Below are 115,343 nucleotides of genomic sequence, written 5' to 3' on the forward strand. Positions count from 1 at the left end.
CGCATTGCGAACCTGCGAGACGACCTCAGCTGCCAGTCGGGGGTCGGTGCCAAAATCAACGCCGCCGCTGACGTTGGGGCAGGAGATATTCAGCTCCAAGCCAGCAACCTGCTTGTGCTGCCCGACCTTGGCGGCCATCTGCACGAATTCTTCGGTATTCCGCCCCGCAATGTTCACGATGATGGCGGTCTCTAAGCCAAGAAGATAATCCAACGTCTTGGCGAGAAAGGCATCGATCCCATCGTTGTCCAGGCCGATGGAGTTGAGCAACCCGGATGAGGCTTCGACCGTCCGTGGGGGGGGATTGCCGATGCGCGGGGCGGCTGTGAGCGTTTTGGGAATGATGCCGCCCAATTGTTTGAAATCGACAAACGCGGCCATTTCGCGGGCATAACCAAAGGTGCCGGAAGCCACGAGAATCGGATTTGCTAATTTGAGGCGGTTGAGTTGGACGCTGAGTTGAGGCACGAGAGTTTCGATGATTGTGGTACAGGATTATTTTAAGGGCAGGGGCGAAGTGAGATTGCACCCCATGTTGCTGGATGTTTGCTCATCGTAGCTACCAACGAATGGGTGGGCAATGATGGGTGCGGCGCGGCGATATCGGTCTGCGCACAAAAAAAAACGGCACTTCGCGCAGGTGGCGCGAAATGCCGGTTGGATCCATGGTTGTCCGCGGACAATCAGGCAATCCCAGAACGGTTCTGCCCGGTTGTGTGGCCCCGTGAATTCAATGGGGGCCCCGTGTTCTGTCCCACACAGAAAGTGTGCGGGATGTTCTGCTGCGTGTCTTAGAGCACACCACCGTGCGTCCGGTAGGGTGTCGTGTGGTCGGGCATGTCCAGGAACCAAAAACGTTCCCAGGTGTTCGGAATGTGACGCAAGTTTTCCGACGTATAGATCAACTCGCGGGCCCGACGGTCGGGGCTTGACGAATAAATCGGGGTGACGCAACCCACACTGACCACAAAGAGTACGGCCACAGCCGCACCAAGAATTGCCTTCCGCATGTCAAACCTCCTGAATGACACAAAACCTCCGTGCTTGCTACTGACGAAGCATCACGGCTGAAATCCATTTCGCTAACACGGGAACTAATCGCCGTACTAGTCGACTCGTTACGATCATTTGCCGGAACGGCCCAGTGGGTGTTCCAATGAAAGTGTCTTCGTGTTTTGGGTCAAATTAGGGACGCGGATGGCGGGCGTAATTGAGATGAAACCAGTTTTGAGAATCACTGGGGGGATTTTCGTCTCACCGCCGATGTGTTGTTGTTTGTAAGTAGGCTTGCTAGCCCGGGTTGTGCGAATCGTGCGAACTGACCGAGGCCACCGAATTGGGATAGGTCGTTTGGCCCGGCAGGGAATTTGTATTGCCGGACTCGGTGTTCGACGCATTCGTACCGGGAGGTGTTTCTCCGCCCGCTGCTTGTGCCGTATGTTGTTGCGCCAAAGCCGATTGCGCGGCTTCAACTTCCAACTGCAACACCTTCTCTTCCATTTCCTTGCCCGGTTTGAATGTGACAACGAACTTCTCAGGCACAAAGACTTTATCGCCGGTCCGCGGATTGCGTGCTTTACGCGCTGCCCGCTTCTTGACTTCGAAAACGCCAAAGTTTCGTAACTCAATCCGCCCGTCGCGGACCAGGGTATCTACGATGGCATCGAAGGTCTTCTGGACGATCTCTTTCGTCTTCAGTTGTGTCAGTCCGATTTCCTCGGAAATGGCTTTGACGATTTCTTTTTTGGTCACGACTGAAGTCTCCCGAAAGAGTGCCCGCCGGACGGTCCCGGCCTCACATTGAGCCAAAGGAATATGTCTCAACTGTAATGCCAAAACGGACTTAGTGTCAAGTGGATTCTCTGTGGACCGTACGCTTCGGCCCGTATCTGCTGCTAATTTTACCCAAAAGTTGTATTTGTATTTGACATGAAACAACGTTGTGACTGAAAACACTGCAAGAAAAGTTGCTGTGCCGTTTGGTTCTGTCGGCGACGACGTTCATGAATAGTGTGTTTTGTTTAACTCGTTTCTCAGTAGTTGGTTATAGTGATTTACGAGTTCGGCATTGTCTGTCATGCCCTTCGTATTTCACAGTTCGTCAACCAGGCTCTCTGGATCGTTGAGAGAGGATCGACTCACCCTTGTCTTGATCATCGGCCAGGCGCTCGACGCATAATCAACAAAACCGATAAAATTGGCAGAAGTTCGCCATTTTTCCTGCCAGCTTAGCCCGACATTGGTCTGAATGTCGTTGTAATCGCGTGACACAACCTCTTGATTTAAAAAGATATCGGCTGTGCGCGACCGGCAGAATCAGATCTGGATCTTTGCTGCTTCCGCTTCGATCTGCTCGAGGCTGAAGAAGTTTCCTTGCCCAGCGCCGGGACATTCTCGCTTCACGTCTTCCCACTCGGCTTCGCTTTCGAGATTCGATTCCCAGAAGGGCCAGGTGCGACATTGGATGGGGCGGACCGGATAGATTGTGCAGCCCCGTTTTTCCGGATCGAAAAAGGTGCAGTCTCCGTTGGCAAAATCTTTGAGCGTGCGGCGACCGGCGAAGAGCTTCGTGTGCTCGATCTTGACCGCTCCGACCGGCTCATCAATGAATTCGGCGATTTGGTGCAACTCCTCGTCGGTCACCCAAACCACACCGGGGGCTCCTGTGCAGCAATTGCCGCAACCTGTGCACTCGAATCGTAAACCATCGCTGTACCAGGGTTTCTTCGACATCACCGACCGGCCATAATGCAATTGAAAGAATACGGATAGACTTTTGAAATGAGCGCAGGCGGAGTGACCGCCTGTGTCAGGGTAACCGCCAGCTGGAATTGCCGAAAGTGAAAAGACAAAAGCGTGGAAGCTGAAACGACCGAAAATGTTGCTGGAATCGTCCTCTGTGGGGGCGAAAGTCGCCGGATGGGGCAATCCAAGGCCTGGTTGTCTTTCGGGCCGGAGGTGTTGTTACAACGTATCGTGCGCGTGCTGTCGACCGTTGTCTCGCCTGTTGTCGTCGTAGCAGCTCAGGGGCAGGAACTTCCCGAATTGCCGGCGGACGTGATCATTGCCCGCGATGAACAGCCGGCGCTCGGTCCGTTGGGGGGATTGGCTGCTGGATTGAGCGCGTTGCCCGAGTCGATCGAGGCGGTCTATGCCGCCGCCTGTGATGCCCCGTTGCTCAAACCGGAATTCGTCGTCGAAATCATCGGGCGTTTGAAATACCATGACATCGCGATCCCCCGCGATGGGAAATACTATCATCCCTTGGCGGCCGTTTATCGCCGTTGCGTTGAAGCGAAAGTCCGTGCCTTGATTGCTGAAGACCGCTTGCGGCCGTTTTATTTGTTGGAATCGTCAGATGTTTGTGAGATAGACGTCGAGGATCTGCGCCGCATCGATCCCGAATTGGACTCCCTGCGGAATACAAATACCCCTGAAGACTATCAAGCTGCCTTGGTAGCGGCAGGCTTGGCTATGGAACAACAATGACCAGCGGTTCTTCCTCCCATCTCGATGTCCGCATGCGCGGCTTTTCCGCACGGGCACTCGTTGCGCAGGTCCGGGAGTGGATCGATGAAGAGTCCATTCCGCTCTCCGGCGAGGAGGTGGGGATTGCTGAAGCGCATGGTCGAGTATTGGCGGCGGATGTCGTCTCCACCATCGATGTCCCCGAATTTCATCGTGCGGCGATGGATGGTTATGCGCTGCGGGGGGCGGAGACGACCGGGGCGGGGGATTATAACCGGCTGGCTTTTGAAATCGTGGGCGAATCGTTGCCGGGACGCGCGTTCGCGGGCCGTGTGCAAGCTGGGCAAGCGGTGCGGATCATGACCGGGGCTCCGATTCCCGACGGCGCCGATGCCGTATTGCCGGCGGAGTATGCCAGCGAGAACGACAACCGGGTCGAGATCAGCACCGCCGTCGCTCCGCAGAAGCATGTCGCCCCCCGTGGCGAAGATGTCAAACAGGGCACAACGATCGCCGCCGCGAGTCGCCGCTTGCGTCCACAGGATGTCGGTTTATTGGCGTCGGTGGGCTGCGCGACGGTGCCGGCGATTCGACAACCGCGGGTGAGAATTCTGGCGACCGGGAATGAAATCGTGCAACCAGGAGACGAACGCAAACCGCATCAGATCTTCGATGCCAATTCGCATATGCTCGGCGGACTGGTTGCCCGTGACGGCGGCGTGCTGGAATCCTGTTCCGCGCTTGCCGATTCGCGCGAGGCGATTCGAGACGCGATGATCGCTCCGGGCGCCGATGTGGTGCTGGTCACCGGCGGGTCGAGTGTCGGTGCGGAGGATCATGCTCCGATGGTTCTGGCAGCTGAAGGCGAATTGGCGATTCACGGCATTGCCATGCGGCCCTCCAGTCCGGCCGGCATGGGGAAAATCGGCAAGCGGTTGGTGTTTTTATTACCCGGCAATCCGGTCTCGTGCCTTTGTGCGTATGATTTTTTCGCCGGCCGAGCAATCCGTTTGTTGGGCGGCCGCAGTGCCGAGTGGCCGTATGCTAGTCGAAGCGTGCCGGTGGGGCGTAAAATCGTCTCGGCGGTCGGCCGTATGGATTATGTCCGCGTGGCCATTGTCGAAGGTTGCGTCGAACCATTGGCCGTCGGTGGGGCTTCGATCTTGTCCTCCACCACGCGGGCGGATGGCTTTGTGATCATTCCCGAATCGAGCGAAGGCGTCGCGCCGGGGGGTGAGGTTCTGTTTTATCAGTATGATTTGATTTCGTAAGGTCATTCGCGGTGCGACAATTTTCAGGTCATTCGATGATTGTGAAACCCTTTCAGGGTTTTATTTTGAGAATCGATCATCCACCTAGGGTGCGCTCACTGCGTTCGCGACCCTAGGCTATGATGTATAACGCCTTTGGCGTTAAAGTTCCGGGCATCCGATGTTTGGAGTACCCTTGGGACGCCAATGACCGGGCGAATAACTAAACGGGTTCGTGTTTTTGCGAATCTCCATGACGGCGGATGACATGTCTTTGCACAATATTGATGAGGCCGCACGGCAGCAGCAGTTTTTGGATGTGATTGATCGGGACGAAGCCCGTGCGCGATTCCATGCCCATTTGACGCTGCAGCCGTTGGGGACGGAAACAGTGACTCTCAGCGGGGCGCTCAATCGTGTGTTGTCGGATGAAATCCGGGCGACGGTTGATGTGCCGGGATTTGACCGGGCGAACGTGGATGGTTTTGCCGTTCAGGCGGCTGATACATTCGGTGCCAGCGAAGATGCACCGCGATCCGTCTCGCTCAACGACGAAGTCATCACCCCCGGCGTGCAAGCGGGGATTGTGGTTCAACCGGGGACGGCGACGCCCATCGCCACTGGCGCCGTTGTGCCGCGCGGTGCGGATGCGATTGTGATGATCGAACATACCGATATGGTCGCTGATGCTACGGATCGCAGTTTGGAAATCAACCGCGCTGTGGCAGCGGGCGGGCATATTACGTTTGCCGGTACGGACATCGCCAAAGGAGAAACGGTTATACGTCGCGGGGCATTGCTCACCTCGCGGGAGATCGGTGTCTTGGCGGCGATTGGGCGGGATCGTGTCGAGGTGTTTCGCAAACCACGCGTGGCAGTGATCTCGACCGGCAGCGAAATCATTCCTCCCGGGGCACAGAGTACGCCCGGCGCGGTCTACGACTCCAACGCTGCGATTGTGTCGGCTGCTGTGGAAGAATTGGGCGGCGAACCGGTTCCGTTGGGGGTGATTGCCGACGATGAAACGAAATTGCGAGCGGCAGTCCAACAGGGGCTTGATTGTGATATTATTGTCCTCTCGGGCGGAACGTCGAAAGGGGCAGGGGATCTTTCGTATCGCGTGGTCAGCGAACTGACCGATCCGGGTATCGTGGCGCATGGCGTGGCCTTGAAACCGGGTAAGCCGATCTGTCTCGCGGTCACCGGCGGCAAACCGGTTGTGATTTTGCCGGGATTTCCCACGTCGGCGATTTTCACGTTTCACGAATTCGTCGCCCCCGTGATTCGCGCGCTGGCGGCTCGCAAAGATGCCCAAGCGGCGACGGTCACGGCGACGTTGCCACTGCGGGTGAACTCTGAACGGGGCCGTACGGAATACCTGCTTGTCAGTCTGGTGCGCCGCGGCGACGATTTGGCGGCGTATCCGATGGGCAAAGGTTCGGGGTCGGTGACGACGTTCAGTGGAGCGGACGGATTTCTCACGATTGATTCGCAGACGGAAATGTTGGATGCGGACACGCGCGTTGAGGTGAAACTGCTCTCCCGCGAATTGCGGCCGGCTGATTTCGTTGCCATTGGCAGCCATTGTGTCGGCTTAGATTATTTGTTGTCGCGAATGGAAGAGCGCGGGTTTGCGGTCAAGGTGCTCAACGTCGGCAGCCTGGGAGGATTGACGGCAGCGGCGCGCGGGGAATGTGATATTGCGGGAATTCATCTGATGGATGCAGCGACCGGTGCGTATAACCGTCCATTTCTGAAACCGGGACTGACACTGATCGAAGGCTACCGCCGCTTGCAGGGGATTGTCTATCGACCGGGCGATGCGCGGTTTGAAAACAAAACAGCGGAACAAGCCGTTGCCGCTGCCTGTGCGGATGCGGCGTGTGCGATGGTGAATCGCAACACCGGCAGCGGGACGCGGATTTTGATCGACCAATTGTTGGCCAAGGTGCGCCCGGAAGCCGAGGCGCCGCCTGCAGGCTATGGCATTCAGGCAAAGTCCCACAACGCCGTCGCCGCCGCTGTTGCCCGTGAATCGGCCGACTGGGGCGTGGCGATCGAGACGGTGGCCAGTCTGTACGATCTAGCGTTCATTTCGCTACAGGAGGAACACTACGATTTCGCCGTGCCGGAGAATCGTGCGCAAACCGCCGCCGTTCGCGCATTTAGTAAACTGCTCCAAGATGCGGAGGTCCGTGACGAATTACGGACCATGGGATTTCAGTTGTGATCAATGTTGGGTGCGTCGTGACGCACCTTTCTATGAAGGACAACAGACGGACAACTTTGCACAACAACATTGCAAAAGAAAACCTCACGCGAAGGCGCCAAGTCGCAGAGGTTTTGGCTGGGACGGACAGGTGTTCGTGATGGATGGTTCATGGTTGGGGAGACTTCAATCCAATTGTTTTCAACCGACCGTGTGGGCTTGCGAAGCGCGGATGAAAATCAAATGGACAATGCAGATCTCTTTGCGAACTTTGCGGCTTTGCGTGAGGTTTTTTTATACGATTTGTGGAACGGCACAGTAGGCGTTTAGCTCATTTGGCGGCGGTTGTTTCATTCCGTCGCGTCAGGCGAGTGACGATGGTTTTGGGTTTGCGATCGCGGTAAGCGGGAATTACAGTTCGAGCTGATAACGGATTCCACTGGAAAGTCTCGGCTCACCTTTCATGGAGGATCAACCCAATGGTCACCCCTGCAACGTCCGTACTCGCGCTGTGTTCTCTGATTCACGGATTTGCTCCGCCCGAAAATCAGCCGGAGACGATTACCATCAGGACACATGGGGAGAATGCGGGAATTGTCGATGTCCAGGAAGTGGATCAGGGCAATGTGATTCTTGCGTTAGATGTTGAAGGCTGCGTTCGGGCATGGGATCGCAATACCCCAAAACTGCTGTGGGAGAAAATCGACGTAGTTTGGAGTCCACATCTTTCCTTGACGCTTTCGCCCGATAAAAAACTGTTGGCGACTGCTCAACAAGGGAGTGAGGTCGTGTGGATTTACGATGCCATAACGGGAGCAGAACGCCACAAACTTGCGGGCAACGATTCCTGGGTTTTCAAGACGGTGTTTTCGCCGGACGGCAGCCAATTGGCGTGTGCAGCGGGTGGTAATATTGCACTGTGGGATACGAATCATGGGAAGCTGCTACGAACACTAAGCCTTCAGAAAGAACCGGTCGCTCCACTTATCGCGATGGATTTTTCACCGGATGGCAAGATGCTGGCAGCGCCTCGCGACGATGGTTCGATTGGTCTTTTTGATTATCGCACCGGGAAGCTTTTGAAGTCGTTAAAGCCACCGCTTACGGAAGGTGTTGATTGGACTGTTGCATTGACGTTTAGCCCGAACGGCAAATACTTAGTCAGCCTGGGCCAACTCTTAGGTGTGACCTGGTGGAATTTAGAGACGGGGGATCATATGGACGTCTCGCGTCGCTATTCAGAAAAAAAACAGGAAATCAATTTCGACTCTTCAACAGGGTTTTCATTGGTCGGCACCGTTTTCAGCCCTGATGGTGAGGAAATCATTTCGAACCACTACAACAAGGGAAAACTGGCGACAGCTAAGATTTGGAATCTAAAGTTAGGGGCGAATACACAGTCTTTTCCACTGAACGGCGAGGTTGGTTTATTCTCCTCCTGCTTTGACGACTCCGGGAAGCACGTGGCGACAGCCGTCATTGAGAGCGATAAAATAAACGATCCAAACGCCGTCGCGCAGGTCGACGTCTGGAAAAAGTCGAGTGGAAAGTCATTGCGGACACTCGAAATTCCTGTTGGCATGATTACGGCTCTCCGTTTCAACAAGACCGGCAACAGTCTGTTGATGGGCTGCGCGAACGGCGAAATCCGCGTCTGGAACTGGAAGCCGGAACGCGAAAACTCAACAAAATGAAATAGCCTGCCGTACGAATCATTTTAGGGGAGCGTCAGACGTCACACTCCGGCAGCTGAACGCGCAATCGTTTGGATCGAGGGAGTCATTTTTATGTGGGAACAGATTGCGGCCCACGAACAACTGTGGTGGTGGTTGGGCGCACTTTCCGTTGTGTCGTTTGTGGGGGCGTTGCTCATCATTCCGGTGTTGGTGACGCGGATGCGGGCTGATTATTTTGTCTCCGATCAACCAGCCGCTGGAAGTTGGCGGGCCGAACACCCGGCGGTCCGCTGGACATTGTTGGTTCTCAAGAACGTGCTGGGTTTTGTGCTGTTGCTGGCGGGGATGGCGATGATTTTTTTGCCGGGGCAGGGGCTGTTGACGATGTTCATTGGTTTGAGCCTGTTGAACTTTCCGGGCAAACGGCGGATTGAGATTGCCTTGCTGCGCAACCCGATTGTTTGGCGACCGATTTGTTGGATCCGCCGCAAAGCGGATCGTCCGATGTTGCAACTGCCTGACGACGTGCGTCATTGATCGTCCCAATAGGGAAGTGTTGCTATTGGTTGTAAAAAAGCCTCACGCAAAGTCGCGAAGGGCGCCAAGGAGGTACCGGGATAAACTGATTTAGGAACGACGGCTGCGTGGTGGGGATAACTTTTAAAAAAAAGAAATTGCTTGAGCAGGTAGGGCGTGAGCTATTTAAACCGCTGCTCGCTGCTTTGACATTGCATATCTCTTTGCGAGCTTTGCGGCTTTGCGTGAGGTTTTTCTTTTAGATTGGTTCACTCAAGCCATCGTAGGCACTTGGGGGCTGATTTGATTGGGGGAATCTGTTGTCCTACATAGAAAGGTGCGTCGTGGCGCATCCTACAATAAAAAAATCCCACGCAGGCCGCAGGGGCTTGCGTGGGATTTTGGTTTTTTATTTGTCCGACTGCTGGGCCGATTAAGCGGCGCGGCGATCGGATTCTTCTGGCGAGTAGGGCTGGTGTTGCGGTTGAGCCGGAGTACTCGCAGCGGGCGTATAGCCCGGGGGTTGGTAGTCGTGTCGCGTTTCTTCCGCGATTTGCGGACGCGGTTGTGGGGTCGATTCCGCTGCAGGAGTTTGCGCGGGAATTGGTGTCGAGGGTTCGCTGTCGGAAACGGTTTCCGGGGCGATGGCGACAGTCGGTGCGTAAGGGGCACTGGCGGCGATTTCGGGAGTGACTTGGGCAGCTGCCGGTGTCACGGTGGGAATCGCAGCGGGCGTTGTTGTTTGACCCACTACGCCGGCAATTGCTGGCGGAGCGGAAACAATCGCAGCCCATTCGGGGGTCAGGTCGTTCAATTCGGCGCAGTGCGTCGTGATTTTCGACCAAACCTTATGAATCATACCGCTTTTGCACCAGCGCTGGTACCAGCGGTGCACGGTACTGTCGTCACCAAACTGTTTGGGCAGTTTGTTCCATTTGCATCCGGTTTGTACGCGGTAGACGATGCCATTGATCATCCGCCGCCAATCGGCGCGTTTGCGTCCGGTGCGTTTGGGGGGCGAGTCTTCCAGCAACAGCGGGTGAATCTGTTGCCACAGTTCGTCTGACATTTGCCAGGCGTTGTCCAGTTCCGTCTGGAATTCCGTCATCCTTGTTTCTCCTGGTTTAGCACTCGAATCGTCCGTGATACTAGTGTGCATCTTTTCCATGTCCCGTTTTTGCCACCCTGTCCAAAACGTGGACGATGCTTCTTGCATCCTGAACGACACAGTCGAGGATTCAAGACCGGTCGGGATAAAACTAAAAATCGGGATTCGTTGCAACCCCGCTTTTAAGACGTTTTGCGGAAAAAGGGGAGGTTTTTTGGCAAAAATGCTGTTCTAAGATGGAAGAGGTTCAATTTTGTTCCCTGAAAACTTCCTGCTCCCCCCAAATCAGCGAAATGCGCGGTGGGGCAGCGGTGCCGTTTTATCCTGCGCGGGAGGTCCCACGGAAGGGAGGGCACGGTGCCCTAGGGGCTTTGGGGCGTTAAGGCAGAGCCCTAGCTCGTCCATTTATTGATGTACTTAATGGCCGAACCGAAAACATCGATGTTGAAGATCTGCCCAAAGAAAAACACAAAGACCAGACAGACAGCCACAAGGAACAATAGTTTGCCAGGGGAATCGAACATGGTTTCACCAAGTTTGGGGTCGAGGTCGCAACATCCATGCAGAAATTGTGATTTCATGACCGATTGACCACACACAGGGTGAGGTCGCGTTGTGCAGGCGAGGCAATCCGCATAGAACGCCGGTCTTCCAGAACTAGTTTGGCATCTCAAATGGGCTGGGGCAGGCAATTTTCCGGGGGGCTGGAAAAAAATGGGGGCTTGGCGACTGGTTGCTGGTGATCTGGTGGGCAATGAGGGACAGTCGGACCGGATGATGACGATCGTGTCGGATTTGAGCGATGGAAGGATCGACCGGATTGCCGCAGATCCCCACCCTCCGCGACCGGCGAGACCGAGTCACGACTCGAATATTTGACGAGTGCAAACTCGAGTGTTTGCCGTGCTGATTTTTAATCCGCGGGACTGTGATTTTGTCACGTGCGCGATTTAAAGTCCGCCCAGAGACCGACAAAGTCGAACGCCACGATGATTCCGAACAGCCGTTGATTCGTATCGAGGACTAAAACGCGGTGGATGTCTTTGTCGAGCATCAATTGCGCGACCTCGGTGGCGGTTGCTGTGGGACCCACCGAAATGAGTTCCCGGGTCATGACTTCGCTGACGGGGACTTCAGCAAATTCTTCCAATGCAAAGGCGCTGACCCGCACGCTTTCCCAGCGTTGGCGTTCCGGGTCGAAATGCCGGGCCATGTCGGAGTTGGCTTCCTGGGCAAATTCCGCGTGCTCCTGTTCAAAATTGAGGATGTCGCCAGCGGTCACAACGCCGACGCAACGACTCTTGCTATCGATGACCGGCAGGCCGGTGACGTGATTCTCGGTCAAGATGGTCATCGTTTCTTGCAAGCTGTCCGTCGGGGCAACGGTGATGACATCGGTTTGCATGATATCCTGAGCCAAGATGTTCTGGTTTGCTGGCTTGGGCATGGGGTGTTCCTTCCAGTCCGGTTCTCGGATCGCGGGGAATGTAATGCTCGCGGTCTCGCTGATACGAAAATAGCCCGGTAGCCGTTACACAACGGCGGCCGGGCTTTCATAGCAATCTTTACTGGGGCCGCCTCACGTGAACGGCATGTCTGGAATCACTTTACCATACGCGGAGGGAGGGATACTAGACCGGCTGGGCTGATTTCAGTTGGAGGGCGTCGCCATGCTCACCTGCAGGCGATGATTGGTGATCTGCCTGAGGTTGCCGGACGCAAGGGACGGTTTCTTCGGAACCGTCCGAGTGGGTGCCACGAGCGGCGTGTCCGCCGACGGGCGGCGGGAGAGGATCGCTTGCGCGTCCCGTTCCAGCCTGTGGGGACGAACTGCATCCTTCCCCCAGCCACCCTGAAGTTTGGGTGACAATGCCATCGACGGACGAACCGCCCGTGGCACCCACTGTTGTTAATCAATGTTGCTTATCCGAGCGCGGAGGATGGCCGGCGGACGACCGTAGCAGGCTCCCGGTTTTTTGACCGGTGCAGACTTCGACCGACCACCGGACACCGTCGGAAATAGCATTCCGACAATGCCCTAGCGACTTATCGCCGCTAGGGGCGGAACGGGCGACGATGAGTCGTTTGCCGTTCCGGCGTCCGCGATAAAACCCAACCTAAAAACACGGTGATTAACGCCAAGTTGCGATATGATTCCCAAGTCATCCCGTTGAATGTTGTTGCCACGAGATGGAATGTGCGATTTGACCAGTATTCGAGCGAGAGACTGCACAACGTGGCTGCAAGAAGTAAGCTGGTTGCCAGTACGCAATGGACGACCCCCTGCCTGCGCCAGTCCGCCATTTGGTGAATACGTGAACGGAATGCTCTCATCGGAGTTGCTCCTCAATAGTTGAGGCCGATGCCAAGTGGTGAGATTAGCGACCAAAACGTATTGGCCGATCAGAACACTCACTATTGAAAGAGAGCATTCCTATCTGACACTGGCCTCGAAGTGTGGCCCGTAAAAAATAAACGTGAAGTGAAGTTAGAGAGTTGACAGACTTGTCTAACTAAACCGTAGGCCACGTTTGGCGGCGCGGCAAATGAGAAGATGTTGCCGGAATGCGTTTTTTTGAAAAAAATACGCCGCCTATTTGTCCTTCTGAGTCGCGAGGAATTCCACAAGGTCGCGCAGGTCGAATGGGGTGAGCTGCTTGGTCAGATCCTCGGGCATGGCGGATTTGCCTTTCACGCGCTCTTCGATGTGGGCGATGGGCACGGTGATGGTTTTGCCATCGGAGGTCATCAGCTTGAGTTGCTTGGCATCTTCTTCCTTCACGATCCCGGCGAGCGTCTTGCCCGACTCCAGGACCAGAATCGAGGTTTCATAGCCTTTGGCAATCGCCGCATTGGGGTTCACGAGCGCTTCGAGAATATATTGCCGCTTTTGCTGCTGGCCGAGTGCCGACAAATCGGGGCCGACGTCGCCTCCTTTTCCGCCGATTTTGTGGCAACGCATGCAGGAGACTGCGGTGCGTTCGAAGAAGATTTTTTTACCCCGCCCCGCATCGCCCCCGGTGAGTGCGTCGCGATGGAAGGAAACTGGATCCTCTTTGCCGAGTGCTACATTGTGCTTTTGCACTGCGGCAACGACATCCGCGCGCTGTCGTTGGGCGGCGGCTTGCCGGACGTCTAAGCGGATGTTCTCGGCAATGCTTTCGGCTGCTACCTCGGCGAGTAAGTTCAGCAGCAGATCATCGGCAGCGGCGGATTTGATGTGGCCGAGTGTCGCCAAGGCGGACTGCTGTTCCCGTAGCGAGCCGTTTTTGACGGTCTCAGCGAGTAGCGGCACGGCACGGTCGGGGTCGGTTTTGGCCAATAGTTCGCGGCCGGTGTTGCGCACGTTTGCGTCTTTGTCCTCAATGGCCAAGTCGACGGCGCCGGGGAGTTCCTGGGCATCGATGGCTGCCAACGCCGTTAGGCATTCGGCACGCAGCTGTGCCGGCTGTGCGGAGTCGCTGACGATAGCCAGGAGCTGCGGTCCCCATGTCGGGCTTCCAAATTTACCCAGCACGTTCACCGCTGCGACTTTTACGTCTGGGGAGGCACTGCTCTGTAATAGCGCGCTAAGGTCCGTATCGATCGTGGCTGCCAGGTCTTGGACGGGACGCGGAGGCAATGGACGCCACAAGCCGGTGACGCGATCTTTGCCGTTGGGAGATTGCCAATCGGCCAGGGCCAAGAGGGCTTCGGTGCGAATCACGTCGGGTAGCGATTCGTTCAAAGCGATGCCGGAAAGTGCTTTGGCGTTTGACAGCTCGCCTAAACGAAAATTCGCGTTGATGATTCGCTTTTGCAGCGCTTCGTCGGATTGGAATTCGGGGCGCTGCGATCCCGCCACAGCGGCCAGTTCCGGCAGGGCGGAATTGATGGGCACGTCATTGATAGCGCGAGCTGCTTCGACGACCAGTAGAGGGTCGGCATCATTCAGAAATCTGGCAATCGCCGGGCTTTCTAACCGCCGCAGCGCTAAGAGAATTCCCATCCGCACTGCTGCTGAATTGTCGTCGGCATGTTTCAATAAATCCGCTTCTTCGAGGCCCGCCAAGCCAACCACACCGGCGTGCCGCAGATAGCGATCTTGGTTGTTGTTGGCTCGCAACATTTCCAGCAGCGGTTGGATCGTCTTGCTTTCACTCGGCATTTTCCCCAGTGCCAGTGCTGCGAAAAAACGAGGGCGGGGTGCGTTATCGCTGAGTAGGTGGATTAATGCGCTGCGGGCGGTGGTGTTGTCTTTGACGTCACCAATCGTCTTTGCGGCTTGTGCGCGGACTTCCGTATCGTCGTCGCTCAGCAGGGCAACCAAGGTCGCGAACGCCGGTTGGAGATGTTGAACGCGGAGGATCTGGCCGAGTCCCCAAATCGCGTGCAGCCGCGCGAGGCGATTGGCGGGGTTTTGTGCGACGGTTGTGAAAACCGGTACCGCTTCTGCGGCGGGGCGAGCAGCCAGCTCGAATTGTGCGGCTTGGCGAATCCGCTGATTGGGATGGCCGAGCAGTGTTTGTAACTCTTCATCCGATCGCGACGACATGCCGGCGCGGGTCAGGGCGAGGACCTCCGCCACGATCGGCTCGTCGCGGGTTTTGGGGTCGAAGACTTTATAGATGCGGCCCTTGCCGGTTTTTTCCCAGCCATTGACCCAATTGAGTAGATACAGATTTCCGTCGTCGCCGAATTCGACGTCAGACGTTAGCAGTTGCCAGAGGAATTTGTGTTCGTCGGCAATTTTGTAGGACGCTCCGTCCTGTTCGACTGCGAACGAGCGGACGCCGCTGATGGCTGTTGAACCGCGAAAGTCGGAGAGGAAGAAGTGGCCGTTGTAACGCTGCGGCAGACCCGTGCCCGGATAATAGGTCAGTCCGGATGGGCCATCGGCCAGATTCACCAATGGCGGCAGGTGGTACGCAGCTTGCCCGTCAAATTTTGGGTGCCACAGTTTTTCCGCATTCCAGGGGCCGCGCGACGTGGGGGAGGTGATGAATTGAAAACCAATCCGCCAACCGCTGTCGCCCCCTTCGACGATATACACCAGCCGCGCTTTATCGCCGGAGTCGGAATTGTTATCGACCGTGAATAGGTTTCCGTAATCGTCGAACGCCAATTCCTGTGGATTCCGCAACCCGCTGGCGAAGACCTCTAAGTTGGAACCGTCCGGCTCACAACGGAGGACTGTGCCGGTGTCGGGATAAAACAGATGCCGTCCTTCGGTCTGAATATTGATGCCGCGATCGCCGATACTGAAGTACAAACGGCCGTCAGGACCGAATCGTAATCCGTGCAGGTCGTGTCCTAAAAATCCAACGTGAATACCGTATCCGGTGTGCAGTGATTCCCGGACATCCGCGCGGCCATCGCCGTCGGTATCCTCCAATTGCCACAGGTCAGGCAGGCAGGCGTACCACAGTTTGCCATCGCGAGCGAGGACTCCGGCGCCGATGCCGACGGCGCGGTCGTTGAATCCGTCGGCGAAGACCGTGGCTTTGTCGGCACGCCCGTTACCATCGCTATCGACGATCATCCGCACGCGGTCATGTTCAAGGCCGTAGCTGTCGAAGACCTCGGGGGAGAAATGTTTTTTGTACATGGCCACGCGATCCGCGACGGTGCGGCAGGCGAGGTCATCGTCGAGCCAATACATGTGTCCGCGGGTATCAGTCACGCCAGCGTGATGCCGGAAGGTTTCGGCGACGTAAAATCGTCCCTGTTCGTCGATGCAAAACGCAACTGGATTGGCCAACAGTGGCTCGGCGGCGAAGAGTTCGACGCGGAATCCTGCGGGGATCTCCATACCCTCAATCGCCGCGGCCCCTGCGTTGGAGGCTTTGGCTACCGGTGGATCATAAATCTCACCGGTACTTGGCTCAGCTGCGGTAAGGAAGTGAGAGTTTGCGGTAACGAGCAGAACAGCGAGTATCAGACGGGAAAAGTGATGCATGGTGGATACGCAAAGATATTTCAAGTTGTTGATAGGGATTCAGATCAGTAGTGAGACGAAAATAGCATTCGCCCCTGGATATTTGAGAGGCCTGGCAACCAGCGCACTGGGATGCATTACGCGATCAACTCGTTGGTCACGTTACCGGATGGGACGAGGCGATGTGGACGTCCGAGTAGGTCGTGAATCATACGATTGTGTTGCACGCCCAACAGTCGATAGATCGTGGCGATAATATCGCCGGGAATGAGCGGCGCACGGGAGGCAAACGCGCCAATCGCGTCGCTGGCGCCATGCACATAACCGCGGCGAAATCCGCCACCGGCCATGAGTACGGAATAGCAGTGGTTCCAGTGGTCCCGGCCGGCGTTTGCATTGACCTTGGGGGAACGGCCGAAGTCGCCCAAGACGGCGACGATGGTCCGCTCTAACATGCCGCGTTGTTTGAGGTCATCCAACAGGCTGGCGTAGGCGGCGTCGAATTGGGGGAGTAGCGTGTTTTTGAGTTTATTGAAATTGTTACCGTGCGTGTCCCAGGTGGCATTGGCATCGGGGGCCCAGGAGAGGGTGACCATCCGCGTGCCGGCTTCGAGCAGACGTCGCGCGAGTAGGACGCTTTGTCCGTAGATGTTGCGTCCATAGGAGTCGCGGACCGTGGCGGGTTCGTCGGCGATTTGAAAAGCGGCTTGTGTCGCCTTTGACGACAGCAGGTCAAACGCCTTTTGTTGAAAGTCGTTCATGCCGATCACGCCGCGGTCGTTGACGGTTTTCCCGACCGTGTCATCCAAACGCCGGAATAGATCGCGGCGGGAGTCGAGACGTGTGTTGGAAACGTCGGCCAGTAATGTCAATTCGGGAATCGAGAAGTTTGCCTGATTGGGGTCCTTGAGCACGAACAGCGGGTCGTAACCGCGACCGATGAAGCCGCCGAAAAATCCGGGTTGTGGCGGACCTTTGGCTCCTTCCTTGGTGATGTAGGGTAATGTGACTTGCGGCACGATCGAACGATCCGAAGGACGCAGCATGGCCATCACTGAACCGGGGGCGGGGTAGTCGTCTGGTTTGGCACCGCCGCCAATTTCGCCGCGATCATGTCCGGTGAGCGAGCAATAGACGGCCGCCGCATGGGCATTGTTCACGCTATGGTGCATGGACCGCACCAAGGTTGCTTCGTGCATCCACTGTGCGGAGCGAGGGAGCATGTTGCTGAATTGTACGTCCGGCACGCTGGTGGCGATCGGGGAGAACTCACCGCGAATACCTTCTGCCTGATCCGGCTTCATGTCCCACATGTCGAGATGGCTGGGGCCGCCGTTTAAGAAAATGAGGATGCAGGCATCGGCTTGAGGGGGGATGTCGACGCTCTCCGCTTCGGCTTGCAACAACCGTGGCAGTGACAGTCCCGCCAGGCCCAGTCCGCCGATTTGCAGCAAATGCCGCCGTGAAACAACCGGCGTACAGCCCCCGCCGATCGAGGGAGCGATTTTTTGCGACTTCGCCATGAAGAATCCTTGGGCAATTCAGCGTCGATAGGGGACGAGAACAAATCTAAGTTTGATTATACGTGTCGATCGAACCTGACACAATCGGACCCGGCGGCCAATCTCAGAGTATGTGTCGTCATACGTCACGGTGCATAACAGGCAGTATCGTCCGATAAAACCGTGACGGCCTAGTCGACGCGGCGCGCGGTCCGTCATACAATGTTGCCTGCGACCCTTTCTTGCACGGAATCAGGATTTCATGATTCCGCATTCGCGCTGGAGACACAAACGATGAGCTATACGGTGACACTGATTCCGGGGGATGGCATTGGGCCGGAGGTGACCGCGGCTGCTCGCACTGTGATCGAGGCGACCGGCTTTACCATCGATTGGGATGTGCAGGAAGCGGGCGGCGATGTGATTGAAAAGTACGGAACGGCTTTGCCCGAACCGGCGCTGGAATCGATTCGCCGGAACGGCGTCGCCCTGAAAGGCCCAATCACAACGCCGGTGGGAAAGGGGTTCTCGTCGGTGAATGTGAAGCTCCGCAAAGAACTGAAGCTGTATGCGAACTATCGCCCCGCCAAGACGATGCCGGGTGTCAAATCGCGATATGACAATGTCGATTTGATCGTGATCCGCGAAAATACCGAAGGACTCTACAGCGGATTGGAGCACGAGGTGATTCCCGGCGTGATCGAAAGTTTGCGGGTGATCACCTACGAAGCTTCGGAACGAATCGTGCGGTTCGCTTTTGAGACTGCCCGGCAATACGGCCGCAAAAAAGTGACGGTGGTTCACAAAGCCAACATTCTCAAGCTGAGCGACGGGTTGTTTTTGGATGTCGCGCGGCTGGTGGCGAAGGATTACCACGAAATCGAATTGGAGGAATACATCGTCGATGCGACGGCAATGCGGCTGGTCATGCGGCCGGAGAGTTTTGACGTGTTGGTGATGGAGAATCTGTTCGGTGATATCATTTCGGACCTGACCAGCGGTCTGGTGGGTGGGTTGGGGGTTGCCCCCAGCGCGAACATCGGCACCCACTGCGCTGTCTTTGAAGCGGTTCACGGCTCCGCCCCGGACATCGCCGGGCAAGGTATCGCGAATCCAACGGCGTTGATTTTGAGTGCGGCGTTGATGCTGCGGCATCTTCGACAGCCCGAAGCAGCTGCCAACATCGAACAGGCAGTGCACACGGTTCTGTCCCAGGGCAAGACGATCACCGGTGACTTAGGCGGCAACGCGACAACGTCCGAATACGCCGCTGCTGTGGCAGCGGTTGTCGAGAGTTTGCAAGACGATGCGTAGGACCGGTTTCACCGGCCGTTACCGTTTGGGCGTCCTTGCGAATTGCCTTCCAATTCGACAATGACATAGATGCCGGAGCAGCTCATGGTCGTTTTTGAAGTGTCAGTGAATGGAACTCACAAATACACGGCCGGCATCGGCGATGCGGGGGCTTTGCAGGCGACGGTGCATCACATTCATCTGCAAGATCAAGGTACGACATTCGTCGAGAAAAATTACGTGGATGTGCTCGGCGTACATAAGGTCGGCGAAATGCGCCGATGGCAGAAGTTACCCCTGCAGGTCGGGGATGAGGTTGTCATCAAAATCACTGAGCGCGACGATTGTGATCCCGCGGCCGATACGGAAACGTTTTCTGTCGATGATGGCGATGGCATGAGTTTTGACCCTGAACCGTAATGATAAGCAACAGGATGGTTACGGTTTATTGTCGAACGTCATGACACCTTGCGCTCTGGCTTCGCAGGCGATGGAATTCGTGCTAGTAACGTTTCAAAGTTTTGCATGCTGCGCAAATTTTCGTGCGGCGAGGCTTTTTGATGTTCCGGTGCATAGCGACCATTTAAAAATCGATGCTGAACGATCCTACTGGTTGTTTGAAGCCGTAAGCCATTCGGTCACCGTGCTTGACAAGGATCGCCGTGCACGACGGCAAGCCGTTGGTTTGGGACTTTGCGGTTTTACGCCCGCGAATCTGTGTTTGATCCGTGTTTGATCTGTGGCTAAAAAATATCGTCGTTTTGGTTGCGGCTCCGCTGCTCTGGGTTGTCTTTGGTGGCGATTCGTGGTTTCGGTCGCCTTCTCCGGCGCCGTAGAACCAGTAATGCCGTTAATATCCGTTGAGACTTCATCCGATCTGCGAACAGTCTCTGGCTCATGGGGGGATGCTGTGGAATCTCGGCTGATACTTGCTTAGTGGGCAACGGATCAAGCGGTTGATGCTGTCGGGCCCTCAACTTTCCAGAGTGGGAGCAATGAGCTGTGAAACGACACGCCGAGACTTCGCGGAAACTGTGCATCCGTCGAGTGAGCCTATCGGTTTGCATGGCGATTGTGCTTACGCTCACGATCAACGTGCGCGTTCAAGCAGATCTGCCCGGACAACTTGGCAAAGGTCTGGGCGGAGCGGGCAAGAAGCTTGATCGGAACGCGATTCGCGCGGAGATTGAGAAGGCGCGGCGCGAAATGGAACAGAAACATCGCGAAATGGAGAAGTCGCGTTCGAAAAAGAGCAGTCGATCCACGCGGAAGCGGTCCACACGGAGCCGGTCGACACGCAAACGGTCGTCCTCCGGCCGCAGCACAGCAAGATCAGCGTTTGGGTATCGAGTCGCGACGGGACAAAAGTTTGCGTACTCCGTCCAATTGGCTTGGAAGGTGGGGGGAGTGGAGAAACGGATTGTGGGGCAACCGCTGTACCAAGTGCGTTATCGAAACGGGAAAAAATCGACCATGCTGGTCGTGGGACGATTTCGACACTTGCGCAAAAAGTCGGGCGAGGAAAACTTTCGGCATCTCGCTCGGCAAGATTATTGGCTCGAGTCCGTGCAAAATTTGGAATCGAAAAATCTGGGGGCGGGGGGACATCAGGCGGTCGGAGAAGTGGACTTGCCCTACCTGATGGATGAATTCGTGACCCTGCGGCAACTCGTCATCCCGCATCTGCCTTATGCGGAGGACGGTAAGGAAGGCAAGACCGAGAATGCTGTACTGACGCACTCTGCGGATGGGCCGACAATCTGGCGCGGGTTCACAGGCTCGGGGAGCCAAGGCAAATCATTCTCGTCGGTCACAGCCAAGCCGTTGGGAGGTTCGAGTGTGCAACTCGACACTCGTCGTGGCTTTGAAAACAAAGCGGACAATTTCTCCGCGGTTTATGCGTCCAGTGGAATCTTTGACAAGTCGCGCGGTTTGATGGAGCGGCTACGAGGGACGTATACCGTTGTTGAGGGTGGCCAGAAGCTGACCGTTTCCATCCATGTCCAGCGGCTCTACGGCGAAGGGTTGGCGAAAGCCAAAACGACAGCACAGCAAAATATGCAAGAGATGCCCAGCGCTGCGTTGCCGGTGGAAGCAATGCGCAAACCGCTCGCTTCAACGTATCGCGAATCCTATTCCGCAGACCGCCTGCCTCGTCAGGGGACTGCTGTTGGTTATTACGATGAATCGATGAATCAACACTTCCGCGCAATCTATTTAGGACGCCGCTCGGACGGAGAAGCCAAAATCCAATTCTCCGGCAGCCGCGAGATCCGCTACGTGCGTCCCTCGAAGATGAAACAGCTGGGGACTGAGAAATCGTAATGTCCCGTTTCGCAGGCGGCTATTCGCCGTCGACTTCCAGTGCTTTCTTTAGCGCGCCGCCGACGGCGCCGGCGTTGGTGGCGAGGATTTTGCCGTCGCGGCCGATGAGGATGTACTTGGGGAAACCGGTCACGCCGTAGGCGGCAGCGATTTTTGATTTGTCGCCGATGCGCACTTGTGGCCAAGTGAGTTTTTGCTTGCGGATAAACTCTTTCCAGATCGTGTCGTTCTCGTCACCGCTGATCCCGATCATGGCGAAATCCTGGTACTCGCTCAATTCGGCATAGGCCTTTTTTAGCTTAGGCATTGAGGCAACGCATGGTTTGCAATTGGTCGACCAGAAGTAGAGCAGCACGACTTTGCCGCGATGATTTTTCAGGCTCAGCTTTGTTCCGTCCAGTGACGTGAAATCAAAGGCCGGGGCATCTTGGCCAAATCGCAGCGATTTTTTCTTGGTGCGTTTTACGCTGGCCCGATTGTCGTTGATGCTGATCCTCCGCAGGGTGGGAAGGTTGGTCTGCACACTTCGTACGGCTGCGGGGCTTAAACGATTTGTGGTTTCAACCGTCAGGTACTCCAACGATTTTAGTTTTTCGATCTCCTGGAGTCCCTCATCCGTGATGGGGGCGTTGACCGTGAGCATGTTCAATTTCGGCATGTCGCCAAGATGGACTAAGGCATCGTCTGTGATCTCTTCGCCGGTAATGGTTAGGCGCTCCATTTGACGAAATCCAGCGAGATTCTCGACTCCCGCGTTGGTGAGCGAACTCCCCTGCAGCCACTTCAAATTCTCGCAGTTTTTCAGTCCGACAATATCCTCGTCGCGCAGGCCGCTCATGCCCAGTTTTTCCAGCGCCGGCATACCCGAAAAATCCAGCCCTTGCTCACCGGGCGTGGGCCGCATCGGTCCCTGGTACCAAAGCTCGGTCAGGTTTGTCAGTCCGTTCAAGCGGGAGACCCCTTGGAATGTGATACCGGCGTTTTTTTTGTTGTGATAAATGTTGAGGTAACGCAATTCCTTGAGGGCCGATAACTGGGCCAAGCCATCGTCGGTGATGTTGTTGGTCTGCACGGCAAGCCATTTTAGTCCGTCCAGTTTGGCAAGTTCGGCTGCACCGGCATCGGTGAATTCCGAACCGTATGTCGTGAGACGCTCGAGTTTTGAAAGCTTGCCTAAGTGCTTCAGGCCGTCATCACTGATGAATCCGGTATCGCGCCGTCCACCGATTGAAACACTCTTGAGGTTTTTCAGCTTCGAGATTTGTTCGAGAATTCCATCGGGATCGCCGACATCGGCAAAATCTAGTACCTCCAGCGATGACATTTCGGAGAGTCCGCTCATTCCAGCGCTGGTGATTCTAGGCCGTTTGCTCTGACGGGAGACCCTCAATTTGAGTTGCTTGAGAGATGTCAGCGGTCGGAGTCGTTTGACCCCGGCATCGTTGATATTTGTGTGCCACAGATTCAGATGTTTCAATTGAGGCAACTGCGCCACATATTTCATGCTGTCGTCGTCAATCAACGTATTGCCACTAAGATCCAGTGCTTCGAGAGACTTCGATTTCTTCAGCCGCGCCAGATGCGCGTTTTTAAAGAATATTCCGCCTGAAATGTATTTCAAATTGGGGAGCCGCATGACGGCGTCAAATCCGCGGCCCGGTATGCCGGCAAAGGGGAGGTTGAGCTCAGTTAGCTGGTTTAGGTTGGACAGATGCGCTAACCCCGCATCGTCCCATTTTGCTTTGCCGAGCGACAATGTTTCCAGCGATGTCAACTCGCCGATGCTCCGCAAGCTGTCGTTATCAGCTTGCTCTGAAAAATACATGAGCTTTTCTAATTTGCGGAGCGGCTTTAAGGCTCGCAGGCCGGGGCCGGTGACATGTGTGTATTGGATCGTGAGTTCCGTCAATCCCGTCAGATGGCCCAAATGCCGCGCTTGTGCATTCCCAAAACGATACGAATCGCCATTGCCAGGCTCCGGATAGACAAAGACCTCATACAGGTCGTCGGGGTGGAGGTTGGTGATCCAGGATGTATTGGCAGCCCCCGCTTTTTTGATTTCCAATTTGACTTGAGCACCGGGGGGAATCTCCACAGCTCCTTGAGCTTGGCCGAGATATTTCCAGTCCCAATCGCGGCGATAGTCAAATCGCTTGAAGTACGTATCCCACCATTCGAGTTCTTTTTCGGTGGCGATATACAGTACGCCGACCGATTGGTTTTTGGGAAAATGCAGTACGCGACCCGCTTGGTCATTGCTGGTTGCTGCGGTTGTGGATTCGTTATCGGCGTAGGCGAGTTTGATGGTTGCCAATGGGACCACAACCAGCAGACCGGCCAGCGCCGAGAGGATCACCCAGCGTCGGGCCAGTGGCGAATTGGACAGGCCCCGTTTTAACCGCGCTAGCCTCGACATGATCTGCGAGGAACGGGCCATTGAGATTGCCGCCGTCGCGGGAGGATGTGACACGGCTGCCAGCGCAACGCGGGCCAGCGTGCCGGAGTAGCGTGCCACATCCCCCACACTATCGGCAGCGACGGCGTCGGCGACTTCTTCGCAAGCCATGGAGTGGGCGCTGGTGGCTCTCCACGTTAGTGGATGAAACCAGAGTGGAATCGTGATCCACTGCGAAACGCCCATCCAGATTAGATCGCGAGATTTCACGTGCGTCAGTTCGTGCGCGAATATCGCCGGCAGTTCCTGGGCAAACTGTTTCTTCGCCATTCGCGCCGGCAGCACGACGATCGGCCGCAATAACCCGGCGACGAAGGGGACATCGGTTTCGTTCGAGAGCCGTAAGTCGAAGTCGCCGAAAATGTCGAGTCGGTCGGCGACGCTGCGGAGTCGTCGCGCCGATTGCTTTGGAGCCGGGATGCTACGGGATAATAAATTCCGAATCCGGAGTTGTGCCGACGTCCAACGCATAGCTAGCAAACTCGTGCCAACGGCCCAGACGCTGGCCAACAACCACATGGCCCACGGACTCTTGGCCGCCAATTGAGGGGGCTCTGCGGGAATTGCCGCTGCGGCGGTGGCTACCTCTTCCACGGGCAAAAACAATTCGAGGGGGAATTCGGTCTCGGAGTTGATTGGCGGCAGTTTGGAAATGTCAGCGACAGTTCCCGCCCCCCTGAGCAGGGGTTGCGTCATGGCGACCATGGTGGGGGCTTCGGCCACGGGTTCCACTGCTGCTACTTGTTGTTCGACTAGAACAGCGATTTTTGGCAAGCAGGTCGCCGCCATGACAATCAGCACGGCAATGGATGTGAATCGCCAAAGTTGGACGCGCCAGCGAGGGTTGCAGTGGGCGAGGGCGGCGTGCAAACCCCAAGCGGCGATCAATACGACTGAGAGTCGCAAACAGAGATCCCAGAGGAGTGGCATTTCGATAAAAAATTCTGACCAAGCGCGTGTCATGATTTTCTCCGACGTGATTTTCGAGGCGGGGAGGGTTCGGCCACTTTTTCCTGGGCCAGTTCCTGCAACTGCCGGACTTCCTCTTCCGACAGGTTTTCGTTCTTGATCAGTTGTGCGATCAATTCGACCGAAGAACCGCTACAAAAAATCTCCGCCAGTCGCTGCGTCATTTTCTTAAACGCGGTGGGGGCGGAGTTCTTCGCGCTGTAATAGAATGCTTTGCCCTGTTTTTTGCGGGTGACATGGTCTTTGTCCATCAAGACGCGGAGCACGGACCGCAATGCGGGGTTGGTGAGGGGGCGCTCGACATGCTCGAGGATTTCGGCCGGTTTCAGCGAGCCGTGTTGCCACAGCACTTGCATGACTTCCAATTCACCGGGGGTCAGCGACTTCATCCGCGCGATCCTTTTTGCAGTTGGCGGCCCAACATGAAGAAAATACAACACATCTAAGTGAAGAGATTACAACACTTGGTGGTGCAGTTCAAGCGCAAAGTGAAGAAAAATCAACAGTTTCAAAGGAACTGGAATATGAGCGACGCTGTTTGCTTTTGTCGCCAAGTCCGCCGTCGGGATAAGCTAACCGGCAGCGCTGCGTTCCAGTGACTCCACCACGCGCGAAAACTCGGCGTCGCTGCGACTGAGTAGCTGCAGCAATCGGGCGAGCGTTAAGACGGCGTCGCAGGTGGGAGCAGATTCCCGGAACCAGTAACGGCCCGACACAGCGCTGCCGCCGTAGACCGCTGAGTTGTCGGTCATTGTGCGTGACATCGACTCGGACGTTGCGTCGCAAGAAATCGCGCCGGGGACTTGTGCGGCAACAGATTCCTCCACAACGACCGGTTCGCCGGGATGTTGCGTTTGCATATAGCGGAGGAGCAAGCGGGTGATGTCGAGCGGCGCTATGATTTCGCCCCGTTCGTCCAACACGTGACAGGTGCGGGCATCGTCTTCGATAAGGAGTCCCAAATGCGCGCGGTGTAGCCGGACTTCATCGGCGAGCAATTTATGGTCGGCATCCCCGGCAGCCAGTGAACCGCGTTGCCGTAGCGAGGTCTTGGTGAAGAACAATTCGCAGGGGAGTTTTTCAAAGGTGCGGGTGAGCAGATCTCCGACCAAGTCGCTGCAACAACCGCAGACCACTTTGAGTGGTCGTAGCGCGTGAAAATGTTTTCCCAGTGCGGCTTCGTAAGGGAGGGCAGCATGAAAGGCGCGCAGTTGTCCGGCTTGGCGGCTTGGTCGCGGGTTGGGGCCGTCGGCCAATTGTTCGATCTCGTTTAATGTCGTCCCGGTAGAGATGGGGACGGCGCCGGCTGATTCAAAATCCAATCCGGTCCAGACCGGGCTGCAGCCTGCTCCGGTGACGAAGACGCCCGCAGTGGCTTGCATGTGATTGACGGCGAACGAAAAACAGGGCCGTGTTACTTGACCGACGTCGATCACGCGGCAGCTCATTGTGCGTAGCGCCCGCACCACGCCGACTGCAATATCGGGTGAACTGGGCCGCTCATCGAATCCCACCACCACCATTGGTCCGAGTCTCACCGACGAGATGTCCATCGGTGCGTGCAGTCCTTCGCGGGCTTTGAGCGGTGAGCTGCGCCACAACAGTCCCGCCAACCCGGCTGCATAGGCGGCTGCGCGTTCGCGGTTGAGTTCGTTGAGGTAAATACCGCGAACGCCTTCGTCGGTGAGCAAGCTGTCGCGATGAATACGGTTTTCCGTTTCCTTGAGATGCACGACGGTTCGCGGTGGGATTTGTCCCGTATCGTGACGATGCACGCATTCGCGGCAAGCGGGATAAAACGCCGACAGCCGCGCCAGATGCACCGATTGTGAAATCAATCCCCGTTCGCCGGGGCATTGGTATTTCGTGGTTGGCTCGGTTGTGGGCATCGGAGTCGCTGTCTTATAGTCTGGGAGACTGCTGGGAACGCCGGGAACTGTAGGCGAAACGAAAATCAGCGGTCAAGCAGAGTTTTTTTACCGAGAGGGGATTGGCACAACAAGATGTCCGACGCACACCGCATGCATCTCAAAGGTCCGTGGCAATATCGCTTGCTTGATAGCGACAGCGAGGCGAACGTGCTGGCTGCTGAGGGCCGCATTAAAATGCCGGCCAGTTGGCAGGATTGTTTCGCCGATTATCGGGGAGGGGTGCGGTACGAACGACATTTCAATTGCCCGACCAACCTCGATCCGCACGAGCGGGTGTATGTGATTTTTGAAGAAATCGGTGGTAACGCGACCGTGCGGTTGAATGAAACGCAGTTGGGCACAGCGGGGGGCGGACCAGCGGGGCCGTTTGAGTTTGAGATCAAATCGTTGTTGCAGCCGCGTAATTTATTGACCGTGGATGTGGATTTCCGAGGTGGGAACGAACAACCGGGCGGCTTGTGGGCGCCGGTGGCCTTGGAAATCCGTGGCGGGTGACCCCATGGCCGAGAGTGTTGGCCGAAGGTTCGTTTCACGGATTGCGAAAAGTTGTGTTTGGCCTTCAGCCAAAGCAATCTTTGTCGACCAATTTCCCAGGGCGTTGCCCTGGGCTAAGGTGTGATTGGCCGTTGGCCAAAGGAATTGACTCTGACGAACTCGCAAGAATCACACGCATTTGACATTGCACTGGCAAAGCCAGTGGCACCCAATTGGGATAGTAAATCTTGATGCACAACCCGGGAGAACGCCCTAGTTGCAGGAGCAGCCTGTCAGTTAGGCGGCGGCTTCGATGGATTGATTTTGCTCGGTGTGTGCGAAATAACCGATGGCGATGGGGGCGTCTTGGTTGTCGTGCATGGGGCGGGTTAGTTCGATGCGGGCGCCGTGGGGGAAGACAGCGGCGACTTTGATGCGGACTTCTTCGCCGTTGACTGTTTCGCATTCGATTTGCGGCGCGACGGGCAGGGGGGGGCAAAAGGTGAGGTGTACGTTGGCGCGGTTTTGTCCTGCGGCGAATTTGGCGACGGTGACCCCTTCGACGGTGACGCTGCCATCGTCGGCGTCGCTACGTGTCATCCATTGGGAAACTTCAGGGGCGTGCCACGGCATGTCTTCGTTCTCCGTTTCGATGGGGCCTGCGGTGGGAATCGTTCCCGCGAGTCGTGCTTCGAGCTGGGTGTCGATGTCGCTCTCAGCGACGTTGTCAACGGCGACAGGTTCGGTTTTGGCGTCCAGGGTTTTGGGGATGGCCACTTCACGGGTGTTTTGCTGTCGGTGTCGAAACGTTGTTTCCAACGCGAACACCGCGACCACACTCACGCAGACCACGGTGGCTGAAAACCACCAGGCGCTGGCGGCACTGTCGGGGATCACGATGAGTAGCACCATGAGGGGGAAGAGTGTCAGGAACGCCGGCAGGGCGCCCCATAACCAGTGCTCGCCGCGAAAATCGAGTTGATGAAACAATGCGTTGGAGCCGAGCCCCACGGCGGTTAATAGTACGGCTGTTGCGCAGACCACCGCAGTGGGCGGGGCAGCGGAAAATGCGCCGGCTAACCAGCGGGCGAAGATGGTTAAGGCCATCAAATTGAGCCCGCACCAAAACGTGCCAGCCACGGCTGACTTCCAAGTCAGCCATCGCTCGCGTCCGTCGATCAACTGTCCGATAAACGCGCCCATCCCTCGCCTCCGTGGTTGTGGATGTGGAAGTTGTCAAACGCGGCAGCCGGCCGTTCAACGGCCGGGATTTACTCAATTGTTGGGTGCCACTGCTGGCTTGTCCAGCAGTGTTTTTGTCTGTCACGCGGTTTGCACTGGCGGGCAAGCCGCCAGTGGCACCCTTATTCAGGGGGCTGCTATGCGCCAGCAGCGCTCTTTAGGTCAGCGGCTTTGTCTGTGGCTTCCCAGGTGAAATCAGGATCGTTGCGTCCGAAGTGTCCGCCGGCGGCTGTTTTGCGGAAGATCGGTCGTCGTAGGTCGAGGTATTCGATGATACCTTTGGGGGTGAGCGGAAACAGTTCGCGAACAGCGGCGACAATTTTTTCTTCGGGAACAGTGTTGGTACCGCCGGTTTCGACATGCACGCTGACCGGATCGGCGACGCCGATGGCGTAGGCCAATTGCACTTCGCACTCTTTGGCCAAACCGGCTGCGACCACGTTCTTGGCGACGTGTCGTGCCATGTAAGCAGCGCTGCGATCGACCTTGGTGGAGTCTTTTCCGCTGAACGCGCCCCCGCCATGCCGTCCCCAACCGCCGTAGGTGTCGACGATGATCTTGCGGCCCGTCAATCCGGTATCACCGTGCGGCCCACCGACGACGAAACGTCCGGTCGGGTTGATGTGGTATTGCGGTGTTTTCTCCATCAGCTCCGCCGGGATTTCCTTGGCGATAATTTCGGAGATGACGAAGTCGCTGATTTCGCTTTGTTCGACGCTGTCGGCATGTTGTGTGGAAACGACCACAGCGCTGCAGCGGACCGGGCGGCTGCCGTCGTATTCGATCGTGACTTGGCTTTTGCTATCGGGCCGCAACCAATCCACGGCTCCGTCGTTGCGGGCCTGGGTGAGGCGATTCAAGATTCGGTGCGACAGCGCGATCGGCAGCGGCATCAATTCAGGGGTTTGATCGCAGGCATAGCCAAACATCAACCCTTGGTCTCCGGCTCCGTCGCGGTCGACGCCTTGGGCGATGTCTCCGCTTTGGCTGTGCAGTGCCAAAAAGATACGGCACGATTCCGCATCGAAGCCGATGTCGGTGTCGGTGTAACCAATATCGCGACAGACGTTGCGGACGATTTCTTCGTGGTGAATGTCGGCATTGGAGGTCACTTCGCCGGACAGGACCACCAAGTCCGTCGTGCAGAGTGTTTCGCATGCCACGCGCGAAGCGGGATCCTGCTCGAGCAGGGCGTCCAGGATGCCGTCGGAAATTTGGTCGGAGACTTTGTCCGGGTGTCCGTTGCTGACCGATTCACTGGTAAATAAGTAGTTGGCCATGCGGCACTCCGTAACAAAAAGCGTTGTGGTGAATTATTTGGGGGGAAGTGGGTAAGTTCAGTGACCGAGTCGAGCCTTGCTCAAATAAGCCGATTTGGAGCCACTGATATTGTTGAACTTATCCGCGGATCGTTTTCTTGTCTGAGCCACCGTATCGTCCGATATCGGGGCCGTAGAAAGTTGGCCGATTGTAGGGAACTTTTGCAATGGCAACAACTGACCCCGGCGAAACTGGGGCTAGTGAAAAGGAGAATTAAGCCGCCCGCTTGCCGGATCGGGCTTCGCAGGATGCCGTTTTCGGCAAGACCTGGGATATCAAAGCGACGGTTCGGGTGGTGGCTCCCTGTTGGGCTAAGACCAATTGTTGAGCGCGGCGACCCATCTCCAGTCGCGTGGAACGGGATTGCAGCAGCGCCTGGACGCGCGTCGTCAATTCTTCGGCATTGTGGACAACGGCAGCGGCGTCGTTTTTCAGCAATATCTCCACAACATCACGGAAATTGCGTGTGTTGGGGCCGAACAGGACCGCTGCTCCATAACCGGCCGGTTCGATCATGTTTTGCCCGCCCCGTTTGGTCAGGCTGCCGCCGACGAATGCAATATCGGCCAAGCCCCAACAGGCGGAAAGCTCGCCCAGGGTGTCTAATAAAAGTACCGGAGAAACGTTGGCGGAATCGCCGCCAGTCGAATCGCCACTGGTTACAGTACTGCGGCGAGTCAACGCGAAGCCTTGCGATTGGACCAAGCGGGCGACCTCTTCGAATCGTTCCTTGTGTCGTGGAACCAGGATCAGTCGCAGCTGGGGGACGCTCTTGCGAATTTCCCGGTAGGCTGCCAAGGCATAATCTTCTTCGGGCGATTGGGTGCTTCCGGCGATAAACACCGGTGCGTCGTCGGCAATCGCAAAGGCGCGGCGGATTTCGGTGGTTTGGGGATTGTAGCGGTCGGTTTCGACGGCATCGAATTTAATGGAGCCAGTCACGTGCACGCGTTCGGGTGGCGCACCGAGTGCGCGCATCCGCTGGGCATAGATTTCGTTTTGGATCGCAAATGTGTGCACGCTTTCCAGTAGTCCGCGTACGAGGTAACAAAAGCGGGTATAACCGCGGAAACTGTTGGCGCTCAAGCGGCCGTTGATCAAAATCACCGGGACATTGATGCGATCCGTTTCCAGGATCAAATTCGGCCAGATTTCCAATTCGACCAACACCACAGCCACAGGGCGGAGTCGACGGAAGGCCCGTCGGACGGACCAAGTGAAGTCGAATGGAAAGTAGCAGACGGTATCGTCGGGGAATGACTTGTCGGCGACGTCGCGGCCGGTGACCGTGGTTGTGGTGATCACGAAATGGTAGTCGGGATGTTGGCTGCGCAGAGCGGCGACGACCGGTCGGAGCTGCATGACTTCGCCCACACTGACGGCGTGCAGCCACAGACAGGGCTTGTTGTCCTTGGGTTGGGGCACGCAGCCCAACAAGCGTTCATTCCAGCCGACGCAGTATTTGCCTTGAGTCAGCATTCGCCACAGGACGATGGGCGAGATGATAACCAGCATCGTCAAATACGTGAGATTCAGCGACCAACTTTTCAGATGATTCAGCAGCCAACCTGGCACGGGGCATCCTTTCCCGATGGTGGAGCGAATGGATTGTTTGGCAAATCTTCCCGGCAAAGCCGAGGAGGGGAGAGCCGTTTGTTATTTGTGCATGCAACAGTTTTTGAATTTTTTGCCGCTGCCGCAGGGGCAGGGTTCGTTGCGTCCGACCCGTTTTCCGTGGTTGCGAATCGGTTCGATGGCTGTTTGTTCTGAACCGGCATTTTGGCCGGGACTGTTGTCCGCCTCCGGTGTGGGGGCTGATTCATGAACGGTCGAAGAGACCTTCCACAGTGAGCCGAGGAATTCCGGATTCGCTTCTTCCAACCGAAAGATCGCATCCGTCACGCGGTCAGCGACGCTGGTCCACATAGTTTCAAAGGCCCGCATGCCTTGTTTTTTGTACTCGACCTTGGGGTCCTTCTGGGCATAACTTTGCAGTCCAATGCCCGACCGCAAGTGGTCCATGTAGTACAGGTGGTCCTTCCAAGCGGTATCGAGCACTTCCAGAATCAGCGCCCGTTCGGCTTGGCTGAGTTCGGGGCGATAACGCTCGTCGATTTTGCCCTGTACATCCCGGCGAGCGTCGCTGCGCGGCAGTGCCTGCAGTTGCGTGGGATCGAGTTCGGCATGCAGTTTTTCCTGCGTCCACTGGGAGAGTTTCTCCAGTGGTTGGATATTTTCCGGCGGATGATCGGGAGCATCGTCGTCGTCGCCGTACGCTTCCTTGAGGATTTCGTCCGCTTCTTCCAGCAATTCACCGTTGCGATAAAACCCGCGGCTGGCGGTGTTGAGGACCTCGACGACTTCGTCGCGGGATTTGCTCTTGATGTCTTCAAAGTCGAGTTTCGACTCGAAGCGTTCATTGGCCCAACTGATTAGGCCTTCGCGGTCGGGACGGTCGTTCGATCCGCGACCGGCGAGGAATTTGTTGATTCCCAGGGTGACCGGGAAGTTGATTTCCTTTTCGTGGTAGAGCGTTTCGAGTTTTTCCAGGATCAGGTCGATTGCGTCGGGAATCTCGATGTCTTTGAACGTTTCGGGATCCATACGCAGGCTGAAGCGATGTTCCAGCCAGCCTGCCAGCGAGCGTTGGCTCCAATCCTCGGAGAGGAAATCCTTGAGCGGTTTGAGGTCAAATCGATCGATGGCCTCATGCGCCCGTTTGAGCAGGTACTCAAACAGGTCATCGCGGCCGACCTTGCGCAATTCGCGGTCGTTGGTGTTCAATCCATAGCGGGCATTGGCCCATTTGGAAATTGTCAGCCAGTTCCATTCCCGTTTGTCTTCGGCATCGTCGGGCAGGTTCTCTTCGATTTGATCTTGAATGAGGACTTCCGATTGCCGTTGAGCTTGATCGGTCACGTAGCTTTCGAAATCGTCCAAATTCATCTGTTTGACGTCGCGGAAGTCGAGATCGACGCCCAACTCCTGACCGGCCCAGACCACTGCGGTTTGGTGTCCGTAGGCGGGGTCGAGGATTTCCGCCGTCATGCTGCGGACTTGGTCGGCGACCATCTCCATGATCAGTTCGCGGCAATTCCCACCGTCGAGGATATGTTGACGATATCCGTAGACGCGTTTGCGTTGCTCGTCCATGACTTCGTCATATTCGAGCAAGTTTTTGCGAACTTCGAAGTTGTATTCTTCGCGTTTTTTCTGAGCACCTTCGACCCGCTTGCTGACCATGCGGCTTTCGATGGCTTCGCCTTCTTGCATCCCTAAGCGGGTTAAAATGTCCTTGACCCAATCGCCGGCGAAGATCCGCATCAGGTCGTCTTCCAACGAGAGGAAGAAGCGGCTCGACCCACGATCTCCTTGACGACCGCTCCGTCCGCGTAACTGCAGGTCAATCCGCCGAGCTTCGTGGCGTTCGGTGCCGATCACGTGCAGGCCGCCGAGTTCGGAGACCTTTTTGCCTTCATCGGCCATGCCTTCGCGCTGGGCGATCTCATTGGCGACCTCTTCAAATTCCGCTTTCGGAACATCCAGTCGTGACTCATATTTGTGCTTGAGCACCTCCCAAGCCATCGCTTCGGGATTGCCTCCCAGGATGATGTCTGTACCACGACCGGCCATGTTGGTGGCGATCGTCACGCCGCCCAGACGGCCCGCTTGGGCGATGATGTCCGCTTCGCGACCGTGTTGTTTGGCGTTGAGGACTTCGTGTTTCACGCCATATTTGCTGAGTTGCCGGCTGAGGAGTTCGGACTTCTCGATCGAGGTCGTCCCGACCAGAATCGGTCGTCCCGTCTTGTGCACTTCGCGGATTTCCTCGCCGATGGCGTGGTATTTTTCCTGGTCGGTGCGGTAGATCATATCGGGCGAATTGATTCGCTGCATGGGGCGGTTCGTCGGAATCGCCACGACGTCTAACTTATAAATTTTCCAGAATTCGCCCGCTTCGGTCATGGCCGTTCCGGTCATGCCGCCGAGTTTGTCGTACAGTTTGAAAAAGTTTTGCAGCGTGATCGTGGCCAGGGTCTGGTTTTCTTCCTTGATCTTCACCCCTTCTTTGGCTTCGACCGCTTGGTGCAGCCCGTCGCTCCAGTTCCGTCCCGGCATCAGGCGCCCGGTGAACTCGTCGACGATGACCACTTCGTCTTCCTGCACCACGTAATTGGTGTCTCGTTTGTACAGGAAGTGCGCCTTGAGCGCGTTGTCGATCAAGTGCGGCCATTCCATGTTGCCGGTCGTGTAAAAGCTTTCGACACCAGCCAATTCTTCGGCCTTGCGAACACCTTCGTCGGTTAGATGCGCCGAGTGTTCCTTTTCCTTGACCTCGAAGTGCTCACCCTTTTTCAATTGAGCGGCGATGCGGTTGGCTTTGGCGTATTTGGTGACGTCGTCATAAGCCGGGCCGGAGATGATCAATGGCGTCCGGGCTTCGTCGATCAAAATGTTGTCGACTTCGTCGATCACGGCGAATTGCAGCGGGCCTTGCACCTGCAGACTTTTCGTCGGTTTCATGTTATCGCGGAGATAGTCGAAACCGAATTCGTTATTGGTTCCGTAGGTGATGTCACAGGCATAAGCGGGTTGCCGTTCGTGCGGGTCCATGCCCCCTTGAATGGCGCTGACGGTCAGTCCGAGTCCTTGGTACAGCGGCGCCATCCATTCCATGTCGCGCAGCGCCAAGTAATCGTTGACGGTGATCACGTGGACGTGGCCGGCGACCGCGTTGAGCGAAACCGCCAACGTGGCCACAAGCGTTTTTCCTTCACCGGTGACCATTTCGGCAATGTTGCCCTTGTGCAGGACGTAACCGCCGATCATCTGGACGTCGTAGTGCCGCATCTTCAGGATGCGGACGCCCACCTCGCGGACGCGGGCAAACATCTCGGGTAACAGGTCATCGAGCGTTTCTCCCGTTGCCAGCCGAGCGCGGAAATCGACCGCCGTTTGCTTGAGTTGTTCGTCGGTTAGTTTCTGGACTTCCGGTTCCAGTTTGTTGATCGTGTCCAGCAAGGAACCAGGGACGATCGTGGTTTCCTCGCCCCGGCGGTCAAAGCCGAGTCGACGCATTTGTCGATCGTTGGAGGAACCAAATAGCCGGGTATATAAACCCAGAAACCATCCAATGAAGCTACTAACCGACTCACCGATTTTATCTAAAAATTCCATAGCTCTGCCTATCAAGCCGCGTTGATGCGACCCCGTGTCTCGGAAAGTGCGAGCAAACCCATCGCGCCGCCAGCGCGAACAAATCACGCCGGGAAACGCTAATTTCTTGTAAATTCTCTGCAGCGCGAAGTTTATATCTTGCCGCTCGCAGGGTCAATGCCGTCACTGGCGGCCAGAATTTGCCGGGATGCTTGTCCGCACCGACATTGGATTTTGACACGCGGAACCCTAGAATGACCGGCACTTGGGAAGCATCTCAAAACATGGTCCCAGCCCATGGCAGAGGGCCTTCGCACACTTGTTCCCTCCAGGGCACCGACATGTCTGAAGCGGAAAAATACCAAACCGGCGACGCTCCCGGTCCTCTTACGCACGCCGATGAAGTCATCATCAGCAGCGATACTCGCCGCGAAAACCGTGTTCCTCCCGGCCAAACCCGCACGCGCAAATGGCCCGTTTTGCATTACGGCCGGGTGCCAACCATTGAATTGGACACTTGGGAGCTAACCATCGATGGCCTCGTTGACCGGCCGTTGACGTTCTCGTGGAGCGAATTTGAAGAGTTGCCCCGTGCGCAGGTTTTCTCCGATTTTCATTGCGTGACCACCTGGTCCCGACTGGGGAATCTGTGGGAAGGTGTTGCTGTGCGGGAGCTGATGGACCGCGCCGGAGTGCAATCGGCGGCGCGATTCGTGGTGGCGCACGGTTACGACGATGGTTGGACGACCAACATGCCGCTGGAAGATTTTCTCTCGCCTGATGCGATTTTCGCCGACCGGCACGACGGCCAACCACTCAGCGCCGACCACGGCGGCCCGCTGCGTCTGGTGGTTCCGTTATTATATGCTTGGAAAAGTGCCAAGTGGCTGAAGCGGATTGAACTGGTCGCCGAGGACCGTCCCGGATTGTGGGAGCAAGCGGGCTATCACAACCACGGCGACCCCTGGACTGAAGAACGTTTCGGCGGCTAAATCCTAGTCGTCCATCATTTCAACACATTTCAAAAACCCCAATGGAGCGATCCCATGACTGTGCAACCCATTCCCGATGGCTATCACACAGCGACCCCGTACATGATCGTCGACGGCGCCGGTGAGGCGATCGCATTCTACGAGAAGGCGTTTGGTGCAACGGAATTGATGCGGATGCCCGGCCCGGATGGAAAAATCGGGCACGCCGAAATTCAGATCGGCGATTCGCGGATCATGATGTCCGATGAATACCCCGACATGGGATTCCGCGGCCCGAAGTCTTTGGGGGGAGCGGGCATCAATATGATGTTGTACGTCGAAGATTGCGACACACTCTTTGCCCAAGCCATCGCCGCCGGCGGCAAGGAACTCCGACCCTTGGCAGATCAATTCTACGGTGACCGCAGCGGAACGTTAGAAGACCCCTTCGGGCACGTCTGGACGGTCTCGACGCACAAGGAAGACCTGACCATGGAGGAGGTTGCGGCGCGGATGCCCGATGGGGATTAGTTTCGCGGTGCACATTGTGATCACGGGGTGGCAGCGATTGTGAAACAATCGGTGTGCCGCAGGCACAGGACGCCGCAATTCGGTGGTCCTCTGAGTGAGAACCGTCGAGATTCAGGCAACGCGTCAATTGCGGCTTCTTGCCGGCTGCGCCGGCCCCGATTGCGTTGCAATCGCGGCTACCCATTGGGCGTGGCTTGCTGTGTACGACCGCAAGCGGTCGGTTTGGGATTTTTAGTTGGCGGACGGTGGGTGGATGACGTCCGCCAGTTGCGTCGCCATGGTTTTTACTGTCTCCGCTTGCTTGGGGTTGCCGGCGAGGTTGATTGTTTCTCGTGGGTCTTCTACGTGATCGTACAGTTCCCGGGCGGTGACTTTGCCGGTTTTGAAATCTCGCCATTCGGTGTAGCGGTACCGGTTGTTGCGGACGGAGTAGCCCATGATTTTCGGGGGCTTGCCGCGGGTGTAGGCGGGGCGGGGGTGTTGGGTGTAGGTGGCTGGTTTGACGGTGGTTGCTGTGCCGTCGAGCAGTGGTTTGAGGCTCATGCCTTCCAGGTTGTTGGGGGCGGGCAGGTTGCAGAGTTGAGCCAGGGTGGGATACAGGTCCAACAATTCGACCAACGCCTCGGTGCGCTCGCCGGCGGTTTTTTGCTCGGGCAAGGAGATGATTAGCGGCACGTGGGCGTCGAGTTCGAAGTTGGATGTCTTGCCCCACAGGTCGTGTTCGCCCAGATGAAAACCGTGGTCGGACCAGAACACGACGATTGTTTTTTCGCGCAGGCCCAAACGGTCCAATTCGTCGAGCACCTTGCCGATTTGCGCATCGACATAACTGATGGCTGCATAATAACCGTGCCGCAACTTGCGGGTTTGTTCATCCTTCACGGCACCTTCGAATCCTCGCAGCAATTCATGGCCGTCGTGCATGGCAATCGCCGGGACGTCGCGGGGGGCGTCGGGGTTGATTGGCAGTGAAATGTCGCTGAAGTCGTACATGTCCCAGTATTTTTTCGGCGGATTAAACGGCAGGTGCGGTTTCCAAAATCCGACGGCGAGGAAAAAGGGTTCGTCTTTCAGTTCTTGCAGTGCCTCGACGGCTAGATTGGCGACACGGCCGTCGAAGTACGCCTCGTCGGGAACGTCGCGGTTCTCAGCACGGGGGACGCCGGCTGTATCGGGCGGAAGGTCCCCGTCGACCTGTGCCTTGTCCATGCCGTGCGACGCATAGTGCATGACCGCCGGGACGCTCCAGGAAGCGGCGTCACCTTTGTAATCATCCTGCCGCCAATTGTGAAAAATCTTGCCGACGTCCCGCGCGTGGTAGCCGTTGTTTTTAAACAGTTGCGGCAACGTGACGATGTCGGGATGATGTTTGCGGAAATGCGTGGGTAGGTCGGTCACTCGCAACGTGTCGGGCCGCAACCCAGTCAGCAGCGAGGCCCGCGACGGATTGCAGAGCGCCTGTTGGCAATAGGCCCGTTCGAACAGCAAACCGCGTTGTGCCAACCGGTCAATGTTGGGCGATTTCACCGGAGCATTGCCGTAACAGCCCAGTTCCACACGCATGTCGTCGACGGCGATGAAGAGTACGTTTGGGCGTTCGCGGGACTCATCCGCGGCAAGTACAGCCTCGATGAAGGTCAATACTAGCAACATGGAGACCAAGGATGTTAACCAATTGCGACACGTGTGCATAATCGAGTCTGCTCCGTTCTTATTTCGTCGTCAAGAAGTCGATTAAGGGACTGTAACAGAAAAATCCGCAGTGGCCCACCATGTGGCAACGTTGTGTATGCCACTGGCCATTAACCAGATGCCAAGTGTCACCGCAGCGCCAATACTCATAATCGTGCGGGGGGCATTTCTATAAATCAATCCGACGATTTGATCGTCGATCACGTTGGTTAATTTGTCGCGGATTTCAATGAGATCGATTTCAGGGCCGTCACTGATGAGGGCGGCTTGAATGATCACCACCTTGACCACAGTCCAGATGATCGCAGCTTGGATTTTTCGCATCAACCAGCGAACCAAGCTGGGGAGAGCGGATTCGATACGTTCGCTGCGGAGCAGCTGTTCCCCGGCGGCAGTTAGGCGGCTTTTTAATTCATCGCGGCTGACTCCGTGTAAGGCTTGTGTCATGGCGGAGCTGCCGGCGGGGTTCTCGTCTGTGATGCCCAACATAATGTCGAAAAGGCTGTTGAAGACTTTCCGGCCGATACCAAATTGTTTCACGGCCTGGTAAAACGTTCGCGCGATTGTCAGGCGCACTGCTACAAAAACGGCGAACACCGTCGTCACCACCAGTGACAAGACCACGGCGATGATGCCGGGAAGGATCGAACCGTCATCGGCCATGTAATAAGCGAAGAGGGCCATCAACAAGCCGTACCCTACTGCGGTTAACAACGCCGCCCACGCGAACGTCTTTAGAGCCAATCCAACCAGTCCCAGCAGATCGCGAAAAGTGTCGTGAACGATTGGCATGGGTTAACCCTTTCCGTTTCCATTCGAGGTCTTCTGCTGGTCGCCTCCGTCGCCAGTCGCGGTTATTGTAGCAATTTGAGCAGGATTCCATGCGCGTCAGTTTTTCTTTAGGTCCACAAACCATCACTGGATGAGCGAATCTAAAAGCCTGACCCGCCGATCGCTCAGGGCAAGCGGCCGCTCTTGTTATGCTTGCAAGATTCTGTTGCTTCGCTTCGCTATGAAGGCCCTGGACGGTCCGTTTGCGGAAAGGATGTGCTTCGCGATTATTTTGCGATTTGGTAACAGATGCTAAGTTGGACGATTGAATCGGTTGATGCGGTGAACTACACTGCGCGTGCTAGCGAGGATGAATAAAATGTACTGGTTTGCTGGCGATACGGCAAAGCACGCGTTAAGGGAGGAACAGTTGCGCTACGGTAGGTTGTGGTGTCTAAGTCATGTTGCTCGGAATTGACCGTGTGGCGAATACTGTGCGGAGGCTTTTCCCAGGATGGGGGGGAGTCCGATCCCACGACGGGATAGCCCTCAAAGTGCTTTTGGGCGCAGACAGGGCGAGTAATCGTTTTTTTTGTCACCACCGATACCGTTTCCGACGAGATGAACCGCTCGCGGGGGATCTCGTGGAAACCCTCGTAAAGGCTGGTCGATTCAGCATGTGGGTGATTGATGTCGACAAGGTTGTTGGCAATTGAGATCACAAAAGCCCCTATGACTGAAACGAAGACGATTGCACGGTTTTTCCGTTCTCAGGAACGGTGGCCGTCTCAAAACGTTGATTCCAGCCGATGCTGCACGACACATTGAATTTCAACCTGACGATGAATACGTTTTATTTTTGCCATCGGCAGTCGTGAATTTTCCATCTATGCAATCCATTCAGTCACTCAGTCATGTATGACGGGGCCGACGGGTTCAGCCCGATGCTTTTAACGGAGTCAAGCACTATGAAGAAACCTTCTGATCAGATTTCACACGGCCATTCACGTTCCATTCCGCGAACATTCATTTTGGCCACAGCCGGGATCGCGATTCTCGGTGTTTGTGCGACCGTCAGTTTGGTGGCACAGGATGAAACCACAACTCCGGCCGAGGTTCCCGAAGAACTTCAAGCCGCGCTCGTTCCATTGGATAACAATTGGAAGCAATGGTCGGACGAGGTCGGGGCTGAAATCGCGGCACTGTATGCCGCGGACAAAGGAGACACCGCTGCGCTGCGGCAGCATGTCAAAACGCTCAACAGTCGGATGGCTGTAGTCAAACAGGCATTGGCGGATCCCGCCTATCGTTCAATTGAAGCGCCGCTTCGCAATCTGTATGGCCAACTCGGCCGACGGTTGAGCATCATTGATGCGGCGTTGGATACCTTAGAACTGACACCGGAAGCCCGTACGGCTCGGTTGGACAGTTTGGGCAAAAGTGTAACCTCAGCGCTGAACGCTTTGGCCACACAACTCAAAGAAATCAAAAACGGCGAGAGCTGGTTGGTCTATTTGAATGCTCCCAAGATTCGTGCATCGCTGAAAGCGGGTGGCCCGGAAGCTGCGACGGTTTTGGCCGACGTGGGCAAACGGTTTGCCACCGCCGAAGCCAGTGACGATGCCACCGTTCGCGATTTTGTCAGCGGCGGAAAATTCCAGTCGCTCAAAGCCGCAGCGGAGAACTACGTCGAGTACTCTGCCAATCCCAACACGACCGCCAATGCCGACAGCACGGGCGATGACCTGCTGGCATTGTTTCAAAGTTTGGATGCCTACGAAGCTCAACCCGATTCCGGGGCCGCGGCAAAAATCCGCGAAGCACACAACCGTTTGCGAGCCGGTACGATTGACGGTGGTGCACGGATCGAAGAGGCACTGCGGGCGAACTACTTCAATTTCAATGTCCGCGTGATTGCCTCTGAGCCGTTCGTCAACAAGTTTGTCGCTGAAGCGCGTCAGGAAAATGGCCCGGTACGGGACTTTATCTTGGGAGCCCAGGTTAGCGGCAGCCAGGTGACGGCAACGGATGTCTCGTTCGATTTCAAACCGGACCCGACCAGAGTACGGTTTAACATCAAACTCGCCGGGCGGATCAACTCCAACACGCAGGGTGTGACCGATCAAGCGACGATCTATACGCACGGCACGCATTACTTCTGGGCGAATAAGCCGGTGCTCTTCGATGGCGATCTGTTCTACACAGAAAACGCTGATATTGCTGTGAATGCCAACAACCGCACTGTGGGTGCCAGCACCAACTTCAGCAACATCCCGATTTTGGGTGGAATTGCCGACAACATTGCCGTTGGTGAAGCTCAGAAGCGAAAAGGGCAGTCCGAGGCGATCGCCCGTGGTCGCGTGAGCAGTCGTGTGATTCCTCGATTGAATAGCGAAACCGATGCCCGCTTCATCGCGGCGAATGCGGACATGGACGAAAAAGTCGACAAACCGCTGCGTGAATTGGGACTGTTCCCCGACGCCAAGTCGTTTCGCACGACCGAAGACGACGTCACCATCGAAGCACGGTTGATGGAATCGGGCGAATTGGGAGCCGGATCTCCTTATGCCGTTTCCGCTCCGGCCAATGGCGCGCTGATTCAACTCCACGAAACGTGGATCAACAACAGCGTCGATCGTCTGGACTTGGCCGGCAAAACGATGAACGAAGACGAGTTGAAAACCTTGTTCGAAACGCGTCTCAAAAAACTGTTGGGAGACGACTTCAAATTCCCTGAACCTAAAAAAGGCGAGGATGATTACGAAGAAGACGAGAGCGGCCCGGCGACGTTGATTTTCGCCGACCAAGATCCGATTCGTATTCAGGTCAGCAATAACCTGTTGATCATCCGTATTCGTGCGGGAATCCAACGTGAAGACGACGATGACATTCCGACCCAGGAAATTACCATCGAAGTCAAGTTTACGGTCGAGGGAGATTCGATTCAGATTGAGCGCGAAGGGGGGATCCGTGTGGTGCCGGTCGAATCACCCGACAGCCGCCTGAAACAACTCGGTTTCGCTTCAGCGATGCGGGGGATTTTCCAACGGGCGACACCTCCACGAACGGTTAAGCGACAACGTGATGTTCAGTTTGAGGACAAACAAGTTCCGTTGAACATCTCAAATGTCGAGGCGCTTGACGGTTGGATCACGATTGAAGTCAATTGATGGTTTTGACACGTCAACGTGAACCATGAAAAACGAAAAAGCCGTGGCCGCAGGGTCGCGGCTTTTTTCGTAGGTGTGGCTGCCTGCGAAAAATCGCTCCAACCCGCTTATCCCATAGCCTCTTCGGGACCGATAATGAAATAAGCGAGCGTTGTTGGTCACCTTACAGTGTGACTTCTGGCGCTGTTCTCTCAAAACGGCGGATTGGGCCGATCCGTTCCTGTCACAAGTCCGTTTGCTTTTTCTATCGGGTTTCGTATGGCTTCCACCGTTAATTCCAGGGTAGGCAAGGGCACGGCGTCGCCGGAAGAGCGTCGCGCATTCGTAGCGGATTTGCTGCCGGAGGAATTTGTGCCGTTGGAGTTTCTCGGTGGAGGGGCGATGGCCGATGTGTGGCGGGTAACGCATCGCGTATCCGGCGAAATGTTTGCGCTGAAGATGTTGCGCGCGGACTGGGCCGACTATACGGTCACGCAACGGTTGTTGGAAAACGAAGCCGAAGTGGGCGCGGCGGTGAATAGCCGGTACGTCGTCAAGGTATTTGCGGCCGACCTCGAGAGCTCGCCACCCTACCTGCTGATGGAATGGTTGGATGGAGAGATCCTGGAAAACGTACTGCGAGAGCAAGGGAAACTGGCCTACATCGATGCGCTGTGGATTGCCCGCCAATGCGCCGAGGGGCTGGAAAGTCTGCGACAGGCCGGTTACACCCACGGTGACATCAAGCCCGCCAACTTACTGCTCGCACCGGATGGAAGTTTGAAGTTGCTCGACTTGGGGTTCGCCCGTCGCTGTCGAAAAATTGACGCCGATCAAATTCCCACGGTCGACATCCTGACCGGCACGCCGGAGTATTTGGCGCCCGAAGCTCTTTCAGCAGAGCCGAGTTGGGGAGTCGCTCGCGACATCTATAGTTTGGGAGTGACGTTGTTTCAAATGCTGACCGGCCGCTTGCCGTTTCAGGCACAGCAGCCGGGTGACCTGTTGCGGAGCCAGCTGGGGGCAACGCCGCCGAAGGTCCGTCAATTCGCCGCCGACGTGCCGCGTGAGTTGGAAGAATTGGTCGCCGCCATGTTGGCCAAACAACCGGTCCGCCGCCCGCAATCCTTGGAGCGACTGATCCGTGTGTTGATGGAATTGGAATTGGCCAACATTTCCAGCAACAGCGCCGCCGCTTAAGCGTTTGTTTGAGTTGCTGGCTCGGACAAAAAACCGGTGCAGCAAGTCAACGAAATCACGGCACATCCCTCTACAACCGCGCAGATTTTGAGAAATGCGTGTATGATAGTCCATGACATTTTCAGCGGCAGCGGCCGACTTGGCGATCCTGGAAGGCGCTGCCGGAATGCGTGAGTGGATGGACGTGGGATGGCTGTGTGGACGATGCAATGGCTGCGGCGCCGTTTGTGCGGAGCGTCGATTGGGCTGTGGATGATCGCCTTGCTGTTGGGGTGTGCGACGGAACTCTGCGCGGATGATGCGGCGGGGCCGGTCGATTTCAACCGCGACATCAAGCCGATTCTTTCGGACCGCTGTTATACCTGTCATGGTCCCGATGAAGAACAACGGCAAGCGGAATTGCGTCTCGATCGCCGCGAGGGATTGCTGGCGACCGTTGAGGCGGGCGAAGGGACGCATGTCGTTAAGCCGGGCGACCTCAGCAACAGCGAAGTTTTTTTGCGGATTACTAGCGACGACGAAACCCTGCGCATGCCGCCGGCCGATGCGAATTTGGATCTTACGCCGGGCGAAATTGATCTGATCAAACGCTGGATCGAACAAGGAGCGGTCTGGGACAAGCACTGGTCGCTACTGCCCATCGCAAAGGTGGCGGTCCCGGAGATTGCCGATTCTTCCTGGCCGCGCAATGCGATTGATCACTTTGTCTTGGCCCGTTTGCAGCGAGATGGTCTTTCCCCTACAGCAGAGGCGAACAAGGAGCGGTTGATTCGCCGACTGACGTTCGACTTAACCGGCCTGCCTCCCACACTGGAAGAGATCGACGCGTTTTTGGCCGATGACTCAGACGAGGCGTATGAAAATGTGGTCGACCGACTGCTGGCGTCCCCACGATACGGTGAGCGAATGGCCGTGGATTGGTTGGATGTCGCTCGCTATGCCGATACCTATGGCTATCAGTCAGACGTCTACCGCGCGATGTGGCCTTGGCGGGATTGGGTGATCAGGGCCTTCAACGAGAACCTGCCCTACGATCAATTTATTACGTGGCAAATCGCCGGCGACCTGCTGCCCGAAGCGACCCGGGACCAAGTTCTGGCGACCGCCTTCAATCGGCATCATCGGCAGACGAACGAAGGGGGGAGCATCGAAGCGGAGTTTCGTACGGAGTATGTCGCCGACCGCGTCGAAACCTTTGGCACCGCCTTTTTGGGGCTGACGCTGCAATGTGCCCGCTGCCATGACCACAAGTACGATGCGATCACGCAAAAGAATTTTTATCAGCTGTTCGGCTTCTTCAATAATATCGATGAGTCTGGGCTATACTCACACTTCACGTCTGCCGTGCCGACACCGGCGCAAATACTACCGACTGACGAGCAGGCCAGTCGTATTGAAACGACACAAGCCGCCGTTGAGGCCGCTGAAACCGAATTGGCGGATCTGGCCGCCGCACGTGAGGCCGCATTTCAGGAATGGCTAGCTCAGACGCCGCGGCCAACCACGGTGGCTGGGTTGATCGGTGATTTTCCTTTGGAAAGTCTCGATGAGAACAAGGTCGCCAATCGCGCCGATGCAGCCCAACCGGGCAGCACTTCCGATGATCCGCAAATCGTGCCGGGCAAAATCGGCAATGGTTTGAAAATGAGCGGCGAAAACAACGTGACCTTCAAACTCGGCGGTGATTTTACCCGCGACGATCCATTTTCGATCGCACTGTGGGTGCAGACCCCCGACGTGAAAGAGCGTGCGGTAATTTTTCATCGTTCCCGCGCTTGGACCGATTCGGGCAGCCGTGGTTATCAGTTGCTGTTAAAAGAAGGGCATTTGAGCGCTGCTTTGATTCATTTTTGGCCCGGCAATGCCATGGGAATTCGCGCCACCAGCCCCATGCCGGTTGGCGAGTGGGTGCATGTGGTCATGGCTTATGATGGCTCCAGCCGCGCCGCGGGACTGAAGCTTTACGTCAACGGTGAACTCGCGGAATGCGAAGTCGTACGCGATAAGCTGAGCAAGGAAATCACCGGGGGCGGCGCGGATACGCTGACGATCGGCCAGCGATTTCGAGATCGTGGGTTTAAGAATGGTTTAGTGGATGAATTTCGAGTCTTCGACCGTCCATTGACACCGTTGGAAGCCGCGGAGATTTACGACGGAGAAACATTGGCCGCGTTTTCTAATGTCGCTGCCGATGAACTGACCGACGCGCAACGTAAGGCATTGTTTGGCTATTACTTGGCCAATCACGACGAGCCGTATCGCGCGAAACTGGCCTCATTACAAAAACTTCGTCGTGAGCGAAGCCAGCAAATCGACCCGGTTCCTGAAATTATGGTGATGCGAGAACTGCCGCAGCGGCGGGCGACGTTTCTGTTGCAGCGGGGGGCGTATGATGCGCCGGGTGCGGAGGTCAAACCGGGGGTGCCGGAAGCGATTTTGCCCTTTCCGGAAAACGAACCGCTCAACCGTTTGGGGCTGGCCCGCTGGCTGACCGATCCGCAACATCCGCTCACGGCGCGGGTGGCGGTCAATCGTTTCTGGCAAGCGATGTTCGGCAATGGTTTTGTCACAACGCCGGAGGACTTTGGCAATCAAGGTGCCGCCCCGACACATCCGCAATTGTTGGATTGGTTGGCCAAACGATTTATCGACACGGGTTGGGATATCAAAGCTCTGCACAAAATGATCGTGATGTCGGCAACCTACCGGCAAGATTCGCGAACGCGCCCGGAACTTCGTCGGGAAGATCCGCAAAACCAACTGTTGTCCCGCGGTCCCCAACAACGACTCTCGGCGGAGATGATTCGCGACAACGCGTTATTCACGAGCGGACTGTTGGTTGAGAAAATTGGCGGGCCCCCCGTGAAACCATTTCAACCTGCCGGATTGTGGAAAGAAAAATCGAGCGCGACCTACACCCGCGACGCAGGGGAGGGGAGCCATCGCCGTAGTTTGTATACGTATTGGAAACGGACCTCTCCGCCGCCCGCGATGCTCACCTTCGATGCCGCGAAGCGCGACGTCTGTGCCGTGAAGCGGCAAACCACCGCTACCCCACTGCAAGCGTTGGTATTGCTCAACGACCCGCAATACGTTGAAGCCGCCCGCGGTTTGGCCGAGCGGATGCTGCAGGACAAAGACGCAACTCTACAGGATCAACTGGGGCAAGCTTTTCGGCTCCTCACCAGTCGCCGCGCGGCAGAGCGCGAATTGGAATTGTTGTCGCAACTCTATGAAGAACAACTTGCCGAATTTCAAAAACAGCCCGATCAAGCCGCCAAACTACTGGCCATTGGTGACCACCGTAGTGATGAGAAATTAGACCCGGCACAATTGGCGGCGCTGACGGTCGTGGTGGAAACGATTATGAATTTTGATGAGACGGTCACAAAACGATAACAGCCTCAGTCGGCAACCTGGTTCCCAAATTCCATTTGGGAACCCACATTCTCGAAGCTCCGCTTCGAGTCCATAAACCGAATAAACAATCCTAACACCAAACTGAATCGCGGTCAGCGAAGCAGAGCTTCGCGAAATTGCGTTCCCAAACAGAGTTTGGGAACGAGGGGAGATAGAGGAGTTCAACATGCTCAAGCACGATCTCGCTGCCAGCCAACCGGGCCTACTGCAAAACCGTCGGCAATTTTTCTCACGGACCAGCGCCGGCATTGGCGGGATGGCGTTGGCTCAATTGTTGGGGGGTGGCGACTCCGCGATGGCGGCGGATACGGGCGGTGTGTTGCCATCGACACATTTTCCCGCCACGGCCAAACGGGTGATTTATCTGTTTATGAGCGGCGGGCCGTCGCAGTTGGATTTGTTCGACTACAAACCGGTGCTCAATGAACAAAACGGGCAGGAATTGCCGGATTCGATTCGCGGCGGACAACGGTTGACCGGCATGTCGGCCAATCAAGCGACGTTGCCACTGGCCGGATCGGCATTCAAATTCAAGCAACACGGAAAATCCGGCGCTTGGTTGAGCGATTTGCTGCCGCACACGGCGAAGATCGCTGATGATTTGTGTTTCATCAAATCGATGCATACCGAGGCGATTAACCACGATCCGGCGATCACGTTTTTCCAAACCGGTTCGCAGATCGCCGGCCGCCCCTCGATGGGGGCTTGGCTGAGTTATGGATTGGGCAGCGACAACGAAAACCTGCCCACGTTCACCGTCCTGGTGACCAAAGACAAAGGGGGCCAACCGCTCTACGCGCGGCTGTGGGGCAACGGGTTTTTGGAGTCGGTCCATCAAGGCGTGCAATTCCGCGCGGGGGCCGATCCGGTGTTGTATCTGGGAAATCCGGACGGTATCTCCGCTGCTGGACGTCGCCGCATGTTGGACAAATTGGCCGAGCTGCATCGTTTGGAATACGAAAAAAATCTCGACCCGGCGGTGAATGCTCGCATCGCGCAGTACGAAATGGCGTACCGCATGCAAACCTCCGTGCCGGAAGTGACCGACCTCTCCAGCGAGCCTGAGCACATTTTTGATCTGTACGGCCCCGACTCGAAAAAACCGGGCACCTTTGCCGCCAACTGTCTACTCGCCCGGCGATTGGCGGAGCGGAATGTGCGGTTTATTCAACTGTATCATCAAGGCTGGGACCAACATGGCGGCCTGCCGGGTGCGATCAAAAACCAATGCCGCGACACCGATCAAGCCGCGGCCGCCTTGGTCACGGACCTCAAGCAGCGCGGCATGCTCGACGACACGCTTGTCTTATGGGGTGGCGAATTCGGCCGCACGAACTACAGCCAAGGCAAACTGACCGCCGACAACTACGGCCGCGACCATCACCCCCGCTGCTTCACCACCTGGGCAGCCGGCGGCGGCATCAAACCGGGCATCAGCTACGGATCGACCGATGAATACGGCTACAACGTCGCCGAAAACGGCGTCCACGTCCATGACTTCCAAGCGACCATTCTACACCTGCTGGGCATTGATCACCTGCGACTGACGTACAAACATCAGGGTCGGCGGTATCGGTTGACCGATGTGCATGGGGAGGTGGTGGAGCCGATTTTGGCGTGAGGGGATTCACCACGGAGACACGGAGGGCACGGAGGAGAAAGTGTAGTAAAGAGTGGCCGGTGGTCAGTGGCCGGTGGCCAGAGGGGTGGGGGTGAACCTTTTTCTGTGGTTGACGGTCTAAGTTACCAATTCCCCTCGTTCCCAAACTCTGTTTGGGAACGCATTTTCACGAAGCTCCGCTTCGCTGGTTTCGCGGCCGGTATTCCTCGACTGGCAAACGTTGCATGACAAAAGATGCCGCATATTGGATCGAAGCTCGCCAGCGTGTCATTGAGATGCGCCGAATCGACTCGCGCCATGAATTGGTATTTGGTAGCAATGGCCACAAGTATCAATTACTCAAACTTGTTTCTGAAGAACGGTTGTCGGATTTCGAATTGAAAAACGATGTGCAGATTCCCGCTGAATATCGATCGTTCTTAACATCCTTCGGTGCCGGCGGCGCGGGGCCGGGTTACGGCGTCTACGACTTTCGTAAAGACGATTCGGCCGGTGTCGAGGGACGTTTTCATCTCACCGATTCCCAAGAATGGCCCGACGACGATGATGATCCGCTATGGGATTTACCGGGCCTGCTGGACATCTCCACGTCGGGTTGCAGCCATGACTGGTGGATTGAAATCAATGGGCCACAACCCGGGACGATGTGGGTGAACGCAGGGGATCGATTGCTGCGTAGTGATTCATTTGGCACTTGGTACGAGCAATGGCTTGATCGAGTCGAATGGGGCCTTCAGAAATTCAAGCTCATCACCGACATGATCGCTTCCGAAGCAAAGATTTCCGAAATTGCAGCCGAATGTGGTGTTGAGCCTAGGAAGTTCACATGGGATGGACTGGCCTACCTTCGCTTCGAAGGGATTCCAGGCTGCTACCAAGCCAATGGCAACTGCATTTGGTCTTACGATGTAGGCACTAGTTGGATCGCATAACGTGGCGACCTAAACAATTGATCAAGACCAGCGTCATTGACTGTCTTACCATCCGGTCCTGCTTTGCCCCCCTGTATGCTCGCCGTTTAGAAAATCAATCGGCACGAGTTGCTGCACGAGAGAAATTCATGGAGGTTTACTTTGTTTGCAAATCACATAAACAGGTGATTTCAGTCGGTGATGCCGATTTGGCACATAAGCTCGTTTTCCATCACAATTGGGCTTCCTCGTCTGCGATCTTGGAGGCGATCACCCGCTTCATACGCGAACACGTGGAATGCGATGCTGGGTGGATGTCGGAAAAATCACTCTATGATATGGAGTTGTTCGGATATCGACGAGTTGACAATCAATACGGCATTCCGTTCAAAGGACCGGATTATATGACGATTGATGAAGCCACCCAGGCAATGCGTGAAAGGGCAGAGGGCGATGATAGGAAATGACCTAATCTCAAACAGCGTGGTTCGGTCGAGTTCGTCCTTGGTGTCAAACTGCTCTATAGTCGGACCAACCGAAATAATGCATTAGGACCGCGTTCATGAAACTCATCTCGCCGAACACGGCATACATCGAAAGTTACCGCTCAGCCCTGGCGGAGTTCGAGCAATCGGGCATCTCTGGGTTTTGGTATTCATTTGGGGCGATCGATGATCCGGAGGAATACGTTCGCAGCATTGCTCATTACACGCATCGAAGCGGTGCGAGCGGCGGTGCAGTGCCGGCGAGTGTTTATTGGTTGGTGGATGGTGGGGAATTCATTGGGCATACGAGTCTCCGGCATGAGCTCAATCCGGCGCTTGAGCAGCATGGCGGGCACATCGGTTATGCCATCCGTCCGTCGAAACATCGCCAAGGTTATGGGCGAGCGATTTTGGAGTTCGCCCTACCAATCGCGCACTCCTTGGGCATTCCACGTGCACTGGTGACGTGCGCTGCGGGTAATACGGCCTCGCGCAAGATCATTGAAAAGTGCGGCGGTGAATTTTTGGACGAAGTCGATTGGCAGGGGACGACTGTGTTGCGTTTTTGGGTTGAGACTTCGCAATGAAAAATATGATTCGTCTGTGCAGCATCATTTGCGAAACACGAAATAAACCGCACCCGCTAGGCAGAGGGCTGCCCAGAGGTAATCGAGTTTGAGCGGCTGTTTCATGTAGTACAACGAAAAGGGGACAAAGACTGTCAGCGTGATGACCTCTTGCATGATCTTCAGTTGCCCCAGCGAGAGGGCCGTGTAGCCGATGCGATTGGCGGGGACTTGTAGCAGGTATTCAAAAAATGCCAGCGACCAACTGACTAGCACGGCCACGAACCACGGTTTGGTGTTGAGCTCTTTCAGATGAGCGTACCAAGCAAATGTCATAAACACGTTGGAGAGCAGCAACAGAAATACGGTTTTTCCGATCACCAGCATCGGCGGATTTCCTCCGTTCAGTGCATCCCGCAGAGCAGGGCAGCTGTGGGGGCCCGATGGCTGTGGAGATGCAGTCTAGTTGGATTGCGCCGCACAATTGCGGTCGCGTTGTTCAAGGAGCGCTACGTTGACGTTTCACTCTCACCGGCGCTTGTGCGGATCCCCAGCGTAAACAGTAGCGAGACACCCGCAATCACGATGATATACCACGCCGGGGAGGTGAGGTCGCCGGATTGGGCGATGAGCCAGGTGTTGATCAGGGGAGCGGTGCCGCCAAAGATGGCGAGCGTAAGGTTGTAGCCCAGAGCCATGCCGCTGAAGCGGAGGCGCGGTGGGAAGAGTTCGGCCATGGCAACCGCCAACGTGGCTTGCAGCGCGCCGACGAAAACGGCGAAGGCGCTCATGGAGACAATGGTCGCCATTATCGTCCCACCATCGATCCAGCGGAACAACGGGTACGCCGTCAGGACCAGGGCCAGTGAACCGAAACTGAGCACGGACTTGTACCCAATGCGATCGGCTAAGCGACCGAAAAACGGCATCAAGATCAGCATCAGGAGCATGGTCAACGAATTGATCAGCAGAGCGTGTGGGATCGGCGGTTTGACGAAGTGGGTGAGGTAGGTCGGCATCCAGACGAACAGCGAGTAGATCCCCACACCGAGGCTTAAGGAGATTCCCGCCACTTGAAGCACGCGGAACGGCATTTCTTTGACCGCTTGGATCACCGGGCGGGATTCGATTTTTCCGGACGACTGCATGGCGACGAAATCGGAGGTCTCTTCCAGGCCACGGCGCATCCGCCAACCGACGATGCCGATCAACAGGCCGCCCAAAAACGGCAATCGCCAACCCCAGTCGGTAATCTGCTCGGTCGTGAGCAGCATGTGGATCAAGGTGGCCGTCGCCGACCCGAGCAGGATGCCGGCCACCGCTCCGAACATCGTCCAACTTCCCGAAGACGCACGGCGATCCGTCTCAGCGACCTCGACCAGATAGGTACAGGACCCAATGAATTCGCCGCCGACGGAGAGCCCCTGTGCCAGACGCAGAAGCACCAACAGGATCGGCGCCAACAGGCCAACTTGGTCATGCGTGGGCAGAATGGTCATCAAAGAAGTGGGGATCGCCATGGCAGCGACGGACAGCTGCAGGGCGCGTTTGCGTCCTAGTCGGTCCCCCATTTGCCCAAAAAACATCCCGCCAATCGGCCGCGCCAGATAGCCGGCGGCAAATACGCCGAAGGTCTTAATCAGGCCGGACGTCGCATCAGACGACGGAAAGAACTGGCTGCTCATAAAAGGCGCCAGGAAGCCGAACACAGCGAAGTCGTACCACTCCAGGACATTGCCGATCGCACCGGCGAACATTTTCTTTGTGCGGCTGTTGCTCATGGGGACGTCCTTGTGCGAGCCTATTGATTGTGGTGGCGATGAAATGATGTCGCCTACCACGGGTGAGCTTCCATGCGCTGCTGACCGGGGACGCGTGAATCGTCACAGGCCCCCAACTTATCTTACTGGCCGCCAAACTGCCCGAGTTCGTACTTGGCTCCGCGGTAGGCCGAGAGGTAGTTGGCATTTGTGGCGATGGCGGCTTCGAAGTGCTTATTGGCAGCTTCTGTGTTGCCGGCCATCAAATCGCGTTGGCCGATATAGAATTGGGCTTCGCACTGTTGGGCTGCGGAGATACGCTCGTCCTGCACCGCATTGGCGGCGGCGAGCATTTCTTCACCGGTTGTTTGACCTAGCAAAAATCGACTAACAGTGGCCACCCAGCCTTGGGGGCCTTTTCCGGAGTCGAGCAGTGCTTGGAGTTCCGCGTGGGCTTCTTCCGTTTTTCCAGCGCGCTCCAGTGCCAAGCAGCGCCAGACCGATAAATGCAGGGCGGTCGGTTGGAGTTGGAGTGCTTGTTGGAAATCCCGAGCCGATTCGTTGAACTGCTTGGCGAAAAATCTTGCGAATCCGCGGTTGGCGAATGCGGTGGCGTCTTTGGGGTTGAGTTCGAGTTGTCGAGAAAAATCAGCGATGGCGGGTTCGGATTTCCCGAGCGACATGCGGGCTGTGCCTCGCAGGCTCAATGCCAGCGACATCCGCGGATTGAGGCCGACCGCCGTGTTGAAATCAGTCTCGGCCGCTTCGTCTTCCCCTTTGTCGATCAGGCAGAAACCGCGATTGATGTATCCCATCGCAAAGTCACTCTGAATTGCGACCGCTTGCGTAAAGTCGGCAATTGCCTCGTCCAACTGGCCTTGCTGGCGAAGGAAGACGCCCCGTTCGTTGAAGATTGTTGCGCTGCGAGGAAATTCCTGGACAGCGGCGGTATAGGCGGCTGTGGCCCCCGCGACATCTCCGGAGACGGCCAACAATTTGGCCATGTTGATGTGCGACCCCATTTGCTTGGGGTTGTATTTAATGGCTTGGGCATAGTCGGCAATCGCATCCCGTCGTCGCTCGGCTTGCTCGGCACGGAAGGCTCGCAAATCCTCAGGTGTAGCAGCTGTCTGGTCAAACAGCATGGAATCGACGAGGTTGGCTTGCTCGCGTGCGAACGCGCGTTGGTATAGCAGGCTCGACTTGTCGGTTTTATCGACATTGGGTCTCTCGATGATTGTTCCTGCGGTTTTGATCGACGTATCCGCATGGGAGGGTTTTCGTTCCAAAATCGCCAAGCAGGACATTCCGTACAGGTAAGGGATATACAGATTGGAGAATTTGTCATCTCCACCCCGAATCGCCAGGGCTTGGCGGGCATCTTGGATCCCTTCGCGAATCAGCAAGCGATCCGCGGATTGCCGCCCCAATTCGATTTTCGCGCTGGCACGCAGGTAGAAGGAAACGGGATCTTTCGGCTCGACATTCAACACCTGCGTCGCGACCTTAATGGCTTCGCGGTATTGTCCTTTTTGATAGTAGTCAAAGCCGCGTTGACGGATTGCTTCGTGCGGCGACTGAGGTTGTCGAAGGTTGTTGGGTTGTTGAAACGGAAATTGCGCGACTGCTGTCGATTGCAGCGATACCAGGACAATCAACAATGCGGCACAGCGGCCCACAGACATCACACCGAAGTGCCAAGATGGCAGTTGCCGTCGCTTCGAAACACGGAAACCGTCGGTGGATTGTTGAAGATCGTTCATCGAAACTAATTCTTTCCGTGGATTTGGTGACTTGGTCTTATGAGCAACATTGCGGAAGCCGTGGTTGTTGTTTTGTGTCATGCGGCGGCGCGATTGTCAATGCGGCGAGTGATTGCGACGGGTGATAGAATTGAAATATTTAGAAGTCACCGACGAGATCGCTGTGGCAAAGTGTCCTGTAAGCCAAAGAGTGGGAACCGAAGTGGGGCAGGCCGGTGAAGCAGCGTCGGCTGGGGGCTTGGGAATCTCGATTTCCGGGGGGAATTCGTAGGTGGAATAGTCCTAAACTCCTTGACAGTTTGACTTCGGGACATTATTCTCAACGAGTCCTGGAAGGTTTGTGGGATGTCCTGCTGCGTTTTGCGGTAGGGCAAGAGGTCGCGTTACAGCGTATCCCATGACATTTTGAACGAAGTTGTTAAAATTGTTTTGACAGTCACTGCTGCTGGGACACGGTTTTTTTAGCAAAACGGCTGTTGGAATGGGAATCAAAATTGACGTCATTTCCCGGAAATTTCCTCGGGTTTGTAGTAATGAGGAAGTCCGGCAAATGAAGACAAAGAGTCCAAGGTTTCGTGGGATCGTCCTTGCGCGGCCTTTTACTTTGTCTCCATGGGGTTTCGAGAATGTAAGTGTTTAGCGACATCTCTGGCCCGTGCCTTTAAGTCAAAGGCGCATTGTGCGATTTCGGCGACATGTGAGTGTTGTCGCGCGCCGTGCGAAATTGGCGAAGGCGGTGACAAAGTGGGACTCGTGCCCACTTTTTTTCGTTGGTGGGTTTGGAAATGGTGTGAGTTGTCGGAGTAGGGTGTTGCTGTCGTGTGGGGGCGTAGGCACTGGGGCCTGTTTATTAAGGTTGCAGTGTTGGTTTGCTCGGTTTTCCATTGGGATTGCCCGGGACGCACTCACTCGTGATGGGCAGTGTGGCATGAAGCGGCGCGGCATGAAGTGGACGCGAGACATCGTGAGCGACGGCGGGTGAAGATGAACGAAATCGTCGGTACTTCCGGCATTGGGATGGCCCACCGGAGCAAGCGACTGACGAGGAAGGACAAACATGAACGGCCCTGAGCTACTACGAATCGTCGATGCCTTGCATCGCGATAAAAATATCGACAAGGAGATCGTGTTCGAGGGAATCGAACAGGCGATCCTGTCAGCGGCGCGCAAGCACTACGGCGAGGAAGAGACCTTCGAGATCAATATCGATCGTGAGACGGGGGAGTCTTCGTTGAAAATTAATGAAAAGCTACTAGATTCCGACGAACTGGGAGATTTGCTGGGCCGCATTGCCGCTCAAACGGCGAAGCAGGTGATGATTCAGAAGATTCGCGAAGCTGAGCGAGATGCGCTGTTCGACGAATACCAGGAAATGCGAGGGCACATTGTCACCGGCACCATCCAAAGCCTTTCGGGTGGTACGGCTGCGGTGAATTTGGGCAAAGTTGAAGGCATTCTGCCGCGTGGAGAACAGATTCCAGGTGAGTCGCACCGCCCCAGCGAACGCGTTCGGGCTGTGGTGATGGATGTTCGCAAAGCAGGGAGCCGAGTCAAAATTATCCTCTCCCGGACACACGCCGACCTTGTGCGGCGGTTGTTTGAATTGGAGATTCCCGAGATTGGTGAAGGGGTGATCGAAATTCGCTCGATTGCTCGTGAAGCAGGGTATCGTTCGAAGGTGGCCGTCTCCTGCAACGATCAAAAGATCGATTGCGTCGGCGCCTGCGTCGGTGTCCGTGGTTCGCGGATTAAAAATATCGTGGATGAATTGGCCAGCGAGCGGATTGACATCGTCCGCTGGAACGATTCGTTGCAAGTCCTGGTCCCCAATGCCCTGCAACCGGCGGAGGTGGAAAACGTTATCCTGTGCCCCATGTTGGGACGGGTGCTGGTCCTGGTCCGAGATGATCAATTGTCGCTGTCGATTGGCCGCCGCGGTCAAAACGTGCGGTTGGCGTCCAAGTTGGTCGGCTGGGACATTGAGATCATGACCGAGGACGAGTTGAATGATCAATTGGAAAGCTCGGTGATGGCATTTGGGGAGGTTCCCCATATTAGCAATGAGTTGGCGGAAAGCCTGGTTGCACAGGGGTTTTTGAGCTTCGACGACCTGTCGATCATCGAGCCGGACCAGTTGGCCGAATTGGGCGGACTGACCGAAGAGCAGTGCGAAGCGATCGTCGAGTTTGCCGACCAGGAAAGCGAGCGGCTGGAAAAAGAACTACAGAAGCGTCGCGCAGACGCACGCATCGCAGCAGCGGCAGCACCCGCGGAAGCGCCTGCTGATACAGGGACAGCTGAAGTAGCGGAAGTAGCGGAAGCAACTGAGGAAGCAGAAGCAACTGAGGAAGCAGAAGCAACTGAGGAAGCAGAAGCAACTGAGGAAGCAGAAGCAACTGGGGAAGCAGAGACAGCCGAAGCAGCTGCTGGGGAAACTCCAGAAGCAGTTGATGCCGAATCTGAAGTTGCGGCCACTGACGAGGAACCGGCCACTGACGAGGAAGCAGTTGCAGCGGAGGCGGGAGTGCCGGCCGAGGAGGCCGCAGTCGCTGAGTTGGAGACAGAAACAGACACGGACGGCGAAGCTGTTGCGGAGGAGAGCGTCGATGCCGCAGAGCAGGTCGCTGTTGAGGAACAGAAGATAGTGGGTTCCGGTGAGGAGGTTCAGGCACCGGAAAATGATGTCGACGACGAGACTTTGACAAAAGCGGAGGCGTCGACACCTGAGGAGTAATACATAGTAGCGATTCCAAAGCTTGCAGACGGCCATTGGGCATCTCCGAAGACGGGGTGGTAACGGCGTTTGCAGGGTCGGAATTTGGATCAATGCTGTTGTCAGGGGATTTGGCGGTCAAAACGATCGCGGTAATGGACCAGACACGGCATCGTTGCCTCATTTCGGGCGACAACAGAAGTCTTTAGCGGTACGAGCTGCTCGTGCCGGTCACTTACAAAACGCTTCATTATCCAAGAGATGCCGAGTTCTGACTGGCTGAGGCTGGTTTCGGGGCAGAGGCAAACAGGATTTGAAGCCGTAATTTGGACGGTTTATCCGGGGAGTTTTGGATTGAAGGTTCGGATCTTCGCTCTTGCCAAAGAGTTGAAAATGGACAGCAAGGAGCTGATCGATCTTTGCCGAAAGGCGGGGATTGAGATCAAAAACTCAGCCCTTGCCAGCATTTCGGGGGAAGAGCGAGACAAAGTTTTGGCAGCTGTTCAGAAAAGCGACTCCGTAGCAACGGCGCCGTCTAGTGCTACCGGTCCGCTGGCGCCAGTCCGTGAGAAACCACCTGTGGGTTCCTCGGCCAAGGTTCCAGAAATTAAAGTCATTCCCTCAAAGCCGGCAAAGCCTCGTGCGAAACCGCCCGAGGAAAAACCACCCGAGGAAAAACCGGAAGAGGCTCCTGCACCCGTTGCGGAGAAACCGATTTCCAAACCTCGTGACTTAGCTGCCGAGCAAATGATGGTGCCGGTGGAAAGCGCCTCGATGCGGTCCGCCGAAGGTAAGGCTGCCGCCGCCGGTCCGTTGGCGGGAATGCGAGCGAAAAAGGACGCGGTCGAAGAAGCACCTCCAGCAGCGGAAGAACCGCCAGTCGTCGGGGATGCGCCAGCCGAGGAACCGCCCGCCGTCGAGACGGAGCCGAAATCCGATACTCCTTCGACGGATGTGGCTCCCATGCGTCGCGGTGACTACATTCCGCCTGCCGGTCATGGTGGTGCGGGAATGAAATCGGTCACTCCGATGGCTCCCATTGGTAGTGCGGCGGATGCCTCACCACCTGCGACAGAAAAACAACCACGCAGGCGCAAATCGCCGCGGTTGCCGAGTTTGGCCGCCCCGGCCATGGCAAAGCCGCCCGTGGCGCCGCCTAAACCCACAGAAGCGCCGGCCCAAAAACCGGATATCCGCCTGCCTACCGATGTGATGACGCAGTCTCGACCGCTGCAAGAATACGTCAAACAGCACGCGGAAGAGAAGAAGAAAAAGAAGTCGGGCATTGTTCCCGCATCACCGATTTCCCCCGAAGAACGCAAGCAGAACAAACGGGGCGCAGGGTTGATCGAAACCCGCGAAACCCGTCAAGGCAAGCGTAAGCGTCGAGGTGGACGAGATGATGATGACCGGCGTCCCCGGCGTGGTATGCGTCGCAAGTCGCGGCCCACGTCCACGATCCCGTTAAAGACGTCGGCTAAGATCGAATTTCCGATCACGATTCGCTCTCTATCCGAGGCGATCGGCCGGCCCGCTAAAACGCTGATGACGATGATGTTCCAGCGAGGCGAGCCATTGACAATCAATGCCAGCTTGGATGAAGAAACGGCCATCGAACTGTCCATGGAGTGCGGCGTCGATCTCGAGGTGCGTCACGAGCGGGACATTGAACTGGAATTGGTTGAAAAACTGACCGGCGGTGACGGCGATGTGGAAGGCGAAACAATTCGCCCGACGATTGTCACAATCCTGGGTCACGTTGACCACGGTAAGACCACTTTGCTGGATGCGTTGCGTTCGGCAAACGTTGCCGATGGCGAAGCCGGGGGAATTACGCAGCACATCGCCGCATATCAAGTCGAACACGAAGGGCAAAAGATTACCTTCGTCGATACACCGGGTCACGCGGCCTTTGGTGAGATGCGGGCACGTGGTGCCAACGTCACAGACATCGTCGTATTGGTCGTTGCGGCCGATGACGGCGTCATGCCGCAGACCAAGGAAGCCATCAGCCATGCCAAAGCGGCCGGTGTGCCGATCATTGTGGCCATGAACAAAATCGACCTGCAAGGGGTCGACGAACAGCGCGTACTGCAAGAATTGTCGACGAATAACGTCTTGCCCGCCGAGTGGGGTGGGGATTACGAAGTCATACGGACCTCTGCCACGACGCGTCAAGGTTTGGACGAGTTGTTGCACACCATCGTGCTGACGGCCGAATTGCATGAATATAAAGGCAATCCAAACGTTCCGGCGCATGGCGTTTGTCTGGAAGCGTTCCGAGACGAAGGACGCGGTGTGCTGGCTTGGTTGATTGTTCAACAAGGGACGTTGCGCATCGGTGATGATGTCTTGTGCGGACCGGCTTACGGTCGGATCCGGGCGATGTACGACGATCATGGAAACGAATTGGAGGAGGCGCCGCCCAGTACTCCGATCAAAGTTTCCGGTCTGGACGTCGTTCCCGGTGCAGGAGATCACTTCTTCGCAATGGCCGATATTGACGAAGCCCGCGAGGCGGCGGAGTCGCGTCGCCAACGGGGGCGTGCGGAATCTCTGGCAGGACGTGGTTTGCCGCGGACGCTGGAAGACATCCTCAATCAGGCCAAAGAGGGCGACGTTCAAGATCTGCCGTTGATTATCAAAGCCGATACCCCTGGTTCGGGCGAAGCTCTGCGTAGCGAAATCGAGAAGTTGGACCACCCGGAAGTGCGTGTGGAAATCGTGCACGAAGGGGTCGGTGGTGTGAATGAAAGCGACGTGACGTTGGCCAGTGCCACCGGCGCGATTATCGTTGCGTTCCATGTGGTCGCGGAAGACCGTGCGGCTGCATTGGCCGACAAAGAGGGGGTCGAAATTCGGCGTTACAGCATCATTTATGAAGTCTCCGATGACATCAAGGCGGCCTTGGAAGGCTTGTTGCGACCGGAATTGCGGGATGTGCCCACCGGACGCGTTTTGGTGCTTAAGACATTTAGTATCAGCCGTTTCGGAACGATTGCTGGTTGCCGTGTGCTGAATGGCACGATTGACCGGAACAACCGCATGCACGTGATCCGTGACCAAAAAGTGCTGAACAACTATAGAATTGCGTCACTTAAGCGAGAGAAAGACGACGTCAAGGAAGTCCGCGACGGCATGGAGTGTGGAATTCGTCTGGAAGGGTTTAATGACGTGAAAGAAGGAGACCTGTTGGAAGCTTACCGGGTCGAAGAAGTCAAACGAACGCTTGAGTCCACGGCGGCAGGCTCTTAACGGCAACAACCGCGCCGCCGACAGGTGGGCGTGGTTCCGTACGATCCGGGTTGCGCAGGCCGCAGCACTAGTGACCACAAACCGACCGCGTATGCTCGATGAACAAGAGTGGCGCGAGGTTGGTTCCCCTGACATTTGGACGGTTGATTCATGAGTTCTCGACGCTCGGCGAAAGTCGCGCAAGCAATTCTGGAATGCGTGAGTTCCACCATTTTGTTGGAATTAAAAGATCCGCGGGTGAAAAATGTCACCGTGACCGGAGCGGAGGTCAGCGCGGATTTACGCTCGGCCAAGATCAAAGTTTCGATACTGGGCGATGAAAAGACGCAAGCCTTAACATTGCGCGGCTTGGAGTCGTCGCGGGGGTTTCTGCAAGCCAAAGTCGCCGAGCGATTAGAGACGCGTTATACTCCGATCCTGAAATTCGTTCTCGACCAAGGGGTCAAATTGAGTATCGAAACCTCAGCGATTCTCCGCGATCTGAATTTGCAACCACTAAACGAGGAGGCGCATGATGCGTCGGATGAATCCAACGTTTCCGACAACGATGAGGAGCCGGATACCGTTTTGGACAGCACATCGCTGCCAGCCAGTCCGGTCGACAAACCGCCCCCTGCACCCGACGGCGAAGTTGGCCCACCCCCATAACACCAGTGAGTCGTGAAGGCGCGTGATTTGGTGGCGCCCATTGTCGCAGCGACTGGCTGCCAAGACGAACAAGCTGGTACCCACCTTAAGAATCACGAAACTTGGCTGTGATTGAAATTTGAAACGGCCCCGCATCGGTGGCATTGCTACAAATCATTCTGGAACCTCATGGCTGCTGCACAAAAAACCAAAGCTTCCGACCGGCAGGCCGTATGCAAACGGCTGCTGACGAACCTAAAAAAACGCTACACGGGAAAGCTGCCGAAGTTCGATAAACCCGTGCTAGAAACGATGCTGTTTTCTGCCAGTTTGGAGAATTCCACCTGGGAGGAAGCGGAGGCGGCTCACGAGCGGCTGCTTGCGGAATTCCATGACCTCAACGAAATACGCGTCAGTTCGGTGAAAGAGGCCGAGACGGTTTTCTCGAACTTAAGTCATCCCGATTGGCGGGCGCTGCGCGTGCGCAGCGTGTTGCAATTTGTATTCGAGGACACGTACTCATTCGAATACGATGCACTCAAACGCAAGACGTTGGACTCGGCCAATAAGCAATTGAGCAAAGTCTCGCATATGACTCCGTTCATGCGGCTGTTCACCTTGCAGCACGCCTTGGGCAGTCATTTGTTGCCGGTCGACGATCGGATGAGCAATGCGATCGTCTGGCTGGGTTTGGCGGCACCGGGCGCACCGACGGAAGACGTTTCGAATATCTTAAAGTCGTCCGTTCGCAAGTCGGACTCGCCCTTATTTTGCCATTTAGTGCGATGTCTGGCGACCGACCCCAAGTATACGAAGTTCTTCGAGACCATTAATAAGCACGCGCCGGAAGAAGGTTGGGACCTGGAGACCGGCGTGGAACGATTGGACCGACTGTTCAAACGCGGTCCTTCTGCGTTCCAAAAACCGAAGAAAAAACGCGAGACTTCAAAAACAACCAAGAAAACGACTAAGAAAACCACCAAAAAAACAACCAAGGCACGCGGTGCTGCTTCCAAGACCGCTAAGAAAAAATCGACTGGTTCAGCGACCAAGAAAAAGCCCGCTGCCAGCGTTCCCCGCAAAAAGGCCGGTGTGAAAAAAGTGAAAGTTGCCAAGCCCAAGGCAACAAAGAAAGTGTCGCGTAAGGCCAAAAGCGCGAAGAAAACGACAACCCGCAAAAAGCCGACACGCTGATACCGGCTTGCAAAGCCGATACGTTATTTTGGTCCGAGCCAAGCGTGCCGATCACACGCGACACATTTTTCGCCCGGTCACGCGCCGGGGGCAGAACGGACTTGGTGGTTGGGGAAGTCTGCGGGTACAATAGCAGATGACATTGAGGTCGTTTTTTAAAAGCGGCTATTTGCGCCAACCGCGACTGCGGACATGTTGCCAGGGAATGCGTCTGCCAACATTTGTGATCATGGAAATCTGGTTGAGGAATCAACGCGCAATTAGACGTTCATTAGCTCGACACATCGGGGAGCACCAAACATGGGAATCATGGGACATCGTAGCGTTTTACTCTTCCTGACGGGCATCGTATTTCTTGGGAACCCGCTTGAGATTCCCGCTGATGAAACGCTGCACGCCGATCAACTGGCCTATGCTGTCGAATCCGACGACGATGCACCAGTCCCACCGGCAAAACCGAAGGTTGACCTTTCCAACGGGCTGCAAATTCAGCCGAACGAAGACAAGTTGGAATTGCTCAAACCGGTCAAACCACGCTCGGCCGATGAGCAGATGAGAGTCGAAGCGCTGACATGGTTCTCCGTGGGACGCATGCGGCTGAAACGGGGACAAAACCAGACGGCGCTGGAAGCGTTTAAAAATGCTTACAAGCATGATCCGCAATCGGTGGCGATTCTGGAATCGTTGATTGCGATGTCGATCACGCTGAATCGGGTCGATGATGCGATCGATTATTCGAAAAAATTGGTGGAGGTCGCTCCCGACCACTTCCACTCGCTACAAATTTTGGGACGGCATCTTGCCCAACAAGGCAAGATTCCCGAAGCGATCAAGATGTTGGAACGGGCCATTGCGACCGTTGAGTTTAACAAGCATTCGGAAAACTATGTGCGGCTCATGCGCGATCTGGGGATCTTGTATCGCGCAACATCCAATGCTCCCAAAGCTTCAGCAGCCTATGAAGTGGTGTTCGACGCGATTGAGCATCCCGACCAATACAATTTGCCGGACAATGTGCGGCGGCAGTTGATGGCTGACGTAATGACCAATTACGAGCAGTTGGGCGATACGTTTTACCAAGGCGAAAACTATAAGTTGGCGATTTCTGCTTACCAGCGGGCGATCGAGACTAAGACCGGTAATATCGGCAATGTGATCTACCACCTTGCGAAGGCTTATTTGGAATCAGGCCAGCCGGACAAGGCGATGGAGGAGTTGCAGGCATACTTCGACGCACAGCGACAAACTCAAGGACGCAATGCTTATGAGCTGTTGGGGGTGATTTTAGAAGCACAAGGCAAGTCGGACCAATTTCTGCCTAAGTTGCGCGTGTTGGCCGAGCGGGATCGCCGCAACGAAAAGTTGCAGTTCTTTTTGGCCGAAACGTTGCTCTCGGCCGATGCCCTTGAAGAAGCGGAACAGGTCCTAACGCAAGCGCTTGAACGGTCCAAGGACCCGGAAGGGTTTGCTGTGCTGGCGGGGATCTACCTTAAACAAAACCGGCCGAATGAATTGTTGCATACACTGGCGCGGGCCTATGCGGGGCGCAACCAACTCAATGCGATCCAGGCGGAATTGAAGGCGATTGCCGAAAACAAGGAACTGACCGCCAGCGTCATTGCCGAGGGGCGAAAACTGAATGAAGAAGAGTTCGACTTTGCCCACGCCTATGTGTTGGCGAATCTGGCGGAACGGGCCGATGAGAAAGAGCAGTCTGAAGAGTTTTATCGCACGGCGTTGAGTAAAACCCGCGTGGCGGAACAAAAAAACGCGGTGTACCTGGAACTGTCCGACCTGTTGCGTTCACAACGAAAGTTCGACGAAGCGGCGAAAGCGTTGCAGCAAGGTGTGGATGATCCTGCATTCATCGCCGACTTGCAGACGCGGGTGTTGTTTTATTATTGGCTGTCCTACAACTTGGAACTCGCTGGCCAAACCGAAGCGGCTTTGGAAGCGATTGGTGAAGGCATGAAACTAGCGGGGCGACCCAATGGGATTTTGAAATTACGCGAAGCCTGGGTCTATTATCACAGCGAACGGAACGAAGAAGCCATTGAGCGGTTTGAGGCGATCATCAAAGACTTTGCCAATGATTCCGCCATCGTCCGCAGTGCTAAGTCCAATCTTTCTAACCTTTATGTGCAGATGGGCGATCAGCAGAAGGGTGAAGAGATTCTGGAGGAGGTCTATCGAGAGAACCCGACCGAACCGGGGATTAACAACGACTTGGGATATCTGTATGCCGACCAAGGTAAGAACTTGGAACAAGCCGAAAAGATGATCCGCATTGCGATCGAATCGGACCCGGATAACGCTGCCTACCTCGATAGTATGGGATGGGTGCTCTATAAGCGGGAAAAATTTGAAGAGGCGTTACCTTACTTGAAGAAGGCATCGGAAGAAGAACTCGGCCAAGACGGTACCATTTACGATCATCTGGGGGACGTCTATCAACGGTTGGGAAAAATTGACCTCGCGGTCGAGGCGTGGAAAAAGGCGTTGGAACTCTCCGACGTCGATACGAAAACGAACAAGAAGCTCATCGAGCGACTGAACGAAAAACTCAAGAATCATCAGTCGCCTCCCGGTGAGTTGCGGCCGGAGCGGCCTGATTCGCCCTAGCAATCCGTTGAAATCAGCGGCACTGGCAGCTCGTCTGCTCGTGCAAATCATGTGACCGACAAAACAGTGCTGGATCAGCCGGCAGTGGCCCATGATTTTGGGGAGCGGTTTTGTATTTCAATGGGCGATAAGATAAATTTGCAGGTAAGACGGACAATTTTCAACCGGTTTCAAAACCCGCTGTGGTGCATCGTTTTCCCGGAGATGGGGAACAGCTGCGATGCATGACCGGGATTTTGCATAGGTTTTACTCTATCATCTGACGATTGACATGGCTGGACATTCACACTGGGCCGGGATTAAACACAAAAAAGGCATCGCCGATAAAAAACGGGGTGCTCTGTTCGGGAAATTGAGCCGCGCGATTATCGTTGCCGCTCAGAACGGCGGCGGCGATCCGGCCATGAACCTGACGCTGCGCTACGCCATCGACCGCGCTCGCAAATCGAGTATGCCCAAAGACAACATCGAACGCGCCATCAAAAAAGGCTGCGGCGATATGGGCGGCGTGGTCTACACCGAGATTCTCTACGAAGGCTACGGTGCCGAAGGCGTCGCTGTGCTGTGCGATGCGCTCACCGACAACCGCAACCGCACCGCTGGTGAAGTCCGCAAATGTTTTGAGGTCCATGGCGGCAATTTGGGGGCAACCGGCTGTGTTTCTTGGATGTTTGAACGCAAGGGATTGTTCCTGGTTCCGGCCGAAAATGTCGACGAAGAAGCGTTGTTCGAAGTGGCCCTGGAAGCGGGGGCGGAGGATGTCAAAGCGGTCGGGCCCGGCTTTGAGATCACCTGCGATCCCGAGGTGTACGACGATGTCGACGCCGCCTTGGAAGCCGCAAAATATGCGACAGAAATGGCGGAGATTACCCGCGTCGCATCCAACACCGTGACGCTCGACGTGGCGGGGGGCCGTAAGGTTCTCAAGCTGATCGATGCTCTGGAAGAGTTGGAAGATATCCAGTCCGTGACTGCGAACTTTGACATTCCCGACGATGTCATGGCGGAAGTCGAAAGCGAATAGCGATCGCTGTTACAGCTTTGCGCGATAAGCGGTTCAGCATTGGTAGTGCGGACGGATGCGTGGCAGCACTGTGGATTTGGCAAATCGGCGCACGATTCGTCAAGACTCGCCCGTTGATAGCGAATCACGGGAGTCGGGACTTGAAATCAGGCGGATCGTACTCCGTCGGGCACCGATGCCTCGGATGTCGAGTTCCATTCCCCGATGGGAATTGCTGAAAACAGCCGAGTTCCCTTGTTGCTGAAAGCCGCCCGAGATGACCATCGAATTTCACTGTCCCGGTTGCGACAAATGGCTCAGCACGTCCAACGAAAGGGCGGGGTGGCAGGCGCAGTGTCCTCAATGCAGCACTTTGGTGACAGTGCCGCACAATCCCGACGCACCTGCGGTCCTCGACCCGGTCGTTGGCAAGGTGGCCCCGGCGGTTGGTGATGCGGCGCCAGCGACGGACAGTTGCTGTCCCATGTGCGGCGCGGCGGTTTATTCAGCGGCGGGCCGTTGCACTCAATGCGGAGAACGCTTCGGTGAAGATGCCACGGAGTCGGCCAAGCGGGATTTGGTTTACGCGCGATTCGGTGCGCGTTGGGTGGCATTCATGATTGATTATGTCATCGCGTGGTTGATCCCCAGTATTCTAATTAGTGTGCCGGTAACCTTGATTGGAGGCTATCACAATCCGATTGAGGACGATGCCTTCATGGTTTCCACAATCTTTGCGTTCTTCGTTTCATGGCTCTACCATGCCGTGATGGAAAGTTCTATGAGGCAGGCGACATTGGGGAAGATGGCGATGCAGTTGATGGTGACCGACACGGCAGGGCGGCGAATCAGCTTTTGGCGGGCGGCGGGGCGGCCGTTTGCTAAAATCCTGTCGGGGATGTTTTGCTATCTCGGTTATATCTTGGCGGCATTCACAGTACGGCATCAGGCGCTGCATGATATGATTTGTGGCACGTTGGTGGTGCGAGCGTGATATCCGCGTTACTTTATAGGTCGTCGTAGGTGGGGGTAAGCCATTGGTCCGGGAGCGCGCATTCGATGATCCAATTTCACTGTCCGTTTTGTGACAAGCTGCTGTCTACGACGGAAGATAAGGCGGGACATCGCGCGGATTGCCCTGACTGCGGACAGGTCGTGATTGTCCCCGACAGATCTGAAGTCCAACCGGCAGCGCTGGATCAAGGGGGCTCCCACGATTCGTCGGCCGACAGTGGCCAGGAAGCCGTGCAGGAGGATCCAGTGAGCGAAGAGTCATCGTTGGAGGTGACTAAACCTTGTCCGATGTGCGGCGCTCAAATTAAGGCGGCTGCCATTAAGTGCCGGTATTGCGGCGAAGAGTTCGGCGCGTTGGGGAGCAGGGGGCCGGGCACGACGGATGGGACCATCGTGCCGACGCAAATTGCCATGGGTGAGGTGATGAGCAGCGCCTGGACGATTTTCAAACAGCAGATGGGAATGTGCATCGCCACCATGGTGGTCGCGGCGCTGGTGTATATCGGCAGCCAATTCTTGCTACAAGTAATATTCGTGGGTTTTTCGTTCTTGGGTTCAGGCTTGGGCGAGGGCGGAATCGTTGTCATGGTGATCGCCATCGTGGTGATGTATCTGACGATGTTCGTTGTGCAGACGCTGGTCATGTTGGGCTGGCTGCGGATTATGTTGGCGGTTGCGCGCGGTGAACCGGCCGATTTGGGGCAACTGTTTAATTCCGGACGTTGGTTGTTCCGCGCCTGCGTTGCCAATTTTCTGATCGGTATTTTGATGCTGGTTTTCTTATACGGTCCGATTTTTGCCGGAATCGGCATCGCCAACATGTTAGGAGCCGATGAGGGGATCATGATGTTGATCGTGTTTCCGGTGGCGTTTGTCGTTGGTATTTTGATGATGACGGTCTTGTCGCAAGTCCTGCCGCTGATTGTCGACCAGGATCTGGGGGCGGTGGAGTCATTGCGGACATCGGTTTCTATTACCTCGGGAAATCGCGGGCAGTTGTTTCTCTTGGGGTTTGTCGGCATGTTTTTGTACATACTGGGATTTTTGGCCTGCGGTATTGGTGCGCTGTTCACGATCCCTTATCTGGCGGTATTGTTTGCTGTCACCTATCTACGAATGACCGGGCAGGCGACTGTCGCTTGACGCGCCGCTCTCGGCGCGGAATGATCTATGCATTGAACACAATTCTCCGCCTGACCGGCGACCCGATATCCCCCAGCTACGACCGCATGAACGCCGTCGTCTGATTCCACTAGCAAGGAGCCGCTGACATGTCGATCGAGTTTCATTGTCCTCACTGCGATAAGTATCTCAAGACCAAGGAGGACAAAGCGGGACGGATGGCGGATTGTCCCGGCTGCGGCCAACAGATCGAAGTGCCAAGCATCTCCGATTTTCGCTACCAGGAAACCGACGCTGAGATGACCGGTCCGATTGATTACGGTGATGTCGATGTGATCTCCGAAGAGACCAAGCCCTGTCCGATGTGCGGACAAGAGGTCAAAGCGGCGGCGGTTAAGTGCCGGTTTTGTGGGGAGGAATTTGGCCCGCAGCCGTTAGCCGACGGCGAGATTCGCCCGACGGTGATTGACGTGGGTGAGGTGATGGGGACGAGCTGGGAGATTTTTAAGGCCAATTTGGGGGCATGTGTGGGCGCGACCATTGTCGTGCTGATGCTCAATGGATTTGTACAACAGGGAGTTGGCGGAGTGCAGACGCTGATTCTTGGCGATCAGCCGGGGAATCAGATGGGCCTATTTATTGTCATCCAACTCATCGGGTTTTTGATTTCATTTGCTTTCCAAACGTGGCTTACCGTGGGGCAGACGATCTTCTTTTTGAATGTGGCGCGAGGCAAGGAGGCGACGATCGGCCAAGTCTTTACCGGTGGTGCGATGTTGCCAAACGCATTGGGCGCGCAGATCCTATTTACAATCATGTACATGATCGGGTTTGTTCTGCTGATTGTGCCTGGGATAATCATCGCGTTGATGTTCAGCCAGAATCTGCCCTTAATCGCCGATCGGAATCTATCGGTGATGGATGCCTTACAAACATCTCGTGAAATCACGAATGGCAACAAGCTGAGCTTGTTCACCCTGTTTCTGGCACTATTCGGTCTGATGATTGTCGGTATCTTAGCCTGTTGTGTGGGCGTGTTTTTCACCGCCAGCTATGGGACGCTGATGTTGGTTGTCGCCTATCTGCGCATGACCGGACAACATGTGGCTGTTCGATGACCCGCCTAAAGTCCGCGTGCTTTTCAAAAGCTGTTATTTCGGTGACAGGGAACGTTCGTTGACGTCACACTTCTCGATGTGTGCGATCGATATCAATCGCGGGTGTGTGGGCGCGCTTACAGACAAGCTGCTTGGTATGGGATATAGTCGTAAGTGCGAGCAATACCGACGCTAGTCGTTTGCATTTACTCTTCCTCAAGGCACCTCCACATGACCACACCATTGCGCAGTCTCGCCGTTTGGAAATGGGGGCTGTTGTTGTCGCTGTGGTGTGGCTGTCTGTATGGCGTGTTGCGGGTGACGGAAATCCCGGGCAATTGGGGGCATTGGATTTGCGGCCCATGGGGGTGCGGTCCAAAGTTACAGGCGCTGGTCGCCTGCCATGGCTTTTGGCTGGTGCTGTTGGTTCCTGCGGCAATCATTTTCAGTGCGGCGCTCCCGACTCGCCAAGTGCGACTAATCGGTACGCTGGTCGCCGGATTGGGCGCGGCGGCGATTTTGATCGTGGCGATCATTCAAGGCTGCACTTGGTTACCGGTCACGCTGCATCCGTATTATTTCGGTCAACGCGTGCTGTTCATCGTCGCTACCAAGGTTGAGTTCCCCATGGTGCAGTTTGTCTGCATCGGCCTGTTGCTGCGGTATTTTGCAAAATCACGCGACCGGCGCGAGTCGGCTGAAGAGAGCGAGGCGACGGGGCATGAGGCTTGAGGCATTTGATCAAAATCATCGCAGTGTGCAAGCCGTACTTCCTCAAGCCTGACCCCTCACGCCTCAAGCCTCTCCGCTGCTTGTTGTTCATCGACGGGCGGTTTACAATCGCTTTCGCGACAAATCTACTGTTGCCCATTGCTCCGATGGTCCCTCCCCTCGTTCCCTCCTAAGTCTGAGTTGCCATGCCGCCGCAAGAATCGAATCCGTTATTGCGTCCGTTGTCTATTTTGCTTGCTGGGGTTTCGCTCGCCATTGGGTGGGGGATTCGCGGCAACTATGGGCATGAAACCGGCGCCATGTTTCCTGGAGCTTTGACGGCTATTGCTGTCTGTTTGCTGTCGGGGCGTGAGGATTGGCGGCAACGGGTGGGGCAGTTCGCGCTGTTTGGCATGCTGGGCTGGGGCTTTGGCGGGTCGATGTCTTACATGCAGGTGATTGGCTTTTCGCAATCGGGGCATGCGCCGACGCAGTTGTTTGGATTTGCCGGATTGTTTTTCATCGGCTTCTTGTGGGCGGCGTTGGGCGGCATGGGAACAGCGCTGCCGGCGGTGATGGATAAGCAGCGGCTCAATAATATCTTCAAACCGCTTGTCTGTTTGTTAGGGATTTGGGTCGTGCTTTACGTGGCGCTGTTTCCCATCATGCGGTCTGTCCAAGCGTATCTAGAGCTCGACGGTTTTCCTGCCCCGATGCAGCGACAGGAATGGGGGCTGTATTGGTTCGACAGCGACTGGTTCACGGTGCTGTTTGTGTTGAGCGGTGTTTTGCTGTTTGATTTTTTCAATCGCCGCTGTGGCCATTGGCTTCAACTGTTGCTGTTTTCAGCGATTGGTGCCGCTGTGGGCTTGGGAGTGATGTTTGGATTAACGCAGCTGGGCTGGACGGAATCTATCTACAACACGTTGGTACAACATCAAGGCGTCTACGGCGATCGCTTCACCGCCGAACAATTGGCGGTGACCAATTGGCCGCCGATCATTCTGCACTTTGCCACCCATGAAAAATTCCTCTGTAACGGTGATCTATTGGGAATTCTTCTCGGCTTGCTGTTGGGCATCACGGTCTATTTTGCCATGTACGGGCAGTTTCGCGATGACTCGGGTTTGTTCTTGTGGATGGCGGTCGGTTGGTTTGTTTGTTTTTTAGCGCTGCCGGTCATCGGAAGCCTGTTTTTTGCCGACATTGGCGGGCTGCGGATGACGCCACCGCGGGGGGACAACTGGGCGGGTGTGTTGGGAACATTTCTGGGGGCGAGTATCTATCTGCTGCGGCATCGGCTCAAGGCGGTCGTTTTGGTGGGCGTGGTGTGCGGCATCATTGGCGGTCTTGGGTTTTCGGGGATCTCTTTGTTGCAGGGCCTGTTGTTGTCGGTCGGCAACGAACGGGTTTCGGACGATCCGGCGATTCAACAGAAATGGACTGAGTGGCAGCAAACGGAATGGGAGCCGACGGATTGGATGGACAAGACGCAAAAAATGCCGACGCCGGCATTTGTGAATGAGCTCCGCGAATCGCGCAAAGAAGAGCTGGCACCGTGGCAGCATTTTCATCGCCAAAATTGGCACAGCTTTTTGGAGCAGTCCTACGGGTTCGTCAACGGACTGGCGGTGATCTTCGCCATGGCGATTGTGCTACCACGTGTTCCTAAGTTGGATGACGATGTTGTCCCGCGACAACGGTGGACAGAAATTGTCTCCATTACGTTCGCGTTGCCGGCATTGGTCTTTGTGAACATGTTCAAAAACATCAAGGACTGGTCCCCACTGGAGGGGGCAAAAAAACTGTTGCCGAACGTGATGAAAGCACCATGGATCGACTTTGAAATGTCGGCCGGGGGGTGGTTCAATTTCTTCTTTGCGTTGGCCACGGTGGCGTTTGTCGGTTTGATGATCGCACACACACGCCGGCGGTTGGCAATTGTGCCTGCCAGTTGGATCGGTCGCGGGCAGTTGTTGTATTTTTTGTTGTTGTGGGCATTTGTGTTGGGCAATTTCGCCAAGGCGCTCGCCTATTTTGGCGAGGGGCGATTGCTGACCGAAGGAATCATCATCGTCAATGCGGTGATTGCGACCGTGCTGGTGCTGCTCTTGCCCCGGGAAGGGGAACAGGTCCGGCAGTACGGCGAAGTGAACTTCAACCGCTGGTTACTCGGTTCGGCGGTGTTGGGGCTGATCTTGTTTGCGGCCGTGCCATTTATCGAACGGAAAGCCTTGCGCAGCGTTTACGGCGACGCCCGTGTGGGGCATGGCGGGATCAACCGGCGGTTCGACCCCAACGCCAATTGGAACCGTATCCCGCTGCTCAAAGGGCAACAGCACCGTTAAGGGGTGAGGGGTGATTTCCTCTGAGCTGAGCGCCATGCACAGGCAATGCGTTTCTCCCTCTCCCCTTGGGAGAGGGCCGGGGTGAGGGATTTCGACCAACAAGCGGCATTCCACCTCTCCAATGCTGCCGCACGTTTTTCAATGCGCGCGGAGTCGACACGCGGACGGATCAATTGCCGTGTCGTTCTCATTGGAGAAGCTACCGCCCTACGCGGGAAAGGTGCGTCGCGACGCACCCTACGATGCATTGCTTATCTGAGGCCGGCGAGTTCTTGGAGTTGGTGCCAGTTTTCTAGCCGGTCTTCCTTGGATGCCAGTAACGTCTCCGACGGGTTGCCGTCTTTGTCGAAGTGTTTCGAGAAGCGTCCCTCGCTGCGGCAGAAGTCGATGAAATCGACGACCTCTTTGGTTTTGGGGTTCTTCCACCAATCGTCTTTGACGGACGGATTGCCCTGCAGCGACAACCGTTTTTTGATCGTGTCCCCTTTGGTGGGATCGTGAATCAACAGCGGAAAGGCCCGTGTGTCGACCGCCAGTCGCGCTTGGTCGGTGGCCATGTTGTCAGCAACGCCATGTTCGGGCTGGCAGGTGGTGTAACAATTGATGATCGCCGGACCATCGAACTCCAGTGCGCCGATAACCGATTTGTAGAAGTGATTGGTATGCGCACAGGTGGTTTGTGCCACATAGGTGCGGGGGTGCATCATGGCGATTTGCGCGATTTCCTTGCGGCGCTCCTGTTTGCCGGCATGTAGTTTTCCGTGAATGGACATCTTTGTGTTTTGACCGGCATAAGTTGCCGTCGATGCTTGTCCACCGGTGTTGGAATAGACCTGTGTGTCGAGCACGAAGACTTTGATGTTCATCCCCGAGGCCAACATCCGTGACAGTGACTGAAAGCCGATGTCAAACATCGCGCCGTCGCCGCCCACACACCACAGGGGCCGGTCTTGCCAACCCATCTGATCCCAACGGCTGCGGATGCCCATTGCATCGGCGGCCACGTTTTCGAACAGGGAATTGGTCCAAGGGACGAGATAGGGGTTATACGGATAGGTCGACGTATAGACCGTGTTGCAGCCGGTCGCGGCAGCGATGCCCCATTTGTCGCCGTGCATATTCCCGGTCGCTGAGCAGAGCATCCGCAGGGCGGTGCCTTCGCCGCACCCGGCGCAGGATCCTGCGCCGCCTGTATAAATGTGCGTCTGTTCTTTGAGCATCATGTCGATCAACAGGTTGTCGTTGATGTACGACTCATCGGAGGGGCCGATGTTTTTGAACATGCGATGACTTTTGCGAATGTCGGTCATCACCTGTTCGGTCTTGGGGACCATCTTAAGCGCTAAATCGTCGCAGACGGTCACGCATTCGGCGCAGCCTTTGCACTTACTGGGATCGATGATGATCGCAAACCGTCCGCCTTCCTTGCCCTTCTTTTTCGGGCCGTCGTAGTACTTGCGTGTCTTGGACCATTGTTTTTCAAACATCCCGCGTTCGGACTCATCTTGGAGGCCGGCCAGTTTCTCTTCCAACGTGGATTCGGCCAATACCTTGCCCAGGATCGCCGTATCGGGACAAAGTGTCACGCAATCCATGCAGCCGGTGCAGTTTTCTGTGACGTATTCGGGGATTTCCGGGGCCACATAGCTGAAGTCGCGCAGAGTAGCTGTCCCGGCGGGAATCAAGGAGCGCGCGGTTGTTAAATCGGCGGGGAGTGATTTTTCGGCGCCGCCCGCTTCGTAGCCGTGAATGATGCGATTGTTGAAGTCGTTGACATCCAGGATCGGCAGGTCGACAGAAATATAAGGAGCGTCAACCAGGGTGCCGTAGGAATTGTTATTTTGCGGATCGCGTTCACTCGCCTCGTTCATGTTGGCGGTGGCGGTTTCGTCGACGGTCGCCATGTGATTTCCCTTTCCTCCCCGAATCACGAGGAGATTCAGACGGTTGGTTTGTTCGTGGAAGACAAGTCCGTTGCACTGAGACTGCAAATGCCGAAGTCACCGAACGTCAGGGGTGGCCGTTGTTGATGATGTCCCGCGGGACCTCATTCATCTCGCTGTAGCCGCGTTTGACACAGGTCAGGTTGTCTTGCACGACTTGCTCGCCGCGTTTACCGAAATATTTTCGCAGGGCCTTTTCGACACCGGCGTAAACTTCGTCATCGGACATGGCGGCGTCTTGAGAAAACGGGGTCAGCTTGAGAAACGCCCCCAGCAGCACGATGCCCTGCATCCGCATTTCCAAGTCGGCGACGGATGCCACATCGCGGGCAATGCTGACCATATCCAGGAAATTCAGTCGCAACTGCTTTTCGCGAATGGTCTGTTGGTGATGAGGCGGAACGCGTTTCCAGACCTCCGCGGGATCGGAATAAGGGCTTTGCATCACGATGGCTCCGCCATCCACCATGCCGGTGAGCGGGTTGCCGCTGATAAGCGCGTTGGAATCGTTGAGCACAACCAGATCGACGTAAGCCAATTCACTATGGGAAAAAATATGCGAATCGGCGATCGTCAGATAATAGGTCGTCGGCAGGCCTTTCTTTTCCGAGCCGTATTTCGGGTACGCCTGGACGTCCTTGCCGAAGACCTGTCCGCCGATGGTGGCGATCACTTTGTTGGTGGTCACCGAGCCGAACCCGCCGACCGAGTGCCCCCGCATGGAGAAGGCACCTGGGGGACGCAAATCGGGGTCTTCTTTGATCTCTAACGACGTGGAGTGTTTGATGCCGACGGAGAAGAAATCTTGGGAGTCGGTCATCATGTTGTCGAAGATGGCGATGATGTCGCCCGGACGCACATCGCGGCTGCCGAGTCCAGCGGCTCCGTGGTAGATTTTGGGGATGCGGTCGATCTTCTCCACACCATTTTGCCCGGTCATCGCATCACAAAACGCCGCTTTGATTTCGCGGGTCAGGTGGTTCCCGGTCGTGGAGAGTGGATCATCCATCCGCTCAATCACCGTAAACGCCTTGCAATGTTCCAGTGCTTCGACAATCTGCCGGGACGGGAAGGGGCGGAAGCAATAGATATTCAGGCAGCCCGCTTTGATCCCTTTTTCGTCGCGGAGGTAATCGATCGTGATCTGGGCGGTCTCCATATAAGACCCGATGCCGACCAGAATGTACTCGGCATCTTCGCAGCGATAGCCGTCGACGAAGTCATATTTCCGCCCGGTATTGCGGTAGAACTCTTCAAAGGCTTCTTCCAAGGCCGGTTCGACTTGGTCGTAATACCAACGCTGCGCCAATTTGCCTTTCATGTAGGAGTCTTGGTTTTGGACGACGCCCGACATCAGCGGATTGTCGGTGTCCATCAGATTCATCAGTTTGTCTTCCGGCTTGCCGATGAATTCCTTCATGAATTCTTCTTCGGGTAGCCGGACCGATTCGACGGTGTGCGTGGTCAAAAAACCATCCTGCACATTCAAAAACGGCGTGACGGAGGCTTCCGCGGCGCGGCGGCTGATGAGACACAAATCGCCCGCTTCCTGCGCGTTGCGGCCAAACAAGATGCCCCAGCCGCAATCGGCAACGCTCATCACGTCGTCGTGCCCGGCATGGACATTGAGGCTGTGGCTGGTCAGTGCGCGGGCCCCGATGTTGAAGACCACCGGCAGGCGTTTGCCGGAGATGGTGTAAAGCACCTCCTTCATCAGCACGAGGCCTTGCCCGGAGGTAAAGTTGGTCACGCGGCCGCCGGCGACGGCAAAGCCTTCGCAGAATGTGGCAGCGGAGTGTTCGCTTTCCGGCTCGACAAAGACCAACTGGTCACCCCACATGTTGGGGATGCCGTTCATCATGGCCGCGTTGAAGCCGCTGCCCATGGTCGTGGAGCTGGTGATCGGAAAGGCTCCCGATCCTTGGGAGATTTTAGTTTCAACCCAGACGACCGCTTCGGCACCGTCGCACGTCGTCGGAATTCCTGGATATTGGAATTTCGACTCGTGGTGTTCTTCATCCGGGGTTCCGGTCGTACGATCTAACGCATCCGTAGCCATATATGCCACATCCCTTCCCATGAATGAATCATCCGGAGATGCATTGCTTCACGTGAAGCGCGGCTTGCCGGATTTTGTCACATCAATCGATGCCAAGTTTGCTCTGAAATAAAAATCCTTCTGTGTCTTCAAACAGCTCGTCGTGGTGAGTGTCTTATGTTGAATCGCTGTTGTATAAATTCGGCAACAGGTTTTTGTCAGTCCTGTCGCAACGATGGAATCTCAATTCGTCATTGTAGCTAAAGCCAGGCTGGCTGGCGAGTCTTTCTTCGCGGGGCCATGAAAAACGCTGCCTGCAACGTCAAGTATTGTGTCGCTGGAAACCATCGTTGACCGGTTGATTCCGCAACCCGACCGGCATTGTTTATAATAACGGAAGTCGTTGTTTGGACAATATGTGAGGTTGTCCGGACCGGAATGCCGTACTCCTTTCAAGCACTATTTTCGCGGGTGCGTCGGTCGATGCGTAATACGATCCCGGGAATCATGGATCGGCTAGACACTGACAAACCGTTGCTGCTCGACGGAGCATTGGCTACGGAATTACAGCAGCGAGGGTATGACATCAGCGGGCCGCTTTGGTCCGCACGGATTTTGTTGGACGATCCCCAATCCATCCGGCAATTGCATTTGGATTACTTAAGGGCCGGCGCCGATTGCTTAATCACGGCGACCTATCAAGCGACGTTCCCGGGACTCTTGGAAGCCGGTTTGAATTCGCAGCAAGCGGCAGAGGTGTTAAATCGCGCGGTTCGTATGGCGGTCGAAGCACGGCAATTATTGGTGGACGATCCACTGCGCAGCTCCGACCGCCCGGCTCCTATAATCGCGGCTTCGATCGGTCCGTATGGAGCGTATCGACATGATGGCTCGGAGTACACCGGCGATTACGGATTGGGCCTGACACAACTTGCCGATTTTCATCGCGAGCGAATTCACCAATTGGCCGTCAGTGATGCGGACCTGTTGGCCTGCGAAACCATTCCATCGTTGCTGGAAGCCCAAGCTCTGGTGAAGGTACTGGCTGAGGTGCCGTCGACACCGGTGTGGTTGAGTTTTTCGTGCCGGGATGGACAGCACATCTGTCACGGCGAACGCATTGCGGACTGTGGGCAATTGCTGAATGAGGTACCGCAGGTGGTCGGGATCGGCATCAACTGTACGGCTCCGCAATTCGTAGAGCCGTTGATCGAGAATTTGCGTGCGCAGACCGAAAAGCCGATCGTGGTTTATCCCAATTCGGGGGAAACTTGGGATGGGGGCAGCCGCAGTTGGACTGGCACGGCAAGCTGCGAGGATTTCGTGCAAGCGGCCCAGCGTTGGCGTGCGGCCGGGGCGCGTCTTATCGGCGGGTGTTGTCGCACGGGGCCGGAGCACATTCGAGCGTTGGCAACGGCGTTTCCGCGTTGAGGCGATTCTACCGGCCGAGGCAACGCGTGCGGTGAAATCCGAAGTTTGCGGCGACTGATGCTTGCTCGAAGTGTGCCGGCAGGGTATGTAAAGGGGATTGTCACAGGTTTGCTTGAATAGACGCACCATTTCCTGCGGAGATTCCTTGATGTATTACCATATCTCGCACGTGAATTATTTGGCCGTGCTGGTGGCCACCCTCGCCAGTTTCATGTTGGGCGGGTGGTGGTATTCGGCGTCCGGCTTTGGTCGCTCGTGGTTAGCGGCGATCGGCAAGTCGAAGAATGAACTGGGCAGCCCGGCGGTGGCGATGTCCCTGACGTTTGTGAGCACCTTTTTCACAGCGATTATCTTGGCGATGCTGATCAACGCCTTGGGCGATCCGAGTTTGTTTCGAGGGGCTCGCTTAGGATTCATCTTGGGGGTCGGCATCGTGGCGACTTCGATGTTTTCCGATTACTTGTTCAGTGGCAACTCGCTGGAGTTGTTTTTGATTCAAGCCGGTTATCGCGTCGTGTTGCTGACCATCATGGGGGGCATCATCGGCGTTTGGGGTTAATACGCCGCGAGAATAATTATGGATGCGATTGAATACCTCAAATCTCCGGCCAAGCAGGATCACGGAACCGCTGTCGCTATTTATGGAGCGGAGCAATATCTGAAGTCGGCGGCGCTCAAGGTGGTTGCGGATCAGATTTTGGGGCGTGAAGACGAAGATGCACTCCCCACCCGTTTTACCGGCAAGGATGCCGAATTGGTGCGGGTGTTGGACGAACTGCGCACGGTGTCGATGTGGAGCGATTGCCGGTTGGTGATCGTCGATAATGCGGACGATTTCGTCTCAAAGTATCGCGCGGGTTTGGAAAAGTATCTTGATAAACCGGCGAAAAAATCGGTGCTGGTTTTGGATCTCAAATCCTGGCCCAAGAATACCAAGCTGGCCAAGAAAGTCGCCAAGGTCGGATTGGACATCAATTGTGCGTCGCTCAAACCGGCGCAAGTCCCGCGGTGGATTGCCGCACACGCGCGGCAGAAGTATGGCAAGACCATTGACGGCCCAGCGGCGCAGATCTTGGTCGAACTGGCCGGAACCAGCTTGGCGCAGTTGGACACCGAGTTGGACAAACTGTCGACGTATGTCGGTGAGACTGAAAAAATTGACGCCGAAGCGGTGCGGATTCTGGTTGGAGGCTGGCGTGCCGAGACGACCTGGGCCATGTTGGACGCCGTTCGCGACGGTCAGGTCGGACAGGCGATCGGATTGTTGGATAAACTATTGGCTGCTGGGGAAGCTCCCATGAAATTGTTGGGGGGCATCAATTTTACCTACCGCCGCATCGCCAAAGCGACGGAGATTTCCCGGCATGGGATGCCGTTGGCCGATGCGCTCAAATCGGCGGGAATGCAACCCTTTGTTGTGGGGAAGATCGTTTCCTATATGCGGAGAATCGGCCGCCCCCGGGCGGAGCAGATCTACGGTTGGTTGGCTGATGCGGATATGGACCTCAAGGGAAGCAGCTCCTTGTCTGATCGGGCGGTGCTGGAGTTGTTGCTGTTGCGGTTAGGTGGCCGCGCGGGCACCTGAGTGTACTGAATAGGGCGGGGAGAGGGCATTCCCGGATAACGATCGGATCGATCCTCGCCGTCGCGTTGACGATCGCTGTTCAGTGATTTATCTTGGCACCGACGTTAAACGAACTTAAACGAAATGGAATCGCGTTGTGAATGAAACCGCCTGTCATGCTTGGCATGTTGCTGCCGGAGGCCGTATGGTCGACTTTGCGGGCTGGGATATGCCCGTGCAGTATTCGACGATTATCGATGAACATAACGCCGTCCGGCAAGCAGCCGGGTTGTTCGACATTGCGCATATGGGGCGCATCTATTTTCGCGGACCCGACGCGGCTGTGGTGCTGGATTCGATCGTCACCAACGACGTGATTTCCATGGAAGTCGGTCAGGTGCGTTACGCGTTGGTGACCAATGACGCGGGCGGAATTCTTGACGATGTGCTGGTCTATCGATTTCCGGATTTCTATCTACTCGTAGTCAATGCTTCGAATCGCGAAAAAATAGTGAGTTGGATCGAAAACTTTCGCGAAGACTTTGACGTTGAGGTAGACGACGCAACGCTACAGCAATTCATGCTGGCGATCCAAGGCCCGCTGGCCGAAGAGATTCTCTCTCCACACGTGGAAGTCGATCTTACCGAAATAGGCTACTACAGTGCGGTCGAAACGTCAGTGTTGGGGCATCCCGGATTGGTCAGCCGCACTGGTTATACCGGCGAAGATGGGTTCGAGGTGATTGTCAGCAATGAACAGGCAGTGGAATTGTGGGAAAAGTTAATTGCTGACGGTAAAGAGCGGGGTTTGCTTCCCGCGGGACTGGGGTGCCGTGATACATTGCGTTTAGAAGCGGCTATGCCGTTGTATGGGCATGAGCTGAATGAACAGATCGATCCCTATACCGCGGGTTTGGGATTCGCCGTGAAACTGGATGCGGGTGATTTTATCGGCCAACCGGCTGTGGCTGTCGCCAAAGAAAAAAAGGACCGTCGTAAACGCGTCGGCCTAGAACTGGAAGGCCGCCGCATTGCCCGCGAAGGTGCCGAATTAATTTTACGGGACGCAACCATCGGAGAAGTCACCTCCGGTACGTTCTCGCCCACGCTGCAAAAATCGATCGCCATGGGCTACATCGACCAGGAGCAGTCAGCCGTCGGTACGGTGCTGGAAGTCGACATCCGCGGAAAACGGGCATTGGCGACCGTCGTCCCCTTGCCGTTTTACAAGCGTTCCTAATCGTTCTGGAGCAATTAGCAAACAACGGCGACCGACATCAGACGGAAGTCACTTCTGCGTCTTCATCGGCCAGGACATCCGTGGTCACATCGGCGACGAAATCGTTCACCCCCTCGTTTTTGGCGATTTGGGGCGGAGCAGCGCCGACATTCATGCCGACACCGGGGGACTTAACCATCGCGGGTAGCATGTCCCACGTTGCGCTCAGGTAAGTGTTGTAGCGTGGGAATTTGACATCAGGATTTTCGTCGATGTACTTCTCCATTTGGTCTCCCAATGCATTGTGCGCCAATCGCGGATGACGATGGTGGGGGCCGTGAATGAAGATGTCGAAGTTGGCGAACGTGCAGAATTTTGTGACCCAAGTGGAACCAAGCACAGTCCGTGTTCCCAACATGGGGTCGTAACTGGACATTCCCAAGTGTTCGGTCAATTTGCGGCTGCTTTGAAAAATGCCGGCGATAAAGTGTGGAATTCCCCAGACCCGGAAAAAGGCAGGCCAAGCGCTGTAGTACGTTAACAGGGCGATGATCGTTCCCCAAACCAGGACGATTCCGGCGAATTCGTAGCGGATGGTCCGCCTCATTTTTGGATTCTTGAGCGGTGAATCTTTGTGAAAAAACAAACGGCAGTAAATTGCGGGGCTGGTAAACATACCGGCAATGAGATCCACCCACACGAAACAGCGACGGAAAGCCAGAGAGGCATTGGGGTCAGAATAGGGCCACAATTCCCAATCGGTCGGTTTGTTCAGATAGGCGTGGTGTCGAATGTGACTTTCGCGATAAATGGTGTAAGGCGTGAACATCGCTGTGCCTAAGAAACGCCCCAGCCAGATACTCACTGTGCGGGATTGGCAGAGTGTCTGGTGTGCCGTTTCGTGAAAGCAACTTGTCCAGCAGAACAAGAAATAGGCAGTAAACACAGTCCAAAATGAATAGACGAGCCAATTGTCGGCTGGCCACCGAATTGCCAAGCACCAAATGCCGGCAGCGGCGGCGGGAAGACAAATCAAATGGACAATGGAGTTTTTGTCCCTCAGTGCTTTGGATTCATCGGCGGTAAACTCAGTCGTTGTAGACACTTGGTGTGAACTCCTGTCGGCAAAGTGTTGCCCAATTTAATGACTCCGCGTCATCTCTCTCTGGTTCGCGGTCAATCACCGGCTACATCTGCTTCCCTGCGTTCATTTCTCGTCCTCGAGTTTTTTCAGCCTGTCACGACCAGGCCATTTCGGGGGTGCTCAGCTTGTGGTTTCCTTTCAGCTGAATCTGAGTGCTTTCACCCCCCTCCTCATATGTTAAACTCCCGATGCATGAAGATCGAGTGATACAGGCCGCAACCCCAGTGCAGAACAAAAAAATTGCCAATGTCGCTGCCTGATTTTGGACCTCGAATCGCTGCGTCTGAGCAGCCATTTTCAAGCAATGGACCGCTGCGATACTTTCACCGCGAGTCTGCACGACTTGGGGCTTTGCACATTTCCAATTCATCGGTGATCGTCACAATTGGAAGAGTTTCCGTAGATTGCTGGATCGTGTGAAAGTTGCCTGGATTTGCGTGATGAGAAAACGCGCAGCTTGGGGCCAAACTTCTCGAATTCTCGAACCGATATTGATAACCTAAACGGTCCCCAGCGAGCGATGGTAATCCGCGAGGGGATTTTCTTGCGGTTTCCTTCGTTGGGGGAGGCCAACATCATGAAGACTCTAAAATTGGCGACCTGAAAGAACATTCCATGCCTGAACGCTCCAAATATCAGCAAAAAGTCATTAAACGGTTTTACGACAATCGTGAGCAAATCGATCAACAGCGTTTGAGCGAGCTGGTCACGAATCTTTTTCTGGCGGAAGGCAAAAAGAAACTCGCGACTTTGTGGGAAAAGGCCAGCGAAACAATGTTGCGATTGGGGGTTCCCCAAAGCCGCGTCGATCACGTTGTGGCTCAGGCGGACCCGGCCATGTTGGCTGAAGTGGTGAAAGAGGTTGAAGGGGGAATGCATCATCCTCGACCTAAGACAAACAAATGACCGCAGTGAATTATTGTTCACTGCGAAAGTTTCTCCGGGCATGAAGGTGCGGCGCTCCGCAGGCAAATGAATGTTCGTTCATGACCTGCGGCACCCATGACCCAGCTGCACGTCTGGCGTCGACGGAGCTGTTGCATGATTCGCTGTTACCCTTTTTTTGCACCGTTCAACTAGAAGCAGCACGATGAGCAATTCGCGAAGCAGAAAAAAGTCAGGCCGTTCCAATTCCCGTTCGCCGGTTGAAATGGCGATTATTTGGGGCGGGATTCTCATTCTCGTCGGCTTGGCGTTCTATGAGTTTAGGGCCCGGTCAACCTACAACAGCAATTACCAAGCAGTCATGGATGCGTTTCAGGCTGCCGAAGAGAGTGGCGAATCGTTGACAGACGAAGAGGTGGCCAAACTCGTGACGGGCCATTCCAGTCATGAAAAAAATAACAAAATCGGCCCAAACAAATTGTTGGCCGAGCGGATGGACCGGTACGAATTCAAGGGGCTGATCCAGAACCGAGAGATCTACGTCTACTACGGTTCGCATGGGGAAGACGGCATCGTGGACGATGTTTTTTATGTCGGCGAACAACCAGCCGCCGAAGGCGATGCACCGGCGGATGATTCGGCAAACTAACGTTCTACGCATAGAACGGTAGCGATATGTCGATGGCCGGCAGCAGATGGTGCTGAAGAAACTTGCCGCCAAACCGCTTGATTCGCTGCGAAAGATGCTGTGCGCTGGCTTAAGCGGACCGGCAAACTGAGGTGGCCGGTTCTCCACAGGGGGTTTTTGCAGTTGCAGCCGGCGCGGCAATTGGATCGGCTCCGGTTGGATAAGGGGCGGCTGCGTTCTGTTCGTCGGCAACGACTTCGCCCTCTGGCTCGGTCGACAAGAAGTAAACCGCGCCAAATGCCAAGGTCATGATACCGGTTGCTGTGAACATTGTCGCGAAGCCAAACTCGTCGATGATCATTCCCAACACGGGGGCAGCGATGAAGATGCCCACTTCGGTGAATCCTAAAATCAACGTCGTCCCGGTGCCGCGATTGGCGAGCGGGAAACAACCCGAACCGACGGAGACGACCACTGGAAACAACAGGGCGTGTCCCACACCGCAAACGGCGGCTGGCAACAAAAAATGCCATTCTTTACTGACGAGCAACAACAGCAACTGTCCGCTGCCCAAAGCGGCCATGCCGATCAAGATCACGCGTCGCAACCCGATCAGTTCCATCCAGCGAGCGGCCAAGACACGGCAGGTGAATGCGCATCCGGCGTAGGCTAAGAAAAACGTGCCGATGCCTGCCAATCCCAAATGCGTGGCGTAGCGTGTGAGAAACACCGTGGGAATCGTCAACGCTGCTCCCAGCACCACAGCAATCAGTAGGATTTGACCGGGCCAGTATTGAATCAACAACCGGTGTGCAGCGATGCTTTGCGCGGGTTGGCTATGGCGATCATTTTGAGTGAGGCGGTAGACAATCAAGAAATACGCAGTTGACAATGCGGCGGCTGTCCCAAACAAAGCGGAGAACTGCGGCCAACCGGAGGGCAGGGTGGTGAAGACCAGGTCTCCCAGCAAGGGGCCAATAATCATGCCCACGAACCCGCTGCTTCCCAGGCTGGCAATGACTTCCGTCCGGCGGTGAGCGGGCACGATGCCTTGGACGTAAACAATCGAGCAGGAAAACATGCAAGCCATACTGACGGCGAACAAAATTCGCACGGGATAGATGGTCCAACTCAGTTGATCCGGAGCCAAAAACAACAAGCTACTGATCGCCAAGCATACCGAGGACGCCCGCCAAAGCAGCCGCGTGCCGTAATGGTCGATGGCTTGCCCGATTCCGAAGCGACAAATAACAGCCGCCAACATGCCGGCACCGACAATCGTTCCAGCGGTACCTTCATCGCCTCCTAAAAATGCGACAAACTCGGCAAATCGGAACGTCAGCGCATTGGCGGTCACCAACAACACATTGGAGACGTAACAGGTCCAGAATGTTCGATTGTAGATTGTAGGGGGAGGGTCGGGATGTAATTCAGCTGTCGTATCGGTGTTCATTTTTCGGGCGCGATCATCGCGCCGTAGGCTTTCCAGGCAAGAATTCGAGCGAAAATCAGCTGTGCGTACACAACGATCCAGGGCGCTCGGTAGGAAGGTGAGGGCCGTTATGTACCAGCCCTGACCAATCTTACGCATGACGACGGAACAAGAAAAGTGGAATCAGCTAAGTTTTTCGCTGCGCGCTCCGCGCGACGTGGCGGTTTTGCTCGAAAAAGCGGGAGAAATGGCAAAAACGCAAATATCACCCCTCTTCAATCGCCGCAACGAGATCCTGGACCGCTTGTCGGCCATCTCCAAAGAGCATCAGCGTGTTTTCAGCGGCAAACAGCGGGTTGGGGATTCCGGCGAATCCGGGGCTGAGGCTACGTTTGATGACGACCACCGTGCGGGCCTTGTCGACATCAATGATGGGCATGCCCGCAATGGGCGAGCTGGGATCAGTGCGGGCCGATGGATTGACGACGTCATTGGCTCCGATCACGATCGCCATGTCGACCTGCGCCAGCGTGGGATTGATTTTCTGCATTTCCAGCATTTGGTCGTAGCGAATATTCGCTTCGGCCAACAGAACATTCATGTGGCCCGGCATACGTCCGGCAACGGGGTGGATGCCGAATTCGACGGTGATCCCACGCGACTCCAGCAGATCGGAGAGGTCGCGGACAGCGTGCTGCGCTTGCGCGACCGCCATGCCATAGCCCGGCACGATGACCACCCGCCGCGCGGTATCCAGCATCATCGCCACTTCGTCGGCGCTGGTCGATTTGGTGGTCGCATACAATCCCGCGTCATCTCGTGAAGCAGACCCTTCCGTTCCAAATGAGGTGAACAATACGCTCACCAGCGTGCGATTCATGGCGCGACACATAATCTGCGTCAAAATCAAACCCGACGCACCGACCAAGGCCCCGGTGATGATCAAGATATTATTCTGCAGCACAAATCCCGTCGCAGCCGCAGCCAAGCCGGAGAGCGAATTCAACAACGCCACGACAACCGGCATATCGGCGCCCCCGATCCGCACTACCAGCGAGACGCCCAGGATCGAAGCGACCAAGACCACCAGCCAGTAGGCCAAAACTGGTTGCGTCCCATTAATACACCAAGCGGCGGGAAGGAGTAACAGCAGGGCGAGCAAGGCATTCAGCCATTGCCCCAGGGGGAATTTCAGGCGGTCCAGAAAATCCAATTCGCTGAACTTGCCAATGGCGACCAGCGACCCCCAAAACGTCACCGCGCCAATGATTCCTGAGGCGACCAACGCCACCAACGTTTGTGTGGCAACGACTTCTGACTCCGTGTCGCGGACAGCTTCGGCGCCGGCTACGAATACCGAAGCGATTCCGCCGAAGCCGTTGAAGGTCGCCACCAATTGCGGGACGACCTTCATGTCGATCTTTACGGCTAAAATTCCGCCGATCACAGCACCGATGGCAATGCCGGCAAAAATCAGTTTCGGGTCGACGATATCGCGATGCAGCAACGTCGCCACCACAGCGATCAGCATGCCCACGCCACCGAAATAGTTTCCCCGCACCGCAGTCCGCGGGTGTGTCAGCCCCTTGAGTCCCACGATAAAAAAGATCGCGGCAATCAAATATGCAAAATTAATAAAAGCATCCAGCGCTTCGTTCGACACGTTCTCAATCCTTTTTCCGGAACATGGCCAGCATACGGTGCGTTACAAAAAAACCACCCACAACATTCACGGTGGCCAGGATGACGGCTATGAATCCGAGCACCGTAGCGGTCGTCGATTTTTCGGATCCGGCAGCAATCACCGCTCCGGTGAGAATGATTCCCGAAATCGCATTCGAACCAGACATCAACGGGGTGTGCAATGTCGCGGGGATTTTGGTGATGACCTCAAATCCAACAAACGACGCTAACGCGAAAATCGTCAGGCCGATGACCAGTATTTCCATGTGTGATTCTCTCCCTATTTGGATTCCAGGGGCGCAAGGCCAAGTCGTTCCCGCATGCGGGGGTGGATGACTTGGCCATCGCGACAGACGAGTGTCTCTCGAATCACTTCGTCTTCGAGATTGATTTCTAATTGGCCCTCCTCATTGAGAAGCGCCTGCAAAAAACTGGCGACGTTGTTGGCAAACATTTGACTCGCATGATACGGAATCAAGGACGGCAAATTTGTTTCGCCAATAATCGTGACTCCTCCATGCGTGGTTGTTTCTCCCGGTTTCGTCAGAGCGCAGTTACCACCCCGTTCAGCAGCGAGGTCCACGATGACTGAACCGGCCGCCATGGCTTCGACCATTTCGGGAGTAATCAGTACCGGAGCTTTGGCGCCGGGAACCACTGCCGTGGAAATCACGACATCACTTTCCGCAACGACGCGGTGCATGAGCTCTTGCTGTTTACGATAGAATTCTTCGTCTTTCTCGCGTGCGTAGCCTCCAGACTCGGCTGCTTCGCCCGACTCCAACGGCAATTCGACGAATTGAGCGCCGAGGCTTTCCACTTCTTCTCGGACAGCGGGGCGTAGGTCGTAGCCACTGACAACGGCCCCTAAGCGGCGCGTCGTGGCGATTGCCTGAAGTCCTGCGACTCCCGCACCAATGACCAGCACGCGCGCCGGTGTGATCGTTCCGGCAGCCGTCATCATCATCGGAAACATCCGGGGCAGCGCCGCCGCAGCCAACAACCCAGCTTTGTAGCCGGCGATCGTCGCCATCGAGGAGAGGATGTCCATCGACTGCGCGCGGGTGATGCGCGGCAAGAATTCCAAAGCGAAGCAGCTCACGCCTCGTTCAGCCAAACGGGCAATCGATTTCGGATCAGAGAGCGGATCGTAAGCACCGATCAGGACCTGACCGGGGCGCAGGAGCTCCAAATCTGCATCGAGGAACTGCGGATTTCCTCCACCACCGCGCACCTGCAGGAGCACATCAGCCGCGGCAAACACGGCGGCGCGATCTTGTTCGACGGATGCATCTTGAGCGGCGTATTGCTCATCCGGATATCCGGCCGCCTGACCGGCACCCGCTTCGACAACGGTTTGCAATCCTGACTTGGCAAACGTCTTGACCGCCGCAGGCACAATAGCGACACGCTGTTCACCAGGGAAACTTTCTCGCACAGCTCCAACGGTTAGACCTGAACCTTGTGCTAACATGATCTGAAGGTGTCCTCTCAATCGCAGCAGAGCGTCGTGGCATCCATTTGCCGTATGCTAACGTCGAGAGGCAGCCAGGGAAACCTTATCGGTTGGGCGCACAAAGAGCGTTCCCCATTCGGGCGGCGGCTTTTTGTGCTCTCCCCCCTCCTAAGTGTCCCAGAGTTCCTGGGCCATCAATGAAACCTGGACCGTCATTGAAAAAAGAGCCCAAAAGGCACAATACGACCGCCTGAGTTCGTGAAAACCGCTCGGCGGACCTTCTTCGGCGCATGACCAATTGATTTCCGACTCATCACCTGCAAAAATGTGGGGTTTTCCCCTTTTCGCTCTCACCGGCATTGCCAAGGATTTAGCGGGACACAGGATGAACGGACAAGGTACAGCAGCGCAAAGCACACCGATTGGTGCAATGCGCGAGGACGAGGATGTGATTCTGGTCCTGGATTTCGGGTCGCAGACGGCACAATTGATTGCGCGTCGCGTCCGCGAACAACATGTTTTTTGCCAAATCGTGCGGCACGACCTGACGGTCGATCGCATTCGCGAACTCAATCCGCGCGGATTGATCCTTTCGGGCGGTCCAGCGAGCGTCTACGGCGAAAACTCGCCACAACCCGATCCGGCGATTTTTGACCTCGAGATTCCCATCTTGGGCATTTGCTACGGTATGCAACTCGCCTGTCGATCGCAGGGGAGCGAAGTTTCACCCGGCCTGCACCGCGAATTTGGACGTACCGCTTGCCACGTGGTCGAGGGAGGAGATCTATTTGCGGGGGTCCCTGAAGAATCCATTGTCTGGATGAGCCATGGCGATCAAGTCCAGGATCTGAGTGATCACTTCACAGCGCTGGCAACCACCGACACTTGCCCGTTTGCCGCCGTCAAACACCACACTCGCGAAATCTACGGGCTGCAATTCCATCCTGAGGTGACGCATACCGAACATGGCGGCACGCTGTTGGGCAATTTTGTCCGCACGATTTGCGGCTGTACGGGCGGCTGGCGGATGAGTGAGTTCATCCAACGGGAAGTCGAATTACTGCGGGAGCGCGTGGGGAACAACCGTGTCATTTGCGGATTATCGGGCGGCGTCGATTCGTCCGTTGTGGCTGCATTGTTATATGAAGCAATCGGTTCGCAGCTTTCCTGCATTCTGGTCGATAATGGTCTTCTGCGGGCGGGGGAAGCAGAGTCGGTGGTGACCTGTTTTCAAGACCATTTCAAAACCGACTTGCATGTGGTTCGTGCGGAGGAACTGTTTCTCAAGGAATTGGCCGGCGTCACCGATCCGCAACGAAAACGCAAAATCATCGGCAAGTTGTTCATCGACGTGTTTCGCAAAGAAGCGGAAAGCATCCCCGATGCGAAATTCCTCGCCCAAGGGACGTTGTATCCCGATGTGATCGAAAGCGGTGCCGATCCCGACGGTCCGGCAGCCACGATTAAGGCACACCACAATGTCGGTGGCTTACCGGCGGAATTGGGTTTTGAATTGATCGAACCGCTGCGGGATCTGTTCAAAGACGAAGTACGTACGATGGGCTTGGAACTCGGGCTGCCCGAAGAGATGGTCTGGCGGCACCCGTTCCCCGGTCCCGGTTTGGCAGTTCGCTGTTTGGGGGAAGTCCGCAAGGAGCGGTTGGAAACATTGCGCGAAGCCGACGCGATTGTGATCGACGAACTCACCAAAGCGGGTCTCTATCGCGAAATTCGACAAGCCTTTGCCGTGCTGTTGCCGGTACAAAGCGTGGGAGTCATGGGAGACGACCGCACCTACGACGACGTGATCGCCGTCCGGGCGGTCGCCACCGACGACTTCATGACGGCTGACTGGTTCCACGTGCCGTACGAAGTCTTGGGCCGCATCTCAACGCGAATCATCAACAACGTCCGTGGCGTCAATCGCGTGACCTACGATATTAGTTCGAAGCCCCCTAGTACCATCGAGTGGGAATAGTCAGAGTGGCCGGTGGCGAGTGGCCGGTGACCAGTCCCAAACCGACGGCTTCGCCGTCGTAAGCAGCGCCGCCTGAAAATAGCAGCGGCAATTTTGTAATCTGCCATGGAATATTTGTTAGACGAATTACTCTCCGGAACGCGCGAGGTCGTTTGGTCGTCGACCGATGATCAATTTGTGGTGGACATCCACGAGCGGCCCGCTGGTTTGTTGTGCGGGGCGTTCAATCCGCTGCATGACGGTCATCGCGAATTGCGGAACGTGTCGCAGCAATTGTTGAGAGACGCCGTCGGTTACGAGATATCCATTCACAACGTGGAGAAATCGTCTCTACCCCAGGAAGAGATACTCGCCCGCAGCCGGCAGTTCGAAAAGGCTGTCCTAGCAATTACGGCAGCCCCCACGTTTGTGCAAAAAGCATCCTTGCTGCCCGAAACCACGTTCGTCGTCGGCATCGACACAGCTGTGCGAATTATCGATCCTCGGTTTTATGAGGCGAGCACAACCCAGATGCACAACGCTCTGTCGACGATCCGCGACCAGGGCTGTCAATTTCTGGTCGCGGGCCGCATCGTCGGCGACAAATTCGCCACGCTCAGCGATATCGAGCTACCGACAGCATTTGCAGATTTGTTCGCGGAGATCGCCGAAACCGATTTTCGCAGTGATCTTTCTTCGACCGGCCTGCGGAAAAATTGACGGGAACCCGTTGCCCGACTGTTGTGTCTCAGCATGGGACCTACGGACAACCGGTTTTTCGGATAAAAGGAGATGGTTGACCGCTAAAGGCTGAGCCTGGAATTCTAGGGATTAAGAATTGGTCCCGTAGTGTTGAAGCGTCCGTCTCAAGTCGATAATATCCACACTCTTCCGACCAGACGGTGCCCCAGTGCACCCGCGATTTGGTCGGGAAAATCTAATTTTGGCGGTGTAGCTCAGTTGGTTAGAGCAGCGGAATCATAATCCGCGTGTCGGGGGTTCGAGTCCCTCCACCGCTATTTTTTTGCACTGTCCAATTCAACTGTTCGGTCATTGCGCCTCAGTTGGCAATTATTGCCACTGGGGCGTTTTTTTGTGCGCTGGGTGCGGGGGTGGGGGATACAAACAGCTGTGTTGGGGGGTTGAGTTTGCTCTTGGAATTGAATGTCCGCTGTTGTGCGCAGCAAGTTTGCGAACTTTGATGCGGCGGAGGCTGTCTCAAATAGATTGTTGGTTTTTTCGTTGGGGCGTCTGTTTGTGTCCATCAACGATTTTGAGACAAGTCAATTGAGCACAATACGATGCGGCTTGATGGGTGTTTCAGCGGGTCGGAACTGAAATTCTTTTCAATTCTTGCACGGGACGGACGTTTGGCGTCTTGTCTGGTCCTGCATATGAGGATAAGATACGTGCAAATAGATGTTGTGTCAATTGTTAGCTAGCTTACTAAGTGCCTGGGCCAGTATCCATGGCTGTCGTCTCAGCAGGCCACCGGTATCGAGGGCTGGGGCGAATTGTGACTCTGTAGGTCGTTTTTCAATCACGAGGACAGTAGTACATTGAAAATCCAAACTCAATGCCCGTCAATCCAATTTGTCGGACTTTTGGCCCTCTGCGCAGTGGCTGTGGGGTGCAATCAGGGAGGGGCGGAGCCTCAGCAACGCCCTATACCGACGATGACTGTCGCTCAGCCCGTACGCAAACAGATAGTCGAGTGGGACGCCTATATGGGACGCCTCGAAGCGGTCGACTTCGTTGAGGTTCGCGCTCGTGTCAGCGGCTATCTGGAGACGATTCACTTTGATGAAGGGCAAGTCGTTAACGAAGGCGATTTGCTGTTTGTCATTGACCCACGTCCTTATCAGGCGGAGTTGAATCGAGCTTTGGCTGCTTTGCGTCAGGCGGAATCGGGATTGCAACAGTCGCGGGCTCAATTGACGGTCGCGAAGGCATTGAAGCTGCAAGCCGACGCGCGGCTGCAACTGGCCCTTGCCCGTGTTCAGCGGACGCGACAATTGAAATCGCAAAATGCGATTACACAAGCTGACCTGGACCAGGATGAGTCGGCGTATCTTGAGGCAGAAGCGGATGTGGAAGGGGCCAAGGCGGGGATTACTTCTGCGGAAGCTGCGATCGCGACCGAAATGGCAACTGTCGAGTCGGTGAAGGCGGAAGTTGAGACAGCGGAATTGAATCTCGAATACACGCGAATTCGCGCACCGGTCAGCGGACGGATCAGCCATGAGAATGTCACAGAAGGTAATCTTGTCAGCGGGGGGACCGCGACGTCGACTTTGTTGACGACCATTGCTTCGGTCGATCCGATCTATTGCACCTTCGATGCCAACGAGCAAGAAGTGTTGAAGTATGTCCGGTTGGATCAGGCGGGGACGCGTGCAAGTTCCCGCGAGGCCAAGAATCCGGTGTATCTGGGGCTGGTCGACGAAACCGCTTTTCCGCATCTCGGGCATATGGACTTTGTTGATAATCGTTTCGATACGAATTCAGCGACCATGCGGGCACGGTGCGTCTTTCCCAATGACGATTTCGTTTTAGTGCCGGGAATGTTCGCGCGGATTCGTATTCCCGGCAGTGCATCGTACGAAGCTGTGCTCATTCCAGATTCGGCGATTGGTACCGATCAGGCCTCGCAATTTGTTTATGTCGTCATCGATGGCGTGATTGAGCGACGGGGGGTCAAGCTGGGCCCGATTGTCGATGGGCTGCGTGTTGTCCGCGAGGGGCTCAGTGGAGGCGAGTCGCTCGTGATCGAAGGTTTGCTGCAAGCTCGGCCGGAAATGGCAGTCAAAACCAAAGCGGGGGAAATCAAGGTTATTGAGGATGGATTGCCGGACCAATATGAGCCGCTTCCCCCGGAGCAGTGGATTTCCCCCTCGCCAGACCCCTTGCCGGCGTCTGAGGTTTCGCGCCTCAATCGGCAAGCGGACCAAGGAGGCAACTCGCAGTGAAATTTCCGCACTTCTTTATTGAACGACCTATTTTCGCCACGGTGCTTTCGTTCTTGATTTTGCTGGTGGGGGGAATCACCTATTTCTCGCTGCCGGTCTCGCAATATCCCAACGTCGTTCCGCCAACAATCGTGGTCCGCGCCAGTTTTCCCGGCGCGACTCCGCAGGTGATTGCCGACACGGTTGCCACACCGATCGAACAGGAAATGAATGGCGTCGACGACATGCTTTATATGGAGTCGTCCTCCAGCGCCGACGGCACCATGCAGTTGACTGTCACGTTTAAACTCGGCACGGATCTGGATGATGCGCAGGTTTTAGTACAGAACCGTGTGGCGGTTGCTGAAGCGCGACTCCCCGAAGCGGTGCGGCAAATTGGTGTGACGACGCGGAAGCAGATTCCCGACATGCTAATGGTGGTGCACCTGACTTCGCCGGATGAGAGCCGCGACAATTTGTACATCAGCAACTTTGCCTTTCTGCAGATTCGTGATGCGTTGATGCGGCTGGACGGGGTGGGTGATATTCGTATCGCCGGCGGTAATGAATATGCGATGCGCGTCTGGTTGGATATCGAGAAGATGACGCATGTCGATCTGACGGCCGGCGATGTTGTGGAGGCGATTCGTCAACAGAATGTGCAGGTGGCAGCCGGGGTCCTCGGACAGCCTCCCACCAGCGAGACCGGTGCATTTCAGTTAAACGTCACGACTCAGGGGCGTCTGAAGGAGACAGAGGAATTTGGCCAGATCATCGTCAAGCGGGGTGAGAATGGTCGTGTGACGCGATTGAGTGATGTCGCTCGTATTGAGCTTGGCGCCCAGGATTATTCTCGGTTGAGTTATCTGAACGGAAAGCCTGCCGTTGCCGTGCTCGTTTACCAGCGTCCCGGCACGAATGCTGTCGATACGGCTGAGGAAGTGAAGCAGACGATGGCCAATCTGCAGAAAGACTTTCCCCAAGGGATTGGCTACGAGATTGCATACAACCCCACGGAGTTTGTGGAAGAGTCCATCAATGAAGTGTTCGTCACATTATTGATCACCACGGCATTGGTGGTGCTGACTGTGTTTGTGTTTTTGCACCACTGGCGGCCGACAATTATTCCCGTCGTCGCCATTCCGATTTCATTGATCGGCACCTTTGCGGCCATGCAGTCGTTGGGGGTGACGCTCAATACTCTTTCGCTGTTTGGTCTGGTGTTGGCAATCGGAATCGTTGTGGATGATGCGATCGTGGTGGTCGAGAACGTTGAGCGGCTGATTGGTGAGGGTCTGTCACCGCGCGAAGCGGCACACAAGGCGATGGACGAAGTCGGTTCGGCACTCATTGCAACCACACTGGTGTTGATTGCCGTGTTTGTTCCAACCGTGTTTGTTTCCAGTATCAGCGGACAGTTTTACCAGCAGTTTGCGCTGACGATTTCGATATCGACGGCGATCTCGACGTTTGTTTCACTGACGTTGACTCCGGCTCTTTGTGCCTTATTGCTGAAACCAAGGAACCAAGATCAGGAGTCCGCGGCTGGTATTGATGCGAAGCCCCGCTCTGGATTCTCGCGGGGAATTTCTCGACTCTTGTCGGGACCGTCACGGTGGTTCAATCGTGGTTTTGATTTCACAAGCAATGCATACGCCGGCATGGTGTCGCGGCTGATCCGTGTTTCCGTATTTTCTTTGCTCGTGTATGCCTTATTGCTGGGATGTACGTGGTATAGCTTCGGGATGGTGCCGACGGGATTCATTCCGCAGCAGGATCAAGGCTATTTGATTGTCAGCATTCGACTTCCCGACGGGGCCTCCTTGGCACGGACAGACGAAGTCACAAAACGCGTGGCGGCAATTGGCAGTCAGATGGATGGGGTGGCCCATGCCGTGGGAATTGTGGGGCTGTCGGGCTCGACGTTTACGATCAGTCCCAACGCGGCGGTGACATTTCTTCCTTTGGAGGATGCCAAAGAGCGCGCCGCACGCGGGCGGGGCGCCGAAACGATTGCTGCCGATATGCGGATGGCCGTGAGTGAGATTAACGAGGCCGAAGTGTTCGTCATACCGCCTCCACCGGTTCGTGGAATCGGCCGTGGCGGTGGTTTTAAAATGTACGTACAGGATCAGAGCGGCGCCGGCCTCGACGCGCTGAGTCAAGTCACTGACCAGATGGTTGATGATGCGAATCAACAGCCGGGACTCGTCCAGGTGTTTTCCAACTTTCGTCTCAGCGTTCCGCAAATTTACGCCGATGTCGATCGGACGAAGGCGCAGATGTTGGACATCCCGATGAGCAATGTCTTCGAAGCTTTGCAGGTTTACCTTGGATCGGCGTACGTCAACGATTTTAATTTGCTGGGGCGGACGTATCGCGTGACCGCGCAAGCGGAGCCGGAATTCCGGGACGAACCGAGTGACATTTTGCGATTGCGCACGCGCAGCGCCCAAGGAACCAGTATCGCGCTCGGCTCGGTTGTGGAGGTCAAACGGACCGTCGGGCCGGACCGTCTGGTTCGTTTCAATTTGTATCCCTCGGCCGACATCAATGGGGCGACACTGCCCGGATTTAGCACCGGACAATCGCTGGAAACCATGGAGCGATTGGCCGATCAGGACCTGCCGCCGGGGTTTGGCTATGCTTGGACTGAACTGTCCTATCAAGAAAAACAGGCCGGCAATACGGTACTGTTTCTCTTCCCGCTGGCGGTGCTGTTCGCATTTCTGACCTTGGCGGCGCAGTACGAAAGTTGGTTGTTGCCACTGGCCATCATTTTGATTGTTCCACTGTGTTTGCTGTTTGCGATTCTCGGTATTTGGATGCGGGGGATGGACAACAACATTTTGACGCAAATCGGTTTTATCGTTCTCGTGGGACTGGCTTGTAAGAACGCGATTTTGATCGTCGAGTTTGCTAAGGCTGAGGAAGATGCCGGTAAAGATCGGTTTCAAGCTGCTATCGATGCCTGTCGGATGCGGTTACGCCCCATTCTGATGACGGCATTTTCATTCATCCTCGGGGTGATTCCCCTGCTGATTGCCACCGGTGCCGGATTTGAAATGCGACGTGTCCTCGGGACAGCCGTGTTCAGCGGCATGTTGGGGGTCACAATCTTCGGGCTGTTTTTGACGCCAGTGTTCTATGTCGTGCTCCGGCGATTCGCTAAGTCTAAGTGACATTTTGCGATGTTGTCATCGGACCACGATTCCCGAATCGGCCTGGTGGAAGGAACGTCCAAAATTATGCGGCACAAGTAAAGCTTTAGCTTGTGCCCCGAATAAAGATAGTTCATGAGAGACGCGATGGATCCAGCGCGGCTAGGCCGTGACTAAGATATTAAAAATAATTAGCCACAGAGGCCACAGAGTTCACAGAGACTCTCTGCAATGTTGCAATCATCGCAGTATTAAATATTTCTCGGTGATCTCTGTGAACTCTGTGGCTAGTCCTTTATCTGCGAGGCCAATTGGTCACAGAAGCTTGCTTTGACAAACAGCTATGCCTTGTGTGACGTGTCTGTCGTGAAATCTGAAATCGATTTCGTGTCTTTTGTTGCTTTCGTGGTTTCTTTTTAGGAAATGTCAATCTGCGCAACAGACGAAACTATGAAACGTTCGTCGCACGAATCAAGACAGAGGATATTCGCTAAGACTTGTGATGCTGAGGTTGGTTTCTGGTCGCGATTGCCATAGGCATATCAGGCTTCCCGCAGGTTTCTGGATGTCTTATCCTGTAGGTTGTCAGGACAGAGCGCTAGGAACGACCAGAGGAACATCCAGTGACAGAATCGGATTCGGCTCGAGAACGAGATGTGACTGCAACAGGAATTCTCCGTGAGTTTCAGGACGATTGGGAAGCCGGCTTGCGGCCCAATCTGGAAGACTATGCGTCGCGTGCGCCTGAGGATGTTCGCCAAGAAGTGCTTGCGGAACTGATTAACGCCGATCTGCGGCGGCGCAGGAGCCTGGGGGAGAATCCTTCGCCCACCGATTACATCCAGCGATTTCCAGCAGATCAACCGACCATCACCGCCGCCTTTAGTGCGATTGACGATACGATCGTCACCGAGGGGTCGAAACGGGAACCCGATTTGGGAAGTACCGAAGTCGATATTGCTGTCGGCGAAAAGTTGGGGAAGTACGAAATTCGCTCGGTCCTGGGGATCGGCGGGATGGGAGTTGTCTTCGGCGCCTACGATACGGTGATTCGTCGCGAGGTGGCCATCAAGCTGTTGAGTTCGAAGCACTCCACCAATGAGAATGCGTTGTCGCGACTGTTGCAAGAAGCGCAGACGGCCGGAGCGATGCATCATCCGAATATTGTCGGCATCTATGACGTATTGGAGGTCGAAGGTGCTTATTACGTCGTCATGGAAAAAGTCCCAGGCGATGATCTCAGCGAGGTGCTCAAAAAGTCGACGCGCGGATTCCTGGACTGGAAATTGGCAACGCGAATCGCCATGGATTGTTGCGATGCCTTAACCGCTGCACATGCCCAAGGCCTGATTCATCGCGACATCAAACCGCAAAATATTATGCTCACCGTCGAGTCGACGGTGAAGTTGTTGGACTTTGGTTTGGCGAAATCCGACCAGGACTCCGAGAAGGCCCTTACGCAGCATGGGACGATACTGGGCACGCCTGATTTTATGAGTCCCGAACAGTGCAGTGCCCGTGAGATCAATTCGCTGTCGGATATTTATTCGCTGGGCGCGACGTATTATGACCTGCTCACCGGGCATGCGCCGTTTACAGAAAGTGGCACGCAATTGCAGGTGATGTTCGCGCATTGCAATCAACCCGTGCCAAGCGTTAGCGAAAAACATCCGGAAGTTCCGGCCGGTTGTGATCGGATCATCCAGCGGGCGATGGCCAAACGGCCAGAGGATCGTTATCAATCGGCGGCGGAGATGCGCAAGGACTTGGCGGCTCTGCTTTCCAAAGAAGAACCGCCCCCGCCCGTTGCGGCTCCTGCAGTAACTGCGGCAAAACACTTTCCGTGGAAGATCGCCGCTGGTGGGGCGGTGGTTGTTGCTGCGTTGGCTATTCTTTTCGCGTTGAGCGGTTTATTCAATGACCGATCGAATGACGGACTACAGACGGAGAACGGCAACGCTTTCGCTGGAAAAGCCAATCAAAACGTCCCGATCTTTCGAGGTGTCACGGCCGATACGATTCGTTTGGGAACGACGACCGCCTTCAATGGGCCCAACGAAGAACTGGGCCGAAATATGGTCATCGGGATGAAGAGCTACTTCGATAGCGTCAACGACGCGGGAGGAGTGCACGGTCGCCGGATCGAACTCACCGTGCTCGATGACCGGTATGATCCCGATAAAGCGCTGGAAAACATGAAGCAGCTTTTCGAAGATCGTAAGGTCTTTGCTGTGATTGGAAACGTCGGCACGCCCACGGCCAATGTGACGTCGGTTTTTGCCAGCAAGAATGGGCATCTGTTTTTCGCACCGCTTACCGGCGCCAGTTTGCTGCGCGAAGATCCGCCGGACCGGTATATCTTCAACTATCGCGCCAGTTACCAAGACGAGACAGCGGCGCTGGTCAAGTATTTTGTCGAATCGCTCCGTATCGCACCGGAACAGATCGCTGTATTCGCGCAGAATGATGCGTTTGGCGACGACGGATTTGCGGGCGTGGCCCGTGCTGTGAAGCCGTATGACATCGAAGTCGATCAACTGTTGCGTGTTGGTTATGACCGCAATCAGTTTAACATCGACGAAGCAGTTTCTACGATAGTTGATGACAAAAACGACATCCGTGCGATCGTCATGGTCTCGACGTACAAGGTGGCAGCCCGGTTCGTCAAACGGGTGAAGGCTGTGAAACCGGACATGGTGTTCGGTGCGGTCTCCTTTGTCGGCAGCCGCGCTTTTGCCGAGGAATTTCGTGAAAACGGACCGGCGGACGGGGAAGGGGTCATCGTGACACAGGTCGTTCCGCCGTTTATGTCCAATGCGACCGGGGTGTTGGAATATCGCCGGCTGTTGCAAAAATATAACCCCGAATATGAACCGGGGTTCGTCTCGCTGGAAGGATTTATTGCCGCAAGAATCTTCACCGAAGGCCTGCGTCTGGCGGGTCCAGATTTGAACACGGAAACATTGATCGATGCATTGCACCGAATCAACGATCTCGACATCGGGATTGGCCCGATGCTGACCTTCAGTCCCTCACGGCACCAGGCATCAGATCGCGTCTGGGGAACTCGACTCACGAAAGAGGGTGAGTTTGAATCGTTCGATTTGGAATAGGACTACGGCTGCTTGTTGAGATTTCACATTCGAAGCAATTTGAGATTTGTGAATTCGCGGTGATGGTTTTCGTTTTGATAAGGGAATCGAAACCTGTCAGCTGACATGAATCGGCCGTTTCAGACTTTCTCGCGGAACATTTTAGCCTCGTCGGTGTTCACAAAGTATCACCATCACTGGACGAAGGTTCCCCCCAACTTAATTCAGGAGAAGTATGATGTCGTCACTTTGGAAACCGACGCGCCGCGGCATGTTGAGTACGTTGGCGTTCGGTGCGGTATCGTTTTCTGTACCGGGCCTGTTTGCTGAAGAATTGGCGGTCACGGCCAAAATGGGCGAAGGCCCGTTTTATCCGGACAAAATGCCATTGGATACCGACAACGACCTGTTGGTGGTCAACGATGCGATCACGCCGGCGATCGGTGATATCACTCATCTGTCGGGCCGCGTTCTCACTGCCAGCGGCTCGCCGATTCGCAATGCGTTTGTGGAAATCTGGCAGGTCGATCACAACGGCGTCTACATCCATACCGATTCGGCGGGGGCCGGGAATCGGGACACGAATTTTCAAGGTTACGGACGGTTTTTGACCGATGCGAAGGGGCAGTATTATTTCCGCACTGTCAAACCGGTTCCCTATCCCGGACGGACGCCGCACATTCACTTTGGCGTTAGTAAAAACGGCCGGCGGATTTTTACCACGCAGATGCTCATCAAAGGCGAAAAGCAGAACGAACGTGACGGCCTGTTTCGCAGAATCGATCAACAGGCCCGCGACACAGTGCTGGTCGATTTCAAACCGATTCCCGATTCGAAAATCGGCGAACTGGCCGCCAACTTCGACATCATTCTGGGAGTGACCGCCGAAGAGCTAGAAGACGGCAGTTTGAAAGCAGGTATCGGGAAGCCTCAATACCGCGGTCGGCGTGGTCGTTAGGACGTTGCGGCTTGACCGATCTCCGTTGATGTAAGACACTTTGTTGGCATATCCCTATGAAACGCTGATCATGGACAAGACAGCCATGCAGTCGCGCCGATTCATGGCTGACAAAGTTGTCGTCGCTCACTTGACGGAGGAATTGCTAATGCGTTCACGTCATATTCTCAGTCGGGGAATATTTGCTGCGGCACTTTGGACCGTTTGCATTCCGTCATTGTCCGCAGCAGAGGCGGCGGAACGTCGGCCCTTTGTGGGTGTCATGACGATTTCCAGTTTGAATGACGTCCAGGACGACCTACATTACGTCTTCGAGTCTGCTGGAATACCTGAAAAAGCGCGAACTATTCAGGCCATGGCGAATTTGATGACCGCTGGTTTCGGCAGCGCCGGAATCGACTCCACAAAACCGCTTGGGTGGGCAATTGTAGACCGGCAGGCAGACTACGCACCGTTTGGGTTTGTTCCAATTGAAGACGAAGAACAATTCCTCAAACTGGTCCGCGTGTATGTGCCCTACGTCAAGGTGACACACGCCGGGCAAAAAGAACCTCCTCCCAACGACGAATTTGTCGTTCATTTTCAAGACGGATACGCGTTTATCTACTACGGTAAAAAAGCCGCTGTCCGCTTTGCATCGCCTAAAGATTTTATACCCGAAGATGCGAAATTATTTGACTTTTCGGTGTCGGTCCAAGTTGATCAAATTGATGACGAACATTTCGTGGAGACGTTTGAGGCTATCTATGCGGATTTGCAGGCACGAATCCCCGATCTGCCGAAATTATCCGACGACGAACTTCCTGAGCAGATTGTCGCCCAAGCGGGAAACCTGTTCGTTGGGTTTCGCATTTCTCAGGAGGACCGTGGCACTGTATTAGAAATGAGACTCGCGCCTAAGGCGGAAAAATCATTCGAACAATTCCAGCCCGTTGAGATTTCAAACATTGAATTCTCAACAAATGCCTATTGGGGCGCATTGTTAAATCTCCTCGATGACGTTCCGGAATTGAGGGAATTGGCAGGAAATATGGCTCCAGTCGAGCAGAAAATACTGTTTCAGTTGCAACCGACGGCGAAACAAATTCGCCTGCGAGTAAAGATTGGAAAAGCCTACCCAAGAATCGTTGCGCATGCTTACAGTTCCACATTTAGTGATATGATGCCTTTCGGCATGCCGCCAAAAACACTCATATTACTCGGATATTTAATCGGCGGACCACCGTCAATTGAGCCCGCATTCGATGAAGCGACGGGCTTGTCACTGAAACAAAGTTCTCGGAAACTGTTATTGGTTTGCCAGGCAAAGGACACAGTAAAGACTGACGACAACACTCTGGCGGCAACCTTACAACAGTCCGTCCGCGATCAGCTGAAGTCGCGTGACATCACCACAAGCAAAATCAGCAAGTCAAAGACTCCTGACTTGCAAACCACATCCGCCAAAGATCTAGCAACCTTGGGAAAGTCTGAGGAAGCTGGGTTTGTGATATCATTACTGATCAAGAAATTCACGCTCGTCGAGGATGGCTCGTCAGATCTTTACCGCTGTCGGGCAACTGTCGACGTCAGCGTGATTCGCGTTGGAAATGGAGAATCGATTTTTGAGCGTGAGGTCAACATTCATTTCCCACTGCGCGGGCCAGTGTCGAATAAAAAGCTCCCGCTCAAGCGATTTCGGGAATTATCGATAAAAGACCTTTCGCAGCAAATCGGGTACATTTTCTACGAACGCTATGCGGGCGATTATGATGCCCCGACTGAATTAGAGTAACAGCGAGAAACCACGACAATTGCAAAATCAAGTTTGCCCCTTCCAAGTTTGACAACCAGATGGTGAAGACATGACTCGCTTCAAAACGCCCGTCGTATTTGCGGTTTTCCTGTCGCTGGCGATTGTGAGCACAATGCCCACAACCTCCTATTCCCAAGAAGTCCTGCCGCGCCCCGAAGAGGCCTTCAAAGGCAAAATTGGGTTGACCTATAAAGATTCCGAAGCGGTCAAACCGAAATTGAAGGTGCCGGCGACGTTCGGTCTGGAGAATCCGCCGAACATTCTCATCGTGCTGATCGACGATTGCGGTTACGGGCAGATGGGAACATTTGGCGGGGCCATTCCGACTCCTACGCTGGATCGTGTCGCCCAAAATGGCTTGCGTTACACGCGGTTTCACACCACCGCACTCTGCTCACCGACCCGGGCTGCGTTGCTCACTGGGCGGAACCACCATTCCGTCGGAACGGGCGTGATCGGTGAAGCGGGCACGGGATTTCCCGGCTATTCAGGAATCATTCCGGCCTCGACGGCAACGTTTGCCGAGGTCATTCGCGAATACGGTTATGCCAATGCCTGGTTCGGTAAAAATCACAACGTTCCGGACTGGGAAACCAGCCTCGTCGGCCCCTTTGACCGCTGGGCCAGCGGACTGGGCTTTGACTATTTTTATGGCTTTGTCGGTGGCGATACCGATCAGTTTCACCCCGCGCTTGTGGAAAATAAAAAACGGATTGAACCGCCTAAAACCAACGAGGATGGTTCACCCTATCACTTCACGACCGACATCGCCGATCATGCCATTCGCATGATGCGGGCCACCAAAGCGGTCGCGCCGCAGCGACCCTTTCTGGTCTATTTTTCCACCGGCGCAACTCACGCACCGCACCAAGTTCCCCCGGAGTGGATTGCGAAATTCAAAGGACAGTTCGATGACGGTTGGGATGCGTATCGTGAAAAAACATTCGCGCGCCAAAAACAACTCGGCGTGATCCCCCAAAACACGAAACTCACTCCGCGGCCCGATTCGCTTGCTGCTTGGGATTCAGTTCCGGAGGACGAACGCAAGATCTATGCCCGCATGATGGAAGTCTTCGCCGGCTTCACCGCACATACCGATCACGAGGTGGGACGCGTTGTCGACGCCATCGAAGAGTTGGGCGAGTTGGACAACACGTTAATCCTCTACATCGCCGGCGACAATGGTTCGAGCGCCGAAGGGGGGCTGAATGGTCTGCTGAACGAAATGACCTTCTTTAACGCGATCCCCGAACCGCTGGAGATGAAACTCGCCTCACTCGACACGCTCGGCAGCGAAAAACATTACAACCACTTCCCGGCCGCATGGGCTTGGGCCATGGATACGCCGTTTCAATGGACCAAACAAATCGCCAGCCACTTCGGCGGCACCCGCAATGGCATGGCCATCTCTTGGCCCAAAGGGATCAAAGCCCGTGGGGAAATTCGTGATCAATTCCATCACGTCATCGACATCGCCCCCACAATTCTCGAAATCATCGGCGTCGAAGCGCCGGCGCAGTTCAACGGCATCGCCCAAAAGCCGATCGAAGGCGTCAGCATGGTCTATACGTTCGATGACGCCGATGCCAAGGACCGTCGTACGACGCAATACTTCGAAATGCTGGGCAATCAGGGGATCTATCACAACGGCTGGATGGCCAGTGCCATTCGCGGTGTCCCTTGGTTCAGCGAAAATGAGCCGGGCGATTTGCTCAACATGCCTTGGGAGCTTTATCACATCGACGAGGATTACAGCCAAGCGAACAATCTGGTGAAGCAACATCCTGAAAAGCTCGCTGAGCTGGTCAAACAATTCTTTGCCGAGGCGGCCAAGTACAATGTGTTGCCGTTGGACGATCGCAAGACCGAACGGCTAAACGTTGAGAATCGCCCCAGTCTGACGGCCGGCCGCAAGAGCTTTACCTATCCGAACCTGCTCCGCTTGCCCGAAGGGGCCGCTCCGGACCTGAAGCACCGTAACCACACGATCATTGCCAAAGCCACGATTCCGGACGGGGGAGCCGACGGCATGCTGTTCACACAGGGCGGGCGTTTTGCCGGTTATGGTTTCTATATTTTGGATGGCAAATTGATCTACGACTACAACCTTGTCGGCGTCGATCAATATACGATCAAGTCGAAGGAAAATGTGCCGACCGGTGATGTGACCTTAAGAGTCGTCTACAAGTCGGATGCCAACAAGCCCTTCGCCGGCGCCACCGTGACGTTATTCGCCAACGACAAACAGCTCGCAGAAGGTCGTGTCGAAAAGAGCATTCCCAACCGCGTGACACTGGACGAAACGATGGATTTCGGCTTCGACACCGGCACTCCCGTCGCCGACGACTACGAGTTGCCCTTTAAGTTTGCTGGTAAACTGAAATCGGTGACGATTGAACTTGAATGAAGGAATTCGAGAATTCACGATCATTCGGAATCCCAATTGGCCAGTGGATCAAGACCGGCTCGCCACCCACAGAAAATTCTTGTCAACAATTTCCTGTTCCCCGTTCCAGCGGTAGGCACACAAAATTCCATCCTTAGCGACGCTGTAGTCGACGCAGGCGACGTTTGTCGCCAGGCGGGTGGGGTGGTCGGACCATAGCCAGTAGTGGCCCAAAAAGACGGGCGGCGCATCGGCGGCGTAGATGGCGCGAGTGTCGACCATGGACTCCGACAGCGGTGTGTCGGGAGCCAGTGGAGCAGGGGGGAGGGCGTAATCGCGGAGGCTTTTGCCTTCGGGCGATTCAAACCACCGCACGCGGACATTGGTGCGGAGGTTGCCGTCCTTGTCCCGGTAGGTGATCCCCTCGGGCAGGGGAAATTCTTTGCCCTTGAGCACGTCGTCGACGGCTAGATAGAGGTCCGAGCCTTGGTTGGTCGCCTCGACCATGAAGTCGGTTGTGACTCCGCCATATTGCTTGAGCGCCGCAGTGATTGTTTCTTGATGGCTGGGTTGCCAGCAGGCGTGCACGACATTGATTCCCTCCAGCGCCAGCCACATCGGCAGCGTCCGAAACCAATCGATGGCACTGGCCAGTTCGTCGGTGGATAATTGCGTCCAAGTGGCTGCGAACTGGCCGTTGTTTTTTTCGGTGTGCTCACGCAAATACCGGTGATTCTCTGTGGGATGCAGAGTGCTCCAGGCAATCGCGTTGAATTCGTGATTGCCCATCACCGCCCGAGCACTGCCGGCTTCCACCATCGGTCGGACAATCTGCAGCACTTCACGAATCTGTGGACCGCGGTCGATGAAGTCACCAACGAAGACCGCCGTCCGCAGTGGATGTGCGTAATACCCACTCTGGCGATCATACCCCAGGTTGCCCAGAAGTTCGCTCAATTCGTCCGCATGCCCGTGAATGTCGCCGATGATGTCGTACATGATGCAATCGCATTTCCCGAGATTCGAAGTCTGTTTTTCACGTCCCGCAGGTGAAGGGACGCCCCAAATTGTCGCTAAGCTGATCGTAGACTTTCGGCGAACCTCCTGCAAATACCTCTCCAGGAAGGCCTTTTTTTGCGGTTGTCGAATGCGGAGCGAGTACCATGTCAGTCGGGGGAACGTTATAATCCGCCCGCGGACGAGCACATCAAATCGGTCGATTTCGCTGGCACAATTCTTCAAGGGGAGGGATATTGCGATGCGGAATCTTCCAGGAATATTCGACCGCTCGGGCAATTCATGACAACGATCGCGGTTCCCGCGCCGTCGCAGTATGCACCTTGAAATGGGCACTTAGGAATATAGAAAAATGTGGATGCAGGATGTCATAGAGATTCTCATCGCGATTGCGCTGGTGCTACTCAACGGATTTTTTGTGGCAGCTGAGTTTGCGTTGGTGAAAGTTCGTGGCGGACAGGTAGACGAGTTGGTGCGAGCCGGGCGGCCCTTTGCGCGTACGGGGCAATGGCTGGTGGAACGCATGGAAGGGGCACTTTCGGCCTGCCAGTTGGGGATCACCATGGCATCGCTGGCCTTGGGTTGGGTGGGGGAACCGGCCTTCGCACACTTGTTGCGGCCCCTGCTGGAAACATTGGGGATGCACTCAGAAGCCGTACTGCACACGACCGCGTTTGTGATTGCCTTTAGCGTGATCACTTCGTTGCACTTGGTCATCGGCGAACAGGCGCCGAAGATCTTCGCCATTCGTCGCGCGGACCAAGTGTTGTTGTGGTGTGCGTTGCCGTTGAAGTGGTTCTATTTGCTGACTTACCCCATGATGGTGGCGCTGAACGTCTCGACGGCGTTTTTGCTCAAACAAGTTGGGCTAGAAGGAGAGTCAGAGCACGATGCTCCGCATAGTGAGGATGAACTTCGCGCACTGTTGCGGCAATCGCATGTGAGCGGACATCTCAGCCGGTCAGAACACCGATTGTTACACGCGGTGTTCGAATTCGACGACATGGTCTGCCGACGGATCATGGTGCCGCGCGTCGAGGTGGAGTTCTTTGGGATCAACGATCCTCCTCGGCAATGTATCGAGTTGGCTCGCCGCACAAAGCACACGCGTTACCCCATTTGCAATAACTCGCTGGATGAAGTGCTGGGTGTGATCCATGTCAAAGATTTAGTCGGGCTGGAAGTCAACGATGCGTTTGACTGGAACACGATTATGCGTCCACCGCGCAAAGTGCCAGAGAACATGCCGATCAGCAAGTTGCTGCGGCATTTTCAAGCGACGCACCAGTTGATGGCGTTTGTCGTCGACGAATATGGCACGGTGATCGGCATTGTCACGTTGGAGAACGTGTTGGAACAGATCATCGGTGAAGTCGACGATGAATTCGACAATGCGGAACCGAATATCGTCTCTCAAGGAGCCAATGAATGGTTGGTTTTGGGGACGACACCGGTCGATGAGATCAGCCGCTATTTCAAAATTGCCCTCGACGTGACCGACGCCGATACGTTTTCCGGGGTCCTGGTGAATAGCGCTCAACGATTGCTTTCCGTGGGCGACCGGATTGAATTGGGTGAATATATCGTCGATGTGGTGGAAGTTCGCGACGACCGGGCAGCGCTGGTCCGTGTGACGCGCCCTTCGGTTGAGAATTCCGGGCCGCCGGAAGATTCCTCGCAGAGCCCTGATCCATAAGCCGAGGCAAGTTGATTGCTCTTGAATGGAAATCGGCTTGTGGAATAACCAGTAAGGCGATTCGGCTAGACAATTCACCCGGGCCAGTTGATGGAGAACGGTCGGTATGTGGTTGAATGCATTGGGGGGCAAGTCATTGTTCAAGAAAAGGCATCCCGATGTCGGTGCGCGACCGGGGACATTGGTGATCAGCGAAGACGCGTCGCAGCCGAAAATTCATGTGATGCATTTTACGCCCGAGGAGTTGAAGGAAGAAGACGTCACCGATACCGAACAACTCCGCGCGGCATACGACCCGAACACGACCACTTGGGTCGACGTGCAAGGCTTTGGCGACGAAAAGATGATCCGCAGGATCGCCGAAAAGTTTGCCATTCATCCGCTGGCCATCGAAGACATTATTAATGTCCCACAGCGTCCCAAAGCAGAAACGTATGACGATCAGATCTTGATCATCGTTCGGATGGTGAATTCGATAGGGCAGGCTGAGATTGACATCGAGCAAGTTAGTATTGTCCTTGGAAAAAACTATGTCCTGACGTTTCAGGAACGCTACGGCGATGTTCTTGATCCGGTCCGTCGACGTATCCGTAGCGGCAAGGGACGGATTCGTACCGAAGGACCCGACTATGTCGCCTACGCGATTTTTGACACGATTGTCGATGCCTACTATCCCGTTTTGGAGGAGATCGGCAACTATTTAGAAGACTTAGAAATCACGGTGGTCGAGAATCCCACCCCGCGATTGCTCAAATATCTGAATCAAGTCAAGAACCGCCTAATCAATCTCCGCCGTGCCATTTGGCCGCAGCGACAAGTCGCCAATTCACTGGCCCGCGACGAGCATCCGCTGATTGATCCCAATGTGCGCATTTACCTCCGCGATACATACGACCATTGCGTGCAGTCGGCCGAAGTGGTGGAGATGTATCGCGAGATGGTCACCGGTCTAATGAATATGTATCTCGCATCGGTTGCCAATCGTCAAAATGAAGTCATGAAGGTGTTGACGATTACGGCTGCGATTTTCATTCCATTGACATTCATGGCGGGCATTTACGGCATGAACTTCGAATACATGCCCGAATTGCATGTCCCCTGGGCCTATCCCTTGATATGGACTACCATGATACTCATGGCCGGAGGCATGCTCTTCTACTTCTACCGCAAGGGCTGGATTTGGAATCGCGATGACGACGAGGACTTTCCGGGAAAGGACGGCGGACCGTGATGCGGGTGGGTGAGACGTTTCACCGCCAAACGGGAAGTGAATTCCGACATCCAGGAGCAAATCGATGATCGATGGCAAACGCCAATTTCGCATTCTGTTCTGGGCGTTTGTGTCGATGTGGTTGCTCTCTTCCACGATCGCGTTTGCTCAACCGGGTGAGGAACGCGTCCTCCGAATCGGCACAAAAGAAGCAGCCCCCTTTTCGATTCTCAACGAAGATGGAACCTGGAGCGGAATCAGTATCGAACTGTGGCGCGGCGTCGCTAACCAGATGGGGCTTCGCTACGAATTCGAAAACCTGCCGCTGGATGAAATCCTTGCCGGAGTGGAATCGGGAGAACTCGACGCGGGCGTCGCGGCGATTACCATCACGCACGAACGTGAGCAATACCTCGATTTTTCGCATTCTTACTTCAATTCCGGACTGGGCATTGCCGTTCCGCAGCGTCAAACGGCCAATTGGTCCGCCGTGGTGAAGCGAATCTTTTCCATGGTGTTCTTGAAGATCGTGCTGACAATCTTTCTCGTGTTACTGGCGATGGGCACGCTGGTGTATCTCTTTGAACGACGACGAAACCGGGGAGATTTCGGAGGCAGCGTCTTGAGAGGGTTATCGAGCGGCATTTGGTGGGCCGCGGTCACCATGACCACCGTTGGTTATGGCGACAAGGTTCCCAAGTCTCCGGGAGGACGAGCGATTGCCGTATTGTGGATGTACACGGCGATCATCATTATCTCGATTTTTACCGCATCGGTGACATCAATACTCACGTTATCACAACTTGAGTCGAACGTGCGTGGTCCACGCGACTTGCACAATGTCCGTTTGGCGACCGTGTCTGATTCGACCAGTGCCAAATATTTGCGGCGTCAGGGAATTGCTTTCAAGGAGTTTCCGACAGTTGATGAATGCCTGGCGAGTCTCGAACGAAACCAATTCGACGCGGTGGTTTATGACGCACCGATTTTGCGTTATGTTGTTCACAACGAACATCCGGGCCTCATTCAAGTCTTACCGGCGACGTTTGATAAACAAGATTACGCGATTGCGATTCCTCCCGAAAGTCCGTTTCGCGAATCGCTCAATCAATCCATCTTGCAGGTGATCACGACACCGCAATGGGATGAGACGTTGCGGCGATATTTGGGCGACTGACATGCTGTGGATGATGTTGTTGTGAGAGTTTTACGATACGACAGGGAGCCGTAATACATTGGCGACTTCAACTTTACTCTTGGTTTTACTCGCACTGGGGCAAGTCGACCCAGCACAGACGCAGGACGGCGGTGCGACCGAAACAAAACCGCTCGTGGTAGCGACGAAGGAAAGCCCGCCGTTTTCGTTTCGTGATGCGGACGGGCAGTGGACGGGCATCAGCGTGGAATTGTGGCGGCATATGGCCGATGAACTGGGCCTGAAATATGAATTCCGCGAAATGCCCTTGGACCAGATGTTTGAGGGGTTGGAAAAGGGGAACGTTGACGTCGCCGTTGCCGCCATCAGTGTCACAGCCGACCGCCACAAACGCGTGGATTTCTGCCATCCCTATTTCACCACCGGCTTAGGAGTCGCGGTTGACGCTGAGCACTCTTCGGGCGGTTGGAGAGTCCTTCGCCGGATCATCTCGACACGATTGCTGACGATTGTCAGCATCATGATCGGCATCGTTTTAGTCTGCGGCATCTTGTTCTGGTTCTTTGAACGCCAATCCAACGAACAGATGTTCGGTGGGAAACGCCGCAAGGGGATCGGGATGGGGATGTGGTGGTCCACGATCGTATTGCTGGGACACAAGGGGGTATTCCCGGTCAGCGTTTCCGGACGAATTCTGGCTTGCGGTGCGATGCTGGCCAGTATTTTGCTGTTCTCGATCCTGACCGGCGTGATTACATCGGCACTAACGATCGGACATATGGACGTGGGGATTTCACATCCGGGAGATTTGCGACGCATCAAAACGATTACGGTCGAACCGAGCACGAGCGCCGACTTTTTGCGAGGCAAACGTATCCCATTTCGCAGTTATCCAACGATCGCCGAGGCAGCGCAAGCGCTCGCCGGGGTCCGCTCAGAAGCGCTGGTTTATGACGAAGCGCAATTGAGGTATCTAGCGAATTCCGAGTACTACGGACGGATCCACGTCCTGTCCGTCTCATTCCACACTCAAGATTACGCCATCGCCCTAAAACCCGGCAGTCCATTGCGCAAGCCGCTCAATCAGTCGCTGCTGAATTACCGAGCCAGCGAAGGGTGGAACGAATTGGTGTATCGCTATCTGGGCGAAGATGTTGTGGATTGATGATCCACGCCCCCGCCCGATGAAAGTTCACCGAGCCTCCAGATAGGAAAACTACCGCAACGAACGATTCAACCGCGTGCGGTGGTATTCAGCACGCTCAGCGGAGGTCATCGATGCAAAGTCGCGCGCGGTGGCATCCGTGGACGCCGGGGCAGCGGTGCTGGTTGCTGTCGTAGACGCTGTGGTGGATGTCGGCAAGCTAATGGTTGTCCCATTGCCGGCATAACTCATCACGGCGGTTTGCAGCGTTAGGTCTTCTTCCAGCGATCGATTGGGGCGGATGCTCAGTTTTTCCAGCACCGCGTGATAGGCATGGACCGCTTCTTCGGGGCCGATGTCGCCGTTGACGATCAGCCGTAGGAATTGCACGAAGGCGAGTTGGCATTCGGCGTTGTTGATTTTGCGACCGAATAGGGCGATCCGTGCTCCGTATTTTTGCGCTTCGGCAATCAGCTTAAACGCATCGAGCGTCGTGCCCGCACTGCCGCCCAGCACACCGACGATTAAATGCGGATCGTAGGTGACCAATTCCTCCATCGCCTGCGGGCCGTGGTACACCATCTTTAAAAAGATGGGTCGGCCAGCCGTGGCGACGCCGGCCAACGTGCGGGCAATCAGATCGTTGATAAACCCGGCTTGCAATTCGGGGGCGACGGCGCCGGGGACGTTAGGATCGAAGATCTCCAGAAAATGCCGAAACCCCTTCCGCTCCGCTTCTTCGCGAAACAGTTTGTATTGCTCCAGGGTGTGCAGGTCCAATTCCAGGTCGTTGTTGAATGTGACAGAGAATAACCCCAAGTCCGCTCCGCGCGAGCGTTCTTCGGTCTTGCAGTCGAGATGTCCGCATTGAATGTGATCCAGCGAGGCGGAACGAAACGGATGCGCGGGTTCCTGATACACTGCGCCCCCACGCACCACATGCACATCGGTTGTGTCGTTCGCGCGGGCGGCGGGGGTGATGGCGGAGTTATCGAACAGCCGTTCGTTGATCGTCAGGGCTTCGCTGGTACTGGCCGACATGAGCATGATGTCGACGACGCCCTGGTGAATGATTTCACGGATCTGCTGACGGTATTCGGCCAACGTTTTGAATCGCACTTCACCATCGTGCCGCTCAGGAGATTTTCCCGGTGCACCGATGCCGAACGCCATATCCGCATCCTTGGCGTCGGCGATGATGAAATCTTTGCATCCCGACGGATCAGCATGGATAGCAGCGAGTTTTTGATCCAGCGATTTTTGCATGATAGCAGAGTTTTTCTTATCCCAAGCCGACGGCTTCGCCGTCGTTAGGGGCGGTGTTTTTAATGACGTGCGATCACATTGGGAAATTGATCCGCAGGTGAACGTCGTGTGCGACGGCGGAGCCGTCGGTTTGGGATGATGGGGGATTATGATCCAGCGAGGACTTTGTCGATCGTTTCGCGAAGTACACGGGCGGAGTTGGCCAAGCCGGTCCGTTCTTTGGGCCACAGATCCAATTCGACATGCCCGAGCACGCCCTCGCGGCCGACGACGGTCGGTACGGAAATACAGACATCACGCAACCCATAGGCTCCGGACTGTAGCGAGGAGACCGGCAAGATGCGGCGTTGGTCCAGGGCGATGGAGTGCACGACTTCGGTGATTGCCAAGCCGACGGCGAATCCGGCGCCACCCTTTTTCTTGATCACTTCCGCTCCGCTGCCCCGCGTCCGTTTCTCGACGTCGCTGACCAGGGAAGGGGAGTAACCGGGCCATTTGTCCAACGGCAGACCGGCGACCTGTGCGGCGGACCAAATCGGCACCATGCTGTCGCCATGTTCGCCGAAGATCAACGTCGAGACTTGCGTCGCAGGCACGTCCAGCCGATCAGCCAACATGCTCCGCAAGCGGATGGTATCGAGTTGCGTGCCCAGGCCGATTACTTTTTCCGGCGGCAAGGACAACTCGCGCGTGGTTAAATAGGTGAGCACGTCCACAGGGTTGGAAACCACGAAGACAATTGCACCGGGTTTGGTGCCAACGTTGCGCAGGTCGGCCAGAATGTTGCGGAACAGAGCCACGTTGCGATTGATCAAATCGAGTCGGCTTTCGTCCGGTTTGCGTCGTAATCCGGCGGTGATGATGATCACGTCGGCATCGGCGCTGCCTTCGGGGCCGGCGGCATAGATCTTTTGGTCGGCCGATACGCAGCTTCCGTGCAACAGGTCCAAGGCTTGCCCCCCAACCAGGTCGGCGTTGACATCCACCAGAGCAATTTCACGAACGATGCCCCCGCACTGCAACGCGAATGCCGCACAAGACCCTACCAAACCGCCGCCACCGACAATGCTGACTTTCATGATGCTATTACTCACAAGTATTTCTTGAAGGGCCGGTTGTTTACGGCCGGGATGTTTTTCTGGGAGACCTGCGGTCTTGTTGGGTGCGGGGTCGGGAGACCCGCGCACAACTTTACAGGGAGACCTTTGCACAACTCGGTGCGGGGTCTGGAGACCCGCGCACAACTTTACAGGGAGACCCGCGCACTAATTGCTGAGTCTATTTCTTGTCGATCGCGGCCATGACTTCGCTGGTGATGGCTTTGACTAGGGCTTCGATGTCGCCGCCGTCTGAACCGTTGTGTCCACCGCCGTTTGTTGTGGAACCCGAGTTGCTTTTCAAGTAACCCGGGAAGGCCGGCGGAGGATTGAACGCGCGGGTTTCTGGAAGTTTTTCTTCATAACCTTTGCGAAACGCGCTGTTGCCGCACAGGTCGCAATCTTCGGCGTGGAAACGGGGGTCGTCGAAGCCGAGTTTTTTCTTCAGGTCCAACAGTTCGCGGCTTTCCCGTTCGTCGAGGTAGCTCACTGGGCCGAGTTGTTTAGCGAGCAACAAAATTCGGCAATAGGCATCGACGATTTCGGTCTTCCAGTACGCCTTCTCCAGGTCGACGTCGAAGCTGACCGTGCCGTGGTTGTTGAGGATGATCGTGTTGGTTCCCTGGCCCAAAAATGGCAAGACCGTATCCGCGAATTCTTGGCCACCGGGTGTTTCATACGGCGCCATCGGGACTTCGCCCAGAAAGACTTCGATCTCCGGTAGAATACATTGCGGAATCGGCTCACGGGCGACGGCGAAGGCGGTGGCGTGCGGGGGATGGCAGTGCACGACCGATTTGACATCGGGACGGGCTTTCATGATTGCCAGATGCAACAGGATTTCGCTGGTCCGTTTGCGGGTCCCGGCAATCTGGTTGCCATCAAGGTCGACCGCACAGATGTCCTCGGGAGTCATGAACCCCTTGCAGATCATGGTAGGCGAGCAGAGCACAGCGTTTTCGCCGACGCGGATCGAGATATTGCCATCGTTGGCGGCGGCAAAGCCTTTTTCATAAATCCGTCGCCCAATCTCGCAGATTTGCTCTTTGAGTTTGCGGTCGTTGACACCGGAGTTCCATTGGTTTTGCATGGTGGGTATTTCCTATCGGATGTTGGTTATCGATTGTTTTCAGGTGTCATGCCAAGCATGACCTACGGGTTAGATATTGATCGTGTCTAAGATGGCAGTGTTATAGGCGTCGATCGGTTTGTCGCCGGGGTGGAACGGTGCGGCGGCTTCGGCTCCTTCGCTGACGGCGATGCGGCTTCCCTCAGCGGCACCGCGTTCATCGAAGACCACAAACGGTTCGCCGCGGCCCGCTTTGTCGCCGCGAATCCCTTCCAACGACAGCGATGTCGCCACCAACCACGTGGCGCCGGTGAGTTCGGGGTGACATTTCGACAAGGTCACTTTGCCGATCACATCCGCAATTCGCATGGCTGGTTCCTCAATGGTTTTGTGATTTCGTGTAGGACTGGTTCCCGCCTGTCGTCGTAAAACATCGACGATCAACGATGCCGGCGGCAGGCGGGAGCCTACCCTACGTGTTGCTGCTTTGAATACGGGTTACCACAGGCGGCTGGTTGTTTCCCAATTTGCCGGTGGTTGCGGATTTTGTTTGCTAAAACGTTGTAACAGTGTCTTCATTGCGAACATGCCGATGTTGGCAGGATCGAGGGCGATCACATTGGCCCCCATTTCATTCATGGCTGTGGCGACATCTTCGCTGTGGTTGACAACGGTGGCCCGGATTTTGGGAGAGCGATTCGCTAAACAAGCTGCTAAACGAGGCTGCCCGCTGACGATCGCCACACCGGCGTATTCTCCACGACTCACCGCCGAAACGGCCAACCGTGCTGCGCTGGCCGGACTTTCCAGCAAGTCTAGCTTCCAATCGCTGCCCAGTTGTTCCATGGCACGCATCACTTGGGGACCGGCGGTGACCACAGCCGCTAAAAACGTTGCGGACGTCACAGTCGAAGCTGTCGTCACACGTGTCCAGGTTAAGCCTTGCTCACGAATCAGGTCCCGCGCCGAGGGAGTCAGGATCGCTTTTTCAGAGATTTGAAACCGCCGGTCGCCGTTGATTTGTTCCTTGAGCAGATCCGCCGTGATGATCGATTCCGACAGATAGGTCACACGTGCCGCCGTCTCGGCAGGACGCATTTCGATCGGGGCCGCTAGGTGTTTTTTCACCACCGCAGCAACAATCTGTTCGAGAGTCTGTTGGTCCGTATGCATCAGTCCGGAAGTCCAATCACCGCCCAGCGGACTGGGCATGTTTCATATCCGACGAGATCACGAATGGACTTTCCATCGCTACTCAAAATCACTTGATCGCCTCGCCCGCTTCCCAGTGGGTCAATCGCTAGTTGCGGTTCCCCATCCGGTCCGCCGGCGGCGTCCAACATTTGGACGACAGCCAGTCGCCAACCCGCCAGTGATTCATGTTTGACCGTGGCAGTGGCAGTGCCCACGACTTGTGCCAGGTTCATCTGTTGTTCATCCGCGGCAAAAACTTGTTTCCCAAACCGACGGCTTCGCCGTCGTACTCTGCGACCCCATCACCATTAAATAATCCGCAAGTCATCGACCAACGCACAGCGGCGTTGGCGTGTGAATGTCAACGGGCTGGTCACCCCTTCGCCGGTCGGCGTGGCGATGCTGAATGACAAGTAGCCTTCGCCTCCCAGTCCCAATCCTGCGGAACTCGGCCCGTTTTTAACGAACAATGTTGTGTCCATTTCCCGGCCCATCGTGGTCATATTCCGCACGTCACGGGTATGAATGATGCTCGTGTGCCGAAAGTTGTGTTCGTATTCTTTGGCCAGTTCAATCCCGTGCATCGCATTGCGGCACCGCACAAATGGGACAAAGGGCATCATCTGTTCTTCGGGGACGAAAGGATTGCTTTCATCGGTTTCGCCGTACAACAGATCCGTTCCAGCCGGAACCTGAACGCCAATCAACTCGGCCAAGACCGACGCATCTTTGCCGACCAGATCGCGGTTGAGCGTGTGGTGATCCGAGCCGTCTTTGGGCGGATCAAAGGCCAGTTTCGTCAGTTGGTCGATCTGTTGGCAGTTCAATTGATACCCGCCGTGACGCGGCATGGCGGAGAGGAGTTCGTCAAAGATCGATTCCACGGCGAAGACTTCTTTTTCACCGATGCACAGCAGATTGTTGTCAAAGGCTCCGCCGGTGATGATCGAGCGGGCGGCGTTGTCGATGTCGGCCGTTTCGTCGACGACGACGGGCGGATTCCCCGGTCCGGCCACAATTGCTCGCTTGCTACTGGCCATCGCGGCGCGGGCTACGAATGGTCCACCGGTTACGCAGATGAGTCGTACGCCGCGATGCGCGAAGATTTCGTTGGCGGTTTCGATCGTCGGGTTCTCGATGATCGTGACCAGATTCTCTAAACCGGTCGCTTCATAAATTGCCCGATTGATCCGCCGCGCCCCTTCGCAGGCAATCAGCCGTCCCGCGGGATGCGGATTGCAGACCAACGTATTGCCGCCGGCGATCATCGAAATCGCATTGCTGGCCAGCGTCGGCAGCGAGTGTGTGACGGGGGTGATCTTGCCGATCACGCCAAACGGGGCATATTCGGTGACGGTCAACCCGTGATCGCCGCTGAGGGCGTCGCACTTGAGAAACTCGACGCCCGGCACGAGT

83 protein-coding genes and 1 tRNA gene (2 of these 84 running past the window's edge) are annotated in these 115,343 nt (G+C 55.6%); 48 read left to right on the forward strand and 36 right to left on the reverse strand.

What is annotated here, in order from left to right:
• From Mal52_RS10960 to Mal52_RS10975, 4 genes are all read right to left on the reverse strand, one after another.
• Positions 1-468: the 5' portion of a dihydroorotate dehydrogenase gene (locus Mal52_RS10960; RefSeq protein WP_145376124.1), read on the reverse strand. It extends 450 nt beyond the left edge of the window; the window shows 468 of its 918 coding nt (coding positions 1-468); the start codon lies at positions 466-468; the stop codon falls past the left edge of the window.
• Positions 469-791: 323 nt separating this feature from the next.
• Positions 792-1,010, reverse strand: coding sequence for a hypothetical protein (locus tag Mal52_RS10965; RefSeq protein WP_145376125.1), 219 nt, complete (start codon positions 1,008-1,010; stop codon positions 792-794).
• A gap of 280 nt (positions 1,011-1,290) precedes the next feature.
• Positions 1,291-1,752 (reverse strand): HU family DNA-binding protein, encoded by a 462-nt coding sequence (locus Mal52_RS10970; RefSeq protein WP_231962124.1) that lies wholly within the window; start codon positions 1,750-1,752, stop codon positions 1,291-1,293.
• 564 nt (positions 1,753-2,316) lie between these two features.
• A complete protein-coding gene (locus Mal52_RS10975) occupies positions 2,317-2,733 on the reverse strand; it encodes a YkgJ family cysteine cluster protein (RefSeq protein ID WP_145376126.1) in 417 nt (138 codons plus the stop codon).
• A gap of 123 nt (positions 2,734-2,856) precedes the next feature.
• Here Mal52_RS10975 and mobA point away from each other — a divergent pair, with 123 nt between their 5' ends.
• The 5 genes from mobA to Mal52_RS11000 all read left to right on the forward strand — a co-directional run bounded on the left by mobA (position 2,857) and on the right by Mal52_RS11000 (position 9,140).
• Positions 2,857-3,489, forward strand: coding sequence for a molybdenum cofactor guanylyltransferase (gene mobA, locus Mal52_RS10980; protein ID WP_197534822.1), 633 nt, complete (start codon positions 2,857-2,859; stop codon positions 3,487-3,489).
• Positions 3,486-4,739, forward strand: a complete 1,254-nt coding sequence (locus Mal52_RS10985) for a molybdopterin molybdotransferase MoeA (RefSeq protein WP_197534823.1) — start codon at positions 3,486-3,488, stop codon at positions 4,737-4,739. Before mobA ends, Mal52_RS10985 begins: the two co-directional genes overlap by 4 nt.
• Before the next feature lie 247 nt (positions 4,740-4,986).
• Positions 4,987-6,948: a molybdopterin biosynthesis protein gene (locus Mal52_RS10990; protein ID WP_197534824.1), complete on the forward strand. Its 1,962-nt coding sequence runs from the start codon at positions 4,987-4,989 to the stop codon at positions 6,946-6,948.
• 458 nt (positions 6,949-7,406) lie between these two features.
• Positions 7,407-8,621 carry a WD40 repeat domain-containing protein gene (locus Mal52_RS10995; RefSeq protein WP_145376128.1) on the forward strand — a complete coding sequence of 405 codons (1,215 nt, stop codon included), beginning with the start codon at positions 7,407-7,409 and terminating at the stop codon, positions 8,619-8,621.
• A 93-nt stretch (positions 8,622-8,714) separates the two neighbouring features.
• Positions 8,715-9,140 carry a PGPGW domain-containing protein gene (locus tag Mal52_RS11000; protein WP_145376129.1) on the forward strand — a complete coding sequence of 142 codons (426 nt, stop codon included), beginning with the start codon at positions 8,715-8,717 and terminating at the stop codon, positions 9,138-9,140.
• 412 nt (positions 9,141-9,552) lie between these two features.
• Here the strand turns inward: Mal52_RS11000 and Mal52_RS11005 are convergent, their stop codons facing one another.
• The 5 genes from Mal52_RS11005 to Mal52_RS11025 form a co-directional block, all read right to left on the reverse strand.
• A complete protein-coding gene (locus Mal52_RS11005; RefSeq protein ID WP_197534825.1) occupies positions 9,553-10,227 on the reverse strand; it encodes a transposase in 675 nt (224 codons plus the stop codon).
• Positions 10,228-10,619: 392 nt separating this feature from the next.
• Entirely contained in the window at positions 10,620-10,808 is a 189-nt protein-coding gene (locus Mal52_RS11010; RefSeq protein ID WP_145376131.1) for a hypothetical protein, read from the reverse strand.
• A 356-nt stretch (positions 10,809-11,164) separates the two neighbouring features.
• On the reverse strand, positions 11,165-11,674 hold the full coding sequence (locus tag Mal52_RS11015) for a CBS domain-containing protein (RefSeq protein ID WP_145376132.1): 510 nt from the start codon (positions 11,672-11,674) through the stop codon (positions 11,165-11,167).
• Positions 11,675-12,820: 1,146 nt separating this feature from the next.
• The gene (locus tag Mal52_RS11020) at positions 12,821-16,018 is read right to left on the reverse strand and encodes a PVC-type heme-binding CxxCH protein (protein WP_197534826.1); all 3,198 of its coding nucleotides are present in this window, start codon (positions 16,016-16,018) and stop codon (positions 12,821-12,823) included.
• A gap of 263 nt (positions 16,019-16,281) precedes the next feature.
• Positions 16,282-17,667, reverse strand: a complete 1,386-nt coding sequence (locus tag Mal52_RS11025; protein WP_145376134.1) for a DUF1501 domain-containing protein — start codon at positions 17,665-17,667, stop codon at positions 16,282-16,284.
• Positions 17,668-17,940: 273 nt separating this feature from the next.
• On the opposite strand from Mal52_RS11025, the gene Mal52_RS11030 reads away from it, so the two are divergent.
• From Mal52_RS11030 to Mal52_RS11040, 3 genes are all read left to right on the forward strand, one after another.
• Positions 17,941-18,960, forward strand: a complete 1,020-nt coding sequence (locus Mal52_RS11030; RefSeq protein WP_145376135.1) for an isocitrate dehydrogenase (NAD(+)) — start codon at positions 17,941-17,943, stop codon at positions 18,958-18,960.
• Positions 18,961-19,044: 84 nt separating this feature from the next.
• The gene (locus tag Mal52_RS11035; protein WP_145376136.1) at positions 19,045-19,359 is read left to right on the forward strand and encodes a hypothetical protein; all 315 of its coding nucleotides are present in this window, start codon (positions 19,045-19,047) and stop codon (positions 19,357-19,359) included.
• 582 nt (positions 19,360-19,941) lie between these two features.
• Positions 19,942-21,264 (forward strand): hypothetical protein, encoded by a 1,323-nt coding sequence (locus Mal52_RS11040; protein WP_197534827.1) that lies wholly within the window; start codon positions 19,942-19,944, stop codon positions 21,262-21,264.
• Between the two features lie 19 nt (positions 21,265-21,283).
• On the opposite strand, the gene Mal52_RS11045 is transcribed toward Mal52_RS11040, so the two are convergent.
• From Mal52_RS11045 to Mal52_RS11055, 3 genes are all read right to left on the reverse strand, one after another.
• Positions 21,284-24,682 carry a M56 family metallopeptidase gene (locus Mal52_RS11045; protein WP_145376138.1) on the reverse strand — a complete coding sequence of 1,133 codons (3,399 nt, stop codon included), beginning with the start codon at positions 24,680-24,682 and terminating at the stop codon, positions 21,284-21,286.
• Complete coding sequence (locus Mal52_RS11050; protein ID WP_145376139.1) at positions 24,679-25,077, reverse strand: BlaI/MecI/CopY family transcriptional regulator; 399 nt, start codon at positions 25,075-25,077, stop codon at positions 24,679-24,681. The genes Mal52_RS11045 and Mal52_RS11050 overlap by 4 nt, the downstream gene beginning before the upstream one ends.
• Before the next feature lie 183 nt (positions 25,078-25,260).
• Entirely contained in the window at positions 25,261-26,577 is a 1,317-nt protein-coding gene (locus Mal52_RS11055) for a phosphohexomutase domain-containing protein (protein WP_145376140.1), read from the reverse strand.
• A gap of 114 nt (positions 26,578-26,691) precedes the next feature.
• Between Mal52_RS11055 and Mal52_RS11060 the strand changes: the two genes are divergently transcribed.
• Positions 26,692-27,114 carry a hypothetical protein gene (locus tag Mal52_RS11060; protein ID WP_145376141.1) on the forward strand — a complete coding sequence of 141 codons (423 nt, stop codon included), beginning with the start codon at positions 26,692-26,694 and terminating at the stop codon, positions 27,112-27,114.
• 276 nt (positions 27,115-27,390) lie between these two features.
• Here the strand turns inward: Mal52_RS11060 and Mal52_RS11065 are convergent, their stop codons facing one another.
• The 4 genes from Mal52_RS11065 to secA form a co-directional block, all read right to left on the reverse strand.
• Positions 27,391-28,296: a hypothetical protein gene (locus tag Mal52_RS11065; RefSeq protein WP_145376142.1), complete on the reverse strand. Its 906-nt coding sequence runs from the start codon at positions 28,294-28,296 to the stop codon at positions 27,391-27,393.
• Positions 28,297-28,472: 176 nt separating this feature from the next.
• Entirely contained in the window at positions 28,473-29,615 is a 1,143-nt protein-coding gene (gene metK, locus Mal52_RS11070; RefSeq protein ID WP_145376143.1) for a methionine adenosyltransferase, read from the reverse strand.
• Positions 29,616-29,868: 253 nt separating this feature from the next.
• The gene (locus Mal52_RS11075) at positions 29,869-31,230 is read right to left on the reverse strand and encodes a 3-deoxy-D-manno-octulosonic acid transferase (protein WP_231962604.1); all 1,362 of its coding nucleotides are present in this window, start codon (positions 31,228-31,230) and stop codon (positions 29,869-29,871) included.
• 81 nt (positions 31,231-31,311) lie between these two features.
• Positions 31,312-34,833: a preprotein translocase subunit SecA gene (gene secA / locus Mal52_RS11080; protein WP_145376144.1), complete on the reverse strand. Its 3,522-nt coding sequence runs from the start codon at positions 34,831-34,833 to the stop codon at positions 31,312-31,314.
• 320 nt (positions 34,834-35,153) lie between these two features.
• Between secA and Mal52_RS11085 the strand changes: the two genes are divergently transcribed.
• The gene (locus tag Mal52_RS11085; protein WP_145376145.1) at positions 35,154-35,804 is read left to right on the forward strand and encodes a sulfite oxidase-like oxidoreductase; all 651 of its coding nucleotides are present in this window, start codon (positions 35,154-35,156) and stop codon (positions 35,802-35,804) included.
• Between the two features lie 54 nt (positions 35,805-35,858).
• Positions 35,859-36,314, forward strand: coding sequence for a VOC family protein (locus Mal52_RS11090; RefSeq protein WP_145376146.1), 456 nt, complete (start codon positions 35,859-35,861; stop codon positions 36,312-36,314).
• A 231-nt stretch (positions 36,315-36,545) separates the two neighbouring features.
• Here the strand turns inward: Mal52_RS11090 and Mal52_RS11095 are convergent, their stop codons facing one another.
• Together Mal52_RS11095 and Mal52_RS11100 are read right to left on the reverse strand one after the other, a co-directional pair.
• Positions 36,546-38,006 (reverse strand): sulfatase, encoded by a 1,461-nt coding sequence (locus tag Mal52_RS11095; protein ID WP_145376147.1) that lies wholly within the window; start codon positions 38,004-38,006, stop codon positions 36,546-36,548.
• A 42-nt stretch (positions 38,007-38,048) separates the two neighbouring features.
• Positions 38,049-38,798, reverse strand: coding sequence for a hypothetical protein (locus Mal52_RS11100; protein ID WP_145376148.1), 750 nt, complete (start codon positions 38,796-38,798; stop codon positions 38,049-38,051).
• 947 nt (positions 38,799-39,745) lie between these two features.
• On the opposite strand from Mal52_RS11100, the gene Mal52_RS11105 reads away from it, so the two are divergent.
• From Mal52_RS11105 to Mal52_RS11135, 7 genes are all read left to right on the forward strand, one after another.
• Entirely contained in the window at positions 39,746-41,947 is a 2,202-nt protein-coding gene (locus tag Mal52_RS11105) for a hypothetical protein (RefSeq protein ID WP_145376149.1), read from the forward strand.
• Positions 41,948-42,205: 258 nt separating this feature from the next.
• Positions 42,206-43,126 (forward strand): serine/threonine-protein kinase, encoded by a 921-nt coding sequence (locus tag Mal52_RS11110; RefSeq protein ID WP_145376150.1) that lies wholly within the window; start codon positions 42,206-42,208, stop codon positions 43,124-43,126.
• A gap of 189 nt (positions 43,127-43,315) precedes the next feature.
• A complete protein-coding gene (locus tag Mal52_RS11115; protein WP_197534829.1) occupies positions 43,316-46,525 on the forward strand; it encodes a DUF1553 domain-containing protein in 3,210 nt (1,069 codons plus the stop codon).
• A 187-nt stretch (positions 46,526-46,712) separates the two neighbouring features.
• Complete coding sequence (locus Mal52_RS11120) at positions 46,713-48,167, forward strand: DUF1501 domain-containing protein (protein WP_145376151.1); 1,455 nt, start codon at positions 46,713-46,715, stop codon at positions 48,165-48,167.
• A gap of 224 nt (positions 48,168-48,391) precedes the next feature.
• Positions 48,392-49,099, forward strand: a complete 708-nt coding sequence (locus Mal52_RS11125) for an SMI1/KNR4 family protein (protein WP_145376152.1) — start codon at positions 48,392-48,394, stop codon at positions 49,097-49,099.
• Positions 49,100-49,116: 17 nt separating this feature from the next.
• Entirely contained in the window at positions 49,117-49,545 is a 429-nt protein-coding gene (locus tag Mal52_RS11130) for a hypothetical protein (RefSeq protein WP_145376153.1), read from the forward strand.
• Between the two features lie 95 nt (positions 49,546-49,640).
• Positions 49,641-50,150: a GNAT family N-acetyltransferase gene (locus Mal52_RS11135; protein ID WP_145376154.1), complete on the forward strand. Its 510-nt coding sequence runs from the start codon at positions 49,641-49,643 to the stop codon at positions 50,148-50,150.
• A gap of 24 nt (positions 50,151-50,174) precedes the next feature.
• Here Mal52_RS11135 and Mal52_RS11140 read toward each other — a convergent pair whose 3' ends face one another.
• From Mal52_RS11140 to Mal52_RS11150, 3 genes are all read right to left on the reverse strand, one after another.
• Positions 50,175-50,516 (reverse strand): DMT family protein, encoded by a 342-nt coding sequence (locus Mal52_RS11140; RefSeq protein WP_145376155.1) that lies wholly within the window; start codon positions 50,514-50,516, stop codon positions 50,175-50,177.
• Positions 50,517-50,638: 122 nt separating this feature from the next.
• Positions 50,639-51,910 carry an MFS transporter gene (locus tag Mal52_RS11145; RefSeq protein WP_145376156.1) on the reverse strand — a complete coding sequence of 424 codons (1,272 nt, stop codon included), beginning with the start codon at positions 51,908-51,910 and terminating at the stop codon, positions 50,639-50,641.
• Positions 51,911-52,032: 122 nt separating this feature from the next.
• Entirely contained in the window at positions 52,033-53,652 is a 1,620-nt protein-coding gene (locus Mal52_RS11150; protein WP_197534830.1) for a tetratricopeptide repeat protein, read from the reverse strand.
• Between the two features lie 1,057 nt (positions 53,653-54,709).
• On the opposite strand from Mal52_RS11150, the gene nusA reads away from it, so the two are divergent.
• The 11 genes from nusA to Mal52_RS11205 all read left to right on the forward strand — a co-directional run bounded on the left by nusA (position 54,710) and on the right by Mal52_RS11205 (position 71,358).
• The gene (gene nusA, locus Mal52_RS11155) at positions 54,710-56,386 is read left to right on the forward strand and encodes a transcription termination factor NusA (protein ID WP_145376158.1); all 1,677 of its coding nucleotides are present in this window, start codon (positions 54,710-54,712) and stop codon (positions 56,384-56,386) included.
• 372 nt (positions 56,387-56,758) lie between these two features.
• The gene (gene infB, locus Mal52_RS11160) at positions 56,759-59,620 is read left to right on the forward strand and encodes a translation initiation factor IF-2 (protein WP_231962608.1); all 2,862 of its coding nucleotides are present in this window, start codon (positions 56,759-56,761) and stop codon (positions 59,618-59,620) included.
• A gap of 150 nt (positions 59,621-59,770) precedes the next feature.
• A complete protein-coding gene (rbfA, locus tag Mal52_RS11165; protein WP_145376160.1) occupies positions 59,771-60,268 on the forward strand; it encodes a 30S ribosome-binding factor RbfA in 498 nt (165 codons plus the stop codon).
• Between the two features lie 168 nt (positions 60,269-60,436).
• A complete protein-coding gene (locus tag Mal52_RS11170) occupies positions 60,437-61,441 on the forward strand; it encodes a hypothetical protein (protein WP_145376161.1) in 1,005 nt (334 codons plus the stop codon).
• 300 nt (positions 61,442-61,741) lie between these two features.
• Positions 61,742-64,063 carry a tetratricopeptide repeat protein gene (locus Mal52_RS11175; RefSeq protein WP_145376162.1) on the forward strand — a complete coding sequence of 774 codons (2,322 nt, stop codon included), beginning with the start codon at positions 61,742-61,744 and terminating at the stop codon, positions 64,061-64,063.
• Between the two features lie 271 nt (positions 64,064-64,334).
• On the forward strand, positions 64,335-65,087 hold the full coding sequence (locus Mal52_RS11180; protein ID WP_145376163.1) for a YebC/PmpR family DNA-binding transcriptional regulator: 753 nt from the start codon (positions 64,335-64,337) through the stop codon (positions 65,085-65,087).
• A 256-nt stretch (positions 65,088-65,343) separates the two neighbouring features.
• Complete coding sequence (locus Mal52_RS11185) at positions 65,344-66,060, forward strand: RDD family protein (protein ID WP_197534831.1); 717 nt, start codon at positions 65,344-65,346, stop codon at positions 66,058-66,060.
• A gap of 65 nt (positions 66,061-66,125) precedes the next feature.
• Positions 66,126-67,223, forward strand: coding sequence for a hypothetical protein (locus tag Mal52_RS11190; protein ID WP_145376164.1), 1,098 nt, complete (start codon positions 66,126-66,128; stop codon positions 67,221-67,223).
• Between the two features lie 128 nt (positions 67,224-67,351).
• Positions 67,352-68,320 (forward strand): DUF975 family protein, encoded by a 969-nt coding sequence (locus Mal52_RS11195; RefSeq protein ID WP_145376165.1) that lies wholly within the window; start codon positions 67,352-67,354, stop codon positions 68,318-68,320.
• 210 nt (positions 68,321-68,530) lie between these two features.
• The gene (locus Mal52_RS11200; RefSeq protein WP_145376166.1) at positions 68,531-69,031 is read left to right on the forward strand and encodes a hypothetical protein; all 501 of its coding nucleotides are present in this window, start codon (positions 68,531-68,533) and stop codon (positions 69,029-69,031) included.
• Between the two features lie 185 nt (positions 69,032-69,216).
• Positions 69,217-71,358 carry a hypothetical protein gene (locus Mal52_RS11205; RefSeq protein WP_145376167.1) on the forward strand — a complete coding sequence of 714 codons (2,142 nt, stop codon included), beginning with the start codon at positions 69,217-69,219 and terminating at the stop codon, positions 71,356-71,358.
• A gap of 251 nt (positions 71,359-71,609) precedes the next feature.
• Here Mal52_RS11205 and Mal52_RS11210 read toward each other — a convergent pair whose 3' ends face one another.
• Entirely contained in the window at positions 71,610-73,262 is a 1,653-nt protein-coding gene (locus Mal52_RS11210) for a thiamine pyrophosphate-dependent enzyme (RefSeq protein ID WP_197534832.1), read from the reverse strand.
• Positions 73,263-73,368: 106 nt separating this feature from the next.
• Positions 73,369-75,360 carry a 2-oxoacid:acceptor oxidoreductase family protein gene (locus Mal52_RS11215; RefSeq protein ID WP_145376168.1) on the reverse strand — a complete coding sequence of 664 codons (1,992 nt, stop codon included), beginning with the start codon at positions 75,358-75,360 and terminating at the stop codon, positions 73,369-73,371.
• Between the two features lie 462 nt (positions 75,361-75,822).
• Between Mal52_RS11215 and mmuM the strand changes: the two genes are divergently transcribed.
• The 4 genes from mmuM to gcvT all read left to right on the forward strand — a co-directional run bounded on the left by mmuM (position 75,823) and on the right by gcvT (position 79,574).
• Positions 75,823-76,770 (forward strand): homocysteine S-methyltransferase, encoded by a 948-nt coding sequence (mmuM, locus tag Mal52_RS11220; RefSeq protein ID WP_145376169.1) that lies wholly within the window; start codon positions 75,823-75,825, stop codon positions 76,768-76,770.
• Between the two features lie 148 nt (positions 76,771-76,918).
• Positions 76,919-77,329: a DUF1761 domain-containing protein gene (locus Mal52_RS11225; protein WP_145376170.1), complete on the forward strand. Its 411-nt coding sequence runs from the start codon at positions 76,919-76,921 to the stop codon at positions 77,327-77,329.
• An 18-nt stretch (positions 77,330-77,347) separates the two neighbouring features.
• A complete protein-coding gene (gene holA / locus Mal52_RS11230) occupies positions 77,348-78,355 on the forward strand; it encodes a DNA polymerase III subunit delta (RefSeq protein ID WP_145376171.1) in 1,008 nt (335 codons plus the stop codon).
• A gap of 136 nt (positions 78,356-78,491) precedes the next feature.
• Positions 78,492-79,574 carry a glycine cleavage system aminomethyltransferase GcvT gene (gene gcvT / locus Mal52_RS11235; RefSeq protein ID WP_145376172.1) on the forward strand — a complete coding sequence of 361 codons (1,083 nt, stop codon included), beginning with the start codon at positions 78,492-78,494 and terminating at the stop codon, positions 79,572-79,574.
• A 37-nt stretch (positions 79,575-79,611) separates the two neighbouring features.
• Here gcvT and Mal52_RS11240 read toward each other — a convergent pair whose 3' ends face one another.
• Positions 79,612-80,658: a fatty acid desaturase family protein gene (locus Mal52_RS11240; RefSeq protein WP_145376173.1), complete on the reverse strand. Its 1,047-nt coding sequence runs from the start codon at positions 80,656-80,658 to the stop codon at positions 79,612-79,614.
• 654 nt (positions 80,659-81,312) lie between these two features.
• Between Mal52_RS11240 and Mal52_RS11245 the strand changes: the two genes are divergently transcribed.
• Together Mal52_RS11245 and Mal52_RS11250 are read left to right on the forward strand one after the other, a co-directional pair.
• Positions 81,313-81,603: a hypothetical protein gene (locus Mal52_RS11245; RefSeq protein WP_145376174.1), complete on the forward strand. Its 291-nt coding sequence runs from the start codon at positions 81,313-81,315 to the stop codon at positions 81,601-81,603.
• 184 nt (positions 81,604-81,787) lie between these two features.
• Complete coding sequence (locus Mal52_RS11250) at positions 81,788-82,231, forward strand: hypothetical protein (protein WP_145376175.1); 444 nt, start codon at positions 81,788-81,790, stop codon at positions 82,229-82,231.
• A 109-nt stretch (positions 82,232-82,340) separates the two neighbouring features.
• On the opposite strand, the gene Mal52_RS11255 is transcribed toward Mal52_RS11250, so the two are convergent.
• From Mal52_RS11255 to Mal52_RS11270, 4 genes are all read right to left on the reverse strand, one after another.
• On the reverse strand, positions 82,341-83,663 hold the full coding sequence (locus tag Mal52_RS11255; RefSeq protein WP_197534833.1) for an MFS transporter: 1,323 nt from the start codon (positions 83,661-83,663) through the stop codon (positions 82,341-82,343).
• A gap of 244 nt (positions 83,664-83,907) precedes the next feature.
• Positions 83,908-85,305 (reverse strand): NAD(P)(+) transhydrogenase (Re/Si-specific) subunit beta, encoded by a 1,398-nt coding sequence (locus Mal52_RS11260; protein ID WP_197534834.1) that lies wholly within the window; start codon positions 85,303-85,305, stop codon positions 83,908-83,910.
• A 4-nt stretch (positions 85,306-85,309) separates the two neighbouring features.
• On the reverse strand, positions 85,310-85,591 hold the full coding sequence (locus tag Mal52_RS11265; protein WP_145376177.1) for an NAD(P) transhydrogenase subunit alpha part 2: 282 nt from the start codon (positions 85,589-85,591) through the stop codon (positions 85,310-85,312).
• Between the two features lie 14 nt (positions 85,592-85,605).
• Complete coding sequence (locus tag Mal52_RS11270; protein ID WP_145376178.1) at positions 85,606-86,799, reverse strand: Re/Si-specific NAD(P)(+) transhydrogenase subunit alpha; 1,194 nt, start codon at positions 86,797-86,799, stop codon at positions 85,606-85,608.
• Between the two features lie 412 nt (positions 86,800-87,211).
• Here Mal52_RS11270 and guaA point away from each other — a divergent pair, with 412 nt between their 5' ends.
• From guaA to Mal52_RS11315, 9 genes are all read left to right on the forward strand, one after another.
• The gene (gene guaA / locus Mal52_RS11275) at positions 87,212-88,759 is read left to right on the forward strand and encodes a glutamine-hydrolyzing GMP synthase (RefSeq protein WP_197534947.1); all 1,548 of its coding nucleotides are present in this window, start codon (positions 87,212-87,214) and stop codon (positions 88,757-88,759) included.
• Positions 88,760-88,864: 105 nt separating this feature from the next.
• On the forward strand, positions 88,865-89,458 hold the full coding sequence (locus Mal52_RS11280; protein WP_145376180.1) for a hypothetical protein: 594 nt from the start codon (positions 88,865-88,867) through the stop codon (positions 89,456-89,458).
• A 225-nt stretch (positions 89,459-89,683) separates the two neighbouring features.
• Positions 89,684-89,757, forward strand: a tRNA-Met gene (locus Mal52_RS11285).
• Between the two features lie 657 nt (positions 89,758-90,414).
• Positions 90,415-91,707 (forward strand): efflux RND transporter periplasmic adaptor subunit, encoded by a 1,293-nt coding sequence (locus Mal52_RS11290; protein WP_145376181.1) that lies wholly within the window; start codon positions 90,415-90,417, stop codon positions 91,705-91,707.
• On the forward strand, positions 91,704-94,868 hold the full coding sequence (locus Mal52_RS11295; RefSeq protein ID WP_145376182.1) for an efflux RND transporter permease subunit: 3,165 nt from the start codon (positions 91,704-91,706) through the stop codon (positions 94,866-94,868). Before Mal52_RS11290 ends, Mal52_RS11295 begins: the two co-directional genes overlap by 4 nt.
• Before the next feature lie 602 nt (positions 94,869-95,470).
• The gene (locus Mal52_RS11300; RefSeq protein ID WP_145376183.1) at positions 95,471-97,960 is read left to right on the forward strand and encodes an ABC transporter substrate-binding protein; all 2,490 of its coding nucleotides are present in this window, start codon (positions 95,471-95,473) and stop codon (positions 97,958-97,960) included.
• A 214-nt stretch (positions 97,961-98,174) separates the two neighbouring features.
• On the forward strand, positions 98,175-98,897 hold the full coding sequence (locus tag Mal52_RS11305) for a protocatechuate 3,4-dioxygenase (RefSeq protein WP_231962611.1): 723 nt from the start codon (positions 98,175-98,177) through the stop codon (positions 98,895-98,897).
• 43 nt (positions 98,898-98,940) lie between these two features.
• Positions 98,941-100,671 carry a hypothetical protein gene (locus tag Mal52_RS11310; RefSeq protein WP_145376184.1) on the forward strand — a complete coding sequence of 577 codons (1,731 nt, stop codon included), beginning with the start codon at positions 98,941-98,943 and terminating at the stop codon, positions 100,669-100,671.
• 70 nt (positions 100,672-100,741) lie between these two features.
• Positions 100,742-103,099, forward strand: a complete 2,358-nt coding sequence (locus tag Mal52_RS11315; protein WP_145376185.1) for an arylsulfatase — start codon at positions 100,742-100,744, stop codon at positions 103,097-103,099.
• Between the two features lie 48 nt (positions 103,100-103,147).
• Here Mal52_RS11315 and Mal52_RS11320 read toward each other — a convergent pair whose 3' ends face one another.
• Entirely contained in the window at positions 103,148-104,077 is a 930-nt protein-coding gene (locus tag Mal52_RS11320) for a metallophosphoesterase (protein WP_145376186.1), read from the reverse strand.
• 376 nt (positions 104,078-104,453) lie between these two features.
• Here Mal52_RS11320 and Mal52_RS11325 point away from each other — a divergent pair, with 376 nt between their 5' ends.
• The 4 genes from Mal52_RS11325 (at position 104,454) to Mal52_RS11340 (ending at position 109,322) form a co-directional block, all read left to right on the forward strand.
• On the forward strand, positions 104,454-105,791 hold the full coding sequence (locus tag Mal52_RS11325) for a hemolysin family protein (protein ID WP_197534835.1): 1,338 nt from the start codon (positions 104,454-104,456) through the stop codon (positions 105,789-105,791).
• 106 nt (positions 105,792-105,897) lie between these two features.
• Entirely contained in the window at positions 105,898-107,022 is a 1,125-nt protein-coding gene (gene corA / locus Mal52_RS11330; RefSeq protein ID WP_231962613.1) for a magnesium/cobalt transporter CorA, read from the forward strand.
• Positions 107,023-107,086: 64 nt separating this feature from the next.
• Positions 107,087-108,178: a transporter substrate-binding domain-containing protein gene (locus Mal52_RS11335; RefSeq protein ID WP_145376188.1), complete on the forward strand. Its 1,092-nt coding sequence runs from the start codon at positions 107,087-107,089 to the stop codon at positions 108,176-108,178.
• A 58-nt stretch (positions 108,179-108,236) separates the two neighbouring features.
• Positions 108,237-109,322 (forward strand): transporter substrate-binding domain-containing protein, encoded by a 1,086-nt coding sequence (locus tag Mal52_RS11340; protein WP_145376189.1) that lies wholly within the window; start codon positions 108,237-108,239, stop codon positions 109,320-109,322.
• Positions 109,323-109,373: 51 nt separating this feature from the next.
• Here Mal52_RS11340 and Mal52_RS11345 read toward each other — a convergent pair whose 3' ends face one another.
• The 7 genes from Mal52_RS11345 to Mal52_RS11375 all read right to left on the reverse strand — a co-directional run.
• Positions 109,374-110,567, reverse strand: a complete 1,194-nt coding sequence (locus Mal52_RS11345) for a hypothetical protein (RefSeq protein ID WP_145376190.1) — start codon at positions 110,565-110,567, stop codon at positions 109,374-109,376.
• Positions 110,568-110,713: 146 nt separating this feature from the next.
• Complete coding sequence (locus Mal52_RS11350) at positions 110,714-111,646, reverse strand: lactate/malate dehydrogenase family protein (protein ID WP_145380614.1); 933 nt, start codon at positions 111,644-111,646, stop codon at positions 110,714-110,716.
• A 199-nt stretch (positions 111,647-111,845) separates the two neighbouring features.
• Complete coding sequence (locus tag Mal52_RS11355) at positions 111,846-112,754, reverse strand: class II aldolase/adducin family protein (protein ID WP_145376191.1); 909 nt, start codon at positions 112,752-112,754, stop codon at positions 111,846-111,848.
• 69 nt (positions 112,755-112,823) lie between these two features.
• A complete protein-coding gene (locus Mal52_RS11360; RefSeq protein WP_145376192.1) occupies positions 112,824-113,102 on the reverse strand; it encodes a EutN/CcmL family microcompartment protein in 279 nt (92 codons plus the stop codon).
• Between the two features lie 129 nt (positions 113,103-113,231).
• Positions 113,232-113,945: a hypothetical protein gene (locus Mal52_RS11365; RefSeq protein ID WP_145376193.1), complete on the reverse strand. Its 714-nt coding sequence runs from the start codon at positions 113,943-113,945 to the stop codon at positions 113,232-113,234.
• Positions 113,906-114,160, reverse strand: coding sequence for a EutN/CcmL family microcompartment protein (locus Mal52_RS11370; protein WP_145376194.1), 255 nt, complete (start codon positions 114,158-114,160; stop codon positions 113,906-113,908). Before Mal52_RS11370 ends, Mal52_RS11365 begins: the two co-directional genes overlap by 40 nt.
• Positions 114,161-114,235: 75 nt before the next feature.
• Positions 114,236-115,343: the 3' portion of an aldehyde dehydrogenase family protein gene (locus Mal52_RS11375; protein WP_145376195.1), read on the reverse strand. Its footprint extends 314 nt past the window's final position; 1,108 of the gene's 1,422 nt are visible here — the last part of the coding sequence; its start codon lies beyond the right edge, outside the window; its stop codon occupies positions 114,236-114,238.

It is taken from the genome of Symmachiella dynata (assembly GCF_007747995.1).
GTDB classification, from domain to species: domain Bacteria; phylum Planctomycetota; class Planctomycetia; order Planctomycetales; family Planctomycetaceae; genus Symmachiella; species Symmachiella dynata.

What these genes read in the sequence shown, in the direction of transcription:
- Mal52_RS11095 (WP_145376147.1), bottom strand. Translation starts at nt 38,006, where the DNA reads ATGCACACGTGTCGCAATTGGTTAACATCCTTGGTCTCCATGTTGCTA.
- Mal52_RS11145 (WP_145376156.1), bottom strand. Translation starts at nt 51,910, where the DNA reads ATGAGCAACAGCCGCACAAAGAAAATGTTCGCCGGTGCGATCGGCAAT.
- Mal52_RS11255 (WP_197534833.1), bottom strand. Translation starts at nt 83,663, where the DNA reads ATGAACACCGATACGACAGCTGAATTACATCCCGACCCTCCCCCTACA.
- Mal52_RS11210 (WP_197534832.1), bottom strand. Translation starts at nt 73,262, where the DNA reads ATGGCGACCGTCGACGAAACCGCCACCGCCAACATGAACGAGGCGAGT.
- Mal52_RS11215 (WP_145376168.1), bottom strand. Translation starts at nt 75,360, where the DNA reads ATGGCTACGGATGCGTTAGATCGTACGACCGGAACCCCGGATGAAGAA.
- Mal52_RS11365 (WP_145376193.1), bottom strand. Translation starts at nt 113,945, where the DNA reads ATGCCCAGTCCGCTGGGCGGTGATTGGACTTCCGGACTGATGCATACG.
- Mal52_RS11005 (WP_197534825.1), bottom strand. Translation starts at nt 10,227, where the DNA reads ATGACGGAATTCCAGACGGAACTGGACAACGCCTGGCAAATGTCAGAC.
- Mal52_RS11035 (WP_145376136.1), top strand. Translation starts at nt 19,045, where the DNA reads ATGGTCGTTTTTGAAGTGTCAGTGAATGGAACTCACAAATACACGGCC.
- Mal52_RS11055 (WP_145376140.1), bottom strand. Translation starts at nt 26,577, where the DNA reads ATGCCCACAACCGAGCCAACCACGAAATACCAATGCCCCGGCGAACGG.
- Mal52_RS11020 (WP_197534826.1), bottom strand. Translation starts at nt 16,018, where the DNA reads ATGGAGATCCCCGCAGGATTCCGCGTCGAACTCTTCGCCGCCGAGCCA.
- Mal52_RS11140 (WP_145376155.1), bottom strand. Translation starts at nt 50,516, where the DNA reads ATGCTGGTGATCGGAAAAACCGTATTTCTGTTGCTGCTCTCCAACGTG.
- Mal52_RS11265 (WP_145376177.1), bottom strand. Translation starts at nt 85,591, where the DNA reads ATGGAAATACTGGTCATCGGCCTGACGATTTTCGCGTTAGCGTCGTTT.
- Mal52_RS11185 (WP_197534831.1), top strand. Translation starts at nt 65,344, where the DNA reads ATGACCATCGAATTTCACTGTCCCGGTTGCGACAAATGGCTCAGCACG.
- Mal52_RS11225 (WP_145376170.1), top strand. Translation starts at nt 76,919, where the DNA reads ATGTATTACCATATCTCGCACGTGAATTATTTGGCCGTGCTGGTGGCC.
- Mal52_RS11015 (WP_145376132.1), bottom strand. Translation starts at nt 11,674, where the DNA reads ATGCCCAAGCCAGCAAACCAGAACATCTTGGCTCAGGATATCATGCAA.
- Mal52_RS11105 (WP_145376149.1), top strand. Translation starts at nt 39,746, where the DNA reads ATGAAGAAACCTTCTGATCAGATTTCACACGGCCATTCACGTTCCATT.
- Mal52_RS11250 (WP_145376175.1), top strand. Translation starts at nt 81,788, where the DNA reads ATGAGCAATTCGCGAAGCAGAAAAAAGTCAGGCCGTTCCAATTCCCGT.
- Mal52_RS11170 (WP_145376161.1), top strand. Translation starts at nt 60,437, where the DNA reads ATGGCTGCTGCACAAAAAACCAAAGCTTCCGACCGGCAGGCCGTATGC.
- Mal52_RS11290 (WP_145376181.1), top strand. Translation starts at nt 90,415, where the DNA reads ATGACTGTCGCTCAGCCCGTACGCAAACAGATAGTCGAGTGGGACGCC.
- Mal52_RS11205 (WP_145376167.1), top strand. Translation starts at nt 69,217, where the DNA reads ATGCCGCCGCAAGAATCGAATCCGTTATTGCGTCCGTTGTCTATTTTG.
- Mal52_RS11200 (WP_145376166.1), top strand. Translation starts at nt 68,531, where the DNA reads ATGACCACACCATTGCGCAGTCTCGCCGTTTGGAAATGGGGGCTGTTG.
- Mal52_RS11370 (WP_145376194.1), bottom strand. Translation starts at nt 114,160, where the DNA reads ATGAACCTGGCACAAGTCGTGGGCACTGCCACTGCCACGGTCAAACAT.
- Mal52_RS11000 (WP_145376129.1), top strand. Translation starts at nt 8,715, where the DNA reads ATGTGGGAACAGATTGCGGCCCACGAACAACTGTGGTGGTGGTTGGGC.
- Mal52_RS11030 (WP_145376135.1), top strand. Translation starts at nt 17,941, where the DNA reads ATGAGCTATACGGTGACACTGATTCCGGGGGATGGCATTGGGCCGGAG.
- Mal52_RS11120 (WP_145376151.1), top strand. Translation starts at nt 46,713, where the DNA reads ATGCTCAAGCACGATCTCGCTGCCAGCCAACCGGGCCTACTGCAAAAC.
- Mal52_RS11270 (WP_145376178.1), bottom strand. Translation starts at nt 86,799, where the DNA reads ATGTTAGCACAAGGTTCAGGTCTAACCGTTGGAGCTGTGCGAGAAAGT.
- Mal52_RS11025 (WP_145376134.1), bottom strand. Translation starts at nt 17,667, where the DNA reads ATGGCGAAGTCGCAAAAAATCGCTCCCTCGATCGGCGGGGGCTGTACG.
- Mal52_RS11085 (WP_145376145.1), top strand. Translation starts at nt 35,154, where the DNA reads ATGTCTGAAGCGGAAAAATACCAAACCGGCGACGCTCCCGGTCCTCTT.
- secA (WP_145376144.1), bottom strand. Translation starts at nt 34,833, where the DNA reads ATGGAATTTTTAGATAAAATCGGTGAGTCGGTTAGTAGCTTCATTGGA.
- Mal52_RS11325 (WP_197534835.1), top strand. Translation starts at nt 104,454, where the DNA reads ATGCAGGATGTCATAGAGATTCTCATCGCGATTGCGCTGGTGCTACTC.
- Mal52_RS10995 (WP_145376128.1), top strand. Translation starts at nt 7,407, where the DNA reads ATGGTCACCCCTGCAACGTCCGTACTCGCGCTGTGTTCTCTGATTCAC.
- Mal52_RS11320 (WP_145376186.1), bottom strand. Translation starts at nt 104,077, where the DNA reads ATGTACGACATCATCGGCGACATTCACGGGCATGCGGACGAATTGAGC.
- Mal52_RS11350 (WP_145380614.1), bottom strand. Translation starts at nt 111,646, where the DNA reads ATGAAAGTCAGCATTGTCGGTGGCGGCGGTTTGGTAGGGTCTTGTGCG.
- mmuM (WP_145376169.1), top strand. Translation starts at nt 75,823, where the DNA reads ATGCGTAATACGATCCCGGGAATCATGGATCGGCTAGACACTGACAAA.
- infB (WP_231962608.1), top strand. Translation starts at nt 56,759, where the DNA reads ATGGACAGCAAGGAGCTGATCGATCTTTGCCGAAAGGCGGGGATTGAG.
- holA (WP_145376171.1), top strand. Translation starts at nt 77,348, where the DNA reads ATGGATGCGATTGAATACCTCAAATCTCCGGCCAAGCAGGATCACGGA.
- Mal52_RS11150 (WP_197534830.1), bottom strand. Translation starts at nt 53,652, where the DNA reads ATGAACGATCTTCAACAATCCACCGACGGTTTCCGTGTTTCGAAGCGA.
- Mal52_RS11195 (WP_145376165.1), top strand. Translation starts at nt 67,352, where the DNA reads ATGTCGATCGAGTTTCATTGTCCTCACTGCGATAAGTATCTCAAGACC.
- Mal52_RS11125 (WP_145376152.1), top strand. Translation starts at nt 48,392, where the DNA reads ATGACAAAAGATGCCGCATATTGGATCGAAGCTCGCCAGCGTGTCATT.
- Mal52_RS11115 (WP_197534829.1), top strand. Translation starts at nt 43,316, where the DNA reads ATGGCTGTGTGGACGATGCAATGGCTGCGGCGCCGTTTGTGCGGAGCG.
- Mal52_RS11045 (WP_145376138.1), bottom strand. Translation starts at nt 24,682, where the DNA reads ATGACACGCGCTTGGTCAGAATTTTTTATCGAAATGCCACTCCTCTGG.
- metK (WP_145376143.1), bottom strand. Translation starts at nt 29,615, where the DNA reads ATGGCCAACTACTTATTTACCAGTGAATCGGTCAGCAACGGACACCCG.
- Mal52_RS11180 (WP_145376163.1), top strand. Translation starts at nt 64,335, where the DNA reads ATGGCTGGACATTCACACTGGGCCGGGATTAAACACAAAAAAGGCATC.
- Mal52_RS11135 (WP_145376154.1), top strand. Translation starts at nt 49,641, where the DNA reads ATGAAACTCATCTCGCCGAACACGGCATACATCGAAAGTTACCGCTCA.
- Mal52_RS11190 (WP_145376164.1), top strand. Translation starts at nt 66,126, where the DNA reads ATGATCCAATTTCACTGTCCGTTTTGTGACAAGCTGCTGTCTACGACG.
- Mal52_RS10965 (WP_145376125.1), bottom strand. Translation starts at nt 1,010, where the DNA reads ATGCGGAAGGCAATTCTTGGTGCGGCTGTGGCCGTACTCTTTGTGGTC.
- Mal52_RS11010 (WP_145376131.1), bottom strand. Translation starts at nt 10,808, where the DNA reads ATGAAATCACAATTTCTGCATGGATGTTGCGACCTCGACCCCAAACTT.
- Mal52_RS10985 (WP_197534823.1), top strand. Translation starts at nt 3,486, where the DNA reads ATGACCAGCGGTTCTTCCTCCCATCTCGATGTCCGCATGCGCGGCTTT.
- Mal52_RS11355 (WP_145376191.1), bottom strand. Translation starts at nt 112,754, where the DNA reads ATGCAAAACCAATGGAACTCCGGTGTCAACGACCGCAAACTCAAAGAG.
- Mal52_RS11305 (WP_231962611.1), top strand. Translation starts at nt 98,175, where the DNA reads ATGATGTCGTCACTTTGGAAACCGACGCGCCGCGGCATGTTGAGTACG.
- Mal52_RS11280 (WP_145376180.1), top strand. Translation starts at nt 88,865, where the DNA reads ATGGAATATTTGTTAGACGAATTACTCTCCGGAACGCGCGAGGTCGTT.
- Mal52_RS11175 (WP_145376162.1), top strand. Translation starts at nt 61,742, where the DNA reads ATGGGAATCATGGGACATCGTAGCGTTTTACTCTTCCTGACGGGCATC.
- nusA (WP_145376158.1), top strand. Translation starts at nt 54,710, where the DNA reads ATGAACGGCCCTGAGCTACTACGAATCGTCGATGCCTTGCATCGCGAT.
- Mal52_RS11245 (WP_145376174.1), top strand. Translation starts at nt 81,313, where the DNA reads ATGCCTGAACGCTCCAAATATCAGCAAAAAGTCATTAAACGGTTTTAC.
- Mal52_RS11335 (WP_145376188.1), top strand. Translation starts at nt 107,087, where the DNA reads ATGATCGATGGCAAACGCCAATTTCGCATTCTGTTCTGGGCGTTTGTG.
- Mal52_RS11060 (WP_145376141.1), top strand. Translation starts at nt 26,692, where the DNA reads ATGTCCGACGCACACCGCATGCATCTCAAAGGTCCGTGGCAATATCGC.
- Mal52_RS11315 (WP_145376185.1), top strand. Translation starts at nt 100,742, where the DNA reads ATGACTCGCTTCAAAACGCCCGTCGTATTTGCGGTTTTCCTGTCGCTG.
- Mal52_RS11345 (WP_145376190.1), bottom strand. Translation starts at nt 110,567, where the DNA reads ATGCAAAAATCGCTGGATCAAAAACTCGCTGCTATCCATGCTGATCCG.
- Mal52_RS11050 (WP_145376139.1), bottom strand. Translation starts at nt 25,077, where the DNA reads ATGAAGTCGCTGACCCCCGGTGAATTGGAAGTCATGCAAGTGCTGTGG.
- rbfA (WP_145376160.1), top strand. Translation starts at nt 59,771, where the DNA reads ATGAGTTCTCGACGCTCGGCGAAAGTCGCGCAAGCAATTCTGGAATGC.
- Mal52_RS11100 (WP_145376148.1), bottom strand. Translation starts at nt 38,798, where the DNA reads ATGCCAATCGTTCACGACACTTTTCGCGATCTGCTGGGACTGGTTGGA.
- Mal52_RS11065 (WP_145376142.1), bottom strand. Translation starts at nt 28,296, where the DNA reads ATGGGCGCGTTTATCGGACAGTTGATCGACGGACGCGAGCGATGGCTG.
- Mal52_RS11090 (WP_145376146.1), top strand. Translation starts at nt 35,859, where the DNA reads ATGACTGTGCAACCCATTCCCGATGGCTATCACACAGCGACCCCGTAC.
- guaA (WP_197534947.1), top strand. Translation starts at nt 87,212, where the DNA reads ATGCGCGAGGACGAGGATGTGATTCTGGTCCTGGATTTCGGGTCGCAG.
- Mal52_RS11110 (WP_145376150.1), top strand. Translation starts at nt 42,206, where the DNA reads ATGGCTTCCACCGTTAATTCCAGGGTAGGCAAGGGCACGGCGTCGCCG.
- Mal52_RS10990 (WP_197534824.1), top strand. Translation starts at nt 4,987, where the DNA reads ATGTCTTTGCACAATATTGATGAGGCCGCACGGCAGCAGCAGTTTTTG.
- Mal52_RS11360 (WP_145376192.1), bottom strand. Translation starts at nt 113,102, where the DNA reads ATGCGAATTGCGGATGTGATCGGCAAAGTGACCTTGTCGAAATGTCAC.
- Mal52_RS10975 (WP_145376126.1), bottom strand. Translation starts at nt 2,733, where the DNA reads ATGTCGAAGAAACCCTGGTACAGCGATGGTTTACGATTCGAGTGCACA.
- corA (WP_231962613.1), top strand. Translation starts at nt 105,898, where the DNA reads ATGTGGTTGAATGCATTGGGGGGCAAGTCATTGTTCAAGAAAAGGCAT.